The sequence below is a fragment of the Streptomyces sp. NPDC001157 genome (assembly GCF_053598255.1).
On sequence record NZ_JBSFJW010000033.1, the window covers coordinates 1 to 107,240 of the forward strand.

The 107,240-nt window shown below is 71.1% G+C and carries 92 protein-coding genes, 2 pseudogenes and 1 riboswitch; of the genes and pseudogenes, 32 read left to right on the plus strand and 62 right to left on the minus strand.

All coding sequences use genetic code 11. The annotated features are described in order from the left end of the window. Window positions 1-428: 428 nt before the first annotated feature. Together ACWDAG_RS37605 and ptsP are read left to right on the plus strand one after the other, a co-directional pair. On the plus strand, window positions 429-878 hold the full coding sequence (locus ACWDAG_RS37605; RefSeq protein WP_450700057.1) for a PTS sugar transporter subunit IIA: 450 nt from the start codon (window positions 429-431) through the stop codon (window positions 876-878). Between the two features lie 78 nt (window positions 879-956). After that, the gene (gene ptsP / locus ACWDAG_RS37610; protein ID WP_450700135.1) at window positions 957-2,627 is read left to right on the plus strand and encodes a phosphoenolpyruvate--protein phosphotransferase; all 1,671 of its coding nucleotides are present in this window, start codon (window positions 957-959) and stop codon (window positions 2,625-2,627) included. A 76-nt stretch (window positions 2,628-2,703) separates the two neighbouring features. Here ptsP and ACWDAG_RS37615 read toward each other — a convergent pair whose 3' ends face one another. Together ACWDAG_RS37615 and ACWDAG_RS37620 are read right to left on the minus strand one after the other, a co-directional pair. Continuing rightward, the gene (locus ACWDAG_RS37615; protein WP_450700058.1) at window positions 2,704-3,597 is read right to left on the minus strand and encodes a hypothetical protein; all 894 of its coding nucleotides are present in this window, start codon (window positions 3,595-3,597) and stop codon (window positions 2,704-2,706) included. A 22-nt stretch (window positions 3,598-3,619) separates the two neighbouring features. Next, window positions 3,620-4,834, minus strand: coding sequence for an MFS transporter (locus ACWDAG_RS37620; RefSeq protein WP_450700059.1), 1,215 nt, complete (start codon window positions 4,832-4,834; stop codon window positions 3,620-3,622). Between the two features lie 111 nt (window positions 4,835-4,945). On the opposite strand from ACWDAG_RS37620, the gene ACWDAG_RS37625 reads away from it, so the two are divergent. Further along, window positions 4,946-6,265, plus strand: a complete 1,320-nt coding sequence (locus tag ACWDAG_RS37625) for an aminotransferase class I/II-fold pyridoxal phosphate-dependent enzyme (protein ID WP_450700060.1) — start codon at window positions 4,946-4,948, stop codon at window positions 6,263-6,265. A gap of 10 nt (window positions 6,266-6,275) precedes the next feature. On the opposite strand, the gene ACWDAG_RS37630 is transcribed toward ACWDAG_RS37625, so the two are convergent. Next, window positions 6,276-8,243, minus strand: a complete 1,968-nt coding sequence (locus tag ACWDAG_RS37630) for an acetoacetate--CoA ligase (RefSeq protein ID WP_450700061.1) — start codon at window positions 8,241-8,243, stop codon at window positions 6,276-6,278. Window positions 8,244-8,456: 213 nt separating this feature from the next. On the opposite strand from ACWDAG_RS37630, the gene ACWDAG_RS37635 reads away from it, so the two are divergent. After that, on the plus strand, window positions 8,457-10,823 hold the full coding sequence (locus ACWDAG_RS37635; RefSeq protein ID WP_450700062.1) for a glycoside hydrolase family 31 protein: 2,367 nt from the start codon (window positions 8,457-8,459) through the stop codon (window positions 10,821-10,823). Between the two features lies 1 nt (window position 10,824). Here ACWDAG_RS37635 and ACWDAG_RS37640 read toward each other — a convergent pair whose 3' ends face one another. Further along, complete coding sequence (locus ACWDAG_RS37640) at window positions 10,825-11,361, minus strand: NUDIX domain-containing protein (RefSeq protein ID WP_450700063.1); 537 nt, start codon at window positions 11,359-11,361, stop codon at window positions 10,825-10,827. Between the two features lie 47 nt (window positions 11,362-11,408). After that, window positions 11,409-12,218: a M15 family metallopeptidase gene (locus ACWDAG_RS37645; RefSeq protein WP_450700064.1), complete on the minus strand. Its 810-nt coding sequence runs from the start codon at window positions 12,216-12,218 to the stop codon at window positions 11,409-11,411. Window positions 12,219-12,316: 98 nt separating this feature from the next. On the opposite strand from ACWDAG_RS37645, the gene ACWDAG_RS37650 reads away from it, so the two are divergent. The 4 genes from ACWDAG_RS37650 (at window position 12,317) to glpK (ending at window position 17,686) form a co-directional block, all read left to right on the plus strand. Further along, window positions 12,317-12,742: a Zn-ribbon domain-containing OB-fold protein gene (locus ACWDAG_RS37650; protein WP_450700136.1), complete on the plus strand. Its 426-nt coding sequence runs from the start codon at window positions 12,317-12,319 to the stop codon at window positions 12,740-12,742. Further along, entirely contained in the window at window positions 12,739-13,929 is a 1,191-nt protein-coding gene (locus tag ACWDAG_RS37655) for a lipid-transfer protein (RefSeq protein ID WP_450700065.1), read from the plus strand. The genes ACWDAG_RS37650 and ACWDAG_RS37655 overlap by 4 nt, the downstream gene beginning before the upstream one ends. A 108-nt stretch (window positions 13,930-14,037) precedes the next feature. Beyond that, entirely contained in the window at window positions 14,038-15,690 is a 1,653-nt protein-coding gene (locus ACWDAG_RS37660; RefSeq protein WP_450700066.1) for an EAL domain-containing protein, read from the plus strand. Between the two features lie 484 nt (window positions 15,691-16,174). Next, window positions 16,175-17,686, plus strand: a complete 1,512-nt coding sequence (glpK, locus tag ACWDAG_RS37665; RefSeq protein ID WP_450700067.1) for a glycerol kinase GlpK — start codon at window positions 16,175-16,177, stop codon at window positions 17,684-17,686. 76 nt (window positions 17,687-17,762) lie between these two features. Here the strand turns inward: glpK and ACWDAG_RS37670 are convergent, their stop codons facing one another. From ACWDAG_RS37670 to ACWDAG_RS37690, 5 genes are read right to left on the minus strand one after another with little or no spacing between them, the layout of a single operon-like run. Further along, entirely contained in the window at window positions 17,763-18,368 is a 606-nt protein-coding gene (locus ACWDAG_RS37670; protein ID WP_450700068.1) for a GTP-binding protein, read from the minus strand. Continuing rightward, a complete protein-coding gene (locus ACWDAG_RS37675; protein WP_450700069.1) occupies window positions 18,349-21,978 on the minus strand; it encodes a hydantoinase B/oxoprolinase family protein in 3,630 nt (1,209 codons plus the stop codon). The genes ACWDAG_RS37670 and ACWDAG_RS37675 overlap by 20 nt, the downstream gene beginning before the upstream one ends. Window positions 21,979-22,002: 24 nt before the next feature. Beyond that, the gene (locus tag ACWDAG_RS37680) at window positions 22,003-22,398 is read right to left on the minus strand and encodes a DUF742 domain-containing protein (RefSeq protein WP_450700070.1); all 396 of its coding nucleotides are present in this window, start codon (window positions 22,396-22,398) and stop codon (window positions 22,003-22,005) included. A gap of 9 nt (window positions 22,399-22,407) precedes the next feature. Then, a complete protein-coding gene (locus tag ACWDAG_RS37685; protein ID WP_030946644.1) occupies window positions 22,408-22,845 on the minus strand; it encodes a roadblock/LC7 domain-containing protein in 438 nt (145 codons plus the stop codon). Further along, the gene (locus ACWDAG_RS37690) at window positions 22,842-25,772 is read right to left on the minus strand and encodes a nitrate- and nitrite sensing domain-containing protein (protein WP_450700071.1); all 2,931 of its coding nucleotides are present in this window, start codon (window positions 25,770-25,772) and stop codon (window positions 22,842-22,844) included. Before ACWDAG_RS37690 ends, ACWDAG_RS37685 begins: the two co-directional genes overlap by 4 nt. A gap of 414 nt (window positions 25,773-26,186) precedes the next feature. Here ACWDAG_RS37690 and ACWDAG_RS37695 point away from each other — a divergent pair, with 414 nt between their 5' ends. Next, window positions 26,187-26,729: a hypothetical protein gene (locus ACWDAG_RS37695; RefSeq protein WP_450700137.1), complete on the plus strand. Its 543-nt coding sequence runs from the start codon at window positions 26,187-26,189 to the stop codon at window positions 26,727-26,729. 25 nt (window positions 26,730-26,754) lie between these two features. On the opposite strand, the gene ACWDAG_RS37700 is transcribed toward ACWDAG_RS37695, so the two are convergent. From ACWDAG_RS37700 to ACWDAG_RS37715, 4 genes are all read right to left on the minus strand, one after another. Next, entirely contained in the window at window positions 26,755-31,398 is a 4,644-nt protein-coding gene (locus ACWDAG_RS37700) for a hypothetical protein (protein ID WP_450700072.1), read from the minus strand. 37 nt (window positions 31,399-31,435) lie between these two features. Next, window positions 31,436-32,326, minus strand: coding sequence for a hypothetical protein (locus ACWDAG_RS37705; protein WP_450700073.1), 891 nt, complete (start codon window positions 32,324-32,326; stop codon window positions 31,436-31,438). 31 nt (window positions 32,327-32,357) lie between these two features. Next, window positions 32,358-33,884 (minus strand): hypothetical protein, encoded by a 1,527-nt coding sequence (locus tag ACWDAG_RS37710; RefSeq protein WP_450700074.1) that lies wholly within the window; start codon window positions 33,882-33,884, stop codon window positions 32,358-32,360. A 102-nt stretch (window positions 33,885-33,986) separates the two neighbouring features. Next, a complete protein-coding gene (locus ACWDAG_RS37715) occupies window positions 33,987-34,682 on the minus strand; it encodes a GntR family transcriptional regulator (protein WP_450700075.1) in 696 nt (231 codons plus the stop codon). Window positions 34,683-34,856: 174 nt separating this feature from the next. On the opposite strand from ACWDAG_RS37715, the gene ACWDAG_RS37720 reads away from it, so the two are divergent. From ACWDAG_RS37720 to ACWDAG_RS37740, 5 genes are read left to right on the plus strand one after another with little or no spacing between them, the layout of a single operon-like run. Further along, window positions 34,857-36,152, plus strand: coding sequence for an MFS transporter (locus ACWDAG_RS37720; RefSeq protein WP_450700076.1), 1,296 nt, complete (start codon window positions 34,857-34,859; stop codon window positions 36,150-36,152). Beyond that, window positions 36,149-36,970 carry a putative hydro-lyase gene (locus tag ACWDAG_RS37725; RefSeq protein WP_450700077.1) on the plus strand — a complete coding sequence of 274 codons (822 nt, stop codon included), beginning with the start codon at window positions 36,149-36,151 and terminating at the stop codon, window positions 36,968-36,970. Before ACWDAG_RS37720 ends, ACWDAG_RS37725 begins: the two co-directional genes overlap by 4 nt. A 17-nt stretch (window positions 36,971-36,987) precedes the next feature. Next, entirely contained in the window at window positions 36,988-37,746 is a 759-nt protein-coding gene (locus ACWDAG_RS37730) for a LamB/YcsF family protein (RefSeq protein WP_450700078.1), read from the plus strand. After that, window positions 37,743-38,360, plus strand: a complete 618-nt coding sequence (locus ACWDAG_RS37735; RefSeq protein ID WP_450700079.1) for a 5-oxoprolinase subunit B family protein — start codon at window positions 37,743-37,745, stop codon at window positions 38,358-38,360. The genes ACWDAG_RS37730 and ACWDAG_RS37735 overlap by 4 nt, the downstream gene beginning before the upstream one ends. Continuing rightward, window positions 38,357-39,235 carry a 5-oxoprolinase subunit C family protein gene (locus ACWDAG_RS37740; RefSeq protein WP_450700080.1) on the plus strand — a complete coding sequence of 293 codons (879 nt, stop codon included), beginning with the start codon at window positions 38,357-38,359 and terminating at the stop codon, window positions 39,233-39,235. The genes ACWDAG_RS37735 and ACWDAG_RS37740 overlap by 4 nt, the downstream gene beginning before the upstream one ends. Window positions 39,236-39,302: 67 nt before the next feature. Here ACWDAG_RS37740 and ACWDAG_RS37745 read toward each other — a convergent pair whose 3' ends face one another. The 5 genes from ACWDAG_RS37745 to ACWDAG_RS37765 form a co-directional block, all read right to left on the minus strand. Further along, complete coding sequence (locus tag ACWDAG_RS37745; RefSeq protein WP_450700081.1) at window positions 39,303-40,151, minus strand: SGNH/GDSL hydrolase family protein; 849 nt, start codon at window positions 40,149-40,151, stop codon at window positions 39,303-39,305. Then, complete coding sequence (locus ACWDAG_RS37750) at window positions 40,148-41,305, minus strand: glycosyltransferase (protein ID WP_450700082.1); 1,158 nt, start codon at window positions 41,303-41,305, stop codon at window positions 40,148-40,150. The genes ACWDAG_RS37745 and ACWDAG_RS37750 overlap by 4 nt, the downstream gene beginning before the upstream one ends. Further along, window positions 41,302-42,447 carry a glycosyltransferase family 4 protein gene (locus ACWDAG_RS37755; protein WP_450700083.1) on the minus strand — a complete coding sequence of 382 codons (1,146 nt, stop codon included), beginning with the start codon at window positions 42,445-42,447 and terminating at the stop codon, window positions 41,302-41,304. The genes ACWDAG_RS37750 and ACWDAG_RS37755 overlap by 4 nt, the downstream gene beginning before the upstream one ends. Window positions 42,448-42,633: 186 nt before the next feature. After that, entirely contained in the window at window positions 42,634-44,052 is a 1,419-nt protein-coding gene (locus ACWDAG_RS37760) for a HEAT repeat domain-containing protein (RefSeq protein WP_450700084.1), read from the minus strand. A 301-nt stretch (window positions 44,053-44,353) separates the two neighbouring features. Then, the gene (locus ACWDAG_RS37765; RefSeq protein WP_450700085.1) at window positions 44,354-44,746 is read right to left on the minus strand and encodes an ankyrin repeat domain-containing protein; all 393 of its coding nucleotides are present in this window, start codon (window positions 44,744-44,746) and stop codon (window positions 44,354-44,356) included. Window positions 44,747-45,006: 260 nt separating this feature from the next. On the opposite strand from ACWDAG_RS37765, the gene ACWDAG_RS37770 reads away from it, so the two are divergent. Together ACWDAG_RS37770 and ACWDAG_RS37775 are read left to right on the plus strand one after the other, a co-directional pair. Continuing rightward, window positions 45,007-45,201 (plus strand): hypothetical protein, encoded by a 195-nt coding sequence (locus ACWDAG_RS37770; protein ID WP_099934012.1) that lies wholly within the window; start codon window positions 45,007-45,009, stop codon window positions 45,199-45,201. A gap of 40 nt (window positions 45,202-45,241) precedes the next feature. Next, window positions 45,242-46,921, plus strand: a complete 1,680-nt coding sequence (locus ACWDAG_RS37775) for an ATP-binding protein (RefSeq protein ID WP_450700086.1) — start codon at window positions 45,242-45,244, stop codon at window positions 46,919-46,921. A gap of 49 nt (window positions 46,922-46,970) precedes the next feature. On the opposite strand, the gene ACWDAG_RS37780 is transcribed toward ACWDAG_RS37775, so the two are convergent. Further along, window positions 46,971-48,470 (minus strand): SCO1417 family MocR-like transcription factor, encoded by a 1,500-nt coding sequence (locus tag ACWDAG_RS37780; RefSeq protein ID WP_450700087.1) that lies wholly within the window; start codon window positions 48,468-48,470, stop codon window positions 46,971-46,973. 100 nt (window positions 48,471-48,570) lie between these two features. On the opposite strand from ACWDAG_RS37780, the gene yczE reads away from it, so the two are divergent. From yczE to ACWDAG_RS37800, 4 genes are all read left to right on the plus strand, one after another. Further along, entirely contained in the window at window positions 48,571-49,224 is a 654-nt protein-coding gene (gene yczE / locus ACWDAG_RS37785) for a membrane protein YczE (RefSeq protein WP_450700088.1), read from the plus strand. Beyond that, a complete protein-coding gene (locus ACWDAG_RS37790) occupies window positions 49,221-49,988 on the plus strand; it encodes a glycerophosphodiester phosphodiesterase (protein ID WP_450700089.1) in 768 nt (255 codons plus the stop codon). Before yczE ends, ACWDAG_RS37790 begins: the two co-directional genes overlap by 4 nt. 61 nt (window positions 49,989-50,049) lie before the next feature. Beyond that, window positions 50,050-51,384 (plus strand): MFS transporter, encoded by a 1,335-nt coding sequence (locus ACWDAG_RS37795; RefSeq protein ID WP_450700090.1) that lies wholly within the window; start codon window positions 50,050-50,052, stop codon window positions 51,382-51,384. Window positions 51,385-51,651: 267 nt separating this feature from the next. Continuing rightward, window positions 51,652-52,026 (plus strand): RNA polymerase-binding protein RbpA, encoded by a 375-nt coding sequence (locus ACWDAG_RS37800; RefSeq protein ID WP_003977404.1) that lies wholly within the window; start codon window positions 51,652-51,654, stop codon window positions 52,024-52,026. A 100-nt stretch (window positions 52,027-52,126) separates the two neighbouring features. Here the strand turns inward: ACWDAG_RS37800 and fxsA are convergent, their stop codons facing one another. From fxsA to ACWDAG_RS37820, 4 genes are all read right to left on the minus strand, one after another. Beyond that, window positions 52,127-52,684, minus strand: coding sequence for an FxsA family membrane protein (gene fxsA, locus ACWDAG_RS37805; protein ID WP_450700091.1), 558 nt, complete (start codon window positions 52,682-52,684; stop codon window positions 52,127-52,129). Window positions 52,685-52,789: 105 nt separating this feature from the next. After that, a complete protein-coding gene (locus tag ACWDAG_RS37810) occupies window positions 52,790-53,584 on the minus strand; it encodes a polyprenol monophosphomannose synthase (RefSeq protein ID WP_450700092.1) in 795 nt (264 codons plus the stop codon). Between the two features lie 537 nt (window positions 53,585-54,121). Next, entirely contained in the window at window positions 54,122-55,732 is a 1,611-nt protein-coding gene (locus ACWDAG_RS37815) for an amidohydrolase (protein ID WP_450700093.1), read from the minus strand. A gap of 56 nt (window positions 55,733-55,788) precedes the next feature. Beyond that, window positions 55,789-56,229, minus strand: a complete 441-nt coding sequence (locus ACWDAG_RS37820; protein WP_030946711.1) for an Lrp/AsnC family transcriptional regulator — start codon at window positions 56,227-56,229, stop codon at window positions 55,789-55,791. A gap of 278 nt (window positions 56,230-56,507) precedes the next feature. Here ACWDAG_RS37820 and ACWDAG_RS37825 point away from each other — a divergent pair, with 278 nt between their 5' ends. Beyond that, window positions 56,508-56,942, plus strand: a complete 435-nt coding sequence (locus tag ACWDAG_RS37825; protein WP_398961254.1) for a hypothetical protein — start codon at window positions 56,508-56,510, stop codon at window positions 56,940-56,942. 10 nt (window positions 56,943-56,952) lie between these two features. Here ACWDAG_RS37825 and ACWDAG_RS37830 read toward each other — a convergent pair whose 3' ends face one another. Together ACWDAG_RS37830 and ACWDAG_RS37835 are read right to left on the minus strand one after the other, a co-directional pair. Beyond that, window positions 56,953-58,050, minus strand: coding sequence for a phosphotransferase family protein (locus ACWDAG_RS37830; protein WP_450700094.1), 1,098 nt, complete (start codon window positions 58,048-58,050; stop codon window positions 56,953-56,955). A gap of 12 nt (window positions 58,051-58,062) precedes the next feature. Beyond that, window positions 58,063-59,163, minus strand: a complete 1,101-nt coding sequence (locus ACWDAG_RS37835) for a hypothetical protein (protein WP_450700095.1) — start codon at window positions 59,161-59,163, stop codon at window positions 58,063-58,065. Between the two features lie 140 nt (window positions 59,164-59,303). On the opposite strand from ACWDAG_RS37835, the gene ACWDAG_RS37840 reads away from it, so the two are divergent. Next, complete coding sequence (locus ACWDAG_RS37840) at window positions 59,304-59,552, plus strand: hypothetical protein (RefSeq protein WP_450700096.1); 249 nt, start codon at window positions 59,304-59,306, stop codon at window positions 59,550-59,552. Here the strand turns inward: ACWDAG_RS37840 and ACWDAG_RS37845 are convergent. From ACWDAG_RS37845 to ACWDAG_RS37870, 6 genes are all read right to left on the minus strand, one after another. Then, the gene (locus ACWDAG_RS37845; protein WP_450700097.1) at window positions 59,515-60,687 is read right to left on the minus strand and encodes an acyl-CoA dehydrogenase; all 1,173 of its coding nucleotides are present in this window, start codon (window positions 60,685-60,687) and stop codon (window positions 59,515-59,517) included. The genes ACWDAG_RS37840 and ACWDAG_RS37845 overlap by 38 nt on opposite strands. Window positions 60,688-61,074: 387 nt before the next feature. After that, window positions 61,075-61,734, minus strand: coding sequence for a TetR/AcrR family transcriptional regulator (locus ACWDAG_RS37850; RefSeq protein WP_450700098.1), 660 nt, complete (start codon window positions 61,732-61,734; stop codon window positions 61,075-61,077). A 122-nt stretch (window positions 61,735-61,856) separates the two neighbouring features. Next, window positions 61,857-61,997, minus strand: a complete 141-nt coding sequence (locus tag ACWDAG_RS37855; RefSeq protein ID WP_450700099.1) for an SCO1431 family membrane protein — start codon at window positions 61,995-61,997, stop codon at window positions 61,857-61,859. Window positions 61,998-62,132: 135 nt separating this feature from the next. Then, a complete protein-coding gene (locus ACWDAG_RS37860; RefSeq protein ID WP_450700100.1) occupies window positions 62,133-63,506 on the minus strand; it encodes a peptidase C39 family protein in 1,374 nt (457 codons plus the stop codon). 203 nt (window positions 63,507-63,709) lie between these two features. Further along, complete coding sequence (locus ACWDAG_RS37865; RefSeq protein ID WP_450700101.1) at window positions 63,710-65,164, minus strand: amino acid permease; 1,455 nt, start codon at window positions 65,162-65,164, stop codon at window positions 63,710-63,712. A 69-nt stretch (window positions 65,165-65,233) separates the two neighbouring features. After that, the gene (locus tag ACWDAG_RS37870) at window positions 65,234-66,184 is read right to left on the minus strand and encodes a hypothetical protein (protein WP_450700102.1); all 951 of its coding nucleotides are present in this window, start codon (window positions 66,182-66,184) and stop codon (window positions 65,234-65,236) included. A gap of 218 nt (window positions 66,185-66,402) precedes the next feature. Here ACWDAG_RS37870 and ACWDAG_RS37875 point away from each other — a divergent pair, with 218 nt between their 5' ends. Further along, a complete protein-coding gene (locus ACWDAG_RS37875) occupies window positions 66,403-67,056 on the plus strand; it encodes a uridine kinase family protein (protein WP_450700103.1) in 654 nt (217 codons plus the stop codon). Between the two features lie 427 nt (window positions 67,057-67,483). Beyond that, window positions 67,484-69,349 (plus strand): AAA family ATPase, encoded by a 1,866-nt coding sequence (locus tag ACWDAG_RS37880; RefSeq protein ID WP_450700104.1) that lies wholly within the window; start codon window positions 67,484-67,486, stop codon window positions 69,347-69,349. Between the two features lie 129 nt (window positions 69,350-69,478). Here the strand turns inward: ACWDAG_RS37880 and ACWDAG_RS37885 are convergent, their stop codons facing one another. The 9 genes from ACWDAG_RS37885 to ACWDAG_RS37925 all read right to left on the minus strand — a co-directional run bounded on the left by ACWDAG_RS37885 (window position 69,479) and on the right by ACWDAG_RS37925 (window position 76,796). Next, on the minus strand, window positions 69,479-70,564 hold the full coding sequence (locus ACWDAG_RS37885; RefSeq protein ID WP_450700105.1) for a hemolysin family protein: 1,086 nt from the start codon (window positions 70,562-70,564) through the stop codon (window positions 69,479-69,481). Next, window positions 70,561-71,886 carry a hemolysin family protein gene (locus ACWDAG_RS37890; RefSeq protein ID WP_450700106.1) on the minus strand — a complete coding sequence of 442 codons (1,326 nt, stop codon included), beginning with the start codon at window positions 71,884-71,886 and terminating at the stop codon, window positions 70,561-70,563. Before ACWDAG_RS37890 ends, ACWDAG_RS37885 begins: the two co-directional genes overlap by 4 nt. 177 nt (window positions 71,887-72,063) lie before the next feature. Continuing rightward, window positions 72,064-72,507, minus strand: a complete 444-nt coding sequence (locus ACWDAG_RS37895; protein WP_099927410.1) for a PH domain-containing protein — start codon at window positions 72,505-72,507, stop codon at window positions 72,064-72,066. Between the two features lie 14 nt (window positions 72,508-72,521). Then, the gene (gene hisG / locus ACWDAG_RS37900) at window positions 72,522-73,370 is read right to left on the minus strand and encodes an ATP phosphoribosyltransferase (protein WP_450700107.1); all 849 of its coding nucleotides are present in this window, start codon (window positions 73,368-73,370) and stop codon (window positions 72,522-72,524) included. A 64-nt stretch (window positions 73,371-73,434) separates the two neighbouring features. Next, window positions 73,435-73,707 carry a phosphoribosyl-ATP diphosphatase gene (locus ACWDAG_RS37905; RefSeq protein ID WP_030946750.1) on the minus strand — a complete coding sequence of 91 codons (273 nt, stop codon included), beginning with the start codon at window positions 73,705-73,707 and terminating at the stop codon, window positions 73,435-73,437. Between the two features lie 34 nt (window positions 73,708-73,741). Beyond that, window positions 73,742-74,227, minus strand: coding sequence for a 6,7-dimethyl-8-ribityllumazine synthase (gene ribH / locus ACWDAG_RS37910; protein ID WP_003988915.1), 486 nt, complete (start codon window positions 74,225-74,227; stop codon window positions 73,742-73,744). Window positions 74,228-74,266: 39 nt separating this feature from the next. Continuing rightward, window positions 74,267-75,556, minus strand: a complete 1,290-nt coding sequence (locus ACWDAG_RS37915) for a bifunctional 3,4-dihydroxy-2-butanone-4-phosphate synthase/GTP cyclohydrolase II (RefSeq protein ID WP_450700108.1) — start codon at window positions 75,554-75,556, stop codon at window positions 74,267-74,269. Then, a complete protein-coding gene (gene pnuC, locus ACWDAG_RS37920; protein WP_450700109.1) occupies window positions 75,553-76,194 on the minus strand; it encodes a nicotinamide riboside transporter PnuC in 642 nt (213 codons plus the stop codon). Before pnuC ends, ACWDAG_RS37915 begins: the two co-directional genes overlap by 4 nt. Further along, window positions 76,191-76,796, minus strand: coding sequence for a riboflavin synthase (locus tag ACWDAG_RS37925; protein ID WP_450700110.1), 606 nt, complete (start codon window positions 76,794-76,796; stop codon window positions 76,191-76,193). The genes pnuC and ACWDAG_RS37925 overlap by 4 nt, the downstream gene beginning before the upstream one ends. A gap of 152 nt (window positions 76,797-76,948) precedes the next feature. Further along, window positions 76,949-77,079: riboswitch (FMN riboswitch) on the minus strand. A gap of 231 nt (window positions 77,080-77,310) precedes the next feature. Here ACWDAG_RS37925 and ACWDAG_RS37930 point away from each other — a divergent pair. The 3 genes from ACWDAG_RS37930 (at window position 77,311) to ACWDAG_RS37940 (ending at window position 79,209) form a co-directional block, all read left to right on the plus strand. Further along, window positions 77,311-78,201 carry an RNA polymerase sigma-70 factor gene (locus tag ACWDAG_RS37930; RefSeq protein ID WP_450700111.1) on the plus strand — a complete coding sequence of 297 codons (891 nt, stop codon included), beginning with the start codon at window positions 77,311-77,313 and terminating at the stop codon, window positions 78,199-78,201. A gap of 90 nt (window positions 78,202-78,291) precedes the next feature. After that, on the plus strand, window positions 78,292-79,032 hold the full coding sequence (locus tag ACWDAG_RS37935; protein WP_450700112.1) for an SDR family oxidoreductase: 741 nt from the start codon (window positions 78,292-78,294) through the stop codon (window positions 79,030-79,032). 12 nt (window positions 79,033-79,044) lie between these two features. Next, window positions 79,045-79,209: a hypothetical protein gene (locus ACWDAG_RS37940; RefSeq protein WP_450700113.1), complete on the plus strand. Its 165-nt coding sequence runs from the start codon at window positions 79,045-79,047 to the stop codon at window positions 79,207-79,209. A 58-nt stretch (window positions 79,210-79,267) separates the two neighbouring features. Here the strand turns inward: ACWDAG_RS37940 and ACWDAG_RS37945 are convergent, their stop codons facing one another. Together ACWDAG_RS37945 and ACWDAG_RS37950 are read right to left on the minus strand one after the other, a co-directional pair. Further along, window positions 79,268-79,429: a hypothetical protein gene (locus tag ACWDAG_RS37945; RefSeq protein ID WP_450700114.1), complete on the minus strand. Its 162-nt coding sequence runs from the start codon at window positions 79,427-79,429 to the stop codon at window positions 79,268-79,270. A 24-nt stretch (window positions 79,430-79,453) separates the two neighbouring features. Continuing rightward, window positions 79,454-80,881, minus strand: a complete 1,428-nt coding sequence (locus tag ACWDAG_RS37950; protein ID WP_450700115.1) for an ROK family transcriptional regulator — start codon at window positions 80,879-80,881, stop codon at window positions 79,454-79,456. A 139-nt stretch (window positions 80,882-81,020) separates the two neighbouring features. On the opposite strand from ACWDAG_RS37950, the gene ACWDAG_RS37955 reads away from it, so the two are divergent. Further along, entirely contained in the window at window positions 81,021-82,232 is a 1,212-nt protein-coding gene (locus ACWDAG_RS37955; RefSeq protein ID WP_450700116.1) for an MFS transporter, read from the plus strand. Here ACWDAG_RS37955 and ACWDAG_RS37960 read toward each other — a convergent pair. Both ACWDAG_RS37960 and ACWDAG_RS37965 read right to left on the minus strand, forming a co-directional pair. Further along, window positions 82,192-82,375, minus strand: a pseudogene (locus ACWDAG_RS37960) (hypothetical protein); the annotation flags it as partial. The gene ACWDAG_RS37955 and the pseudogene ACWDAG_RS37960 sit on opposite strands and share 41 nt — an antisense overlap. 36 nt (window positions 82,376-82,411) lie before the next feature. After that, the gene (locus ACWDAG_RS37965; RefSeq protein WP_450700117.1) at window positions 82,412-83,671 is read right to left on the minus strand and encodes an alginate lyase family protein; all 1,260 of its coding nucleotides are present in this window, start codon (window positions 83,669-83,671) and stop codon (window positions 82,412-82,414) included. 113 nt (window positions 83,672-83,784) lie between these two features. Between ACWDAG_RS37965 and ACWDAG_RS37970 the strand changes: the two are divergent. Next, window positions 83,785-84,723 (plus strand): annotated as a pseudogene (locus tag ACWDAG_RS37970) (uracil-xanthine permease family protein); the annotation flags it as partial. Here ACWDAG_RS37970 and ACWDAG_RS37975 read toward each other — a convergent pair. Continuing rightward, the gene (locus tag ACWDAG_RS37975; protein ID WP_450700138.1) at window positions 84,702-85,817 is read right to left on the minus strand and encodes a glycoside hydrolase family 6 protein; all 1,116 of its coding nucleotides are present in this window, start codon (window positions 85,815-85,817) and stop codon (window positions 84,702-84,704) included. The pseudogene ACWDAG_RS37970 and the gene ACWDAG_RS37975 overlap by 22 nt on opposite strands. Before the next feature lie 162 nt (window positions 85,818-85,979). On the opposite strand from ACWDAG_RS37975, the gene ACWDAG_RS37980 reads away from it, so the two are divergent. Both ACWDAG_RS37980 and ACWDAG_RS37985 read left to right on the plus strand, forming a co-directional pair. Beyond that, the gene (locus ACWDAG_RS37980; protein ID WP_450700118.1) at window positions 85,980-86,678 is read left to right on the plus strand and encodes a DUF5995 family protein; all 699 of its coding nucleotides are present in this window, start codon (window positions 85,980-85,982) and stop codon (window positions 86,676-86,678) included. Between the two features lie 22 nt (window positions 86,679-86,700). Next, the gene (locus ACWDAG_RS37985; RefSeq protein WP_450700119.1) at window positions 86,701-87,630 is read left to right on the plus strand and encodes an LLM class F420-dependent oxidoreductase; all 930 of its coding nucleotides are present in this window, start codon (window positions 86,701-86,703) and stop codon (window positions 87,628-87,630) included. Here ACWDAG_RS37985 and ACWDAG_RS37990 read toward each other — a convergent pair. The 14 genes from ACWDAG_RS37990 to fmt form a co-directional block, all read right to left on the minus strand. Then, window positions 87,627-89,327, minus strand: coding sequence for a flavin monoamine oxidase family protein (locus ACWDAG_RS37990; protein ID WP_450700120.1), 1,701 nt, complete (start codon window positions 89,325-89,327; stop codon window positions 87,627-87,629). The genes ACWDAG_RS37985 and ACWDAG_RS37990 overlap by 4 nt on opposite strands. Window positions 89,328-89,374: 47 nt before the next feature. After that, on the minus strand, window positions 89,375-90,163 hold the full coding sequence (locus ACWDAG_RS37995; RefSeq protein ID WP_450700121.1) for a carbon-nitrogen hydrolase family protein: 789 nt from the start codon (window positions 90,161-90,163) through the stop codon (window positions 89,375-89,377). Window positions 90,164-90,428: 265 nt separating this feature from the next. Then, window positions 90,429-90,806: a DUF742 domain-containing protein gene (locus ACWDAG_RS38000; protein ID WP_450700122.1), complete on the minus strand. Its 378-nt coding sequence runs from the start codon at window positions 90,804-90,806 to the stop codon at window positions 90,429-90,431. Beyond that, window positions 90,803-92,740 carry a nitrate- and nitrite sensing domain-containing protein gene (locus ACWDAG_RS38005; protein ID WP_450700123.1) on the minus strand — a complete coding sequence of 646 codons (1,938 nt, stop codon included), beginning with the start codon at window positions 92,738-92,740 and terminating at the stop codon, window positions 90,803-90,805. Before ACWDAG_RS38005 ends, ACWDAG_RS38000 begins: the two co-directional genes overlap by 4 nt. Window positions 92,741-92,796: 56 nt before the next feature. Further along, window positions 92,797-94,005, minus strand: a complete 1,209-nt coding sequence (locus ACWDAG_RS38010; protein WP_450700124.1) for an MFS transporter — start codon at window positions 94,003-94,005, stop codon at window positions 92,797-92,799. Between the two features lie 135 nt (window positions 94,006-94,140). Beyond that, entirely contained in the window at window positions 94,141-94,593 is a 453-nt protein-coding gene (locus ACWDAG_RS38015; protein WP_450700125.1) for an Lrp/AsnC family transcriptional regulator, read from the minus strand. A 10-nt stretch (window positions 94,594-94,603) separates the two neighbouring features. Then, complete coding sequence (locus tag ACWDAG_RS38020) at window positions 94,604-96,106, minus strand: amino acid permease (protein ID WP_450700126.1); 1,503 nt, start codon at window positions 96,104-96,106, stop codon at window positions 94,604-94,606. 233 nt (window positions 96,107-96,339) lie between these two features. Next, entirely contained in the window at window positions 96,340-96,828 is a 489-nt protein-coding gene (locus ACWDAG_RS38025; protein WP_450700127.1) for a GNAT family N-acetyltransferase, read from the minus strand. Between the two features lie 73 nt (window positions 96,829-96,901). Beyond that, a complete protein-coding gene (locus tag ACWDAG_RS38030; protein WP_450700139.1) occupies window positions 96,902-98,344 on the minus strand; it encodes a GuaB1 family IMP dehydrogenase-related protein in 1,443 nt (480 codons plus the stop codon). Between the two features lie 152 nt (window positions 98,345-98,496). Beyond that, window positions 98,497-98,814, minus strand: a complete 318-nt coding sequence (locus tag ACWDAG_RS38035) for a barstar family protein (RefSeq protein ID WP_450700128.1) — start codon at window positions 98,812-98,814, stop codon at window positions 98,497-98,499. A 46-nt stretch (window positions 98,815-98,860) separates the two neighbouring features. Beyond that, window positions 98,861-99,904 carry a sugar-binding transcriptional regulator gene (locus ACWDAG_RS38040; RefSeq protein ID WP_450700129.1) on the minus strand — a complete coding sequence of 348 codons (1,044 nt, stop codon included), beginning with the start codon at window positions 99,902-99,904 and terminating at the stop codon, window positions 98,861-98,863. A gap of 78 nt (window positions 99,905-99,982) precedes the next feature. Beyond that, window positions 99,983-100,669: a ribulose-phosphate 3-epimerase gene (rpe, locus tag ACWDAG_RS38045; protein ID WP_351466681.1), complete on the minus strand. Its 687-nt coding sequence runs from the start codon at window positions 100,667-100,669 to the stop codon at window positions 99,983-99,985. 90 nt (window positions 100,670-100,759) lie between these two features. Further along, window positions 100,760-102,169, minus strand: coding sequence for an RsmB/NOP family class I SAM-dependent RNA methyltransferase (locus ACWDAG_RS38050; protein ID WP_450700130.1), 1,410 nt, complete (start codon window positions 102,167-102,169; stop codon window positions 100,760-100,762). An 89-nt stretch (window positions 102,170-102,258) separates the two neighbouring features. Further along, window positions 102,259-103,191, minus strand: coding sequence for a methionyl-tRNA formyltransferase (fmt, locus tag ACWDAG_RS38055; RefSeq protein WP_450700131.1), 933 nt, complete (start codon window positions 103,189-103,191; stop codon window positions 102,259-102,261). Window positions 103,192-103,449: 258 nt separating this feature from the next. Between fmt and ACWDAG_RS38060 the strand changes: the two genes are divergently transcribed. Then, complete coding sequence (locus ACWDAG_RS38060; protein ID WP_450700132.1) at window positions 103,450-103,992, plus strand: hypothetical protein; 543 nt, start codon at window positions 103,450-103,452, stop codon at window positions 103,990-103,992. A gap of 269 nt (window positions 103,993-104,261) precedes the next feature. Here the strand turns inward: ACWDAG_RS38060 and ACWDAG_RS38065 are convergent, their stop codons facing one another. Together ACWDAG_RS38065 and ACWDAG_RS38070 are read right to left on the minus strand one after the other, a co-directional pair. Beyond that, on the minus strand, window positions 104,262-106,415 hold the full coding sequence (locus ACWDAG_RS38065; protein WP_450700133.1) for a primosomal protein N': 2,154 nt from the start codon (window positions 106,413-106,415) through the stop codon (window positions 104,262-104,264). Window positions 106,416-106,808: 393 nt separating this feature from the next. Next, on the minus strand, window positions 106,809-107,240 hold a 432-nt coding region (locus ACWDAG_RS38070), incomplete at its 5' end, for a methionine adenosyltransferase domain-containing protein (RefSeq protein ID WP_450700134.1).

Consider the following 107,240-nt stretch of genomic DNA (forward strand, 5'->3'; position numbering starts at 1 on the left):
TATCAACATATCTGGCGTTGATTTTTGGCACGCTGTTGAGTTCTCAAGGAACGGACGCTTCCTTTGTACTCACCCTCTCGGGCTTTCCTCCGGGCGCTTCCCTTCGTTGTTCCAAACTCTATCAGTGTTTTTCCGTCCCCCTGACCACCTCCCTGCAGGCATGCAGAAGGTGACCCCGAGATAGGATCTGACGAGTGTGGGTCCTGTTGAACCAAGGGCGCTCGATCGCGCCGCTCGGCCTCAAGCAGGAGTACGACTGTACACGCGGCTGGGAAGCCGGTGCAAATCGATAGAGCTGGTGGTCTAGACCACTATCCGGTATCTTCCATGCGGAACCGGCAGTTCATCTGACATACGCTGCTCCACAGTGCGCCGTCCAGTACAGGCAGTGACGGCTCATATGGATCTCCACCTCTGGGAGGCTTCCCATGACCACCGTGACGTCCCCGATTGCAGGACGCGCCATCGGCCTGGCCGCAGTGCCGGATCCAGTCTTCTCCGGGGCCATGGTGGGCCCGGGTACAGCCATCGACCCCGTGCGCGAGCCGTCCGAGGCCGTTGCTCCCGTGGCCGGAGTCATCGTCTCTCTCCATCCGCACGCCTTCGTTGTTGTCGACGAGCACGGGCACGGTGTGCTCACACACCTGGGTATCGACACCGTGCAGCTCAACGGCGACGGCTTCGAGTTGCTCGTGAACAAGGGCGACACCGTGGCGCGAGGGCAGGGCGTGGTCCGTTGGAATCCGGCCGCCGTGGAAGCTTCCGGCAAGTCCGCGGTGTGCCCCATCGTGGCGCTCGAGGCCACTGCCGAGGCTCTCTCCGATCTTCGTGACGATGGTGACGTGAAGGCGGGCGACAGTCTCTTCGTCTGGAAGTGACGTCAGTGCCGTCCTATGACGGCAAGCAGGACAACCACAGCGGCGGTGGGACCCGCCGCACTATCGGAGACGGGTGAGATGGAGACAACGCTGCGAGGCGTCGGTGTGAGTCACGGTGTGGCGATCGGCGAGGTTCGGCACATGGGAACGGCGGTGCTCGAGCCGCCTGCCAAGCAGATTCCGGCGGAGGACGCGGAGCGTGAACAGGGCCGCGCGCGCCAGGCCGTGGACGCTGTGGCGGCCGATCTGATGGCGCGCGGCAATCTGGCCGGGGGCGAGGCTCAGGCGGTGCTCGAGGCGCAGGCCATGATGGCGCAGGATCCCGAACTGATGGCGGATGTCGAACGGCGTATCACCGTCGGGAGCACGGCTGAGCGTGCCGTGTACGACGCTTTCGCCGCGTACCGGGCCCTGCTGGCCGGTGCCGGCGAGTACCTGGCCGGTCGTGTGGCCGATCTGGATGACGTGCGGAATCGTATCGTCGCCCGGCTGCTCGGGGTGCCGATGCCGGGCGTTCCGGACAGCGACGAGCCGTACGTTCTTATTGCACGTGACCTTGCGCCTGCCGACACGGCGTTGCTCGACCCCGCCCTCGTCCTCGGTTTCGTCACCGAGGAGGGCGGGCCGACCAGCCACAGCGCGATTCTGGCGCGGGCGCTCGGTGTTCCGGCCGTGGTGGCGCTTCCGGGTGCCGGTGAACTGACCGAGGGCACCGTGATCGCTGTCGACGGCAGCACCGGCGAGATCTTCGTGAACCCCAGCGAGGAGAAGAAGGCACAGCTGGAGGCCGCGGCCGCCGAGCGTAAGGCAGCGCTCGCCGCCTCGACCGGTCCGGGCGCCACCTCCGACGGTCACAAGGTGCCCCTGCTGGCCAACGTCGGCGGGCCTGCGGATGTGCCGGCCGCCGTCGAGGCCGGGGCCGAGGGTGTCGGTCTGTTCCGCACCGAGTTCCTCTTCCTTGACGACAGCAAGAACGCCCCGTCGGAGCCGAAGCAGGTCGAGGCGTACCGGCAGGTGCTGGAGGCGTTCCCCGAGGGCCGTGTCGTGGTCCGTGTGCTGGATGCCGGCGCGGACAAGCCGCTGGAGTTCCTTACGCCGGCCGACGAGCCCAATCCGGCGCTGGGCGTACGTGGTCTTCGGACGCTGCTCGACCACCCCGAGGTTCTGCGCACGCAGCTGACAGCGCTCGCGAAGGCGGCGGAGGGTCTGCCGGTCTATCTCGAGGTCATGGCCCCGATGGTGGCGGACCGTGCCGACGCCAAGGCGTTCGCGGACGCGTGCCGTGAAGCGGGCCTGCAGGCGAAGTTCGGTGCCATGGTCGAGATTCCTTCGGCCGCGCTGCGGGCTCGGTCGATCCTGCAGGAGGTCGAGTTCCTGTCGTTGGGGACCAACGACCTCGCGCAGTACACGTTCGCGGCCGACCGTCAGGTGGGTGCGGTTTCCCGTCTGCAGGATCCGTGGCAGCCCGCGCTGCTCGACCTGGTGGCGTTGTCCGCGGAGGCGGCGAGGGCCGAGGGCAAGAGCTGTGGTGTCTGCGGTGAGGCGGCGTCCGACCCGCTGCTGGCGTGTGTGCTGACCGGTCTGGGTGTCACCTCCCTCTCCATGGGTGCGGCGTCGATTCCCTATGTGCGGTCCACTCTCGGCAAGTACACGCTGGCCCAGTGTGAGCGTGCTGCTGCGGCGGCTCGGGCCGCGGAGAGCGCCGAGGAGGCGCGCAACGCGGCTCAGGCGGTGCTGTCCGGCGAGTAGCCGAGCCGGCCGTCGGCTGTTTCGTCGGCTCTTCTTGAGGGGCGCTCCACCCGCGAGTGGAGCGCCCCTTCTGCTTTCAGTGGCGGTGGCCCGGCGTCTGTCCTTCCTCTCCGAGGTCCGGCGGTACGCAGTAGTCGACGTCCGACTCCGGGGAGATCAGGTCCCCGGAGTCGATGTCGGTGCAGTAGGCGTCGAACACCTCGCCGGCCGTGAGGGGTTCGAGGCCTTCTCCGCGCAGACGCCAGCCGTAGACACGGTCGGTGGTGCTGGGGGCGCTGGTGCGGATGACGAGTCCGCCCGGGCTCTGGGTGGCGATGCCGAGGGCCAGGACGGTGGTGAATTCGAGGGCTTCGGCCTCGTCGAGTTGGATGGCGCCCTGGTCGTCCTCGTCCGCGTGGAGGACGGAGACGAGTGTCTCGGGTGTCGCCGAAACGCTGCAGACGAGGTGGCGGTTGCCTGCCCCTGCTGTGTCGAGGATGCGTACGACCAGATGGGAGGCGCGTGTGAAGGCGGCGCGGCCGATGTCCTCGCCGCAGGACGCGCAGGAGCCGAGGCGGGCGAGGAGGGTGGATGCGTACTCCCAGGTGGCCTGCCGCACGGCTTCGTCGACGAGGGCCGGGACCAGATCGGCCAGGGGCTGGCCCTCGTAGGGAAGCACAGGTCCGGTGGTGGCCAGTTCAGCGGTGAAGCGAGTGCGGCTGGACTGGACGTCGGGGTCGAGGCCGGTGTCCGCGCAGAACTCTGCGTACTCCTGCGGGTCGAAGAGGGCGACCGCGGTGTGGCTTCCCTGGGAGGCCCGTGTCTTGAGGAGCGCCTCGACCTGTTGGAGGTAGCTCGTGTGGTTGTCGAAGGTGAAGCTGCGGTAGCGCCGCATGGCACGGAAGTCGTGCTCGTCGGTCAGCAGGCCGATGGTGCCTGCGATTTCGCGACGCAGATCGCGTCGCATGGTCTGGTGGTCGGTGTGCCCCATGTTTCCCCCTGTGTGCGGTCGATCAATGCTCACTCACAGTAACCGCCGACACTGACAATGACGTCGGAGCGAGGCGATCACGGACCAGGCGGTGCTGAATCAGGCAGGTCAGGCCGATGATGATGCCGAAGGTCAGCCAGCCGACCGGGCCGGTGGTGATGGCCGCCGTGACGGCCAGTGGCCCCGCGCTGCGTTGGGCCGACTGGGCCAGACCGTGCACGCCGAGGTAGGTGCCCTGCGCGGTGCCGGGAGCGAGGGCGACGGAGAGTTCCCAGGAGATGGTGGCGTGGAGCATCTCGGCCAGGGTGAAGGCGGCGGCCGAGGCCGTGAGGAGCAGGGTCGCGGTGACAGTTCCCCCGGTGGCCGAGAGAGCCATGGCAATGCCGCCGAGAGTGAAGACGGCTGACAGCGGGAGGAGGAGTCCGCGGGCGGCTGCGGTGGTGGTCCCGAAGCGTGCCAGGGGGACCTGGAGGGACACCACCATCACGTTGTTGAGAACCAGGAGCAGTGGCGCGAGGCCGTGCGGTGCGTTGCCCGCGTGAGCGATCCACAGGGGCAGGCCGACCTTGAAGACCGCGTCGTCCAGGAAGAGAACGGTTTCGGTGGCGACATAGGCGAGGTAGGTGCGGTCGCGCCAGGGATTTGTGCTTGTCGGCTTGGTCGCGGGGGCTGGGGTCTTCGAGGTGGTGACGGTGCGGGAGGCGGACGGGGGCTCTCCGCAGCGCACGGTGAGGAGGGCGGAGGCGAGGAAGGAGAGGGCGTCGCCGGCGAGGAGCCACTGGTAGGCGCTGGTGGTGCCGAGAGCCAGGGCCGCCGCGGCGGCGAGGCCGCCCAGGGCCCAGCCCGCGTTGGCGATGGTGCGGTGAACGGCCTGGTATCGGACGCGGTCGGGTCCTGCCACACGGGTGGCGTAGAGCCTGGTGAGGACGCTTGCCGCGCGGTCTCCGAGGCTGCCGACTGCGGAAAAGGCCAGCAGCAGGGCGTAGTCGTTCGTGGTGAGGAGCGCCAGGGAGGCCAGTGCGCGCAGGAGTTGGACGGCGAGCAGAACGCGGGTGAGGGGGAATCGGTCGGCGATGCGGCCGCCGAGGGGGGCTCCGGCGATGCCGATCGCTCCGGCGGTTGCGGCGAGCGTGCCGACCTGGGTGACGGAGAGCCCCGAGATGTAGATGAAGTACAGGACGGACACGGACGCCCACAACCCGCTGCCGATCCGGTCGACGAGGGCGATGGTGAGCATTCTGCGTCCGTCGCGCCCTCCTGGTATGCGGCTCGACCATGCGGCTGCGCGGCGCATCGGATGCACTGCTCCCCCTTGCCTTCAGTTATGTACTGATACATAATCTCCAACGTGGCAACACAATACGAGATCTCTGGTACCACGGCCAAGGCAATTGCCGGGTCCGTGGAACGGGCCGTGGCGGAGGGGTCATTGGGGCCCGAGACCGCGCTGCCTCCCGTGCGGCGGCTCGCGGACGACCTCGGGGTCAGTCCCGGTACCGTCGCCACCGCGTACAAGGAGCTGCGCCGACGCGGGATCGTCGTCACGCGCGGGCGGGGCGGGACCGTGGTGGCGCCGGCTCCCGCGGTGGCGTCACGGCGGCCGCCCAAGGTCCCGGAGGGGCTGCGGGACCTGGCCGGGGGACACCCGGATCCCGCCCTGCTGCCCGCTCTCGTCCCGCCGTCACGGCTGTCCCCCGGTGCCCGGTCGCACCGTTCGACGCCGAGACTGGCGCGGCTGGAGGATGCCGCGCGCGACTGGATGGGGGCCGAAGGGGTGCCCGTCGAGCACGTGACGTTCGCGCATGGCGCGTTGGATCTGATCGGGCGGCTGTTGTCCGTGGAGTTGCGGCCCGGTGATGCCGTGGCGATGGAGGACCCGGGGTATCACCATCTGCTGGACCTGATCACGGCGTTGGGGCTGCGGATCATGCCGGTGGCCGTGGACGACGAGGGTGTGCGGCCCGAGGCCCTGCGGGGGGCGCTGCGGGCGGGGGTGCGGGCTGTGGTGTGCAGTCCTCGGGCGCAGAATCCCTACGGCGGCTGCTTCTCCGTGACGCGCCGGGACGCGCTCGTGGACGTGCTGCGGGACGAGCCGGATGTGCTGGTCGTCGAGAACGACCACGCATCCGCCGTCGCCGCCGCACCCCTCCACTCGTTGACCGGAAACGGGTTGACGCGCTGGGTGCACGTGCGCACGGTGAGCAAGTTCCTCGGGACCGACCTGCGGTGGGCGGCGGCCGCGTGTGACGCGACCACTCTGGCCCGCCATGACGGGCGGTTGCTGCTGACCTCCGGCTGGGTCAGTCATCTCCTCCAGGAGACCGTGCACGGGTTGCTGACCGACGCCGCCACGCGCGCGTTGGTGGCGCGTGCGCAGGAGACGTACGAAGAGCGCCGCGGCGCACTCCTGCGCGAGCTGGACGATCGTGGGATTCCAGCGTGCGGGGTCAGCGGGATGAACCTGTGGGTGCCCGTGCAGGACGAGTCGGCCGTGGTGAACGGGCTGCGCTCGTACGGCTGGTGGGTCGCGGCCGGCGCCCGGTTCCGATCCTCGTCACCCTCGGGGGTGCGGATCTCCGTTGCGGAGCTGGAGCCTGCCGACGCGGCGCGACTGGCCTCGGATTTCGCTGCCGTGCTCGGCGAGTCCGAGGCCACCTACGGCGGTTGATCCGCCCCTGTCAGGCACGTTTGCGGGCGAGGTCCTCGTAGAAGTGCAGCAGATCCAGGTTGTCGATGGAGCCCGGATTGACGGCCTTGTCCAGTGGAGTGCCCTGGAGGAGACGCTTGACGGGAACCTCGATGCGCTTTCCGGTGAGGGTGTGCGGAATGCCGGGGACCTCGATGATCTCGTCGGGAACGTGGCGCGGTGAGAGCTGTTCGCGGATGGTCTGCTTGATGCGGGCCAGCAGGGTGTCGTCCAGGGTTGCGCCCGGGACCAGGTGCACGAAGAGAGGCATCCAGTAGCCGCCCTCGGGCTGTTCGATGCCGATGACGAGGGATTCCCTGATCTCCGGGATGCGCTCGACGGCTTCGTAGATGTCGGCCGAGCCCATGCGCACGCCCTGGCGGTTGAGCGTCGAGTCGGAGCGGCCGTGGATGACGACGGATCCGCGGGAGGTCACGGTGATCCAGTCGCCGTGGCGCCATACACCGGGGTAGGTGTCGAAGTAGCTGTCGTGGTAGCGGCTGCCGTCGGGGTCGTTCCAGAAGTGGATCGGCATCGACGGCATGGGGTTGGTGACCACGAGCTCGCCGACCTCGTCGATCACGGGCTTGCCGGCCGGGTCCCAGGACTGCAGGTCGGTGCCGAGGCCGGGCGCCTGGAGCTCGCCGATGTACACCGGGAGGGTCGGTACGGCTCCCGCGAAGCACGAGCACACGTCGGTGCCGCCGCTGACGGATGCGATCCACAGATCGTCGCGCACCTCGTCGTGCAGCCAGCGGAACCCGTCGGGCGGCAGCGGGGATCCGGTAGTGGCCACGCACTGCACCTTGGAGAGGTCGAAGTCGCGGGCTGGGTGGACGCCGGCCTTGCGGCAGGCCATGACGTACGCCGCCGAGGTGCCGTAGAGGGTGGCTCCGGTCCGTTCGGCGATGCGCCATTGGGCGCCCGTGTCGGGGAAGCCGGGGCTGCCGTCGTAGAGCACGATCGTCGTTCCGGTGAGGAGGCCGGAGACGAGGAAGTTCCACATCATCCAGCCGGTCGAGGTGTACCAGAAGAAACGGTCCTCGGGGCCCAGGTCGCAGTGCAGGCCGAGCTGTTTGAGGTGCTCGATCAGAATGCCGCCCTGGGACTGGACGATCGCCTTGGGCAGGCCGGTCGTGCCCGAGGAGTAGAGCACCCAGAGAGGGTGGTCGAAGGCGACCTGCTCGAAGACCGGTTCCACGTCCGCGCTGGTCAGGGCGGACCAGTCCAAGGCACCCGCGGGTGGCTCGGTGCCGAGTAGGGGAATGTGGACGACGGCACGCAGCGTGGGGAGTTCGTGACGCAGCTCGGCGACGATGTCGCGGCGGTCGTGTTCCTTGCCGCCGTAGCGGTAGCCGTCGACGGCGAACAGGACGACCGGTTCGACCTGCTGGAAGCGGTCCAGGACGCTGCGGGCACCGAAGTCAGGGGCGCAGGAGGTCCAGACGCCGCCCACGGCGGCCGTGGCGAGGAGAGCGACGACGGCCTGCGGGATGTTCGGAAGGTAGCCACTGACGCGGTCTCCGGGGCGCACGCCCAGGGCGCGCAGTTCGGCGGCCAGGGAGCCGACCTGGCGGCGCAGCTCGGACCAGGTCACGGGGCGCGGCTCGTGGGTCTCGTCGACGTGCAGGAGGGCCGGTTCGTCCGCGCGACTGGCGGCCGCGCGCAGGGCGTGCTCGGCGTAGTTCAGGGTCGCCCCGGGGAACCACTGGGCACCAGGCATCGAGCGGTCGCCTAGTACGCGCGCGTAGGGTGTCGAAAACCGTACGTCGAACCACTGGGTGACGGCTTCCCAGAACGTGTCCAGCTCGTCGACGGACCAGCGGTGCAGTGCCGTGTAGCCGCCCTCGGCCGGGGCGCCGTGGTGCTCGGCCGCCCACGCCTGGAACTTTGTGATCTGCGCCTGGGCGATGCGTTCCGGATCTGGCTGCCAGAGCGGCTGGGGGTTCACGGTCGACATGGGGCGGCTCCCGGACTGTGCGCGTCGTATGCGTCGGTCGCGCACGAGCTGGGGTGTGCGCGTGACGCGGCTGACACGGACGATGCCATGTGATCGACTTCTACACCAGGGCGGGCCCCACATAGTCCGCGTCGTGAAGATGTGGTCCCAGCACGGGTGAACGGCAGTTGAACGACACGCGCGCGTGGGGCGGTCAATGGCAGGGTGAGCAGCATGGACGGTCGTGACCTGGTGCGTTCGATAAGGGTGGTCGGTTCGGTGAGGTCGGCCCAGGGGTTGCGTACCGTGAGGGCGGCGTGGCGCAGGAGGCGTGCCGACGCCTCCGCGCTGCCGTCGCGAGGTGCCGAGCGCGCGCGGGTGCCCGGGCCCGTGCAGGAGGTGGAGCCCGGTCCGGGGGGTGGCGTCGTCCGGTTCAGCCGGTCCGAGCTGCGCATCTTCGTCGCTGTGAACGGGGCGGTCTTCTGGGGCTGGGACGGGGCCGCTCCGGAGCCGTCGTACGCGCTCGCGGGCCGCTGCCCGGAGCCGGATCCCCGGGCCGTCCTGGAGCCTGACAAGGACGGCGGCTGGCGGGTCGTGGCCGAGCGGGTGACGGTCGTCGTCTCGCGGCACGGCGCGGTCGAGGTGCTCACGCCCGGAGGCGTGACCCTGCGCCGTGATCTGCCGCCCCGGTGGTGGGAGCCGGTCGGGGGCGGTACCGCGCGCTGGATGCAGCGCTCGGAGGTGGCCGCGGACGCGCGGTTCTTCGGCCTCGGCGGGCGGGCATCGGGCCCGCGGCTGCGCGAAGGAACGTACCGCCTGTGGAATACGGACCCGGGGCGCGCGTTCGGTCCCGGGGAGGATCCGCTGTACATCACGATGCCGGTGCAGCTGGTGGTGGCCGACGCCGCGACGCATCTGGTGTTCCACGACACCTCGTGGGACGGCACGGTGACGCTGCGGGAGGGCGAGGAGGGCGCCGGTTCCGGGCACGACCGGGTGGGGGCGTGCGACCTGCGGATGGACGGCGGCCCGCTGCGTTCCTGGGTGATCGTGGGCACCCCCGCGCGCGTGCTGCTCACCTGGGCTTCGCTGACGGGGGCCCCTGCGCTTCCGCCCGCGTGGGCGCTGGGTCATCACCACGCGCGCTGGGGCTTCGGCAGTGAGCAGGAGGTGCGGCGGATCGTCTCCGGCTACCAGGAACGCGGGCTGCCGCTCGACGCCGTGCATCTGGACATCGACCACTACGACGAGCACCAGGTGTTCACAGTCGACCACGAGCACTTTCCGAAGCTGCCGGTGCTGGCCGAGGAACTGCGCCGGGACGGGATCCGGCTGGTGTCGATCGTCGACCCTGCGGTCAAGGCCGCAGAGGAGAACACGGTGTACGACAGCGGGGCCGCTGTGGACGCGTTCGTGCGCGATGCTTCGGGGCGGCTCGTGCGCGGGGTCGTGTGGCCCGGGGAGGCTGTTTTCCCTGATTTCACGCACGCGCGCGTGCGTGAGTGGTGGGGCGGTCTGTACGAGGAGCGGCTCGCACAGGGGTTCTCGGGTTTCTGGCACGACATGAACGAGCCCACTTCGTTCGCCGCCTTCGGGGAGTCGACGCTGCCGCGTTCGGCCAGGCACTCGCTGGAAGGACGGGGCGGAGACCATCGGGAGGCGCACAACGTCTATGCGCTGTGCATGGCCAGGGCTGCCTACGAGGGGCTGCGCGAACTTGCTCCCGAGGAACGGCCGTTCATCTTCTCTCGTTCCGGTTGGGCCGGCCTGCAGCGCTACGGGGGAACGTGGTCCGGTGACGTGGCCACGGGGTGGCCCGGGCTGCGGGCCTCACTGTCGCTGGTCATGGGGCTGGGGCTGTGCGGCGTGCCGTATTCGGGACCGGACGTGGGAGGTTTCGACGGGAGTCCGTCGCCCGAGCTGTATCTGCGCTGGCTCCAACTCGGCGCATACCTGCCGCTGTTCCGCACTCATGCGAGTCTGCGGGCGGGGCGCCGGGAGCCCTGGGAGTTCGGTGCCGAAGTGCTGGAACACGCGCGCGTGGCGCTCGTCGAACGCCGTCGGCTGCTGCCGTACTTCATGACCCTGGCGCATCTGGCCCGGCGAACCGGAGCGCCCTATGTGCGGCCGCTGTGGTGGGCGGCGCCCGAGGACCGTGCGCTGCGCGACTGCGAGGACGCATTCCTGCTGGGCGACTGTCTGCTGGTGGCGCCGGTGCTCGACCCGGGCGCAGACCGGCGGGCGGTGCAGCTGCCTCGGGGTCGCTGGTACGACACGGTGACGGAGCAGGTGTACGAGGGGCCTGGACAGGTACTCGTCGACGCCCCCTTGTCGCGCATTCCGGTGCTCGCGCGCGCAGGTGCCGTCGTCCCCGTGCGCGGCGACGACGGCGGGCTGGAGCTGGAGGTCTGGGCACCCACCCGGGGACGGAGTGGGGGCGGACTGGTGGTGCAGGACGCGGGTGACGGATGGGACGAGCCGGAACTGGAGCGCTACGTCGCCCGTTGGACGAAACGGCGGCTCGTAGTCGAGCGGCAGGGCGAGGGCGGCAGGAGCGAGCCGCCCTACCCGGTGCGTGTGCGAGGCCTGCAGGAGGGCTGACTCAGATGTACCGGCCTTCGAACCACGCCCTTACGGCGAGCGTGTGCAGGGGGAAGGCAAGCTCCTCCGGCCTGCGCAGGAGGTTCCAGCCCTCGGTCTCGTCGGTGGCCTTGGACTGCGGGAGGCCTTCGACCGGGCGCTCCGGGAGGAGCCCGAACAGCAGCAGGTGCCCGTCGGGTGAGCTCATGGCGTCGACGAGCCGCACATCGCGGCGCGCCGCGTCGATGCCGGTCTCTTCCTTGAGCTCGCGGACGACGGCCTGCCGCCAGTCCTCACGGTCGTCGATGTAACCACCGGGCAATGCGATGCCTCCGCGCGCGGGGGCGACGGTTCTGGTGATGACGACCAGGGCGGTGCCCTGCGTGTCGTACACGGGCTGGAGCGCGATGGCCACCGGCAGGGGATTGCGGTAGGCCACCGCGTGGCAGGCCGGACAGGTGCGGGGCCAGCCGGAGACGCCCTCTCCGTAGGGCGCTCCGCAACTCGAACAGTGGGAGTCGGGCGCGGAGTTGGGGGTGGAGGCATGAGTTTCGGACACGAAGCGGAATGTATCCGATCAACTGATGGACGTCTTCGGGGGGCGGCTCAGTGGCCGCTGGACAAAGACTTCCAGGAGACGGGGAAGTCGAAGTAGGTGTCCGGGTAGGGCTCGGGCTTGTATGTGTAGTGCCACCACTCCTCGGCGAGGTTCACAAATCCGAGCCCCTCCATGGTGCTCTTGAGCAGCAGCCTGTTGGTGCGCTGTTGGCCCTGGATACGCGGGTCGAGGGTGTGGGCGAGGGTGTCGAAGCAGTCGAAGCCGGTGCCCATGTCGACGGAGTTGTCGGGGAAGCGCTCGTCCTTCGGGGCGTAGCAGGGCACCAGGGGCTCTCCCGGGTGGTAAGGCCGGGTCGGTTTCGCAGGGAGCTTCACGATGGTGAGGTCCATGGTCGAGCCGCGGCTGTGGCCGGATTTCTTCGCGATGTAGCCGTCCTCGAACAGCCGGGTCTTGTCGACGTTCGGGTAGAACTCGCTCTTCATCGCCTGGTCGTCGAGGTCCTCGGCCCAGCGGACGAAGTGGTTCACGGCGCGCTGCGGCCGGTAGCAGTCGTAGACCTTGAGGGTGTAGCCCTTGCGCAGCAGCCTCAGCTGGGCCTTGTGGAGTGCTTCGGCGGCCGGCCGGGTGAGGAGGCAGATCGGCTGCTGGTAGCCGTCGATGCGCTCGCCGACGAAGTTGTGCGGGGTGAAGTAGCGCATCTCCTGGATGATCGTCGGGTCCACGGTTCTCAGGGCCACGAAGTCCTTCGGCGCCTTGGGCTCCGTCGCGGCCCGGGTGGGGGCGGAGGCAGCGGTCACGGCCAGCAGGGCGGCGAGGGCGGTGATCAGACCGCGTACTGCACTGGAGAGACGTGTCATGTCTCCTGCCCTGCCCAATTCCGGATGCCCGTGACACACTTCTGACGTTCCGTCAGATCATATGCCAGGGAGGGGCTTTGTCTCGTACACGCATGCCCGTGGTCGACGGATGGTTCATCGGCGACGGGGACGGCTTCAGGCTCCTCGGCACCCGCTGCGCAGGGTGCGGTTCGGTGTTCTTCCCCCGCGAGGACACCCACTGCCGGAATCCCGGATGCGCGGGCGGAGTTCTGGAGGAGATGCCGCTGTCCCGGCGCGGGCGCGTCTGGTCGTACACCGACAGCAGGTACCGGCCACCGTCACCCTATGTGACCAATCCGGAACTTCCGTGGGAGCCGTACGCGTTGATCGCTGTGGAGCTGGAGTCCGAGCGGATCGTGGTGCTGGGGCAGGCGGCTCCCGGGGTCACCGTCGCCGAACTGGCGGTGGGCATGGAGGTGGAGGTCGTCCCCGGGGTGCTCTATGAGGAGGCGGAGACGATCTGGACGACCTGGCACTGGCGACCGACGGGGGTGGGGGCATGACGGGTGAGGTGGCGGTGCTCGGCGCGGGCATGCACCCGTGGGGCAAGTGGGGGCGCAGCTTCGTCGAGTACGGGGCTGCGGCGGCCCGCGCGGCGCTCGCCGACGCCGGGCTGGAGTGGCGGGACATCGGCTCGGTGGTCGGCGCCGACACCGTGCGGGGTGGCTATCCGGGCTATGTGGCGGGGGCGACCTTCGCGAAGGCTCTGGGCTGGCAGGGGGCCAGGGTGACGAGTGTGTACGCGGCATGCGCGTCCGGGGCGCAGGCCGTCAACACCGCGCGGGCGCAAATCCTTTCGGGTCTCGCGGACGTGGTCCTCGTGGTGGGCGCCGACGCGGCGCCCAAGGGGTTCTTCCGGCCGGCGGGAGGCGAACGGCCCGACGATCCGGACTGGCTGCGCTTCCGGGTGCTGGGGGCGACGAATCCGACGTACTTCGGGCTGTACGCGCGCCGCCGCATGGCCGTGCACGGCGACACGGTGGAGGACTTCGCGCAGGTCAAGGTGAAGAACTCGGCCCTGGGGGCGCTCAATCCGAACGCGCGCTACCGCAAGCGGGTCACCGCCGAGGAGGTCGCCGCCTCGGCGGTGGTCGCCGATCCGCTGCGGCTGCTCGACATCTGCGCGACGTCGGACGGAGGCGCGGCCCTGGTGCTGTCGAGCACGGACTTCGCGCGTCGGCACGGAGTGAGCCGGCCGGTGCGGATCCGGGCGGTGTCCACGGTGACGCCGCGTTACCCCAACACGGTCCTGGATCTACCGGACATCGCGACGGACTCCGCGGTGGCCGTGGAGCCTGCCGCCGACACATTCCGTGCGTCGATCGCGCGGGCGGCCTACGAGGAGGCGGGCCTCGGCCCCGAGGACCTCTCCCTCGCGGAGGTATACGACCTGTCCACCGCCCTGGAGTTGCAGTGGTATGAGGATCTGGGGCTGTGCGGGCAGGGAGAGGGCGCAAAGCTGCTGAGGGAGGGGGCGACGGCCCTGGGCGGGCGAATACCGGTGAACGTCAGCGGTGGGCTGGCCTCCTTCGGGGAGGCGGTTCCCGCTCAGGCGATTGCCCAAGTGTGCGAGCTCACCTGGCAGTTGAGACAGCAGGCGGGCGCGCGGCAGGTGGCGGGGGCGCGCGTGGGCATCACGGCGAACCAGGGACTGTTCGGGCACGGGTCGGCGGTCGTCGCGCTGCGCTGAGCCCTCCGAGCAAGCCCTTTCTCGTACGCTGCGTGATCGACCCGGAATCCTGCGTGAACGTCTCATGAACTGGGCCTGGGCGTGCGTCGGCGGAGCCATCATGCTCCCGTGCACTCCTGGACGGATACTCTCCGCTTCGCCTTCCAGCCAGTGGTCAACCTGGCTACCGGAGGGGTCGCAGGGCTGGAGATACTCGCCCGCCCGGAGACCGGTGACATCCTGGCCGAGGCCCGTCGAAACCCCGAGCTCGACGGCCGGCTGGCGGTGTTGGCGGTCCGTGCGGCGGCTCGCAAGGAGACGCTGCTGCCACTGCACGTCAACGTGTTCGCGGGCACCCTGGCCGACCTCGGCGGCCTCACCCCGCTGCACACCGCCGTGCGGGAGGCGGGACGGCTGCCGTGGGAGGTGACGATCGACATCGGGCCGCCGTACACCCACGTCCCGCAGCAGGCGCTGCTGGAGGCGGTGAGCGCGCTGCGGACGCAGGGCTTCCGGATCAGCGCGGACGGCGTCGGGGACGGGGACGTGCCCCTGCGGCTGCTCACCGACCTGGGGCCCGACCTGGTGAAACTGGACGCGTCGCTGCTGGGGCGGCCGGCGGCGGTGAAGGCGATGCGGACGCTGTGCGAGCAGTTGGGAGCGCTCCTGTCGGTCGAGGGAGTCGAGACGGAACTGCAGTGCGCGGCAGCAGTCTCGGCCGGGGCTCAGCTGGCGCAGGGCGAGCTGTTCGCACCGCCGGCGCGGCTGCCCGCGGCGGACGTATATGTTCCGCCCCGCTCCCCCGGTGCCGTGGCGGTCCCTGGGTCGGGGCCTTCGGTGCTGGAATTCGTACGGCCCGCCGCGCTGCTGCCCGCGACCGCGTCGGCAGGTCAGGTTCGGGCGCTGCTGACCGGGTCTCCCGAGGTGTCGGGCGTGCTGCTCGTGGACGCGCACGGAAGGCCCGTCCGGTCGGTGCACCGCTCACGCTTCCTGCTGTCGATGTCGGGACGCTACGGACATGCGCTGTACGCCGACCGGCCCGCCGCCAAGCTGGGGGACGCGCCACGGACGGTGGGCGTCGACGCCACCGCCTGGGAGGTCCTGGACGTGGTGGCCGTCGGCGACCGTGGCCGCACCTCGGACGATGTGGCAGTGGTGGACCGTGACGGGCGGTGCGTGGGTGTCGTACGGCTCGCGGACCTCGTGCGGGCACTGGCCGAGAGCCGGGTCGAGGAGGCGGCCGGGCTCAATCCGCTCACCCGGCTGCCCGGCTCGGACGCGATCACCGGCGAGGTGGACCGCCGCATCGCGGACGGCCGGGCGTTCGCGCTGAGCTGGCTGGACGTGGACCACTTCAAGCAGGTCAACGACGGGGCCGGGTTCGCGGCAGGTGACGAGCTGATCCGCTCGGTGGGGCGGGCGCTGCAGCACGCGGCGTCCGGAAACACGCGCGTCGGCCACATCGGTGGGGACGACTTCCTGGTGCTCGCCGAGCCGGAGTGGCTGGATCCGCTGGCCGCCTCGGTGCTGGACGCGCCTTGGTCGGCCGGTGGCCGTCCCGTGACGTTGTCCCTGGCCACAGTCCTGTGCCCGCCGGGCAGTGTGACGGACCACCGGCAGGCCGCCGCGTGCCTGGCACCGCTGAAAAAGGCGGCGAAATCGCTGCACGGAGCGAGTTGGGTGCTGGGCCGGGCGGGTCTGCCGGGCCACGAGATCCGGCGTGGCTCGGGGACGGTGCCCGCCCAGGCCGGGTGCGCGGTGGCGGAACCCGGCCTAGGCTGATCGTCGTAACCGACCGACCGTCTTTCCTTCGCTCGGACACAACGGCGGCTGTCACCGTTGGTGTCGGCGACCTTGACGCTCTGTGGGCGCCGGTGAACACTTCCGGTGTCAGTCGACATCGCCGTACATACACGGTGTATCCAGGCACGCGCCGCGCGGGCCCCGCCTGAAGACAGGCCCGTTCCCCCACGGGCGATTCGGCTGCGACGGCACGCTCGTCACGGACGCCGGGCAGGGCGCGGGAGCTTCCCTGCCTTCGGCTGAAGTCGCCACGGGAAAACGCACCCTGCACCGAGAACCGGGGTCGATCACCCCGGGACAGGGCCTAGGAGCCGCCATGAGCAACGCAGACACCCACGGCGAAGGCCGCGGCATGTGGAACCCGGTGGTCGGACCGCTGATCGGCGGGGTGCTTTCCGGGCCCGTCCTCCCAGCAGCCCTCTGATCCAAAGCAGCCTTCTGAAGGAACGACGAAGGGGACGTCATGACGGACAAGTTCGTCGCCGCTATCGACCAGGGCACCACGTCCAGCCGCTGCATCGTGTTCAACCAGGACGGCGCGATCGTCGCTGTCGACCAGCGCGAACACCGCCAGATCTTCCCGAAGCCCGGCTGGGTGGAGCACGACGCCACGGAGATCTGGTCCAAGGTACAGGCGGTGGTCGCCGGCGCGATCGCCAAAGCCGGGCTGCGCGCGGACCAGCTCAGCGCGCTCGGCATCACCAACCAGCGCGAGACCACGGTCCTGTGGGACCGCGCGACGGGCAAACCCGTGCACAACGCCATCGTGTGGCAGGACACCCGCACCGCGGCGCTGACCAACCAGCTCGGCGGTTCGGACGGGCAGGACCGTTTCCGTGAGCAGACCGGACTGCCGCTGGCCACCTACTTCTCGGGGCCGAAGGCCGCCTGGCTGCTGGACAACGTGCCCGGGCTCAGGGCCCGGGCCGAGAACGGCGAGATCGCCTTCGGCACCATCGACTCCTGGCTCATCTGGAACCTGACGGGCGGCACCGACGGCGGACAGCACGTCACGGACGTCACCAACGCCGGGCGCACCATGCTGATGAACCTGGAGACCCTCCAGTGGGACCCGTCCATCCTGTCCGCGATGAACGTCCCCGAAGCCGTCCTCCCCGAGATCAGGTCGTCGGCCGAGGTGTACGGCACCGCGGTGGGCCAGCTGGCCGGCGTGCCGGTGGCGTCGGCCCTCGGCGACCAGCAGGCGGCCGTGTTCGGGCAGGCCTGCTACGACGTGGGCACGGCGAAGAACACCTACGGCACGGGCAGCTTCCTGCTGCTCAACACCGGCAACCGGCCGGTGGCGTCGAAGAGCGGGCTGCTGACGACCATGGGCTACAAGATCGGCAGTGAGGCGCCCGTCTACTGTCTGGAGGGGTCCATAGCCATAACGGGCGCCCTCGTGCAGTGGTTCCGCGACCAGCTGGGCATCATCCGTACCGCCGATGAGATCGAGCCCCTGGCGGCGAGTGTCGAGGACAACGGCGGAGCGTACATCGTGCCCGCCTTCTCCGGTCTGTTCGCCCCGTACTGGCGCTCCGATGCGCGCGGTGTCATCACGGGCCTGACGCGCTACGTCACCAAGGCCCACCTCGCCCGGGCCGTGCTCGAGGCGACGAGCTGGCAGACGCGCGAGGTCGTGGACGCCATGTACCAGGACTCCGGGGTGCACATCACCACCCTGAAGGTGGACGGCGGCATGACCAAGAACAACCTGCTCATGCAGCACCAGGCGGACGTGCTCGACGTTCCGGTGGTCCGCCCGAAGGTCTCCGAGACCACCTGTCTCGGCGCCGCGTACGCGGCCGGGCTCGCCACCGGCGTGTGGAACGACCTCGACGAACTGAAGTCCCACTGGCAGAAGGACGTCGAGTGGACGCCCTCCATGGAGGCCTCCGTACGGGACCGCCAGTACCACAACTGGCGCAAGGCCGTGGAGAAGAGCTTCGGCTGGGAGGAGGACGGCGAGAACTAGGCCCACGCGCGCGTGCGTGAGCCCTTTGGCTGCGGCCCGTACCCCGGTCGGCGGGGGTACGGGCCGCGCACAGGCTTCAGGTGGTGACGGTCTGGCGGTGGTCGGCCGCGCAGGCCATGGCGTGCTGGACCACGCCGATGAGGACCTCCTTGACGGACTCCCGGTCGCGCGCGTCGCACAGCAGGAGCGGTACGTCGTCGTCCAGGTCGAGGGCCTGTCGGACGTCGTCGGCCGGGTAACGGGCCGAGCCCTCGAAGCAGTTGACGCCGACGACGAAGGGTATGGAGCGCCGCTCGAAGTAGTCGACGGCGGCGAAGCAGTCCTCCAGACGGCGGGTGTCGGCGAGCACGACGGCTCCCAGGGCCCCTTCGGAGAGCTCGTCCCACATGAACCAGAACCGTTCCTGCCCGGGCGTGCCGAACAGGTACAGCACCAGGTCCTCACGGAGCGTGATGCGGCCGAAGTCCATGGCCACGGTCGTGGTGTGCTTGCCCTCCACGCCGCTCGTGTCGTCGACGGGCCTTCCGGCCTCGGTGAGCAGTTCCTCGGTGCGCAGCGGCCTGATCTCGCTGACCGCGCCGACGAGGGTGGTCTTGCCCACGCCGAAACCGCCGGCCACCAGGATCTTGAACGTGACGGGCTCGACCGGAGGCTTCCCGCGCTCAGAACGCCCGAAGATCATCGATCTCTTCTCCTGCTTGCTGGGGGTGGGACGACGGCGGTCCGTAGCCTCCGCCGCCGGGGGTTTCGATGACGAGTACGTCGCCGGGGGCGACATCCGCCGAGTCGCTTCCGGCGAGCGCGGTGACCGTGCCGTCCACGTGCTCCACCCGGTTGGCGCCCAGAGCACCGGGCTCGCCGCCCGCCATGCCGTAGGGCGGAACCCTGCGGTGCTGGGAGAGCGTGGAGACCGTCATGGGCTCGTGGAAGCGGATGCGGCGCACCGCACCGTCCCCGCCGTGCCACCGGCCGGCCCCGCCACTGCCGTACCGGACGGCGAACTCGTCGAGCTGCACGGGCAGCCGCCACTCCAGGACCTCGGGGTCGGTGAGCCGCGAATTGGTCATGTGGGTCTGCACTACGGGCGCGCCTGGGAAGCCCTCGCCCGCGCCGGAGCCGGAGGCCACGGTCTCGTAGTACTGGTGCCGCTCGTTCCCGAAGGTGACGTTGTTCATGGTCCCGGAGCCTTCGGCCTGTACGCCGAGCGCGGCGTACAGGGCGCCGGTGATGGCCTGGGAGGTCTCGACGTTGCCTGCGACCACCGCGGCCGGCGGCTCGGGCGCGAGCATGGAGCCCGGCGGGACGACGATGTCGAGGGGACGCAGACAGCCGTCGTTGAGCGGGATGTCGTCGGCGACGAGGGTGCGGAACACGTACAGGACGGCCGCGTTGACCACCGCGAAGGGGGCGTTGAAGTTGCTCGCCAGCTGGGGAGAGGTACCGGTGAAGTCGACGGTCGCGCGGCGGTTTTCGCGGTCCACGCGCACGCGTACGCGGATGACGGCACCGGAGTCGGTCTCGTAGGCGTACTCACCGTCGTCCAGGGCGTCGACGACCCGTCGCACGGCCTCCTCGGCGTTGTCCTGGACGTGCTTCATGTATGCCTGCACCACGTCGAGGCCGAAGTTCTCGATCATGCGGGCGACTTCGTCGACGCCCTTCTGGTTGGCGGCGATCTGGGCGCGCAGATCGGCGAGGTTGGTCCTGGGGTTGCGGGAGGGGTAGGGCGCCCCGGTGAGCAGGCCGAGGGTCTCCTCCTCGCGGAAGCGGCCGTTCTCGGCGAGCAGCCAGTTGTCGAAGAGGATGCCCTCCTCGTCGATGGTGCGGCTGCCCGCCGGCATGGAGCCCGGGGCGATGCCGCCGATCTCGGCGTGGTGGCCGCGAGAGGCGACGTAGAAGAGGATTCGGTCACCCTGCGTGCCGAAGACCGGGGTGATCACCGTGACGTCCGGCAGGTGGGTGCCGCCGTGGTACGGGTCGTTGACGGCGTATGTGTCACCGGGCCGCATCGAGGTGCCGCGGCGCCGGATGACCTCCTTGACGCTGGTGCCCATGGAGCCCAGGTGGACGGGGATGTGCGGCGCGTTGGCCACCAGGTTCCCGTCCGGGTCGAAGAGGGCGCAGGAGAAGTCGAGTCGCTCCTTGATGTTCACGGACTGGGCGGTGGACTCCAGCCGGGCGCCCATCTGTTCGGCGATCGACATGAAGAGGTTGTTGAAGACCTCAAGGAGAACCGGATCAGCTTTTGTGTCGAGTTCGGAACTCTCCGTAATCACCGCGCGTTCCATGACCAGATGCCCGTCGTCTCGTGCCACGGCCTGCCAGCCGTCGTCGACGACGGTCGTCGCACTGGCCTCGGTGATGATCGCGGGGCCGGTGACGGTTTCGCCGGGAGGGAGGTCCTCGCGGCGGTGGAGGGGGACGTCACGCCAGGCGCCGTCAGTATGGAGGCGGACGGTCTCGGGCGTGGCCGAGCCGCCCGCGCAGGGGGCTCGGTACGGGGCGAGGACAGAGAGATCGGGGGGTTCTGTGATGCCGGTGGCTTCGACGGAGAGAGCTTCGACCACGATCGGGCGGTCGAGCGTGAAGGAGTACGTGGCGCGATGACGTTCTCCGAAGGTGTGACGCATCGTGTCGGGCTCGGTCAGCTCGACGGTGAGCGTGGTGTCGGTGCCGTCGTAGCGCAGCTGCGCCCGGCGGGTGACCTGGATGCGGTCCACGGGGACGTCCTCGGCGAGGAGTTCTGCGCGGGCCGCTCCTTCCAGGTCCTCGGCCGTCTTGAGGACGGCGGGCATGGACGCCGGCTCCAGGGGTGCCTCGACGGACTGTTCGCGCATGGCGGTGGTGTCTGCGAGGCCGATGCCGAGCGCGGACAGAACACCCGCCATGGGTGGTACGAGGACGGTGCGGATGCCGAGCGAATCGGCGACCTTGCACGCGTGCTGGCCGCCCGCACCGCCGAAGGTGGTGAGGGCGTAGCGGGTGACGTCGTGGCCCTTCTGTACGGAGATCCGCTTGACGGCATTGGCGATGTTGGCGACGGCGATCTGCAGGTAGCCCTCGGCGACCTGCTCGGAGGTGCGGTCGTCCCCGGTCCTGGTGCGGATCTCGCGGGCGAGGGCAGTGAAGCGGTCGCGGACGAGGGCCGCGTCGAGGGGCTGGTCGCCGTCCGGGCCGAACACCCGGGGGAAGTGGGCGGGTTGGATCCTTCCCAGCATGACGTTGGCGTCGGTGACGGCGAGCGGGCCGCCGCCGCGGTAGCAGGCGGGCCCCGGGTCCGCGCCCGCCGAGTCCGGCCCTACGCGGTAGCGGGAGCCGTCGAAGTGGAGGATCGAGCCGCCACCGGCTGCCACGGTGTGGATGTCCAGCATCGGCGCGCGCAGCCGGACGCCGGCGATCTGTGTGGTGAAGACACGCTCGTACTCGCCCGCGAAGTGCGAGACATCGGTGGAGGTGCCGCCCATGTCGAAGCCGATGACGCGGTCGAAGCCGGCCAGCTGAGACATCCGGGCCATGCCGACGATGCCTCCGGCCGGCCCGGAGAGGATGGCGTCCTTGCCGCGGAACTGCCCGGCCTCGGCGAGACCGCCGTTCGACTGCATGAACATCAGCCGTACGCCCTGGAGTTCGTCGGCGACGTGCTGGACATAGCGGCGCAGTACGGGCGACAGGTAGGCGTCGACGACCGCGGTGTCCCCGCGTGGCACGAGCTTCATCAGCGGGCTGACCTCGCTGGACAGCGAGATCTGCGGAAATCCGACGCGTGCGGCCAGCTTCCCCACGGCCTGCTCGTGGGCGGGATGCAGATGGCTGTGCATGCAGACGACGGCGACGGCGCGGATGCCGTCGTCGTACGCCTCTTGGAGGGGACCGAGGAGGGCGTCCAGGTCGGGGGCGCGAAGGACGGTGCCGTCTGCGGCGATGCGCTCGTCGACCTCCACGACCCGCTCATGGAGCAGTTCGGGGAGGTCGATGCGGCGGGCGAAGATGTGCGGGCGGTTCTGGTAGGCGATGCGCAGCGCGTCACGGAAGCCCCGGGTGACGACGAGCAGAGTGCGTTCGCCCTTGCGTTCCAGAAGCGCGTTGGTGGCAACCGTCGTCCCCATCCGGACGGCCTCGATGGGGTCCTCGGAGCCGTCCAGCAGTTCGCGTACGCCCGCGACGGCTGCGTCGGAGTATCGCGCCGGATTCTCCGACAGCAGCTTGTGCGTCACCAGACGGCCGTCCGGGCGTCGCGCGACGATGTCGGTGAACGTGCCGCCGCGGTCGACCCAGAACTGCCAGCCTGTCACGTCAGTACCCCGCTTCCGCACCTCTCACAGTGCCCGGAGGCCGTTGATCACGTCGCGCAGAATACTCTCGTCCGGCAGTTCGGCAGGGGGTACCGGCCGCGTCACATGGACGAATTCCCGGGCGACGAGGTCACCGACCAGGACGCGCACCACTCCGATCGGCAGGTCGAGTCCGGCGGCGAGTTCGGCGACCGACTGGGGGGCTTCACGGCACAGTTCGACGATGTCCACGTGTTCCGGGGACAGGGTCGCGTCGGCATCCGGATCGTCCGCCTGGGGCTCCGTGACGACCACCGCGATCAGGTCGAGGCGGTGCTGGCCCGCGCTGGTGGTGCGGCCGCGCGTCATCGCGTACGGACGGACGACCGGACCGGCTTCGTCGTCGAACCAGTGGCTTCTTCCCTGACCGTCAGAGCTCATGACATCCCACTACCCGCCTGCGGGCAGATCGGTGCGCGGAGCGGCCCCCAGATGCACTCCGACCCGCTTGACGAGGAGCGTCATCTCATAGGCGACCTGGCCGACGTCCGAGTCGGCGTCCGAGAGGACGGCCAGGCAGCTGCCGTCGCCGGCGGCCGTCACGAAGAGAAAGGCATCGTCCAGCTCGACGACGGTCTGCCGGACGTTGCCGGCCTCGAAATGCCGGCCCACACCCTTGGCCAGGCTGTGGAATCCGGAGGCGACGGCGGCGAGGTGCTCGCTGTCCTCCCGGGTCAGGTCCTTGGACACGCCCGTCGGCAAGCCGTCGCCGGAGAGCACGAGGGCTTTGCGAATGCTCGCCACACGGTCCACCAGATCGTCCAGGAGCCAGTTGAGCTCCCCGGACCTGCCGGTGTCGGTGTGGCCGCTCGCCTTCGGTGCGGTCATCGACCGTCCCCCTTTGTCGTTCGTTGTGGTGCTGTGCCGCTGTGGGCGTCGTCGCCCGCGGCGTTCTCGTCACGGCCGCGCTGCCAGCCGCGCTGGAGCGAGGCCATACGGCTGCGTACCTCGTCGGCGTCCCGCTCGACGAGCTCCGGGCCGTTCTCCGTGCGCCGCTGCGCGCTCTGCTTCAGCTGCGGAGCCAGGTTGGCCTGCCGTACACGCCGGGGCAGCGGGCCCGCGCCGGGGCCTGTTTCCTGCGGTGCGGTGCCGGGACGCGGGCCGGCGGCGTCCTGGCCGCTCGGTGCGATCGCGGTGGGGCGGCTGCGCATGGGCAGGGCGGGGGGCTGCGAGCTCCCGCCGCGGCCCCCTGTTTCGGGTGCCGCGGATGGGGCGCGCTCAGCAGGCCGGTCGGCCCCGCCGGTGCCCGGGCGCAGCGGTGAGGCACCGCGCCGCCGGGTCGGCAGTGGGGGCGCCGACTCCTGGTCGAACCGGCTCGCGCCCCGCCCGGTCGGCGGCTCTTCGGCCCGGCGGCGGGAGGGCAATGGTGCGGCGGCTTCCGGGTCAGGGCGTCCTGCACCCGTCGGCGGCTCGTCGGCGGGGTCCTCGCGCCACGATCGTTGCTCGTTGACCGGGCGTCCGTGCGAGCTGACCAGCTTGGGCGTGCGGCGGCGGGGCAGCGGGACGGGCGCGCCCGTGTCGTCGTCGGTGTCGCCACGGGCCGGTTCGCGGAGATCGGGCTCGCCATGGAGGCGACCGCCGCCGGCGCCGGTGGTCTCGTCCTGCGCGAGCGCGATGGAACGGCGGGGGCGGAAGAGCCCGCCGCGTTCGCTGTCCTCGTCGTCGAGCGCGCCGGGGAAGTCCTCGATGGCGTCGAGGTCGACCGGTGCCTCCAGTTCGACCGGGCCGTCCAGGATCCCGGCGGGCAGACCGGGAAGCTGCGCCGGCGGCCGGGAGAGCGCGTTGCCCGGCCGCTCCTCGAGCTCGGCCTCCTTCGAGTGGTGGGGCCGGTCGAGACGGAAGCCGATGCCGTTGGTGTCCGGGACGTCGTCCGTCAGCAGCGCGTCGGGGACGAACAGCACGGCGGTGGTGCCGCCGTAGGGGGACGGCTGAAGGGAGACTCGGACGTTCTGCCGCTGGGCGAGCCGACTGACCACGAACAGTCCGAGCCGGTCGGTGTCGGACAGCTCGAACTCCGGTGTCTCGGCGAGCCGGAGGTTGGCGTCGAGGAGGGCGTCGGCCGCCATGCCGAGGCCGCGGTCGTGGATCTCCAGGGTGAAGCCGTTGGCGACCCTCTCGCCCAAGACCTGGACGGCCGTGTGCGGCGGAGAGAACACCGTGGCGTTCTCCAGGAGTTCCGCCACGAGATGGGTCAGGTCGGCCACGGCCGGGCCGGTGACGGCGATGCGCGGCAGGCGGCGGACCTCGATGCGTTCGTAGTCCTCGACCTCGGCGACGGCGGCCCGGACGACGTCCATGAGCTGGACGGGCTTGCGCCACTGCCGGGAAGGTGCGGCGCCGGAGAGGATCACGAGACCCTCGGCGTGCCGCCGCATACGGGTGGTCAGATGGTCGAGGCGGAACAGGTCGGCGAGTTCGTCGGTGTCCTCGGTCCGGCGTTCCATGGTGTCGAGCAGGGTGAGCTGCTTGTGCAGCAGTACCTGGCTGCGGCGGGCGAGGTTGACGAACACCTCGGAGACCCCGGCGCGCAGTTCGGCCTGTTTGACGGCGGCTTCGACGGCGGCACGTTGCAGGGTGTTGAGGGCCTGACCGACCTCGCCGATCTCGTTCTTGTCGTACTCCAGGCGGGGGACCTCGGTCTCCACGTCGACCTGTTCGCCCGCGGACAGGCGTCGCATCACGCTGGGCAGCCGCACACCGGACGCCTCGTGGGCCTCCAGGCGCAGTTGGCGCAGGTCGCGGATGAGAGTGCGGCCGATCCGCGCCGAGACCACGAGCGAGAGCACCACGGCGACCAGGCCCAGGACGCCGGCGACGGCCGCCTTGACGATGACGTTCATCGCGACCGGTTGCTCGCGGTCCTGCAGGCGGTCGCCGGCCTGGTCGTCGAGGGCGGCGAGTTGGGTGAGGACGCTGTCCGCGTCGGCGTCCCAGCTCTTGGCGCTGACCGAACGGGGCGTACCGGCGCCCGAGTCGATGACGGACTGCTCCGCCGAGCGGAGCGGGGCGGAGGCGGCGTTCTTCCAGAACCGGTCGTAGCGTGCACGCTCGGCCGACGGCAGCACCGGCAGGCTGATGTCGTACAGCTGGGTGCGCTGCGCGACCAGGTCGGAGACCTCGCGGACCTCCTCGCGGGTGAGTTTGCCGACCACCAGGGAGGAGCCGAGCAGGGCGTCCTCCCGGGAGAGGAGTTCGCGGGCACGGGTGATGTTGACGAGGGCGCGGGTCTGCCGGTCCATCTCCACGTTGTCGACCCCGTCGAGGGCGGCCAGGAAGGCATAGCAGGGGTCCACAAGGCGGTTGTAGAGGTGGAGGGCCTCGGCACGGCTCACCGTGCCCTGCTCAGTGCTGCTGCGCAGGGAGTCGACGCCGTTGAAGGCGTCCAGGACGGCGGTGAGGCGTTCGTCGTCGCCCGCGTTCAGTCCGTCGCGGACGTCGGGGTCCTTCGCGTTCTTGCGGACCTTTGCGATGGCCACGTCGGTGGCGCGGCGGGTGCTGCGGAGCGCGGCGAGCGCGTCCGAAGCCCGCGGGTCGGCGAGATAGACGAGGGTCTGGCGGCGTTCCTGCTGGAGGACGCGGACGGTGTCCTCGATGGGATAGCCCATGTCCTTGACCGCCGTGGACACCTGGAACAGCTGAGTGACCGCCCGTCCCGTGAGCACCGTGGCGAATCCCCAGATCGCGGTGAGGGACACCAGCGGCACGAGAAGCAGCGCCACGATCTTCCGGCGGATCGACTTCCCGCGAAAGCGCATGGCCTCCCCCAGCTCGACCCCCTCCGGGGGGTACACATGTGCGTCAACAAACGGCGCGAGCCTACTACCGACGCACAGTTAACTCGAAGACCCGTCCGGAGGACGAACTTCCGCACCGGACCGGCGAGATGGGGAGTTGTCCGGGCATTGCAGGAGATTGCAGCCCGCATTCGGGCGGCGACCGCCGGTGCGGAACCGATAAGCGTGGCCGGTCAGTTGGCCAGAATTTTTCGTTTCCTGGGAATCTTCGGGCCGCGTCGTTCGTCCTTCTCTTCGGGAAATGGGGGCGGAATCGGCCACACGAGCCGCATCCCGCAACCGGGCGGCGTAAAACAGCGCAAGCCGGGCAGCCACTGGGGAGCCGTGTGTTCGGACACGGACGGGGGTCTGCTGGCGGTGGGGAGTGACACGTTGATGGGCACGGCGGAGCGGCACGAGACGCCCACGGCGGGCGATGCGGCGCACCTGACGGTGCAGCGGAGCCCCGAGGCACTGGATCACGACATTCCGGCGCGCAGGGGCGGGCCCGGCCCCGCTGGGCGCGCCACGGCTGAAGAGCAGCCGCAATCACGACCCTTGTGGATCGAGGAGCCCGCCAGGCGGCGCCGCATGCCCGATCCGGTGCGTACGGCCGCGGTACGGGCGGTGCTGATCATCGCCGTGACGCTGATCCAGGCGATGGTGGCGTTCCTGTGCACTCTGGCCGGATCATGGCTGGCGTTCCCCATGATCGTCAGCAGCGTGGCAAGCACCGTGGCGGCGACGTGGGGTGCGCTCGACGTCTGGGTGACCCGCCAGGTGTGGAACCAGCGCAATGGCGTGGTGTCGACCCCGAGCAGCACCGCCCGTGCCCTGCGGCGCGAGCGGCGAAGGGCACGGCGGCAGGGACGGGCTGCGGAGCGGGCCCAGAAGCGCATACAGCGGCGGGGCGGGGCAGGGCAGTTGTCGCACCCCTGACAGAGCCGAGTGGTGCCCCGATCGCTCACCCCTGAGGGTTTGCAGATGCAGGGCGTTTGAACATCCGTGTCGCCGTGATCTCGCTGTGCACCGCCTCCCCCGCCTGGGGCTGCTGAGGCAGTCCGGGGCGGAGGTGTTCCTCCACGTTGATGTACTTCAGGCCGGCGCGCAGGTCGGCATCGTTCCGCAGCCGGATCACCAGCGGGAACTCCGCCAACGCCGTCGTGTCGAACAGGCCGGTCGTGTAGAGGAGTTGGACACCCAGCGCATCCGACACGGCCCGCTGCAGCTCCAGCAGATAGGTCGCGTTGGCACGGCCGATGGGGTTGTCCAGGAACAGCGTGCCCGCGTGGCGGTGCTTGTCACGGCCCCGGTCGTTCGAGCGCAGCGCGGCCATCGTGCAGTACAGGGCGATGGCCGCGGTGAGCAGCTGACCGCCGGAGAACACGTCGCCCATCTGTCCGACGGGCACCCGCTCGGCGCGGAGCACGGCATCCGGCTTGAGGATCTCGACGGCGACGCCCTTGGGCTGGAGTGCCGCGCCCACGCCCCGCAGCAGCAGGGACATGCCGTCGCGTCGCAGGTCGGAGTTCTTCTTCACGGCCGCCCGGGTAGCCTCGTCGATGACCTCACCGAGCCGCTCGGTGAGCGTGGCCTGGTCGGGCTCCTCGAAGCGGATGCGCAGGAACTCCTGCCCGGACCACTCGCCGAGGCCTTCCGGCAGCCGGGACAGCCGCTGGGCGGAGCGCAGAGTCGCCAGCGCCGACTCCACGAGCCCGCGCAGCCGGTCCACGATCGAGTCCCGGTTCCGCTCCAGCTGCGCCAACTCGTCGGTGAGGACGCGCAGTCGGGGCGCGAACGCGTCCGCCCACTTCTGGGCGTGCTCGGGCAGCGCGGAGGCGGGCAGCTCGCGGATCTGCTGCCGCGCCGGGGTGCGGACCTGCTCGTAGCGGGTGGAGTTGGCATGCCGCACCAGCACATCGCTCGCCTCGCGTACTGCGGCCTCGGCGGCCGACAGGTCGGCGGCGCAGCCGCGCAGGGAACGGCGGGCCTCCGCGGCGGACTGCCGGGCCTCCTCCAGGCTGCCGGGATACGGCTCCGGTTCCTCCTGCTCCTCGTCCAAGGCATGCTCGCGCAGCAGGTCGCGGAGCATCGCGGCGATCTCGTCGAAGCCGCCGGCTGCGTCCTCGGCGGCGCGGTGGGCGTCGAGGAGCTCGGCGTGTGCCTCGCGGGCCTGGCTCAACGCCTCGGTGCGAGAGGCGAGTTCGGCGGTCGCGGTGCGCAACAGGGCCTGTGCGTGCTCGGCGTCGCGCGGCTGGAGCTCCTCGGGCAGCTCGGTGTGTGCCTCGCCGCCCTCGGGCGCGTGCCGCTCGGCCTCGCCGCGCAGCCGCCCGAGCTGCTCGCTCGCGGTCGACATGCGGGTCTCCAGGAGCTGCACCAGCTCCTCGGCCCGGGCGGCGGCCGCCTGCCGGGACGGCCCGTCGGACCCGTCCGGCGACTGCAGCAGCTGCTCCGCGCGCGTGCGGACCTTGTTGCTGAGGCGGTCCAGTTCGGCGCGGGCCGCGCTTTCGTCGCTCTCCGCGCGGGCCTGTTCGGCACGCAGATCGGCGCCGACGCCGACCTTCTCGTAGAGCTGGGAGGCGGCGCGGTAGGCCTCACGGAGTGCGGGCAGCGACGACTTCGGTGCCGCTTCGTCGTCCTCGGGCACGTCGTCGGGGGCGCCCGCGATCTCCGCGCGTTCGGCGCGCAGTGCCCGTGCGGTGCGGCGGGCGTCGTCGGCGGCGCGCTGGGCGCCGCGGCGGTCCTCGTCGGCGGCCCGGGCGCGCTCCAGGCAGGCCTGGGCGCGGGCCTCCGACTCGATGCCGTCGTCGGCCAGTTCGCGCAGTTTGACCTGCCAGCCGGCCCGTTCGCGCAGCCGGAAGGCGAGCCCGGCGAGGGCGTCCGCGGCGCGCCGGGCCTTCTGCGCCGCTTCCTGCCGCTCGTCCCGCAGCTGCGCGGCCTCGGCGGCCACCTCGTCGGCCTCGGCCCGCACCGAACGCGCCTCGGTCAGCTCGGCTTCGGCCTCCTCGGCGAAGACTCGCGCGTCATGCGCCGCCTGGGCCAGCTCGACGAGCCGACCCGCCGGGCAGCCGGTACGCCAGGAGGTGAGCCGCGCCGCCAGCTCGCGGTCCTTGCCGAGGCGCGCGGCGAGCGTCCTGATCTCCTCGTCCCGCTCGGTCGCCCGCGCGCGCAGCGCCTGCCGCTCCTCGTCCGCGGCGTGCTCGTCGTGCATCGCGGGGTTCGGCGGCACGAGGAAGACACTGCTGTCACCCGAGTCGGCGGCCGGGGTGGGGGCCAGCAGAGCGGCGGCCGTACCGACGGCCACGGCGGACCGCGGCAGCAGCGCCGCCTCGCTGAGGGCCTCGCGGGCGCGGGCGTGTGTGTCGGGATCGGTGATGATCACGCCGTCGACCAGCTCCGGCCGTGCCGCCAGCACGCGCGCGTGGTCGGCGGGGTCCACGGCCTGGGCCAGATAGCGCCAGCCTGGCAGGGCCGGGATGCCGTGCTCGCCCAGGAACTCCACGGTGGCCAGCACGTCCGGCCCGGGCGGCAGCAGCCCGCCGTCACCGAGCGCGCCGAGGATCCGAGCATCGTCGGCCGCGGCTGTCCGCAGCTCGAAGAGCTGCCGCTCGGCAAAGGACACGGAGTCGTCGAGCAGCTCACGCAGTTCGTCGGCGAAGCGGTCGAGCTCCTCGGGGGTGAGGGCGGCCTCGTCGCTGTCCGTGTCCTGGCGGGGGTGCGGGACCGACGGCCGTCCGTCCGGGACCGATGGCCGGGTGTCCTTGCCGGACAGGTTCAGCAGCTCCGCCAGTCGCTCCTCGGCCGCCAGCGCCTCGGCGATGCGGCGCTCGGACTCGTACGACCGCTGCGTCGCCGTCGCCGCGTCCGCCGCGCGGGCGGCCGTCAGCTCGGCCCGGGACTCGGCGGAGGCCGCCTCGCGCGCGTGCTCCGCCGCCTTGTGGGAGGCCTCACGCGCGGTGTCCCAGGCGGCGACCGCGGTCTTCTCGGCGTCGCTGGCCGCGAGGGCGGCGCGGGCCGGGTCGGCGTCGGGTGCGCTGTCGTCGAGCCATCCCGCGCGAACCGCCTCGGCGGTCTCCTGCTCGACCTCGGTCAGGCGCTGCCGCAGATGCCCGATCTCGCTGCGGGCTCGCTGCGCCTCCGTGGCGGCGGCGGTCGAGTCCCGGTAGGCGGCCTCACCGACCTCCTGCAGCGCGGCGGACCGCTCCTCCTCCTCGTTGGCGAGGCTCTCGGCGCTCTCCGCGGCCGCGTGCAGGGCCCGTACGAGATCCACGGCGGCCTTGGCCCGGGCGGCGAGCGCGGGAGCCGCGTCCCGTTCGGCCTCCTGGATGGCCGCGGCCACGCGCGCGACGCGGTCGGCGGCGGCGCGGTGGCGCAGCACCGCCTCGGCGGCCTGCCAGGCGGAGTGCAGGGTGCGCGCGTCGGCAAGTTCGCGCTTCTGCCCGGCGGCGGACTTCTCGGCGGCGGCGAGCGCCAAGGAGGCGTTCCGGTAGGCGAGTTCAGCGGCGATCAGTGCGCCGCGCTCACGGGCCGCCTCGGAGTGGGTGACCGCGTATGCGGCGGCGGTGACGCGCTGGGCGAGGTCGGCGGCCCGGACCCTCTCCTGTACGCCACGCGCCGACAGCCGCCGCGCCAGTGTGCGGGTTCGGCGCTCGGCGCCGGCGTGGATGTCACGCGCGCGTGCACGGGCCTCGGCGGCCTCCACGATCCGTCCGAGCAGATCCACCGACCCGGCGGTGAAGTCCCGTTCGGCGATCAGCTCGGCCCGGCGGCCCAGCTTGTTGCCGAAGCCGCTGACGAGGTCGGCGAGCCCGTCGGTGTCCCGGGTGTCGGTCACGGCGCGCAGCAGCAGGTCGGTGAAATCGGAGTCCTTCTTGACCGCGAAGAGGCCGGCCGCTTCGCCCTCGTCGGCGTTCATCTCCCGCTGGTAACGGAAGAGTTCGGGGTCGAGGCCGAGGTCGCCGAGGTGTTCGATCCACCGGTCGTGGATCTCCTCCCAGTGCACCTCCAGATGCGGATACGCCTTGCCGGCCTCGGTGAGGGCGTCCCGGAAGCCCTTCATGGTGCGCCGGCGGCCCTGCGCGCCCGACTGGCCCTCGACGACCGGCCGTACGGCGGTGGCCTCGGCGACGGGCAGGTTGTCCAGGGACAGCCCCGGGCCGGGCCGGAAGGAGTACCAGGCCTCGGCGAACTTCCGCGGGTCGTTGGAGACTTGCCGTCCGCGCCACTCGCTGACCTTGCCGACGACGACGCATTCGCCGGTCAGTGTGTGCTGCCACTCCAGGGCGACGTGCCCGCAGTCGTCGGCGAGCAGGAACTTGCGCAGCACGCCGGAGCTGGCGCCGCCGAGGGTGTTGCGGTGACCCGGCAGCATCACCGAGAAGATCAGCTTCAGGAGCACCGACTTGCCGCCGCCGTTCTCCAGGAAGAGCACACCGGCGGGCGCCGGGCGGCGCGGCGGGCCGACGGGCTCCTCCTCGAAGAACTCCGCCTGGGTGGGCGCGGGGTCGGGCACGGGCTCGCCCACACCCCGCAGGTCAAGCACGGTGTCGGCATAACGCGCACCGGCTGGACCGATGGAGTAGAGGCGGACCCGGGACAGCTCGTACATGGCGGACTCTCGTAAGTCTTCGGCAGGTCGGGGAAGTTCAGGAGTGCGACGGCGCGTGGAACGGCAGTCCGGCGTCGGCTGCCAGCTCCAGGTCGTCGGTGTCCTCGGGCGGTAGCAGCGTCGGGGTGCCGTCGGTCACCGGGACCACGCCCAGCTCCAGCAGCTCGGCCATCGCGGCGCTGCCCGCCATGTCGCGCACCTGGAGCTGATAGCGGGAAGTCGTCCGGTACGTGCCGCCGTTGTCGTCGCCGGTGCGCTGCAGGAATCCGGAGTCGGTGAGGAATGCGGCCGCCTTGCCGACGATGCCGGTGGTCGAGCCGGCGAGCCTGCGCGCGTCCTTGGTGGCACCGGCCGCGCTGCGTCTCGCCCAGATCCGCCACGCGGCCTCGAGGCCGGGCGCGTCGGTGGCCGGGTCGGTGTTGTCGCCGTGTTCCTCGGCACGCTCCTCCAGACGGCGGCAGGCCTGCCGTACGAACGCGTCGACACCGTTGACCGTCACGCGCCCGATGTAGCCGTCGTCGGCGAGGTCCTCGGGGCGTGGGAACGCCATGGCGGCGACGGCGAGATGGGCCAGTCCGTGCAGGAAGCGGTCGCCGCCGTCGGCGGACGTGCGACGCGCGTAGTCGCCCATGCGGACGGCGAACACCGAATCCTCGGCGGCCGTCACGGCCATCCCCGCGCGCGGGGACACCTCCAGCACCACCAGGCCGAGCCCGGCGGCCACGGCGTCCGCGAGCCGCGCGAACGGCGGGTCCTCGCGGTAGCGGCGCAGCAGTTCGGCGTACTCCTGGTCCCGCGCGGGCTGCAGCTTGGGCTGCAGCCCGAAAGCGACGAGCCGCGCCGCGTCGGCGGCGTCGGCGGGGGTGACGGCGGCGGTCGCCGACGGGGCCGGGGCCTCCGTCTCACTCCACTCGACGTGCTCACTCACTGCTCGGGCTCCTTGTCGCGCTCCAGCTCACTCATGCTGCTTCCGTCCGGTCCGCCGCCATCCCCGCCGCGTCCAGCAGGGCCGTGCCGACGATGAGATCGGCTCCGCCGAACTCGGGATCGTCCAGCTCCGTCCCGTCGTCCACGGCGAACAGCAGCTTCTCCTCGCCCTGGCGGTATGCGGTACCGACCGCCGGACTGGCCGCGTGCACCGCCAACAGGGCCACCAGATACGGCAGATCGGGATCCTGTCTCCGGGCTTCGGCCAACAGCCCCGACAACCGGCGCGGCGCATCGGCGGGCAGGTCCAGCAGCTCGGTCGCCGCCGCCAACTGCTCCTCGCTGAACCGGCTGTCGTCCGGCGTCGCGATCAGGTCCGGCTCGGGCATCTCCGCGCCCAGGTGCTCCCGCTCCACCGGCGGCGTCAGCAGTATGTCGACGAGGTCGCCCACCCGCACGGACACCGGCGTACGCAGTCCGGTGCCCCGGGCGAAGAAGGCGTCCGTGACCCGGACGGCCTGCTCCAGCGGCAAAGGCAGCACGGGGGCGAGGAGGTGCCCGTACAGGTCGATTCCGGACGACGTCATGGGCGTCGCGAACGCCTGCCGGTCCTGCTCGGCGCGGAACAGCGGCCCGGCCTCCAGCAGCCGGGACTGCAGCTGGGTGTGCCTGCGGATGCAGTCCTTGACGATGTCCACGAGCTCGGCCGCGCGCCGCTTGTGCTCGGCGTCCTCGGTCTCGTCCCGGGCCTTGCGGATGTTGGTGAGGATCGCGTTCTCGTGCCGGTACCGGTCGGCGACGTGGTCCAGCGCCTCGGCGATCATGTCGGGCACGGAGTTGAGCCAGTCCACCGCCCGGACGTTGCGCCGCGTCGCGTCCAGGGCTCTGCGCAGGGTTTCCGAGTACTGCACGGTCCGGTAGCGGGCCTGTTCGGCGGCGAGCTGGGCGTCGGCGAGGCGGCCCCGGTTGATCAGGACCTCCAGTTTGACCTCGGCGGCGATCTGCGCGCTGGTGACGTCCGTGTCCAGGGCGCCGACCAGGACGTTCACCGCCTCGTCCGTCGTACGGAGGTAGACCGTGCCGCCCGGACCCGGCACCTCCTCGATCAGCTTGAAGTCGTAGTCACGTCGGACATAGCTGCCGTCGGTCGTGAACGTCCCGTAGACGGCCCGGAAGCCGCGGTCGACGCTGCCGACATTGATCAGGTTCTCCAGGACCCAACGGGCCACGCGCTCGTGCTCGGCGACGGGCCGCTGCGGGGCCTGGGCGGCGATGCGCGGGATGAGCCGGGCGACTATCTGGTCGTGGTCGGCGCCCGTGTCGAAGTCCATGTTCAGGGTGACCAGGTCGATGGCGGCCAGCGCCACCTCCGCCATGCCGTACACCGAGTACTCGCCGGCGAGGTTGGCCTTGCGCGCGTCGAGGTCGTGCAGCGGCGCGGTGCAGGCGAGCGCGCGCAGGCGCCGCGCCAGTCCCTCGTCGGCGGCCGGGCCCGGTGCGGGGCGCGGCCCCGCGCTGAGCTGGGGCGGAACGCTGTCCGTCGATGCAGGCGAAGTCACGGTGCACAGACTAGGTCCTCGGTCTGACAACGACCCAAACGACGGAGATGGGTACAGGCGTCACGGTTGTCACACCGATGCAACCGGCGCTCTTCCGTCCCGCTACCCGTCCTCGCCGACCCGTCGCCGGTACACCTCGACGACCCGCTCCAGCGAGTCCTCGAGGTAGACCTCCAGCAGCTTCTCGGCCTCCGGCCGATCCCCGGCCTCCAGTGCCTGGAGGATCTGCCGGTTGCGCGTGAGGTAGGGCTCGTGCAGCCGCCGCGGGTCGTCCACGATGTGGAAGGCCAGGCGCAGTTCGGCGAAGACGCTGCGCATCAGTTCGTCGGTGCGGGCGCTGCCGGCGAGGGCCACCAGCTCCCGGTGGAAGTGGATGTTGGCGGTACCCACGCTTTTCCAGTCACCTTCGCGCGCCGCCCGCTGCCCCTGCTCGACGACCTCGGCGAGCGCGTCCAGGCTGTACGGCGGCTCGCCGAGCCCGCGGACGACGGCGCACTCGACCAGGCGGCGGGTGCGGTAGATGTCCTCGACGTCCTCGACGGTCAGGACCCGCACGAAGACGCCCCGGTTCAGCTCGTGGACGAGCAGACGCTCGTGCGTGAGCAGCCGGAACGCCTCACGCAGCGTGTTGCGGGACACCCCGAGCGCCCCTCCGATGCTGTCCTCCGACAGCCGGGTTCCGGGCGGGAAGAACCCCTCCGCGATACGGCCCCTGAGGATGTCCGAGACCCGCTCGGCGGTGCTGGTGCGCCCCAGGAGAGCCCGGTCGTCGGCCAGTCCTGTCAGCTGCTCTGCCATGCCCGGAATTCAATCGCAGATACAAGAACGAAACAACATAGGTATTGAAGGATCGTTCAACGATCCTCTACCTTGCTACGAACGGCGCCGTCTCCCGCCCGGGCGCCGACATCTCCTCCCGCATGGCACGGCTCACTCCTGAAGCACCCTCCGTCCTCCCACTGCGAGGTGCCCATGAGCACGACCCCTCCACCCCAGGCCCTGACCGAACAGCCCGGAACCGACGAACACGCCCTCGACGACGGCGCGTTGGGCTGGCTGCGCGTCCTCGGTCCCCGCGGCCGCCGTGCCTTCGCAGGCGCGTTCGGCGGCTATGCCCTGGACTCGTACGACTACTTCACGCTGCCTCTGAGCATGGTCGCGCTGGCCGCGTACTTCGGCCTGGACAGCGGCCAGACGGGCCTTTTCACGACGGTCACGCTCGTGGTCTCCGCGGTCGGTGGCGCCGTCGCGGGGGTGGTGGCGGACCGGGTCGGCCGGGTCAAGGCGCTGATGATCACCGTGATCACCTACGCGGTCTTCACCGTGGCCTGCGGCTTCGCGCCCAACTACGAGACGCTGCTGGTCTTCCGCGCTCTGCAGGGCCTCGGTTTCGGTGGTGAGTGGGCGGTCGGCGCGATCCTCGTCGCCGAGTACGCGAGCGCCAGACACCGGGGCCGTACGCTCGGCGCGGTCCAGAGTTCGTGGGCCGTGGGCTGGGCGCTGGCCGCGGTCGTCTACACCCTGGTCTTCTCGTTCGCCGGCAACGATCTGGCCTGGCGCATCATGTTCTGGACGGGCGCGCTGCCCGCACTGCTGGTGATCTGGATGCGCCGCCGGGTGCACGACGCCCCGGAAGCGGCCGCCGTACGCGAACAGAGCACGCAGAAGGGCTCGTTCACAGCGATCTTCAAGCCCGGCCTGCTGCGCACGACAATCTTCGCCGGACTCCTCTCCACCGGCGTCCAGGGCGGCTACTACACGCTCGCCACCTGGGTACCGACATACCTGAAGACCGACCGCGGCCTGTCGGTCGTCGGCACCGGCGGCTATCTGACGTTCCTGATCTCCGGCGCCTTCCTGGGCTATCTGACCGGCGGCTACCTCACCGACCGGCTGGGCCGCAGGCGTAACATCTGGCTGTTCGCCCTGCTTTCGGCCGTCTGCATCCTGGCGTACGCGAACATCCCGCACGGTGCCAACACCGTGCTCCTGGTGCTCGGTTTCCCGCTCGGGTTCTGCATGTCGGCGATCTTCAGCGGCTTCGGGTCCTACCTGAGCGAGCTGTACCCGACGGCGGTACGGGGCACGGGACAGGGCTTCACGTACAACACCGGGCGCGCCGTGGGCGCCGTCTTCCCCACCACCGTCGGCTTCCTGGCCGACAGCTGGGGTGTGGGCGGCGCGCTGGTGTTCGGTGCGATCGGCTACGGCCTCGCGGCGCTGGCGCTGCTGGGGCTGCCGGAGACCCGTGGGAAGGAACTCGCGTGAACCGTACGGAAGACCGCCCGCTGACCGTTGTCGACGAGCACGCGCACGCGTGGAGCCCGAAAGCCGCACGGGCCCGCTTCCGGGAGGGACTCAGCGGACCGACCGCGGGGGTCGCGGCCGGACACACCCAGGTCAACCTGATCTCGGTGCCCGCCGACTGGGCGTACGACATGCTGCTGTTCTGCCAGCGCAACCCCAAGCCCTGTCCGGTGCTCGACGTGACGGACGCCGGTTCCGTCACGACGGTGCTTGCGGACGGCGCGGACCTGCGCACCGATCTGCCGCGCTACCGGGTGTGGCAGGACGGCGAGTTGGTGGACGAGCCGAAGGACGTCCGCGCGCACTGGCGTGAGGACCTGGTGTCGTTCCTGATCGGCTGCAGCTTCACTTTCGAGTGGGCGCTGGCCGAGGCGGGCGTGCCGATCCGCCACGTCGAGCAGGGCCGCAACGTCCCGATGTACGTGACGAACCGTCAGTGCCGTCCGGCGGGGCGGCTGCAGGGACCGCTGGTGGTGTCCATGCGGCCGGTGCCGCCGCAGCACCTGGCGGCGGCGATCCGGGAGAGCAGTCTGCTCCCGGCGGTGCACGGCAGCCCCGTGCACTGCGGCGCCCCTTCAGGGCTGGGCATCGACGATCTCGGCCGCCCCGACTTCGGCGACCCGGTGGACCTCGAACCGGACGACATCCCGGTGTTCTGGGCCTGCGGAGTGACCCCGCAGGCTGCGGTGATGGCTTCGCTCCCACCGTTCGCCATCACGCACGCACCCGGCCAGATGTTCCTGACCGACGCCCGCGACGAGCAGTACCGCGTGGCCTGAGAGAAACACGAAGGATCATGACCTCGATCGATCTGAACGCCGACCTCGGCGAGGGGTTCGGCCGCTGGCAGCTGACCGACGACGAGCAGCTGCTGTCCGTCGTCACCAGCGCCAACGTGGCCTGCGGCTTCCACGCCGGGGACGCGGCCACCATGCGGCGGGTGTGCGAGCTGGCGGCCGAGCGCGGCGTCCGGATCGGCGCCCAGGTCTCCTACCGGGATCTGGCGGGGTTCGGGCGGCGCGCGATGGACGTGCCGCCCGCGGAGCTCGCGGCCGAGGTGGCCTACCAGATCGGCGCGCTGGAGGTCTTCGCGCGCGCGGCGGGCACGCGCGTGTCGTACGTCAAGCCGCACGGCGCGCTCTACAACCGCGTCGTGCACGACGAGGAGCAGGCCGCGGCGGTCGTGGACGGCGTACGCGTCGCCGACGCCTCGCTGCCCGTGCTCGGCCTGCCCGGCTCGCGCCTGCTGGAGCTCGCCGGCAAGGCGGGTCTGCCGGCGGTCACGGAGGCCTTCGCGGACCGTGCGTACACCCCGGAGGGAACGCTCGTGCCACGCGGTCACGAAGGCGCCGTGGTCACCGACCCGGAGGCCGTGGTGGAGCGCTCGGTGGGCCTGGCCCGGTTCGGCACGGTCACCTCGCACTCCGGTGAGCGCGTCGACGTACGCGCGCGTTCCCTGTGCCTGCACGGGGACACGCCGGGCGCCGTCGAACTGGCCCGGCGCGTCCGGGAACGCCTGCAGGAGTCGGGGATCCGGGTGGAGGCCTTCGCATGAGGGCGCTGCCCGTCGGGGACAGCGCGCTGCTCGTCGAGGTGTCCTCCGGGGACAAGGCCCAGGCCCTGCACGCGGAGCTGCTGCGGCGGCGCGCGGAGGGCCTGCTCACGGTGCGCGAGATCGTCCCCGCGGCCCGCACCGTCCTGCTCGACGGCCTCGACGACCCGGTCCGTCTGGCTTCCGAACTGACCGCCTCCGAGGTACCCCCTGTTCCCCCTCGCGAGCAGGCGGTCGTGGACATCCCGGTGCGCTACGACGGTCCCGACCTGGCCGACGTCGCCGCCCACTGGGGTGTCGGCGAGCAGGAAGTGGCCCGCATCCACGCGGCCACCGAGTTCAGGGTCGCCTTCTGCGGGTTCGCCCCGGGCTTCGGCTACCTCACCGGCCTGCCGCCGCTGTACGACGTCCCGCGCCGGGCCACCCCGCGCACGGCCGTCCCGGCAGGTTCGGTGGCGCTGGCGGGCCCGTACACGGGCGTGTACCCGCGCTCGTCGCCGGGCGGCTGGCAGCTGATCGGCCGCACGGACACCGTGCTGTGGGACCACGCGCGCGTACCGGCCGCGATGCTGTCGCCCGGCACGCGCGTGCGCTTCGTCCCGGTGGGGCGCCCATGACCGACCGCGCACTCGTCGTCGTACGAGCCGGAGCGCTCACCACCGTGCAGGACCGGGGACGCCCCGGCCACGCCCACCTCGGCGTGCCCCGCTCCGGTGCGCTCGACGGCTCCGCGGCTGCCCTCGTCAACCGGCTGGTCGGCAACCCGCCCGAGGCGGCCGTCCTGGAGACCACGGTCAACGGCTGTGCCCTACGGCCGCGTTCGACGGTCACGATCGCGGTCGGGGGTGCCCCCTGCCCGGTCAGGGTGAACGGGCGGGCGGTCGCCTGGGGAGCGCCGGTGGGTGTGCCGGCCGGTGCGCTCCTGGAGGTCGGCACCGTCGTCTCCGGAGTCCGCAGCTATGTGGCCGTCTCCGGTGGCATCACGGTCGAGCCGGTGCTCGGCAGCCGCTCCACGGACCTCCTGTCCGGCCTCGGTCCGGCACCCCTCACAGATGGCAGCGTGCTGCCCCTGGGAGCTCCGCAACACTTCCACGCGCGCGTGGACGTCGCCCCACAGCCCGCGCCTCCGACCGAACTCGTCCTCCGAGTGATGCTCGGCCCACGCGACGACTGGTTCACGCGGAAGGCAGTGCACACGTTCATGTCTCGCTCATACCGGGTCTCCCCTGCCAGCAACCGCATCGGCCTGCGCACGGAGGGCCCTGCCCTGGAGCGAGCCCTGCCGGGTGAACTCCCCAGCGAGGGAATGGTGCTGGGCGCGGTCCAGGTCCCGCCGGACGGCAGACCGGTCGTCTTCCTGGCCGACCACCCGACCACGGGGGGCTACCCAGTGATTGCGGTCGTCCGTCCACAGGACCTCCCAGCCGCAGCCCAGGCGGCGCCGGGAACACCGGTCCGCTTCGTAGCGATGCGCACACGCCAACGCTTTTAGGGGCGCGGGGAACTGCGCGACCAGCCACAACGGACCCGCAGCGACCCACCGGGCTCCCCGCGCAGCGCTACGCCGCATCGGGCTGCTCCACCACAGAAACGGCGGCCAAAGCCGCCGATACCGCCGCAGCCGCCCGCAGATCCAGCCGCGCACTCGTCCCCCGCACCCGGTGCCGCATCTCGTCCGCGGCCAGGCCCAGCAGCTGCGGCAGCAGATCGGTGCACCGCCGTGCCACCCATGCCGTACCCGCCGTGGCCAGCCACAACAGGCTCGCCGACCGTGTGGGCACGGGGAACTCCGGCTCGGGCGACGGCGCGTTGCCCGTCGCACGGTCCGCTTCCGCCAGCAGCGAGTGGAAACGGACGGCCAACTGCCGGTGCCCCTGTTCGCCCGGGTGCAGCTTGTCCGCGCTCCACATCGCTCGGTCGGTGATCCAGGCTTCCTCGGCCGCATGGAGGTGGACGGCCCCGTAGCGGTCGGAGAGCGCGTGCACCACCCGGTTGACCGCCCGTTGCCGCCGGGCCAGCGGACGGGCCAGGGAGCCGGGCAGGCCGAGCATCGAACCGGGGTCGGGCAGACAGGCCGTGAGCAGGGTCGCGCCCTGCTCGGTGAAGGCGGCGTAGACCTTGTCGAGCCGTTCGGCCACGGCGTGGATGTCGAAGGTGCAGCGCAGGGTGTCGTTGACGCCGATGACCACGGACACCACGTCCGGCCGCAGGGCGAGCCCGGCCGGTGTCTGCTGCTCCAGCACCTCCCGGGTCTGGGCGCCGCTGACGGCGAGGTTGGTGAACTCCACGGGCTCCTCGGCGAGCCCGCCGGCGAGCAGCGCGGCCCAGCCGCGCCACCCGTCGGCGACGGGATCCCCCACGCCCTCGGTCAGCGAGTCCCCGAGGGCGACGAAACGGACCGGTCTCATGCCACGCCTCCGGGCACGAAACGACGCACCGGTGCGGGCGCGTCATGTGCGGCGAGAAACGCATCCACCGCCGTGTTCCACCCGAAGCACTCCGCACGCGCGCGTGCGGTCTCGCGCCGCTCCCGCTCGGGGAGTGCGAGCAGCATCTCGACGGCGTCCGCGAAGGCCTCCCCGTGGTCCGCGGCGACGGCTCCGGCGGATCCGATCACCTCGGGCAGCGCGGAGGACGTGCTCACCACCACGGGCGTGCCGCAGGCCATCGCCTCCAGCGCGGCGAGCCCGAAGGTCTCGGCGGGACCGGGTGCCAGGCACACGTCGGCGGAGGCCTGGAGGGCGCCGAGCGCGCCGCGGTCGGAGACGTGCCCTAGGAAAGTGACCGGCAGCCCGCGCTCCCGCGCCCGCTGTTCGAGCCGCGGCCGCAGCGGCCCGTCCCCGGCCACCACCAGCACCGCCCGCCTGCCCCGCCGCAGCAGCGCCTCGAGGGCGTCCAGCGCCGTGCCGGGCCGCTTCTCCACGGACAGCCGGGTGCACGTCACGAGCAGCGACTCGTCCACGCCCGCGTAGCGTGCACGAAGCCCCGGGTCGCGCAGCGCGGGATGCCGCTCGACCAGGTCGACGCCCAGCGGGGCCCGTACGACATTGCGGGCGCCGATCCGCACGAACTCCCGCTCGGCGAACTCGGTGGTGCACACCACGCGCGCGTACGTGTGTGCCGTACGCACGTTGAGGGCGTCGGCGGCGCGGCGGGCCGCACCCTCCGGCAGCCCCCAGGTGCGCAGGACGCCGTCGGCGGTCTCGTGGGAGACCATCACGGCGGGGATGCGGGCGCGCCGCGCCCACTTGCCGGTCCAGCGCAGGGTCGTACGGTCGGAGACCTCCAGACGGTCGGGCGCCAGCTCCTCCAGGAGCCGGGCCACGCGCCGCTTGTCGGTGAGCACGCGATATCCGCCCGTGCCGGGCAGCAGCGGCCCGGGCAGGGTGATGACGCGCCCCTGCTCGGTGTCGCGGTCGTCGGCGCGTTCGCCGGGGACGATGAGCACGGGCTCGTGTCCTGCGGCCTTGAAGCCCTTGCCCAGTTCGCGCAGGGCGGTGCGCAGACCCCCGGAGGAGGGGGCGACGAAGTTCGCGAGTCGCACGATCCGCAACGAGGTCATGCCGCCACCGCCGTCTTCTGCCGGGCGGCGAGCACGTCCGCGTAGTGTCCGATGAGCTGATCGCCCACGGCGGCCCAGGTGCGTCCTTCGACGGTGGCGCGCGCGGTGGCGCCGAAGCTGATCCGCTGCTCCGGGTCTGCGGCCAGGGACTGCACGGCGTCCCGTACGGCGTCCGCGTCATGGGGCGGCACCAGCAGGCCGGTGCGCCCGTGGGCGACCAGGTCGAGGGGGCCGCCGGCGGCGGGTGCGACGACGGGGACGCCGCTCGCCATGGCCTCCTGCACGGTCTGGCAGAAGGTCTCGAAGGGACCGGTGTGCGCGAAGACGTCCAGCGAGGCGTAGATCCGGGCGAGTTCGTCGCCGGTGCGGCGACCGAGGAAGACCGCGCCCGGCAGCGCCTCGGCGAGGCTCGGCTGGCTCGGGCCGTCGCCCACGACGACGACCTTCACTCCGTCCAGGCCGCAGACGCCGGCCAGGAGCTCGATGTGCTTCTCGGGGGCGAGCCGGCCGACGTAGCCGACGATCAGCTCGCCGTTCGGGGCGAGTTCGCGACGCAGGGCCTCGTCGCGCAGGTGGGGGCGGAAACGGACGGTGTCCACGCCGCGCTGCCAGAGCTTGACCCTGGGCACGTCGTGGGTCTCCAGGTCGTGCATCGAGGCGCTGGAGGGGGCGAGGGTGAGGTCGGCGGCGGAGTGGACGGAGCGGATGCGCCGCCAGGCCGCGGCCTCACCGGCGCCCATGTAGGTACGGGCGTATCCGGCCAGGTCGGTCTGGTAGACGGCGACGGCAGGCACGCCGAGGCGGGCGGCGACCGCCATGCCCCGGACGCCGAGGACGAAGGGGCTGGCCAGGTGGACGATGTCGGCCCGGTGCTCCATGACGGCCGCGGCCAGGCGGCGGCTGGGCAGGGCGACACGGACCTGGGGATAGCCCGGGAGCGGAAGGGAGGGGACACGGACGACGGGGCACGGCGCCTGGGCGTCGGGCCCGAGCCCGGCCCGCCCGACGAGGGCGGTGCTGGCCGGGGCGACAACGAGCGGGGAGTGACCGCGATCTACGAGGTGCCGGGCGGTCTGGAGCGCGCAGTGGGCCACGCCGTTCACGTCGGGGGGAAAGGATTCGGTCACGATGACGACACGCATACCGGTGTTCTCGCCGTACCGGACGTGGTCGCGTCAACGTGGATCTTTGCGAACGATGAACGTCCCGTGAGCGTTCCTTCGCACACCCGTGCAGGTCAGGCCCTGTCCATGACCGCCTGACCCGCGGGTCACCCGTTGTTCATCCGGGAGCCGTGATGCGGCCCGGCATACGCGTGCGTGGCCGGCTCAGACGGTGGGTCCGTCGGGTGCGATCCGACTTCGTACGGCGGTCTGCACTTCGGCTTCCTCGGCCGGATCGGCGGCGAGTCGGCGGAGCCGTTCCACGACCCGTGCGTCGCCGGTCTCGGCGTGCCGGGCGGCGATCTCGCGGGTGGTCTCCTCGCAGTCCCAGAGGCACTCGACGGCGAAGCCCGCCGGGAAGGAGGGATCGGTGGCGGCCAGTGCGCGGGCGGCCCGGCCGCGCAGATGGGAGGAGGCGGTTTCGCGATAGATATGGCGCAGTACGGGGGCGGCGCAGGCGATACCGAGCCGGCCGGTGCCGTCGACGAGGGTCCACAGGGTCGGGGCGTCCGGCCCTTCTCCTCGTACGGCTTCGCGCAAGGCTCCCAGGACGAGGTCCTTGTCCTCGGTTCCCCCGCGGCAGGCGAGCATGCGGCCCGCGGCGGCACCCAGGGGGTCGGGCCGGTGGGCCCAGCCGCGGGCCCGGTCGACGGCGGCGATGCTGCGCATCCGTTCGAAGGCTTCGACGGCAGCCTCCACCACGGCCGGTGAGCCGGCGAGTACGGCACCCTCGATCAGGTCGAGGGTGTCGGGATCATTGCTGTCGGCGAGATAGCGCAACGCGGTGCAGCGAGCTCCGTCTGTGCCGTCCTTGGCGGCCTGCACGATCTCGGGCCGGTCCTCGGGGCCGGCGACGGCGGTGAGGCAGCGGGCGGCCGGGACGTGCAGCGCGGCGCCCCGTTCGAGGCCCTGCTGGGCCCACTCGAACACGGCCTGCACGCTCCACCCCGGACGGGGCCCGGATGGTCGCATCTGGCGTTGCCAGCGGTCGAAACAGCCGGTCTCCTGGGCGGCACGCACACGCGTGGCGATCGATTCGCGCGGGTCCTCCGCCCACAGCCGCCACGGCCGGGGCTCGAAGGCGTCACGCACGACGGCGGCCAGTGCGGCCTCGCCCTCGGCGTCGGTGGCGAAACGGCCCAGCACGGGAGCCGCAAGGGCCCTCAGGCCGGCGTCGTCGTCGCGCAGCGCCAGTTCGTCGAGGGCCCAGGCCCAGTTGGAGCCGGAGGCGGCGTACCTGCGCAGCAGCGCGAGCGCGTCCCGCCTGCCGTAGGAGGCGAGGTGGCCGAGGACGGCCAGGGCCAGTCCTGTGCGGGACTCCTCGGTGTCGAAGACGTCCTCGACGTCGAAGAGGTGCGCCTCGATCTCGTCCAGCTCGCCGTTCAGGTCGAGGTAGAGACGGGCGTAGTAGAGGGAGCGGTTCTCCACCTGCCAGTCGTGGCGGGGGTCCCGCAGCACACAGTGGTTCAGCGCCGCGAGCGCCTCGGCGCGCGGGGCGGTGAGCGCGTGCAGTGTGCCGTCGCCGCGGCCCCGCTGGAGCAGGCCGAGCAGCGTACCGCTGGGCGCTATGACCGGATCGAACATGGGAAACAGCCTCACATCAAGCGTCGACGCAACCGGGGAACACGCACTACCTGGCCGCGTGACACAACGTCGGGGCGCCCGCCGTCTCTTGCTTGCTGTAGACCATCTTCCTCTGCCTCTCGTCAGTGGCCCTCGCGGACCGCATCACGGCCCGCGCGGTGCGGCAACACCTGCCCAGCCATCGCGTCCGTGAATCACGACGTCATGATGACTCGGCACTTCGACCTGCCGCGACCGAAATTTCGGCGGCCCTGTACCGCCTCCCCCGTTTTCTGTGTTCTTGCTGGTCAGAACATTCGGATCAGTGTGCGCCGAACAACTCGAGCAGTTCCGTCTTGCCGAACATCCGCGCCGTGTCGACGGCCGACGGGGTGCCCGCGGACGGATCGGCACCGCCCTCGAGGAGGGCCTTGATGACGTCCGTCTCACCCTTGAAGACGGCCCCGGCGAGCGGGGTCTGGCCCCGGTCGTTGATCCGGTCGCCCTCCGCGCCCCGGGCAAGCAGGGCGCGTACCGCGTCCGCGTGTCCGTGGTAGGCGGCGAGCATCACGAGCGAGTCACCGCGGTCGTTGGTGAGGTTGGCAGGCACACCCGCGTCGACGTACGCCACGAGCGCCTCGGTCTGCCCCTGCCGGGCCAGATCGAAGATCTTGGTCGCCAGCTCCACGACCTCGGGGTCGGGGGCTTCAGTCATCGGCCGGACCGCCTCTCAATACAACCGTTCAGGTGAATCGCCAGGGTACTGGCTTCCGCGGTACATGACCCGATGCGCCGGAGGTAAAGATCACCACAGACCAGGCAGGCCACGGGGATCCGGCTCGGTCGGACCGGGCCGGCTCGACCACTTGAGGGAAATCCGCCGATATTCACCCATTTGCACCTTTAATACTACCGATACATGCTGTGATCCTGGAAGTACTCATGGTGACTGTCCCCGTGAACCAGGAGAAAAAAATGATCCTGTCCATCTCCGGCGTGGTCCTCCTCGGCATCATCGTCTTCCTGTTCTTCCGCAAGGACGGCCTGAAGGCCTCGCACATGCTGGTCTCGGCCCTGTTCGGCTTCTATCTCGCGAGCACCGCGATCGCCCCGAGCATCAAGGCCGGCGGCGAGAGCCTCGCGAGTCTCCTCGGCGGCATCAAGTTCTGACGCCGCCCTTCCCGCCCGTACGCACCACCAGGAGAACGCAGTGGCCCGGCGCCCCCTCCCCCGCATCCTGAGCAAGGACAACGCGCAGATCGCCCGGATGCAGATCGCCCGGAGCCGGGAGCTGGCCCGGACGGCGGCCGACAGCGCCACCGACGTCCTCCACCCGCTGATCACGATCACCCGCGGGCTGCGCCGGCTGGCGGCGGCCGGGCGGCACAAGTGGGCCGACACGCCCAAGGACCGGCGTGGGCCGCTGCTGTTCCTGGTGGCCTCGGTGGTCCTGGTCGTGGCGCTCGTGCCGTACGGCCCACTGCTCGCCGTCATCGGCCTGATGACGGCGGCAGCCCTGCACGGCCGGAACCGCGAACCGGCGGCCCCCGAAGGGCCGGACGAGTCCCAGGTGCAGCGCCTCAAGTCGCTGTACGAGGCCCTGATCCCGTACTTCTCGATCGCCGAGGACCCCTCCCCGCTGTACGGTCACGGCGGCGAGTGGGAGAAGGCTTTCCCCGCGTACGAGTTCGACGAATCGGGGCGTGTCACCCGTCTCGTGATCCGCTACCCGGCGTACTTCACCGACGGCGAGGCCGAGTCCCGCGCCCGGATCGAGCAGCTGCTGTACGCCAAGTCGGGACGCGGCCGCGAGTACCACTTCGCCTGGGAGGAAGAGGGCAACGAGCTGACGGTCACGGTGCTGCCCCCGCTGCCCACCGATATCGCCGTCCAGCGATTCGTCACGGCGCCGGGCGAGACGGTCCTCGGTTTCACGGACCCCACCCAGGTCCAGCGCACGCTTCCCCTCACCTACGGCGGGGACAAACGTGACGTTCCGCCGGTCGTCTGGCGCACCGGCATCCGCTCCACCGAACCGCACCTCCTGATCATGGGCCAGCCCGGCAGCGGCACCTCGACCCTGCTGCGCTCCATCGCTCTGCAGGCGCTCCAGCACGGCGACGTCGTGATCGTCGAGGGCGGCACCGGCGAGTACGCGTGCCTGACCGGCCGGGACGGTGTTCTGGCCGTCGAGTGCGGCCTGACCGGAGCGCTGACGAGCCTCGAGTGGGCCGCCCTCGAGACGGAGCGCCGTCTGATCGCCGCGAACCGCGCGCGTCAGGCCGGTCAGCCGCCGCCGGAGGACACCAAGCGTCCGCTGTGGCTCCTCCTGGACCGCCCCAGCGCCTTCACCCATCTCGCCGCCGCGGACGGCCGCGAGGACCCGCAGTCCCTGCTCCAGGTCCCGCTCCGGCACGGCCGCGCGGTGAATGTGACGGTCGTGGTGGGCGAGCAGTTCGACCACGCCGAAGCGCTGAGCGACGACGTACGGCAGCACACGCGCGCGCGTGTCGTCCTCGGCCCCGCCACGGCGGAGCAGCTGTCAGGGGTCCTGGGTGCCCTTCCGCCCACGACTCCGGCCGCCGAGGTCCCGCCCGGCCGCGGTTACGCCCGTCTCGGCACCGGCCCGGTGCACCGGCTTCAGGTGCCGTCGACTCCGGACCCGTACGACGACACGGCGAGCGACACACACCGGAGGGCGGTGCTGGCTCTCCTGCCGCCGCGAACCACGCCCGTCGACCAGGAGTCCACCGAGGCCGAACCTGTCGGGTCCGAGCCTGTCGAAGCCGTGCCGGTCGAAGTCGTGCCCATCGAGGTCGTGCCCATCGACGAGGAGCCGATCGAGGCAAAACCAGTGCCCGCGGAGGCCATGGCGGCGGAAGCACAGTAGCTTCACCGCCGGACGCCACAGCCCCGGCGAACAACACCACCGCCCACAGCTACGCCACAAACGACCGCGGCGACTCCCCGCCCCCCGACGCCCCGCCCTCCACCAACCGAGCCGCCGCAGCCAGCCGCGCCGCCGCCTCGTCGGCGACTGCGCCGCCCACCGTGAACGGCAGCCGCACATACCCCTCGAAGGCGCCGTCGACCCCGAAGCGCGGGCCGGACGGCACCCGCACCCCGACCCGTTCCCCCACCTCGGCGAGCCGGGAGCCCGACAGGCCGCCGGTCCGCACCCACAGCGTCAGTCCGCCCTTCGGGACCTCGAACTCCCAGTCGGGCAGCTCTCGCCGCACCGCCGTGACCAGCGCGTCCCGGTTCTCCCGGGCCTGCACGCGCCGCACCTCCACGGCCTGTTCCCAACCCCCCGTGCTGAACAGCCAGTTCACGGCGAGCTGCTCCAGGACGGGGGTGCCCAGATCGGCGTACGCGCGCGCGGCGACCAGGCTGCGGATCACATCCGGTGCCGCGCGCACCCAGCCGATGCGCATCCCCGCCCAGAAGGCCTTGCTGGCCGAGCCGACGGTGATCACCGTGGACCCGGCCGGGTCGAAGCCACACACTGGCCTCGGCATCTCGACGCCTTCATCCAGCCACAGCTCACTCATCGTCTCGTCGGCGATCAGCACCGTCCCCGCCGACCTGGCCGCCTCCACGAGCTGTCGTCGCTGGTCGTCGTCGGCGAGTGCGCCGGTCGGATTGTGGAAGTCGGCGACGATGTACGCGATCCGGGGCGCGGCGTCGCGCAGCACCTGCCGCCAGCGGTCCAGGTCCCAGCCGGCCAGCCCCTCGGCCATCGCCACGGGCACCAGCCGCGCCCCCGCCTCCCGCATCAGCTGCAGGATGTTGGCGTACGACGGCGACTCGACGGCGACGCGCTCGCCCCGGCCGGCGAAGAGGTGGCAGATCGCGTCGATCGCCCCCATGGCTCCCGTGGTCACCATGATCTGCTCGGGCATCGTCGGGATCCCGCGCGCGGTGTACCGGTCGGCGATCATCGAGCGCAGCGCGGGCAGCCCGGCCGGGTAGTCGCCGTGCGTGTGCGCGTACGGCGGCAGTTCCTCCAGGGCGCCCTGGACGGCGCGGGTCAGCCATGGCTCGGGCGCGGGGAGCGCCGCGGTGCCGAGGTCGATCATCGAGCCGAGGGCCTCGGGCGGCAGGGGCTCCAGGCCGCGCGCGGGAAGCGGGTTTCCTGCCGGTACGGCGGTCCAGCTGCCGGCGCCGCGCCGGGACTCCAGGAATCCCTCGGTGCGCAGCGCCTCGTAGGCCGCCGCGACCGTCGTACGGCTGACGGACAGGGCCAGGGCCAGCTCGCGCTCGGCGGGCAGTCGGGCGGCCACCGGAACGCGGCCCTCCAGAACCAGCAGCCGGATGCCGTCGGCCAGCGCACGGTAGGCGGGCGGGCGGCGCGTGCCGGGGCCGGCCGGGCGGTCCTGCTGCGAGTTGAGCAGCCGGGCGAGTTGCGCCGCCCCCATCGCCGAGGTCCACGTCGCCATGGAAATCAGTCCACCTTCCCTGAATTGGCCATGGATGATGTTTCCACCCAAGCCACAGGGTGTCACGAACCAGGCCACTGCGACCACAGGGGGGCACCTCTTGTCCACGAAGAACCGTCTCGGGCGACGGTTGATCCAGCTGTACGTCGGTCTCGCGTTGTACGGCGCGAGCTCCGCTCTCCTCGTCGAGGCGGGCCTGGGTCTTGAGCCCTGGAACGTGCTGCACCAGGGCCTGGCCGAGCTCACCGGCCTGACCATCGGCGTCGTGTCGATCGTCGTGGGTGCGGCCGTGCTGCTGCTGTGGATCCCACTGCGCCAGCGCCCGGGCCTGGGCACGGTCTCCAATGTCTTCGTGGTCGGCATCGCCATGGACGGCACGCTCGCGCTCGTCCCGGACGTGCGCTCCCTGGCCGTACGGATCCCTCTCCTCCTGGCCGGCATCCTGCTCAACGGCGCGGCCACCGGGCTGTACATCTCCGCCCGCTTCGGGCCGGGCCCGCGGGACGGGCTGATGACGGGCCTGCACCGGCGTACCGGCCGCTCGATCCGGCTGATGCGGACGGCGATCGAGGTGGCGGTCGTCGCCACGGGCTTCACCCTCGGCGGCACCGTCGGCATCGGCACGGTCCTGTACGCGGTGTCGATCGGCCCGCTCGCCCAGCTCTTCCTGCGGGTGTTCGACGTCCCGTCGGCATCCGGCGGCAGCACGGTCGTTGCCGAAGGGCAACCCCACAGGGCGATACTTCGACGGTGACCACGCGGATACGCCACCCCTATCTCGACCATCCCGGCCCCATCGCCTTCGCCCACCGGGGCGGCGCTGCGGACGGCCTGGAGAACACCGTGCTGCAGTTCCGGCGGGCGGTGGAGGCGGGCTACCGCTACATCGAGACCGACGTCCACACCACGGCGGACGGCAAGCTGGTCGCCTTCCACGACTCGACCCTGGACCGGGTGACGGACGGCGCGGGACGCATAGCGGACCTGCCGTGGAGGGACGTGAGCCACGCGCGCGTGGCGGGCAAGGAGCCGGTGCCGCTCTTCGAGGAGCTGCTGGAGACCTTCCCCGAGGTGCGCTGGAACGTCGACCTGAAGGCGGAGACCTCCCTCCACCCCTTCCTGGACCTGATCGAGCGCACGCGCGCGTGGGACCGGATCTGCGTCGGCTCCTTCTCCGAGGCGCGCGTGGTGCGTGCCCAGCGGCTCGCCGGTCCGCGCCTGGCGACGTCGTACGGCACGCGGGGCGTGCTCAACCTGCGGCTGCGCTCCTGGGGCGTCCCGGCCGCGCTGCGCGCCTCCGCGGTCGCCGCCCAGGTGCCCGAGTCGCAGTCGGGCATCCAGGTCGTCGACCACCGCTTCGTCCGCGCCGCCCACGCACGCGGGCTGCAGGTGCACGTGTGGACCATCAATGAGCCCGATCGCATGCACCGGCTCCTGGACCTGGGAGTCGATGGCATCATGACCGATCACATCGACACGTTGCGCAAGGTCATGGAAGAACGCGGCGTCTGGGTCTGAGCGCCCGGCGGCCCTCCCCCGAACCTTCGCACGGCACTTCAGCGGGGAAGCGAGGGCACGGGTGAGCGTCGACACCGTGCGGACGGACGTCATCGACCGGCAGCGCGAGCAGCGCGGCTGGTACTTCTACGACTGGGCCTGCTCCGTCTACTCGACGAGCGTGCTCACCGTGTTCCTGGGCCCCTATCTGACAGCGGTCGCCAAGTCGGCGGCAGACGCGGACGGTTTTGTACATCCGCTGGGCATCCCGGTGCGGGCCGGCTCGTTCTTCGCGTACTGCGTCTCCGCATCCGTGATCGTGTCGATCCTCGTGATGCCGCTGGTGGGCGCGGCCGCCGACCGCACGGGACGGAAGAAGCCGCTGCTCGCCGCCTGTGCCTATGTGGGGGCGACGGCCACGACGGGCCTGTTCTTCCTGTCCGGGGACCGCTATCTGCTGGGCGGCCTGCTGCTGATCGTCGCCAACTCCTCGGTGGCCGTCTCGATGGTCGTCTACAACTCCTACCTCCCGCAGATCGCACCGCCCGAGGACCGCGACCGGGTCTCCTCGCGCGGCTGGGCCTTCGGCTATGCGGCCGGCTCGTCGATGCTGATCGTGAACCTGGTGCTGTTCACCGGGCACGACTCCTTCGGCGTCTCCGAATCGACCGCGGTCCGCATCTGCCTGGCCTCCGCGGGCCTGTGGTGGGGCGCCTTCACCCTCGTACCGCTGAAGCGGCTGCGCGACCGCCGTACGACGTCCTCGGCGCCCGCGGTCCACGGCTGGCGGCAGCTGGCCGCCACCGTCCGGGACATGCGCGGCAAACCGCTCACCCTGGCCTTCCTCCTCGCCTACCTCATCTACAACGACGGCATCCAGACGGTGATCTCCCAGGCGTCGGTGTACGGCTCCGAGGAACTGGGCCTGAGTCAGTCCACGCTCATCACGGCCGTGCTGATGGTCCAGGTGCTGGCGGTGGCGGGCGCGCTGGGGATGGGGAGGCTGGCCCGGACGTACGGAGCCAAGCGCACGATCCTCGGCTCGCTGGTGGCGTGGACGGTGACCCTGGGGGCCGGGTACTTCCTGCCGGCCGGGGCGCCGGTGTGGTTCTTCGTGCTGGCGTCCGGGATCGGCCTCGTGCTCGGCGGCAGCCAGGCCCTGTCCCGCTCCCTGTTCTCGCATCTGGTCCCGCCCGGCAAGGAGGCCGAGTACTTCTCGGCGTACGAGATGAGCGACCGGGGCATGAGCTGGCTGGGACCACTTCTGTTCGGGATCACCTACCAGCTGACGGGAAGTTATCGCGACGCGATCATCTCGCTCGTGGCCTTCTTCGTCATCGGATTCGCCCTGCTCGCAAGGGTTCCGGTGCGGCAGGCGATCTTGGATGCGGGCAATCCGGTTCCCGAGAGAATTTAGCGCTCACGGCGAAAGGGCTGTAGTGTACGCGTTTGGCCTGCCAGGCGTACCGTTACTGCGCGTCAAAGATGACGAAACGCTGGGTGACATCTGCTAGCAGATGTGACAAACCGGGCGCCGGTGGGTACAACAAGGGGCGGCTACGACGGCGACGCATGACCCGGAACGGGACACGGAACGGGAATCTTTACCGCCGACCGGACGTTGACCGGATGACGACGACAGCGACACCTGTCCTGTGGGCGACAAGCCCGGGAGGCACGATTCATGAGTGAGCGAGCTCTTCGCGGCACGCGCCTCGTGGTGACCAGCTACGAGACGGACCGCGGCATCGACCTGGCCCCGCGCCAGGCCGTGGAGTACGCATGTGAGAAGGGGCACCGGTTCGAGATGCCCTTCTCGGTCGAGGCGGAGATTCCGCCGGAGTGGGAGTGCAAGGTCTGCGGGGCCCAGGCACTCCTCGTCGACGGCGACGGCCCTGAGGAAAAGAAGGCCAAGCCCGCGCGTACGCATTGGGACATGCTGATGGAGCGGCGCACCCGCGAGGAACTCGAAGAGGTCCTCGAGGAGCGCCTGGCCGTTCTCCGTTCGGGCGCGATGAACATCGCGGTTCACCCGCGGGACAGCCGCAAGTCGGCCTAGTTCCTGCCGGGGTCGGGCGGACCAACTACGCACGCAAGCGACTGCGGGCGTCCACGTGGATTCACGTGGGCGCCCGCAGTCGTGCGTCCTGGCCGCGTTCTCAGTGGGTCAGCGGCGGTCGCGGGCCCTGCGGGGTGTCGCCACCCGGCTCGTCCCTGATGACCTCGCCCTGGACGACCTTGCCGTCGGGGCGGTGGATGCGGGCCTGCTGGAAGGCGTCACCGAAGGTGCCCGCACCGGCCTCGCGCAGCTTGCGGTCGAGGGTGCGCTCGGTGAAGCGGCTCAGGGCCTTCTGGACCGGGGGGATCAGCAGAAGCAGGCCCACCGCGTCCGAGATCAGGCCGGGGATCATCAGAAGCAGTCCGCCGAGCATCAGCAGGCCGTTGCCGCCGCCGCTCTGCGGGGTGCCGCCGCGCTGCAGCGCCTCATTGAGGTTCTGGAAGGCGCGCCGGCCCGCCTTCTTGATCACCGCAGTGCCGAGCACGAAACCCGCGAGCAGCAGCAGGAACACGGTGAACCCGCTCGACGCGCCCGCGACCACGGTCAGCAGCCAGATCTCCAGCACCAGCCAGGCCGCGACACCGAGCGGCAGGAAGGTCCGTAGCCGGGAGCGCCGGGGCCGGGCGGGGTACGTGGGGGTCGGAGCACCTGTCGTCATGCATCCAGTGTGCCTGGGCCCGCCTCAGTGCCGCATAAGCGGATGATCAACCGCGCCTGTGACCAACTACGCGGGCCCTGTTGCAGACGGACGACGGGTCAGGCCTCAGGCCTTCTTGCCGCGGCCCGTGACCTTGGCGACCCGCTCCCCCACGCCCCACGCCGTGACCCGCCACAGGGCCTCGACGAGGATGTCGCGGCTCATCTTGGAGTCGCCCAGTTCGCGCTCGACGAAGGTGATGGGCACCTCGACGACGTGGTAGCCGGCCTTGACCGCGCGGCGGGCCAGGTCGACCTGGAAGCAGTAGCCCTGGGAGGCCACCTCGTCGAGGCCGAGGCCCTCAAGGGTCTCTCGGCGGAAGGCGCGGTAGCCGCCGGTGATGTCGCGCAGCGGCAGGTCGAGGGCAAGGCGGGAGTACAGGCTGCCGCCTCGGGAGATGACCTCGCGGCTCTTGGGCCAGTTCACCACTCGGCCGCCGGGCACCCAGCGGGAGCCGAGCACCAGATCGGCGCTCTTGAGGGCCGTCAGCAGCCGGGGCAGCTCCTCGGGCTGGTGGGAGCCGTCGGCGTCCATCTCGACCAGGACTCCGTAGCCGTTCTCCAGGCCCCAGCGGAAGCCCGCGAGGTAGGCGGCGCCGAGGCCCTCCTTGCCCTTGCGGTGCAGCACCTGGACGTGGTCGTCCTCGGCGGCCAGTTCGTCGGCGAGCTTGCCGGTGCCGTCCGGGCTGTTGTCGTCGGCCACGAGGACGTGAGCCTCGGGGACCGCCTTCCGTACCCGGCCGACGATGGACTTGATGTTCTCCGCCTCGTTGTAGGTCGGAATGATCACCAAGGCCGTGCCGAGCGGGCCGAACTGCCTCCCCTGGGCCTTTGCCGCGAGGGTCCCGTCGCCGTCGTTCACTGCTGCCCCTTCGTGTCCGTACGCAGACGTCCACCATAGTGGTCACGGCCTGCGATGACGCGACAGGGCGTTCGTATAGTGGTGTCGATTCCACAAGAGCGGGGTAAGAGCGCGTTTTCGGGCACGTACGCGGATCTACGGATGGGGGCCCGGCGCCCTTCGGGCCGACCCGGGGCCCGCTGGCTGCGGGTCGACCGAAAGCCGTTGTCTACTGAGCCCGGGCCCCACCCGGGTCACACCTCCCCGACCGGCCGAAACGGTCCCCCCGTCGCGGCGCGGGCGCTGAGCCTGGCTCCCAGTGGCGGTGCCCCGGTGCGGCACACCGTCCCTGACCCAGTGGCGCTGCGACGAGTGCGCGGAAGTTCCCCGGTCGGGCGTCCGGTGGTGGACTCGGCCGAACCTACCGGCCCCCTGCCATCGGCTGTCAACAGCCGTTCGACCTGCGGATTTTGCATCAATGCCCTGGTCAGGGCGGAGGATACGCAGGTCGTGCGACGCCGCTGAGGGCGTCGATCAAAGACGCGCCACCCCGGGAGATCACTCGCCCGGCCGTACGAACACCGTCCGCCCGCCGACCACGGTGCGCAGACAGACCGGCAGGTCGCGGCCGGGGCTCAGGTCGGGCAGGCCGGGGGTGCCGGAGCGGGGGTCGGTGGACCAGCGGGCGACCCGGTCGTCGGGGGCCTGGACCACCAGTTCGTCGGTGCGCCACACGGCGTAGTCCGCGGGTGCGCCGGGCACCAGGACGCCCGCGTCGTCACGCCCGATCGCCCGCCAGCCGCCGCGTGTGTGGGCCGTGAACGCGGCACGCACGGAGACACGGTGCTCGGGCGTGCGATGGAAGGCGGCGGCGCGGACCGTGCCCCACGGGTCGAGCGGCGTGACCGGGCTGTCGGAGCCGAACGCGAGCGGGACGCCCGCCCTGAGCAGGGCCGCGAAGGGGTTCAGGGTGCGCGCCCGGTCGGCGCCCAGGCGCCGGGCGTACATGCCGTCCTCGCCGCCCCACAGCGCGTCGAAGGCCGGCTGCACGGAGGCGGTCAGGCCCAGCTCGGCGAAGGCCGCGATCGTCTCGGGGGTGAGCATCTCGGCGTGCTCGACACGGTGGCGGGCGGCACGCACCCGGGCCAGGCCGACCTTCTCGGCGGCGGCGCGCACACCGTCCACGACCGTGGTCACGGCCGCGTCGCCGATCGCGTGGAAGCCCGCCTGGAGGCCCGCCTCGGTGCAGGCCACCACATGGGCGGCCACCGCGGCGGCATCCAGATAGGCGCTGCCCGTGTGGTCGGCGTCGGAGTACGGCGTGTGCAGGCAGGCGGTGTGCGAGCCGAGGGAGCCGTCGACGAAGAGGTCACCGGCGGCGCCGACCGCGCCCAGCTCGCGCGCCTTCTCCACCCCTTCCTCGCCCCCTTCGGCCCAGTATCCGATCACTCGCGGACCCGTCTTATCGGCCGCGAGCCGGAGCAGTCCGGTGAAGTCGTCCTCGGAGGAGATCTCCGGTCCCGCGCACTCGTGGACCGAGCCGATACCGAGGGAGCCGGCGTGCGCGAGCGCGGCGCGCTGGGCGTCGGCGCGCTGGGCCGACGTCACGGCTGCGAACGCCGCTGCGCGTACGGCGTGATGGGCGTCGGCGGTCAGCGGGCCGTCCTTTGCACCCACACCGTGGGCCAGGTCGAGCAGGGCCGTGGTGACGACCGCCGAGTGGACGTCGATACGGGAGAGATAGAGGGGGCGGCCGCCGGTGGCCTCGTCCAGTTCCGCACGCGTCGGAGGTCGGCCGCCGGGCCAGCGGGCGGCGTCCCAGCCGTGCCCGAGCAGCACCTTGTCCTGCGGACGGGCCGCCGCGAAGTCCCGTACCAGAGCGAGGGCGGCCTCCAGGGAGGGCGCGTCGGACAGGTCGAGGCCGGTGAGCGCGAGGCCGGTGGAGGTGGTGTGCACATGGGCGTCGGTGAAGGCCGGGGTGACAAGGGCGCCGTCCAGGTCGACCACCTCGTCGACACCGTCCGCGAAGGCGTCCGCGGCGCCCTCCGAACCGACCCAGGCGACCTGGCCGCGCTCCACGACCATCGCGGTCGCGAAGGGATCGGCGGGACTGTGCACTTCTCCTCGGCGGAGGAGGACGGTCTTCGGCTGGTCGGTGCGATCGCTCATGACGGACAGTTTCTCGCGGCGCGGCGGCGGGACTGCACCTGGGGCGACAGCGGGCTTCAGATCCGCGGCGGTCGCGCCTCGTACGGCGTCGAAAGCACCACCGTCGTGCGTGTCGAGACTCCCGCCAGCGTGCGCAACCGCGCCAGCAGCTCCTCCAGCTCGTGCGGCGTCGCCACCCGCACCTTGAGGATGTAGTTCTCATCGCCCGCGACGCTGTGGCAGGCCTCGATCTCGGGGACCCCGGCCAGGCGGTCCGAGATGTCGTCGGGGGCGCTGGGGTCGAAGGGTTTGACCGAGATGAACGCGGTCATGGGCAGCCCGACGGCCTCGGGGTCGACCACCGCGGCATAGCCGCGGATGACGCCACGCTGTTCCAGCCGGCGCACCCGCTGGTGCACGGCCGACGTGGACAGGCCCGTGGCCTTGCCCAGGTCTGTGTAGCTCATCCGCCCGTCCTTGACGAGCAGCTGCACGATCTGACGGTCCAGCTCCTCCATGACGCAAGAACCTACAGTGCGCTTGATCTCCTCGGATACCTGAGCAGTCCAGGTCATACCCGCTTTGTGATGTGCCCGAGAGCTGTCTGTGAGCCGTCCGTGCGCCATCCGGGGGACAAAACGTCCGCCCCGGGCACCTGCAGGCGGCATGTGACGAAGGACACAGCCGTCGAGACGTCTCCGTGATGCTCTCGTGATTACCTCCGAGACGGGGCGGGAAGTGCTTGCTGTGGTCGAGGCCGCAGTGCCCGAACGGCCCAGCCCGAGGGGGAGAACCCATGCAGAGTCTTAAGCGCCCTGGTCGTACCGCACCCAAGCGGCTCCAGGCAGTCGTCGAGCCCGAGCCGGAGGGTGTCGAACCCGACGCCTTCGAGGACGAACTCGACGCGTACGACACCTTCGAGATGTACCGGGTGATCTGCCCGGACTGCGCGCAGCCCATCGCGCTGCTGGCGGACGAGCAGGTCCTGCCGGAGCACGCGCTGTGCGCCTCGCCGTGGAACCCGTTCGGCCTCACGGTCTGCGCCGGCACCGGCCGCCGGGCGGCCGAGGCCCGCTCCGCGGACGAGTCGGCCGAGCCCCAGGAGCAGGACACCGCGCTCCTGTTGACGCTCCCTCAGGGACTCGACTGGCGGACGCAGCCGTTCTCGCACGTCGGCGGCCCGGGCTCGCGCCCGATGCGGGTGCCGGCGATGCGCCGTCAGGCCGCCTGAACCGCCTCGCTCAATTCCAGTAGCTGCCCTGCACCATGGCCCGCAGGCTGCCGTGGTGCAGGATCAGCGTGTCCGGATCCGCCGGAACGGCCGCCTCCCCGAAGTGCACCTGCCGGTAGGCGACCCGCAGCATGACGATCGCGTGCCGGAGCGCGGCGTACAGGGTGTGGAAGTCCATGTCGCGCGGGGTGTGGCCGGTGAGTTCGGCGTAGCGGGCCTCGACGCGGTCGCGACGCAGGAAGTCCGGCAGACCGCGCTGGCCGAAGGTGACCGTGAGGTCCTGGAAGAAGCGGTGCAGATAGACCATCCAGCCGAGGTCGACCTCGCGCGGGGCCAGGGCCGCCATCTCCCAGTCGAGGACGGCGGCGGGCTCGAAGCCGTCGTAGACGACGTTCCCGATGCGCGCGTCGCCCCAGTTGAGCACAGCTGTGCCCGGATCGCTCGGCCAGAGCTCCTCCAGCCGGTCGAACGCGGCCTCGATGAGCGGTGACCGGGCGCGGCCATCGACGACCCAGTCGTAGTAGGCGCGTTGGGCGGTCACGTGGCGGCGCAGTGCGTCGCCCTCGCCCGGGAGAGCGAGGAACTCGGCAGCCTTCGGCGGCACTTGGTCGTGCAGTCGGGCCAGCAGCCCGATCGACGCCGCCTCCAGGTGCTCGCGCTCGGCGTCGCTCGCCGCGTGCAGCCAGTTGCCCTCGTACGTGTAGGGCATGACGTCGGGCGGCACGCGTCCCTCGACGCGCTCCATCACGAAGAAGGGCGCCCCGAGGGGTCCGGGATCCTCTTCCAGCCACAGCACCTTCGGCACAGGCAGGTCCGAGTGCTCCGCCACTACCCGCATCGTGCGGTACTGGCGCGGCATGTCGTACACCGGGAAGACGGTGTACGCCGCCGGGTCCGCCGCGAGCCTCAACGCGCAGGCTCGCACCGGTGGTTCGGGATGCTCTATGACGAAGAGCAGGGTCTCGCTGGACATGCCGTTGGACTCGGGGACGGTGACGCCGACGGCCTTGGCGCCGGGCAGGCGGGTGGAGAGCCAGGCGGTGAGACGGCGGGCGAGCTCCTCCGGGTCGCGGGTGGTGGTGCGGGGGCGGGGCGTAGTGGGTGCCATGTCACATACCGCCTACGGTGCGACCGAAGTGAAGTCCGTGAACCCGCTCGGATCGTGCCGCCCGAACGAGCCGTGCTCGAAGATGCCGTGGCCGGTCCGGCCGTCCAGCCGGAAGCGGGCGGCATGGTCGGTGACCCCGTAGGCGGCCAGGGGGCGTGGCTGCGTCAGGTCGTAGGTACGGCGATCCGCCCAGCCGCGGCCGCGCCAGGTGCCGTGCTGCCAGTCGTCGGCGGGCGGGTAGCCGGCACCGATCGCGAGCGGCGAGGAGGTGAGGATCTCGACCTCAAGTTCCTGCGGTTTGCGCAAGTCACCGAGGTGGATGAGGGCGCGGTCCGGGTGGCGGGTGCCCGAGCGGTAGGTGATCTCGGGCTGGGGCCAACCGAGTTGCCGGTCGCGGTGGCCGGGGCGGACCAGGGTGGCGTCGTTCAGGGAGCGGTAGCCGTCGGCGTCCTCCTGGACGACGACCATGAGGAAGCGGTCCTCGAAGCGCACCGGGCACCACAGCCAGTGGAAGCCCTCGGTCGGGTTCTCCTCGGCCAGGCGGCCGCCCTCCTCCCCCGGTATGGGCCGCACGCCCCAGCTGCGGTCGCGGGTGCCGGCCCATCCCCCGGCGGTGACCCGGAACTCCTCACCCGCGGCGCGGATCACGCCCTCCACACCGCCCGCCTGGACGAAGCGGCGCCCTTCGAGGGTGAGCCGGTCGCCGCGGCGCTGGAGGTGGTGGGGCTCCCACAGGGCGGGGAAGCCGGCGGTCCACGTCAGGTCGTAAGACAACAGGTCATCGTCACCCACCAGCCGCAGCCGCCGCAGCGGCTCCTCGACCTCGATCCTGAGCGGGCCGACGGCGAGTCGCATGCGGTCCTCGCCGAGGGCGTGCGAGGCACGCACCGCGTGCAGGGCATCGCCGGTCCGCAGGGTCGCGTACGCGTCGATCACGCCGAGGTTGGGGTACACCCCGAGGCCCACGATGAGCAGTGCGCGCCCCTCGTGGTCGAGGACGTGGAAGATGCAGCGGTCGTAGGCGTTCCGGTCCCCGGTCGCGACGTGCTTCATGGACAGCGGGACCTGGTGCACGGGGTACTCGTCGAGTGGTACGGGGCGGTCGTCGGCCACGCCAAACCTCCCTGGAGACGGCTGGGCTGACGGTACGTCAGACAGCTGGCGGAGGCCAGAGCGGGGAGCCGGACGTCCGGGAACTCAAGCTCGATTCCGCGGATGGGTGACCTGTCCGCCTACCTCCGCGTTGCCCTGGTATGACCCCCACCTATTCCGTGATCGGGCGTCAGCGCCGCGTGTTCGTTCCGCCGCCCGCAGGAACGGCCGCGCCGGTGCCGCCGCATCTGCAGGACCCGCCGATCTACCGCGATCTGATGCGCGCCTGGGCCGACCGGGGCCGCACTCTGCCGGGCCGCCACGATCCGGAGTGGATCAGGCTGGCGGCCCCGCAGGTCACCAGAGGCCAGTTCAGCGCGTTTCAGGACCCGCAAGGTGACGGGCGATGACCATGCGCTGGATCTGGTTGGTGCCCTCGACGATCTGCAGCACCTTGGCCTCGCGCATATAGCGCTCCACCGGGAAGTCCGCGGTGTAGCCGTAACCGCCGAGGACCTGGACGGCGTCCGTGGTCACCTTCATCGCGGTGTCCGTGCAGTGGAGCTTGGCCATGGCCGCCTGCTTGGCGAACGGCCGCCCCGCGTCGCGCAGCCGTGCCGCCGCCAGATACAGGGCCCGGCCCGCCTCGATCTGGGTCGCCATGTCGGCGAGCATGAAGCGCAGCCCCTGGAAGTCGGCGATGGGCCGCCCGAACTGCTGCCGCCCGGTGGCATACGCGACCGCCTCGTCCAGCGCCGCCTGGGCGAGGCCGATCGCGCAGGCCGCGATGCCGAGTCGGCCGGAGTCGAGCGCGGACAGCGCGATCGCGAAGCCCTGGCCCTCCTCGCCGATACGCCGCTCGTCCGGCACCCGCACGCCGTCGAGGTGGACCTGCGCGGTGGGCGAGCCCTTCATCCCCATCTTCTTCTCGGGCACCGCACCGCTCAGACCCTCGGCGTCGCCGGGCACCAGGAAAGCGGTGATGCCGCGCGGCCCCTCCTCCCCCGTCCGGGCCATGACCGTGTAGAAGTCGGCGATCCCGCCGTGCGTGATCCAGGCCTTGGTGCCGGTGATCACCCAGTCGTCGCCGTCGCGCACAGCCTTCGTACGAAGAGAAGCGGCATCGGAGCCGGACGACGGCTCGGACAGGCAGTAGGCGCCCAGCAGGCCGCCGCCCAGCATCGCGGGCAGATGCTCGACCTGCTGCTCCTTGGTGCCGTAGGCGGCGAGCGCGTAGGAGGCGAGCGTGTGCACGCTGACGCCGAGGCCGACGGTGAGACGGGCCGCGGCGAGTTCCTCGAGGACCTGGAGGTAGACCTCGTAGGGCTGGTCGCCGCCGCCGTACTCCGAGTCGTACGGCAGGCCGAGCAGTCCCGACTGCGACAGCAGCGTGAAGACCTCGCGCGGAAAGCGTCCGGCGTCCTCCTCCTCGGCCGCCTTCGGGGCGATCTCGCGCTGGGCGATGTCGCGGACGAGCGAGATCAGATCCCGGGCCTCGTCCGTGGGCAGTTGACGGTCCACCGGCTGCGGGGCGCGGTCGGGCATGGCGACGCTCTCCTCCCTGTTCGGGCACATCGGCCGACGTGCGCCTTGGGTGGGGGCGGCTCCGCCGGGTCTTTCTGCAAAGGTCGGCCGAGGCCCGCTCTCCCGGGTCTCGGAAGCTGCTGACCAGCGGCTGTGCGCTGTGAGTATGCCCGATTACAGGCATCCCGTCACCAGTTAACGACCGCTTACTTCAAGAATATCCCGGCCACTCACCGCACGCGATGTTCAGCGGAACGTGACGTGAAGCGCCCGGCTCGGAGGCAACAATGTCTGGGCGCCACGTTCTTCTGAGGGCTGCGCGCGGACACCGCGGGCAGTGAGTTGATCAGGGCGATCAACTGGCAACAGGAGTACGGCGGTTGGGGCGGGGGAGCCTCCGCCGGTCGCTCAGGTGTCGCGGCGGGCCGGGGCCGGAGCGGGGTAGGCCGGGTCCAGTTCCTCGATGGCGCGCATGGCGCCGCCGAGCTGTTTGACCAGGAGTTCGCGCATCTGTTCGCGGGACAGCCGGGGGCGGTCGATCCAGTCGAGAGTGGCGCCCTCCACGCCGCACACCCAGGCGAACAGGCCCATGCGGGCCAGCGGGGCGATGTCCGTGCGGCCGTACGCCCCTTCGGCGACGGTCGCCACTATCGCCTCACGCACACCGTCCCGGATGGCGTGCACCTCGGCGTCGAAGCCGACGCCGCCGCTGACGACCGCGCGGAAGGCCGCCTGGTTGTGCTCGGCGTAGCGCAGATAGCCCTCCATGGTGCGATGGACGCGGTCCAGCTGCTCCAGCTCAACCTCGCTCGCCGCGAAGGTGACCAGATCGGCGACCGAATCGTTGATGATCGCCAGGTAGTAGCCGCGCTTGGACTGGAAGTAGTAGTAGATCAGCCCCTTGGCGACACGCGCCTGCCGTGCGATGTCGTCCATCGAGAGCGCGTCGTAGGACGTGTCGGCGAACAACTTCCGCCCGATGGTGATGAGTTCGGCTCGGCGCGCCAGCGAGCGCTCGGTGCCGCGCGCCCGGGGTCGGGTGGCGTCGCTCTGTTCGCTGATCTTCAATGTCGACCCTGGTTTCGGGCTGGCTGCGGGACATCCGCAGTATGTCAGAACGACCACGTCCACTCGTTCGAGTCCACTCGACGAGTGGCCGGAGAGGAGACCGGGGCTCTGTTCGCGTCAGGTCACAGCAGGCCGAGCTGGGTGACGAGCATCGCGACGACCATGACAAGGGTCCAGCCCATGACGTGCTCGAGGACCTTCGGCCCGTCGTTCTTGGGGCCGCCGGTGCGGGTGCGGGCGGCGGTGGCCGAGTGTGCGGTCATGGCGTCTCGCTGAGGTCGGGCGTGCGGTGGACTCCCCCCAGGGTTCCGTCCACCTTGCCACCTGGGGCGGCTTTTGCGGCCGAGACATCGGTCACAGGCGGAAGGCCCCGACTCCCCGGACCTTCCGCCTGTCGTTCAGCGCACGCCGACCGCCGCGAGCGCCTTGCGCTGGCGGGGTGTGGGCCGGGCCGGGAAGTACAGGTAGCAGACGCCTCCGGTGCCGGAGACGACCTTGCCGCTCGCGTTGTACCGCTTGGTCCTGAGCCAGATGTTCTCCCATTCGCGCCGTTTGTAGACACGGCGTACCGCGTCGTCGCTCGGCGAGAACGGATCGTTGGCGATCACGTCGCCGTCGGCGGTGAAGCCGATGACGGTCATCAGATGCCCCGCGGTGCCGTAACCCGCCCCCGTCAGCTCCCCCTTGAGGAACGACTGGGACGTTATGGCCGGGATCCCGGCCGCGATCAGTGTCTCCAGGTCGGTGAGCGAGCGGAGCCGGGTGACCACGCCCTGCAGATCCTTGTACGTGGCCGCGTAGGCGGCGTTGAAGGGCCAGTTGCCGCAGCCCTCGTACTGGTAGTCGTAGGTGAAGCGGGCCGCGTGGTCGACCTGTGGATCTGCGTAGCTCGGGTCCACCCAGGCCAGTTGTCCGGGGGTGAGCCTGCCTCCCCAGTACTCGATGATCATCTGTGAGGAGGTGGGGCTGCACCAGGCCTCGCCGCCGTTGTCGTACTCGGGGTACTGGCCCTTGTGGATCTCCTGCGAGTAGCGCGGGACGATCAGTTCCTTCGCGAGGCCGGGCGTGGAGGCCGGGACGGTGAAGCGGTCGGGGATGTCCGAGCCCATCGCGCCGAGCCGCCACACGGTGGGGGTGAGCTTGGTGCCGGGCTTGCGGTACAGGGTGAGGCGGAGGCGGTACGAGATCAGGCGCAGGCCGGTCGTGGCGTCGTCGACGGCGAAGGTGTCCGTCCAGATGGCGCTCTTGCCGTCCTTCTGGTCGTCCACCGAGGTCCGCTTGATGTCCTGGTCACCGGCGGCCCAGCGGCCCATCACGTACCAGGGGGTCTGGGTGCCGTCGGAGTACGTGCCGTGCAGCTCGACCTGGAGCCAGGTGCCGGCCGGGGTGTGCGCGTTCCAGGAGGCGATCGCCTCGGTGGCGGGGACACGGAGCCGGTGGACGGGGGACGTCCAGGTGGCGTACTCCCAGGTGGCGGTCGTGCCGGTGTGCGGGTCGGTGTATTCGGTGGTGCCGGCCGGGGCGGCGATCACCACGCCGGGGCGGGCGCCCGCGACGGCACGCGTGCCGTGCGCGGTGCCGGCGCACCAGTCCTGGTAGGAGGTCCAGGAACGGTAGTCGACCGTGGAAGGCCCCGCGGAGTGGGGGCGGTTCGGCATCACGGCGGACTCCTCGGCGTCGGCCGCGTCGGCGGTGACGGCGGGGCCCACCACCGCGGCGGCCACCGCCGCGGCGAGGACGGTTCTGCGGGACGGCTGTTCGGCTCTGCTCATGGGCGGAACGACCCCCAGGTGTCCGAGTCGGGCAGGTCCAAATGCGCGGTTGCGCTGCATGGTTGTGCGCCAACTATGGCCTCGGGGGGCACCTCCTGCCAGCACTTCGGCCCATGCCACGCCCACCAATATTGGCGTGGACCACTGGCATGACCTGTGGAGCCGTCCGCCCCGGCGCACGCGGGCGCACGCCGGGCCGGGACTCAGATCAGATCCATCGCCGCGACCTCGTCGGGGCGGCCGTAGCTGACCGGGCCCTGGAAGCGGCGGCGGGCGGTGGCGAACCACCAGAGGGTGGCGACGACCAGGACGACGACGAGGGCGATCGGCGCGTAGTTGAAGGAGTCGACGGTGATCGGCGAGGCCTGCGGGAGCATGAACAGCAGGCTGCTGAGCAGGATCCAGGCCACCGCGATCACACCGACGGGCTTGCTCCAGCGGCCCAGGTGCCACGGCCCCGGCTGGAACTCGTCGCCGAGGCTCAGCCGGAGCAGGATCGGCACGCCGTAGGCGAGGAAGAGCCCGACGACGTTGACGCTGACGATGGCGGTGAAGGCCGTGTGCGACCACCAGCCGGGCAGGACGAGGGCCAGCGAGCAGGCGACCGCGAGCCAGACGGCCTTGACGGGGGTGCGGGTGCGCGGCGAGACCGAGTGCCACAGACGGGAGCCGGGCATGGCGCCATCGCGGGAGAAGGCGAAGATCTGCCGGGTGTTGCTGGTGAGATTGGCGAGCCCGCAGAAGAGCATCGCGCCGATCACGATCAGCAGGAGCACCTTGGCGGTGGTCAGGCCGAGACCGTCGATGAGAATCTGGACGGGCGGAGCGGATGCGCTCGCCACATGGTCGTAGTCGTGAATGCTGTAGACCAGTGCGAGCATCAGGATCAGACCGGTGATCGCCGAGTAGCCGATCGCACGTGTGATCCCCTTCGGGGCGTTGACCGTGGCCCGCACCGTTTCCTCGGACATGTGGAAGCTGCCGTCGAAGCCGGTGAAGGTCCAGCTGGTGACGAGCAGGCCGAGCATCCCGCCGTAAAGCCCGTTCGTGAAACCGGTGTTGTTCGCGAAATGCGTGACGAACGAGGCCGACTGATGCTGGTCGGGCCCGACGATCAGGGCGCCCACGATCACCACGAGACCGATCAGCAGCCACCACACGGAGATCCGGTTGAGGAGCGCGACCAGCTGGACGGTGTAGGTGTTGGCCAGCCCCTGCAGCACGATGAGCAGTGCCGTGATCAGCACCGTCTGGTGGGTGGTCGGCACGTAGGAGTGCCACTGCAGGGCGAGGAAGGCCTGGATGAAGGTGGCGGCGGCGTAGCCGGTGGCGGCGGTGCCGCCGATCTGGCCCACGAAGTTCAGCCAGCCGGTGTACCAGGACCAGGCTCCCTTGTGCCGTCTGGCGAGTTTCCCGGCGGAGAAATACAGCGCGCCGCTCGTCGGATAGGCGGAGGCGACTTCCGCCATGGCGAGACCGACGAAGAGCACCATGACGGAGACGCCGATCCAGCCGAAGACGAGAATACGAGGACCTCCGGCATTCAGTCCGAATCCGAAGCTGGAGAAGATTCCAGAAATGATATTGATGATGGTGAATGAGATGGCGAAATTGTCGAACGCCTGAAAGCGACGGGTGAGTTTTCTCGGGTAACCCATCTCATGAAGTACGGCGTCGTCGTCCGATATCCGTTCCGGCACAGGTCGGCCTTTCTTTCTGGTGGGGGTCTACGGGGGGACGGGGAGGCCGCAGGCGCGCCGGGCCCGGGACAGTTGGTCGGCCGGCTCCCCGAAGGCCGACCAGGGCATGCGCGAGGCGTACGGCCCCATGGCCGCGAAGACCGCGCGGGCCTCGAACTCGCGCTTGCCCATGACCAGCGCATGCGCCAGGTAGGCCAGGTCGAGCACCGGGGTGAAGCGGTAACCCGGCATCGTGGGCAGCCAGTTCTGGTAGATCGCGAGGGCGGTGGAGCGCCACTGCGGCTGCTCCCAGACCCGGTCGGCGAGCAGCTGGGTCGGGTTGTAGCTCTCCACGAGGGCGACCAGGGGCAGCAGCCGCAGCGGGGAGTCGGCGGGCGCGCGCTGACCGAGAAAGGCGGCGACGTCCCAGGCGGCGTTCACGGAGCCGCCGTGGCGGGTGAAGAAGCAGGACAGGAAGCGGTGGTGGGCCTCGCGGTGCCAGGGGTCGAGGGACAGGACGTGCGCGAACAGCCGCCATGGTCCGGGCGGCGCGGTGAGCAGCCCGCGCGGGGCGGGGTCGGTCAGCCGGTGCAGCCGGGCCATGGCCAGCCGGGCCGCCCAGGGCGTGGGGTCGGCCGGGTTCGCCCGCGCCGCCCGGTCGCAGGCGGTCAGCGCGATCCGCTCCAGGGCCGCGGCCCGCTCGTCGTGCGCGTCGGCCGCGCGCAGCGCCCGCAGCACCGCCACCCGGGCCCACAGCAGCGCCGCCTCGGGGGTCGGCTCCTCGGCCAGCCACCGCTCGGCGAGGTCGGAGTCGGCGGCCTCGGAGGCGAGGACCAGGGAGCGGTGGGCGCGCAGACCGAAGTCCCCGTGTGTTTCGGCGAGGGCTTCATGGGCGCTCCGGTATCGGCCGGCACGTACATCGACGCATACGCTCGCGAGCAAGCGGTCATCGGCCGCCGGATGCCACACATACTGCCCCTCGAATAACCCAGCGGCCATCTGCTCCTGTCTCCCCGTACGACGCCTCACAGTTGTGCACCTCGCACCTTACTCAGCAAGACGTGCAACCGGAACGCGGTTTTCGAGATGGCACGCCGAGTTTCCGGACGGGATTGCGACTGGCCCACAGCCAGCCAACAACTGGTTCAATACGGCACTATTTTTCGACCCTCCCATTCGCCCCGATTTCACCCACCACTAGAATGTTCCCGTCGAATATGCCCAACGCTCCAGCCAGCCAAGGAACGGCCATTCACGACCTCGCCTCCCGGCTCCGCCGCCTGCCCCCGTCCTGCGGCCCCGTCCGCCTGATCGGCGTCGACGGACATGCCGGCTCCGGAAAGTCCACGTTCGCCGGGCGATTGGCCCACGCCCTGGACGGGGCGCCCGTGCTGCATCTCGACGACATCGCCAGCCACGATGAGCTGTTCGAGTGGACCGGGCGGCTGCTGGCCCAGGTGATCGAACCGCTGAGCCGCGGCGAGAGTGCCCACTACACCCCGTACGACTGGCACACCCGCCACTTCGGACCGCCCCGCACACTGCCGCCCGCACCGGTGGTCCTCGTCGAAGGCGTCGGAGCCGGCCGCCGCGCACTGCGCCCATATCTCGCGGCACTGCTGTGGATGGAGTTGCCGCACGAGGAGTCCTGGACGCGCGGACGCCGACGGGACGGGGAGGAGCAGCGGGAGTTCTGGGCCGGGTGGGTCGGGGCGGAGCGACGACACTTCGCCGAGGATCCCTCGCGGCCGTTCGCCGACCTTCTGATACGGCAGTCGGAGAAGGGGTACGAGGTGCTCCAGGGACCCGTGAAGACTGTTGGACCGGACCAGACACTCACGCACGGTGACGGACCATCGGCAATGTGCTGAACTTGTGAAGACGCCCGCCGGAGAACTTCCCGGAGTGCCTCAACTCCGCTTGACCGGGGGGCCGTACAGGACTTACGTTCTCAATGTGCGGCCATTCGAAGCCGCCCAGAGTCGCGAAGCCCCCGGTTGTTCCCCCGTGATCGGGGGCTTCGTTCTGTCCGCAGCCCGTTTTCCGGACGCTCCGCGGCACATTTCGCTCACACACGGTTACCGTCCGAAGTGCGCCCCGTCTGCTCCCACCTCGTCAAACGGCCCGTGCGGCACCCTTCGGCGGGCGACACTCCCGCAGGTACGATGCCCTCGGTGCGACCTGATGGACGGCTGCGCGCACCGCAACTCCGGTCCACGGTACGGCGGTTCGATCAAGGCGGCCGGCGGACATCGGTCCGGCGGTCAACCGACGGGGGCACGGTTTGTGGGGGACGTGATGGATTTCGGCACGCAGGGCCCCGAGGCCCCGGCCGACCTCGCCTGGCTGCGAGGTGTGGATGCCTACACGATGGGCGCCTATCCGCAGGCGGAGGAGGAGTTCCGGGCCGCGGTCCGGATGGATCCCGGGATGGCCGACGGCTGGCTCGGACTGCACGCGCTGCGCGTCGACACGACGACCGCGCTGTTACGGATGTTCCGCCACCGGGACCGCTTCGGCGAACAGCGGGCCCGGCACCGCCGCTCCCTCAACTCCTGGTACTGGCTGGGCTGGTGGGTGCAGCCCGTGCTGGAGAGCCCGCGCGACCTCCTGCTCGCGCACGCCTCGCACTGGCTGGACGGCCGCCATGTCCCGGAGCTGGACCGGGCCCTCGCCGGTCTGCCGCCGGTGGACACCGACCCGCAGGTCCGCTTTCTGCACGCCTGCCGCGCCTATCTCGTCAAGGACTGGGACCAGCTCGTCCGCCACACCGACCCGCTGATCGACGACGCCCTGCTCGGTATCGAGGCGGGCCTGTTCGGCGGCATGGCCCGGGTCCGACTGGAGATGTACGGACAGGCCGAACCGCTGCTCTCGTCCGCCCTGATGCGCTGCCGCAGTGAGCAGCCGCAGCGCAAGGAGCTGCGCTACTGGCTGGCGCGCGCCCATGAGGGCACGGGCCGCTCGGCCGCCGCCCTCCCCCTGTACCGGGCCGTGCACCGCGTCGACCCCGCCTTCATGGACACCTCCGCCCGGCTCGCGGCGATCGCCGAGGGCGACGGGTACGACGAGGCCACCGACCTCGCGGCGATCACGCTCTCCGGCGGCCAGGACGCCCTGGAGGGCCCCGACACCCTGGACCCGCTCTTCGGCGCCGAAGGCCGGGACCTGAGGCTCTCCGAGTCCGACCTGCCACCGGTCGGCCCGCTGCCGTCCGCGATCGACCCGACGGTGCGCGAGAAGACGGTCGGCCAGCCGGGATCCCCGCTGCCGGCCGGACCCACCGACCCCGCACTGCTGGAGGAGGCGCTCGCCGAGCTGGAGCGCATGGTGGGCCTGGAGCCGGTGAAGCGACAGGTCAAGGCGCTGTCCGCCCAGTTGAACATGGCGCGGCTGCGCGCCGGTCAGGGCCTGCCGGTCCAGCCGCCGAAGCGGCACTTCGTCTTCTCCGGACCCTCCGGCACCGGCAAGACCACGGTCGCCCGCATTCTCGGCCGCGTCTTCTACGCCCTCGGGCTGCTCGGTGGCGACCACCTCGTGGAGGCACAGCGGGCCGACCTGGTCGGCGAGTACCTGGGCCAGACGGCGGTGAAGGCCAACGAACTGATCGACTCCGCGATCGGCGGCGTCCTCTTCGTCGACGAGGCCTACTCGCTCTCCAACTCCGGGTACGGCAAGGGGGACGCGTACGGCGACGAGGCACTGCAGGTGCTGCTGAAGCGGGCCGAGGACAACCGCGACCACCTGGTGGTCATCCTGGCCGGATACCCGGAGGGCATGGACCGCCTGCTGGCCGCCAACCCCGGCCTGTCGTCCCGCTTCACCACCCGCGTCGACTTCCCGTCGTACCGGCCGCTGGAACTCACCTCGATCGGTGAGGTGTTGGCTGCCGAGAACGGCGATGTGTGGGACGAGGAGGCGTTGGACGAGCTGCGGTCCATTGCCGGTCATGTGGTGGATCAGGGGTGGATCGACGAGCTGGGGAACGGACGGTTCCTGCGGACGCTGTACGAGAAGAGCTGTGCTTATCGGGATCTGCGGTTGTCGACGTACCCGGGGGTGCTGTCCCGGGACGACTTGTCGACGTTGCGGTTGCCGGATCTGATGCAGGCGTATGGAGAGGTGCTGTCGGGGCGGGGGCCGCAAGACCCTTCGGCGATGTGAGCTGCGCCCACTGGCTCGGTCGCTTCCGAGGTCGTGCGGCTGAAGGATCGCTGTGGTTGATCGCGCCCACGCGGCGGAGCCGCAAATGGATACAGCCCCGCGCCCCTGAGGGGGCGCGGGGACCCGGCGCTAACCTGCCAGGGCCTGTTCCGGCTCGCCGCTCGCCCTCGGCTCCGTCACCCGAACCTCCGGCACTTCCCGGTGGGCCGGGTCCGTGACCTCGCCCACCAGGAGTTCCAGTACGTCCTCCAGGGCGACCAGGCCCAGTACCTTGCCGGAGGCGTCGGCCACCTGGGCCAGGTGGGTGGCGGCGCGGCGCATCACGGTCAGGGCGTCGTCCAGGGGGAGTTCGGAGCGCAGCGTCGTCATCGGCCGCCACAGCTGCTGCGGCACCGCCCGGTCCGAGTCCTCAAGGTCGAGTACGTCCTTCACGTGCAGGTAGCCCATGAAGGCGCCGTTCTCCGCCGCTATCGGGAAACGGGAGTATCCGGTGCGGGCGGTGAGCTCGACGATCCGGCCCGGGGTGACCGACGGGGGAACCGTCACCAGGGACTCGCGCCCCAGAAGCACGTCCGTCACCGGGCGGGAGCCCAGCTCCAGGGCGTCCTCCAGGCGTTCCTGCTCCTCGGGGTCGAGCAGGCCCGCCTGGCCGGAGTCCTCCACCAGGCGGTTGAGCTGCTCGCTGGTGAAGACGGCCTCGACCTCGTCCTTGGGCTCGACCCTGAAGAGCCGCAGGATCGCCTGGGCGACGGCGCCGAGGGCGACGGTGATCGGCTTGCAGACGCGGGCGAAGGCGACCAGGCCCGGGGCGAGCCATATCGCGGCCTTCTCCGGGGCCGCCATCGCCAGGTTCTTCGGGACCATCTCGCCGATGACGAGGTGGAAGAAGACGACGGCGGCGAGTGCGATGACGTAACCCAGCGGGTGGATCATCCCCTCCGGGAGGTGGATCCACTCGAAGACGGGTTCCAGCAGGTGCGCGACCGTCGGTTCGGCGACCGCGCCCAGGGTCAGCGAGCAGACGGTGATGCCGAACTGGGCCGCGGCCATCATCTGCGGAAGCCGCTCCAGGCCGTAGAGGACCTGGCGGGCGCGGGCCGTGCCGAGCGGTTCGATCTGGCTGCGGCGTACGGACACGAGTGCGAACTCGGCGCCGACGAAGAAGCCGTTGGCCAGCACGAGCAGGCCGGCGAAGAGGAGTTGGAGCACGCTCATCGGGCGACCTCCACGACCAGGCCGGTCCGCACCAGCCGGACCCGCTCGGCGCGGTAGTGGCCGACGCGGCGCACGGTCAGCCGCCAGCCGGGCAGTTCGGCCTTGTCGCCGACGGCCGGGATGCGTCCGAGGCGATCGGCCACCAGTCCGGCGACGGTCTCGTACGGCCCCTCGGGCACGTCGAGTCCTATGCGCTGCAGGATGTCGACGCGGCAGCTGCCGTCGGCGTCCCAGGCGGGCCTGCCGTCCTCCGGCGGGGCGGCGGCGAGTTCGGGCACGTCCTGGCCGTCGTGCTCGTCGCGGACCTCGCCGACGATCTCCTCGACGATGTCCTCCAGGGTGACCACGCCCGCCGTGCCGCCGTACTCGTCGACGACGACGGCGATGGGCTGCTCGCTGCGCAGCTGGGCGAGGAGCGGCTGTACGGGCAGGGTCTCGGGGACCAGCAGCGCCGGGCGGGCGATGCGGCCGACGGGGGTACGCAGGCGCTCGTGTGCCGGGATCGCCAGGGCGTCCTTGAGGTGGACCATGCCGACGATTTCGTCGATCCGCTCCTTGTAGACGGGGAAGCGGGACAGGCCGGTGGCACGGGTCAGGTTCACCACGTCCTCGGCGGTCGCCGTCGACTGCAGTGCGCTCACCTTCACCCGCGGGGTCATGACGTGCTGCGCGGTCAGCTCGGCGAGCGACAGGGTCCGTACGAACAGGTCGGCCGTGTCCTGTTCCAGGGCGCCGGCCTGCGCGGAGTGTCGGGCCAGGGACACCAGTTCGCCGGGGGTGCGGGCGGAGGCCAGCTCCTCGGCGGGCTCGACGCCCAGGGCGCGGACGAGACGGTTGGCCACCGCGTTCAGCGCGGCGATGACCGGGCGGAACAGACGGGCGAAGGCGTGCTGCGGGCCGGCGACGAAGCGCGCGACCTGCATCGGCTTGGACACCGCCCAGTTCTTGGGCACCAGTTCGCCGATCACCATCTGCACGGCGGAGGCCAGCAGCATGCCGACGACCACCGCCACACCGGAGACGGCGCCCTCGGGAATGCCGATCGCGCTGAACGGGCCGTGCAGCAGCTCCGCGAGCGCGGGCTCGGCGAGCATGCCGACGACGAGGGAGGTGATGGTGATGCCGAGCTGGGTGCCGGAGAGCTGGAAGGACAGCTCTCTGAGCGACTCGGCGACCCTTCGGGCCCGTTTGTCGCCTTCGGCGGCGGCCTTCTCGGCGTCCGTCGACTCGACCGTGACCAGGCCGAACTCGGCGGCCACGAAGAAGCCGTTGGCCAGGATCAGCAGGAGGGCCGCTCCGAGAAGCAGCAGGGGGGTGGTCATGATGCCGCCGCCTCGGTATGTCGTGAGGGGGCGGCGCAGGTACTACAGGACGATCCGTCCATCGCTGGAGGGAGTCACTCCTCGGGTAGCAGGGGGCCTCTGAAGCCCGGCGGGAACTTCAGCGGCGGAGGCGCAACGAAAACGCCTCCGCCAACAGATTAATCAAGACAAGGGCCGTTACGGCAGATCCCTTGTCGAGCGGGCCTCGGCGAGTGCGCGCAGGGTGCGCGCATCGGCGATGGCGCGCTCCTTGGCGATGCCCGGCTGGATGCCGAGCGCGGGCAGGCTCGTACCGTCGCTGAGGTTGAGAAAGACCCAGGGGTCTCCGGGGCGCAGGTTCACATGGAGGATCTCGGCCCACTCCAGGTGCCGCCTGCTGGCGATGTTGACGACCGTGACGCCTGTCTCATCGGCGACGACCTTCACCCGGGCGAGGAGCGCAAGGACACCGAAGAGGATCGCTCCGGTGAAGACGAAGCTGAGCTTCTCGCCGGGGCTGAGCTGCTCCAGGAGCAGCGCGACGGTCGTGATCACCGCGAAGATGACCGCACCGGAGGTGAGCAGCACGGCCCGGGTACGGCCGGGCCGGAAAGTGACGGGAAGGGCGGGCAGATCGGACATCTCTCGAGCGCCCCTCAGAGACGGCAGGCGTGGATGGCCGTGGTCAGGATGGCCCGCGCGCCGATCGCGTACAGGTCGTCCATGATCCGCTGGGCGTCCTTGGCGGGCACCATGGCGCGGACGGCGACCCAGCCCTCGTTGTGCAGCGGCGAGACGGTCGGTCCCTCCAGGCCGGGGGTGATGGCGACCGCTTCTTCCAGGTGTTCGGCGCGGCAGTCGTAGTCCATCATCACGTACGTCCGGGCCACCAGGACGCCCTGCAGGCGCCGCAGGAACTGCTGGACCTTGGGCTCCTCGCCGTTCTCGCCGGTGCGGCGGATGACGACGGCCTCGGACTTCATGATCGGCTCACCGATGACCTCCAGACCCGCGTTGCGCAGGCTGGTGCCGGTCTCGACGACGTCGGCGATGACCTCGGCGACACCGAGCTCGATGGCGGTCTCGACGGCGCCGTCGAGGTGCACGACGGAGGCGTCGACGCCGTTGTCGGCGAGGTGCTTGGCGACGATGCCCTCGTAGGAGGTGGCGACCGTCATGCCGTTCAGGTCCTCGACGCCCTTCGCCGTGCCCGGCTTGGTGGCGTAGCGGAAGGTGGAGCGGGCGAAGCCGAGCGGGAGGATCTCCTCGGCGTTGGCACCGGAGTCGATCAGCAGGTCGCGTCCGGTGATGCCGATGTCGAGGCGGCCGGAGGAGACGTAGATCGCGATGTCGCGAGGGCGGAGATAGAAGAACTCGACCTCGTTCGCCGGGTCGACGATCCGCAGTTCCTTGGACTCCCGGCGCTGCTGGTAGCCGGCCTCATGCAGCATCTCCGCCGCAGGGCCTGACAGGGAACCCTTGTTGGGGACGGCGATGCGCAGCATGAGGTCGGCTTCCTTTGTTCGTGCGTACGGAGATGTGTGCGGGGTCTCTAGCGGCTGTGACGGCTCAGAGGTGGGCGTAGACGTCGTCCAGGGAGATGCCGCGGGCGACCATCATCACCTGGACGTGGTACAGCAGCTGCGAGATCTCCTCGGCGGCCGCTTCCTTGCCCTCGTACTCGGCGGCCATCCAGACCTCGGCGGCCTCTTCGACGACCTTCTTGCCGATGGCATGGACGCCCTTGCCGACCAGTTCCGCGGTGCGGGAAGTGGCGGGATCGCCGTGGGCTGCCTTGTGCTGGAGCTCGGTGAAGAGCTCCTCGAACGTCTTGTTTGACATGGTGACGCTCAGCCTATGCCAAACCCCGCATACGTCAGCGCCACGGTTCAGATACTGAGCGGAGGGTCGCCGCGGTGGCCACCGCCGCGGTCACCGCCTCGTGCCCCTTGTCCTCGTTCGAGCCCTCGATGCCGGCCCGGTCCAGGGCCTGCTCCTCGGTGTCGCAGGTCAGTACGCCGAAGCCGACGGGGACACCGGTCTCGACGGAGACCTGGGTGAGGCCCTGGGTCACGCCCTGGCACACGTACTCGAAGTGCGGGGTGCCGCCGCGGATGACGACACCGAGGGCCACGATCGCGTCGTAGCCGCGGCCCGCGAGGACCTTGGCGACGACCGGGAGCTCCCAGCTGCCGGGGACCCTGAGCAGGGTCGGCTCGTCGATGCCCAGGTCGTGCAGGGCGCGCAGGGCGCCGTCCACCAGGCCGTCCATCACCTTTTCGTGCCACTGCGCCGCGATGACGGCGACCCGCAGGTCCCCGACGTTGCGTACGGACAGTTCCGGTGCGCCCTTGCCGCTCACGTTCTCGTGTCTCCTCGGTGTGCTCTGGTCTTACGGGTGTTACTGGGTGCTGCAGGTGGACACGGGGGCCGTGTCCAGCCAGGGCAGGTCGTGGCCCATCCGGTCCCGCTTGGTGCGCAGGTAGCGGAGGTTGTGCTCGCCCGCCTGTACGGGCATCGGCTCGCGGCCGGTGACCTTGAGGCCGTGGCGGACGAGCGCGTCGGTCTTGTCGGGGTTGTTGGTCATCAGGCGCACGCTGCGGACACCGAGGTCCTCCAGGATCTGTGCGCCGGCGCCGTAGTCCCGGGCGTCCGCGGGCAGGCCGAGCTCCAGGTTGGCGTCGAGTGTGTCGCGGCCGCGCTCCTGGAGTTCGTAGGCGCGCAGCTTGGACAGCAGGCCGATGCCGCGTCCTTCGTGGCCGCGCAGATAGACCACCACTCCCCGGCCCTCGGACTGGATGCGCTGAAGTGAGGCGTCCAGCTGGGGGCCGCAGTCGCAGCGCAGGGAGGAGAAGATGTCGCCGGTCAGGCACTCGGAGTGGACGCGGACCAGGACGTCCTCGCCGTCGCCGATCTCGCCGTGGACCAGGGCGACGTGCTCGACGCCGTCGACGGTGGAGCGGTAGCCGTAGGCCGTGAACTCACCGTGGGCGGTGGGCAGTTGGGTCTCTGCCTCGCGGCGGACGGTGGGCTCGGCGGTACGGCGGTAGGCGATCAGGTCCTCGATGGAGATGATCGTCAGGCCGTGCTTGCGGGCGAAGGGGATCAGCTCGGGGAGGCGGAGCATACGGCCGTCCTCTCCCGCGATCTCGACGATCGCACCCGCCGGGCGCAGGCCCGCGAGGCGGGCGAGGTCGACGGCGGCCTCGGTGTGGCCGTTGCGCACGAGGACACCGCCGGACCTGGCGCGCAGCGGGAAGATGTGGCCGGGGCGGACGAAGTCGTCGGCGTGGGTCTCTCCGCTCGCCAGCAGCTGGAGGGTGGTGGCGCGGTCGGAGGCGGAGATGCCGGTGGTCACGCCGTGCGCGGCGGAGGCGTCCACGGAGACCGTGAACGCGGTCTTCATCGACTCGGTGTTGTCCTCGACCATCTGCGGGAGCTTCAGCCGCTCCAGCTCGTCGGCCTCCATGGGCGCGCAGATCAGGCCGCGGCACTCGCTCATCATGAAGGCGATGATCTCGGGAGTGGCCTTCTCGGCGGCGATGACGAGGTCGCCCTCGTTCTCGCGGTCCTCGTCGTCGACGACCACGACCGGGCGGCCGGCCGCGATGTCGGCGATGGCCTGCTCGACCGGGTCGAGCGACCAGTCCTCGATGCCGTCGGTGCTGTACAGGATCGGTGCCGTGGTCATGCCGGCGCTCCTTCCAGGACGGGCTGCGACGCCTGACGGGAGCGCAGCCACCAGTCGCGCATGCCCCACAGGACGAGTGCGCCGTAGATGACGTAGACGAAGCCGGAGAAGGCGTAGCCGTTGGCGAAGTTGAGGGGGACGCCGACCAGGTCGACGAGGAGCCAGGCGATCCAGAACTCGGTCATGCCGCGCGCCTGGGCGTACATGGCGACGATGGTGCCGACGAAGATGTATGCGTCCGGCCAGGGGTCCCAGGACAGGGACGGGTAGGCCTTGAAGAGCAGGGCGACGGCGACCGTGCCGACCGCCGCGGCGGCGACCATCGCGCCGCGTTCGCGCCAGGTGGCGAAGCGCGGGGCTATGTGGCCGTCCTCCGCCTGCCCCTTGTTGCGGTTCCACTGCCACCAGCCGTACAGCGCCACGACCATGACGACGACCTGCTTGCCGGCGCTGCCGGCGAGGTGGCCGTAGAAGGCGATGAACAGGACGAGGCCGGAGAGGAACTGGACCGGCCAGGTGAGCAGAGAACGGCGCCAGCCGAGGGCCAGGGTGATCAGGCCGAGTATGTTGCCGATCATGTCCGACCAGATGATGTGCTGGTCGAGGAGGGTGAAGGCCTCCGAGTTCAGCCAGTTCACCGGTTCGCCCCCTGACCGGCTCCGAGCAGGCGCTCCACGTACTTGGCGACGACGTCGACCTCGAGGTTGACCGGGTCGCCGGGCTGCTTGATGCCGAGCGTGGTCAGGGCGAGGGTGGTGGGGATGAGGCTGACCGTGAAGTAGTCCGGGCCGGCGTCGACCACGGTGAGGCTGATGCCGTCGACCGTGATGGAGCCCTTCTCCACGACGTAGCGGGTCAGCTCCGCGGGGAGGGAGATCTTGATGATCTCCCAGTGCTCGGAGGGCTTGCGCTCCAGGACCTGGCCCGTGCCGTCGACATGGCCCTGGACGATGTGGCCGCCGAGGCGGGCGCCCACGGCCATGGGGCGTTCCAGGTTGACGCGGGAGCCGACGGCGAGAGCGCCGAGGCTGGAGCGGTCGAGGGTCTCCGCCATGACGTCGGCGGTGAACTCGTCGCCCTCGTGTTCGACGACGGTGAGACAGACCCCGTTCACGGCGATGGAGTCGCCGTGCTTCGCGCCATCGGTGACGACGGGGCCGCGCAGCCGGAAGCGGGAGGCGTCGCCGAGGTTCTCGACGGCCGTGATCTCGCCCAGCTCTTCGACGATTCCGGTGAACACTTCCCGGGTCCTCCTGCCTCTTCGGGCACGGACTCCGGGGCCTGTCGATGACGACAGAATGAACGAGCTAGGACACCGGGGGCGACGCCGGACGGGACCCGCCCCGAGGACGAGCCCAGATACGGCGGCGCGCATACGTCGATGCCCGCCCGCCGCGCACTGCCTCCCATCCGGACTTTAACCGTCGGTCCAGGAATTTCACCTGGTCAACCGGCCGCTGGAAGCGGTCGGGTCGCGGACTGTAACCGCCGGTTCGGACTTTCACCGACCCCGGAGTGCGCTGCTTCTGGTACAGGGTCAGTGTGCCACGCCTGATCGAGGTCCATACGGGCGAACGGTGTGGGTTGGCTCACAGGCGCTGTGGATGGACTTCTCATCCCGGCCCACCTGGTGGACCCTTTGGTCTAGTCCTTTCGGGATCTTCATGGACCGGCCCGGCGGTGGTGACGACGGCCCTTGCCCACCGCCGGGCCTCACAACTCCCCCGCCCAAGGGCTCTGGCAGGGTGGTGCGCATGAGCAGCGCGACCGCCGACGAGTTCGAGACGCACCGCCCGCGACTGTTCGGCCTCGCCTACCGCATGCTGGGCTCGGCCGACGAGGCGGAGGACGCGGTGCAGGACGCCTATCTGCGCTTCAGCGGGGCCGACCGTGCGGGCATCGAGTACCCGGCGGCCTGGCTGGCCAAGGTCGTCACCAACCTGTGCCTCACCCGCCTGACCTCGGCCCGCGCCCGGCGCGAGCACTATGTCGGAACCTGGCTGCCGGAGCCCGTGATCACCTCGGACGGCACGCTCGGCCCCCTGGAGTCGGCCGAGCAGCGCGATGCCGTGTCGATGGCGATGCTGATCCTGCTGGAGCGGCTCAGCCCGACCGAGCGCGCGGTGTACGTGCTGCGGGAGGCCTTCGGGTACGGGCACCGCGAGATCGCCGCAGTACTGGACCTGAGCGAGGCCAACTGCCGTCAGCTGTACCGCCGGGCGGTGCAGCGGGTGCGCGAGGACCGGTCCCGTTTCGATCCGGCGCCCGAGCGGCAGGAGGAGCTCGTCGCCTCGTTCCTCACGGCGGCCCGGGACGGTGACCTCGCCGGGCTGGAGAAGCTGCTGACCGCGGATGTGGTCTGGTCGAGCGACGGCGGCGGCAAGGTCAGCGCGGCCCGGCGGCCGGTCGAGGGGCTGGACAAGGTGGCGCGGCTCGCGGTGGGCGGCGCCGAGCGGTTCGCCGCCGGTCTGGACTTCACGGCGGCCGAGGTCAACGGCGAGACCGGGCTGGCCGCATGGGCGGGCGACGCGCTGGTCGGCATGGTTGCGTTCGAGGTGCGGGACGGTCTGATCTCGCATGTGCGGGTGGTGGTGAACCCGGACAAGCTGGGCTTCGTCCGCCGGCAGCTCGCGCGGGCGGCGTAGGGGCATGTCACATTCCACGCGGCTGCTCGGTCTCGGCTGACGTGGGGCGCTCCATCCGGGAGCGCCCGGCGTCCGAAGGGGCTGAACAGCATGACCACGATCCTGGTGACCGGCGGCACCGGAACCCTCGGCCGGCTCGTCACCGAGCGGCTGCGTGCGGACGGGCACGAGGTGCGGGTGCTCAGCCGTCACAGCCGGCCGTACGCCGTCGATCTGCGCAAGGGCGGTGCCGGGCTGGAGGCGGCGGTCACGGGCGTGGACACGATCGTGCACTGTGCGACGACGCAGACCGGCGGTGACGAGAAGGCGGCCGGGAACCTGGTCGCGGCGGCACGGCGGGCCGGGGTGGGGCACCTGGTGTACATCTCGATCGTCGGCGTCGACCGGGTGCCGTATCCGTACTACCGGACCAAGTTCGCCGTCGAGAAGCTGATCGAGGAGTCGGGTCTCGGCTGGACCGTGCTGCGCACGACCCAGTTCCACGACCTGCTCGTGATGGTGTTCAAGGCGCTGGCCAAGCTGCCGGTCATGCTGTTGCCGGGGCGGCTGAGCGACCAGCCGGTCGAGGTGGCGGAGGTCGCGGCGCGGCTGGCCGAACTGGCCGCCGGTGCTCCCGCGGGGCGGGTCGAGGACATGGGCGGGCCGCAGATCCGGACGTTCGAGTCGCTGGCCCGTGCGTATCTGAAGGCGACCGGGCGTCGGCGGGCGGTGGTGAACGTGCCGCTGTGGGGCAAGGCGTATCAGGGGTTCCGCAGCGGCGGGCATCTCGCGCCGGAACACGCCGTCGGCAAGGGGACGTTCGAGGAGTTCCTGGCCGGGCCGCGCGGATGAGCCGGCGCAACCGTGCGCAGAGGGCTCGGGCTGCTCGCCCTGTGGATCCTGCTGCTGCCGGACACCTTCTGGAAGTGGCGCTGGGTGTCGCTGCTCCCGCCCTACAGCGAGCATCTGCTGCGGGACCTCGGCGGGCGAACCTCGCGCTCGCGGTGGTGCTGTGTGCGGCGGTCGTGACCATGGAGCGACGGCTGGCCATCACCTCGCTGGTGGCGTACCTGACCGCTGCGGTGCCTCATCTGGTGTTCCACGCCGGGCGCTTGGAGCCGTTGTCGGCGGGCAGCGGTGCGGGGTTGATGGCGTTGCCGGGGGCGGGGGTGGTGGTTCCGGCAGCGCTGCTCTGCCTGGCGGCGAACGCCTCGGCCTTCGCGGCGCCGGAACCCCTCTCATACCGCACGGAAAGCACAGATCACCCCACGAACTACCGCCCAGGCGGAGCGAACAACTCCTCCTGAGCGCGGTCCCGCGCGGTGAGCAGGGCTCCGCGGAGGACGGCACTGCCACCGAGGGCGCTCGCCCGGACCTCGGTGGGCAGCGGGGACATACGGCCGACCCGTTCGGCCACGCGGCGGGCGAGTTCGTCGCCGCCCGCCTGGCCGACCTCTCCGCCGAGGACGAGACAGCCGGGGTCGAGGATCGCCACCACGGAGGCGACACCGACGGCAAGGCGGTCGGCGAGGGCGTCGAGGAAACGGGCGGCGGGCGGCACGTCGAGGGCGCGTACGCCGTCACGCGTCGGCGCTGCGCCCCGGGTGTCACCCGTCTCCCCGGCACGCTCGACACCGCCGGCTGACGCGAGCCCGGCCCTCCCTGCCTCGTCGCCGCGTGCCGGCACCGCCGCGGTCCCGTCCGGTGCAGATCGACCCACCCGGGGTCCACGGCCATGCACCTCCGCCCGCGCGTCCCCAGCTCCCGAATTCGCCGTGTCCGCCACCCCGCCAACCTCCGAAACCAGCGCGACCGCCGCCCGCACCACCCCCGCGGCAACGGGCTCATACGCCGGCCCCTCCGCCGTCAGCCCGTGGTCCCGTGCCAGCTTCACGATCGCTGCCGACCCGGCCAGGGAGTGGAATCCCCCCTCGCATTCCGTCGCCGAAGGCAGGGCGGTCGTCCCCGGTACGGGCAGGAAGCCGATCTCCCCGGTGCCGCCGGAGGCCCCGCGGCGCAGCGTGCCGTCCAGGACCACGGCCGCACCGGTGCCGTGACCGAGCCACAGCAGGACGAAGGTGTCGCGGTCCTGGGCGGCGCCGTCGCGCTGCTCGGCGAGTGCCGCGAGGTTGGTCTCGTTCTCGACGCTGACACGGGCCTCGGGGAGGCGCTCCTGGAGTGCGGCGACCAGGCGGCGGTGCCACTCGGGCAGGCCCGAGGAGTCACGGAGTTCGCCGGTGGACGGGTCGATCAGGCCGGGGGCTCCGATCCCTACGGTATGGAGGCGGTCGGCACCGGCCTCCTTCGCCACGCGTTCGACCAGCGCGACCGCCTGTTCCACCGCAGGGCCCGTCCCCGTGTCGCCGCCGATCGGCACAGATGCCTCGGCGAGCACCTGTCCGACCAGGTCGGAGACGACCACGGACACGCCCTCGGTACGCACGTCCAGGGCGGCGAGATGCGCGCGGTCCGCGACGATCCCGTACAGCTTCGCGTTCGGTCCGCGCCGCTGCTCCCCCGCCTCCCCGACCACGGTGATCAGGTCGGACGCGGTCAGGCGCTCCACCAGGTCGGCGACCGTCGGCCGGGACAGGCCGGTCAACTGCTTCAACTGGCCGGCCGTCAACGGACCCTTCTGCTGCAGCAGACGCAGGGCGAGCCGGTCGTTGATGGCCCTGGCGGTGCTGGGGGATGCGGGCATGCCGGGATCCTTCCAGATCAGCGGGACCGGGCCGAGTCGAGCGTGCATCCGGGCGGCCATTAATCCCCTATCTATCAGGCAGGGTTCCTGATAGTTTACGCGACGCCGATGGGACCGTAGGGGAAATGGGGGGCCCAGAATGAGCGACGTGGTCTACGACCTGCGCGAGGTGAGGCGGGCCCGGTACGCCGTGGCCGCCGTGTTCACCGTGCACGGCGCCGTCACCGGTTCGTTCGCGACCCGGGTGCCATGGGTCCAGGACCATGCCTCGCTCAGTGCGGGACAGCTCGGCTTCGCCCTCGCCTTCACGGCGTTCGGCGCGTCCTGTTCCATGCCGCTGGCCGGGCGGATCAGTCATCGTTTCGGCAGCCGTACGGCGCTGCGCGGCCTGATCTCGCTGTGGACACTGTCCCTCGTCCTGCCGTCGCTCGCGCCGAACATGCTCACGCTGTGCCTGGCGATGTTCACGTACGGGGCGAGTGCCGGCATGGCCGACGTCGCAATGAACGCGCTCGGTGTCGAGGTGGAACGGCTGCTCGGCAGGTCGATCATGTCGAGCCTGCACGGCATGTGGAGCGCGGGCGCGCTGATCGGCTCGGCGGCCGGCACGCTCGCGGCGCACCTCGGTTCGGACGCGCGCCTGCACTTCGCGCTGGCGGCGGCCACCCTCACCCTGCTCGGCGTGCTGGCCTGCCGCTGGGTGCTCGACGTGCAGGCCACCGAGGACGAGGAGCCGCCGCCGAGGTTCGCGCTGCCACCGAAGTCCGCGCTGCTGATCGGCACCGTCGGCTTCTGCGCGGTGTTCGCCGAGGGCGCCAGTCTCGACTGGTCGGCGGTCTATCTGCGCGACCAGCTCGACACCTCTGCGGGCCTGGCCGCCGCGTGCACGACCGGGTTCATGCTGACCATGGCGGTGGCCCGGCTGGTGGGCGACGTGGTGGTCAACCGCTTCGGCGCGGTCCGCACGGTGCGGGCGGGCGGCGCCCTGGCGGTCCTGGGCGGGCTGCTCATCGTCGTCGCGGGAGATCCGGCCGTGGCGATGGGCGGTTTCGCGCTGCTCGGCCTCGGTATCGCGGTCGTCGTGCCGCTGTGCTTCGCGGCGGCGGGTCACAGCGGCACGAACCCGAGTCAGGCCATCGCGGGCGTCGCGACCATCACGTACACCTCGGGCCTCATCGCGCCCAGTCTGATCGGCGGGGTGGCACAGGCGACGAGCCTGGTGGTGTCGTTCGTGCTGGTGACGGTCCTGGCGTGCGGCCTCGCGGCCTTCGCGGGCGTCCTGCGCGGCGGCGACCGCAGCCGCCCGGAGGTCACCCGTCCGAGCGCAGCAGTTCCCGACCCGCGGCCCTGAACCGCTTGCTCCACGGCGTGGGCCGCATCGTCTCGGGGTCCAGCCGGACCAGTACCCAGCTGGACCCAGGCCCGCTCGACCATCAGCGGGTGGCGGGCATTGCGGAGCACGCCGAGGGCGTCCAGGTCGTCGCAGGGGACGGTGCGCGCCGACCGTGAGGGACACCGGAAAGGCCCTGGTCAGCCCGCTATCGAGTCCAGCTGCTCGGCCGCCGGGCGCAGCGCCCAGAGGTCACCGCCGGGTGGTGTCTCCAGCTTCGCGACGGCCTGCTGCGCCGCCTTGTCCCCCGCGTCCGCCGCCGCGTGCACGACGTCGCTCGCCGCGTAGCGGTGGAACTCCAGCTCCGGATGCGGCCAGGCGGAAGCGCCCGTCGCGGTGGGCAGCAGATAGTCGACGGCCTTGAACAGGCCCTGCCCGTCCGGCCCTTGATACGCCCACAGGTTCACTCCGACGTGCCGGCCGATCGCCGCGAGCCGGGTGTAGGCGACCAGGTCGAAGGTCGAGTAGTGCCAGCTCCGCGTCCGCGCGAGCTCCTGCGGCTGGCTGCCGTCAGCCGCGATCTGCGGGTCGATGCGTCTGGTGCGCGCGTCGAGGACGGTCCGTCGGGCCAGTGCCCGGTCGCCGGTCGCACAGGCGAGCGCGGCGAGCTGCATGTCGTAGAAGGTGCCGTGGTTGTTGGCCGCCGCGCCCTCCTCCTTGCCGAAGGCGCTGTTCTTCAGCCAGCCGAGGAAGTCGGAGTTCCACCGGGCCATCCCCGTCCGGTCGCTCTCCGTCCAGCCGGGGGCGCCCGTGCCGAGGATCGCGAGGGCGTCGACGACGCTGGTGTACGACTGCGAGAAGTCGATGATGCCGATGGCCCGGCCGTCGTACTTGCAGGGGATGAACTGGGCGTGGTTCAGGTTCGGGTTCATGCGCGTGGCCGGGTCGAGGAACCAGGCGCGCAGGACCTGGGCCGCTTTCTCGGCGTAGGCCCGCTTGCCGCTGTAGTACCAGGCCAGGGACAGGTCGTACGTCGAGTCGAAGACCTTCTCGACATCCTGGCGGTCGGTACCGGAGTCGACCTCGGGGTTGCGCTGTCCGTCCCGCTGAACGTACGGGCAGCCCCACGGGTTGTCGGCCGTCGGGGGCCGGGTGGGCCACCAGTAGGGCGCCTGGCTCAGGTAGTCGTGGAGGTCGCCGCCGGGTGCCGGTCTGGGCTTGTCGACGACCGTCCAGGGGCCCTGGGTCAGCCAGTTGTCGGCACGGGTCGTCAACTCCCGTAGAGCGTGCTCCAGTTGTGGATCACCCTGGTCCAGGCGGAGCTTCGTCCGCTGCAGCCTGGCGCCGTCGAGGACGGCGGTGTCGGGAGCCCTGGGTGCCGCGTGCACGGAGGGGACGAGGACGGCGGCGAGGGTCACCACCGCAGCGAGCAGGACGGCGGCACGGGATCTTCCACTCATCGAGCACTCCGATCCATCGAACGAAGGGTCAGAAATGTGAACGCAGTTCATGAGTAGGACCGTGCGAGCGTAGAGGCGCCAGCTGGCCGTGACAATGGTCCGGACCGTCTTCCCGTACAGGGAAAGAAAAGCCCCAGCACGTGGTGGCCATGTTCGGCGCGTCCTTCGTGGCGCCCGTGTTGATGGGCCTGGACCCCAACCTCGCGATCATGATGTCGGGCGTCGCGGCCGTGATCTTCCTGCTCGCCACCCGCGGCCGGGTGCCCAGCCATCCGGGCCGCTCACTGTCGTTCGTGGGCGTCGCCGTGCAGCGCCTCGGAGCGCGGATCATCCACGCCACCATGCCGCCGATCGTCACCGGGGCGGTCGTGATGCTGATCGGCTGTGTCTGCGTGGCTTCCGGTCCCGGATCGCGATCTTCCTCGGCCTGGTCTTCGGACCTCTCCGGCGTCGGCAAGGGAGACTGGATCGGCCTGCCGTCGTTCCACGGACCGTCCTTCCAGTGGTCGGCGATCCTCGTGGCGCTCCCGGTCGTGATCGCTCTCGTCGCCGAGAACGCCGGGCATGTCAAGGCGGTCGGCGAGATGACCGGCGACTCGCTGGACGACAGGCTGGGCACGGCGATCGCGGCCGACGGCATCGGCTCCGTGCTGTCCACCGCGGTCGGCGGCCCGCCCGACACGACGAACTCCGAGAACATCGGCGTGATGGCGGCGACCCGCCTCTGCTCGACCGCCGCGTACTGTGCCGCCGCCGGCTTCGCCCTCCTCTTCGGCCTCTGCCCGAAGTTCGGCGCGGTCGTGGCCGCGATCCCGGGCGGCGCGCTCGGGAATCCGCCGAACCTGGTGCCGGCCGCCGCGGGCATCATCATCGGCTGGGCAACGTGACGATGAAGTTCACCGACGACTTCTCCCTCAGCGGCATCGCCCTCGGCACCCTGGTCGTCATCACCGGCTACCACGCCCTGCGGGCCTTCACGCCCCCGCATCTCAAGACCCGGCAGTACGCTCCTGGACGAGGGCACGTCCTCCTACGACGACGCCAAGTCATAGGCGTACGAAGGGCTGAAGGTGCCCGGAGCCCCCTTGCAGCCGTCCGACTCCCCCGGCAACTTCACCCACAGATAGGCGTCGATGCGCGCCTCGCCGGTGCTGAGCGTGGGCGCCCGGCCGAGGCTGCGGCCCGCCGGGTCGCACCACTCGCCGTCGGCGGGGGCGCCGTTGCCGTTGCGGCTGGTGTCGATGACGGCGCCCAGGCTCGCGGGGCCGCCGAGGGCGGCGAGGACCCGGCGGTCGTAGGCGATCTCGTCGGGCGTCGTACGGAAGTTGGAGACGTTGCTGAAGATCCCGTCGGAGGACACGGCCGAGGCGGCGCCCGCCTGCTTCAGCAGCGCCGCCTGCTGCGCGGCCGGGTTCCAGCCGGAGTGCCCGGCGTCGTAGTAGACCCGCGCCTTCGGGTCCGCGGCCTTCAGGACACGGCCCGCGCGGGCCAGCGAGGCGAAGCGGTCGGCGCGGGCACGGTCGGACAGGCAGTCGGACTGGGCTATGGAGTCGGGTTCCAGGACGACGACGACCTCGCCGGAGCCGAGCCCCGCCGCGAAGCCGTCGATCCAGGCGTCGTACGCGGCGAGGTCGGGCGCCCCGCCCTTGGAGGCGCCCCCGCAGTCGCGGCCGGGTATCGCGTACGGCACGACGACGGGCACCCGGCCCTGCGCCGCGGCGTCCGAGGTGACCGCGCGGACGCGGGAGGCGATGGTCTCCGGCGCGTAGTCGGCGAACCACACGGCGGCCGGCTGGTCGGCTATGCGGGACTCAATGACCGGAGTGCGCGGGTCGCCCGGGTGGGCGCGGACCCAGTCGAGCACCTGGGAGTCGGAGTGCCGGTAAAGGCGGGCGGACACCCTGACGGGCTGCGACTTCTTCTCCGTCCTGATGGGCGACGGAGTGGTCTTCTTCGGCGAACTCGGTGTCGGGGAGGCGGACTTGGTGGCCGTGGCCGAAGGGGAGGGCGCCACCGGCAGCTGCTCGATCCGCGGCGAACTGGTCACCTCGGGCTTCGCCTGCTCCGTGCCGCGTCCGTCGTCGAGCGCCGACATCATGCCGGTCGCGGTGCCGACGGCGACCACGGCAGAGGCCACCGCGACCATGGCGCCACGCCGGTTGGCCCGCCTGCGTTCGGCCCTGCGTGCGGCCAGCCGCTGCGCGCGTAAGCCTGACACAGTGCTGCTCCCCCCACTTCGTTCCCCCGTTCTGGGGAAGCGCCGGGCCCGCCGACACCCTCGTCAGCCTAGGACTGGGACCCTTCCCCCATGGCGCAATTGGAACACTTCACCACTTCTGTAGACGCAGTCGTCTCCCGGATGCGCGCCCTCGACGCGGCCCTGCCCGAACGGGACGGGGTCGCGGTCTTCAACCGCGTCTACCTCGCCGTCACCGAGGCCGTCGACCGGAGCATCGACGCCCATCGGTTCGCGGACGCGCGGGCGGCGATCACGCTGGACGTACGGTTCGCGGAGCGCTATCTCGCCGCCGTCGACGCGGTCACCGCCGAGCGGCACCCGCCGGCCTGCTGGCGGCCCCTGTTCCAGCTCCGCCGCCATCCCGGAGTACGTCCGCTGCAGTTCGCACTTGCGGGCATCAATGCGCATATCGGCCACGACTTGGCGCTCGCCGTCGTGGACAGCTGTCGTACGTTGGACTGCGAACCGGCCGAACTGGAGGACGAGTTCGATCGCGTGGGCGACCTCCTCGTCTCGCTGGAGGAGCGCATCCGCGAAGATCTGATGCCGGGCCCCGACCTCCTCCAGATCGCCGACCCGCTCACCCATCTGCTCGGCGCATGGAGTCTGGAGCGCGCCCGCGACGCCACCTGGACCGCGGCGCGGGCGCTGTGGGCCCTGCGCGGACTGCCCGAGGTCGCCGCGGAGTTCACCGAGCGCCTCGACGCGGCGGTGGGCTTCGCGGGACGCATGCTGCTCACGCCGCTCCCGAGTTACGTTGACTGTTGAACCGACGCAAAGGAGCGGACGCATGGCCATTCGGCTGGGACTGAGCCTTCCTCAGGCGCGGCAGTACGACATCGGACGCGATGTGCCCGACGTGGCACGCACCGCCGAACAGATCGGCTACCAGAGCCTGTGGGTCTATGAGCGTGCCCTCTTCCCCGAACCCGCGACCCAGGGTCTGTACGGCGTCGAGGGCCTGCCGTGGCCCGACGTGTACCGGGGCGTGCCGGACCCCCTGGTGACGCTGACCCTGGCCGCCGCGGCGACCGACCGGGCCCGGCTCGGCACGAGCATCCTGGTGGCCCCGCTGCACAACCCCTTCCAGCTGGCCAAGTCGCTCGCCACACTGGATGCGGCGAGCGGCGGCCGGGTGCTGGCGGGCCTCGGCACCGGCTGGTCGCTCGACGAGTACGCGGCCGCGGGCGTGGCACCCTTCGAGGAGCGGGGCCGGGTACTGGACGAGATCATCGACGTCTGCCGGGCGGTGTGGGGCCCGGACCCGGTGACGTACGAGGGCCGGATCACCAAGATCGCCTCGGCCGTGGTCGGCCCCAAGCCCGCCCGTCCCATCCCGATCCTGCTGCCCACCAACAGCAAAAAGGCGATGACCCGGCTCGTCGACCGCGCCGACGGCTGGATGCCGATCGCCATGGGTGCCGGGCAACTGGCCGCGCAGTGGCGTCAGTTGCAGGACCTGGCGGCCGAGCGCGGCCGCACCGGGCCGATCGAGACGGTGGTGCGGGTGAACGCCCGGTACACGCCCAAGGCGTACGACGGGGCCGACCGCTCCCCGTTCCAGGGCAGCGTCGCCCAGCTCGTCGAGGATCTCGCCGCCCATGCCGACAGCGGCCTCGACGAGTTCTTCTTCGAGCTCCAGGGCGGCGCGCGGGACGCCCAGGAGCTGAAGGACGTGGCCGCCGAGCTCTACGAGTCCGTGCGCGCCGCCGGTCTCTAGTCCTCCGGCAGTTCGACCGGCGCGATCTCGTCGTACACGTCGCCCGGCCCCGGGTTGGTCGCGTCGGTCCCGCCGCCGAAGTGGTGCATGACGCCCCAGACCGCGTTCAGCGCGGTCTGGATCGCGCCCTCGGCCCAGCCGGCCGTCCAGGAGATGTCGTCGCCGGCGAGGAAGATGCCCCGCTTGTCCTCGGGCAGCCGGTCCTGCATGAAGTGCGTGAACAGACGGCGCTGGTAGCGGTAGTGGCCGGGCAGGTTGGCCTTGAACGCGCCCATGAAGTAGGGCTCGTTCTCCCAGGACACCGTCACCGGGCTGCCGATGATGTGCTTCCTGATGTCGACCTTCGGGTAGATCTCGCCGAGCGACTTCAGCATGACCTCCATCCGCTCGTTCGCGGACAGCGGCAGCCACTTCAGGCTGTCGTCGCACCAGGTGTAGGAGAGACAGATGACGGCGGGCTTGTCCGGGCCGTCGTCGAGGAGGTAGGTCCCGCGCGTCATACGGTCGGTGAGCGTCATCGACATGACGTCCCGGCCCGTCTCCTCGTCCTTGTCGAGCCAGAACGGGCGGTCGACGGGCACGAAGAGCTTGCTGGACTCCATGTAGTGGGTGCGCTCGATGGCCGTCCAGTGGTCGATCGGGAAGAGCGAGTCGTCGCAGGCGATCTTCGACAGCAGCATCCAGGACTGGGCGGTGAAGATCGCCGCCTGGTAGGTGCGGATGTCGCCGTCGGCGTCCGTGACCGTGATCCGGTTGCCCGCCGTGCGGTGCAGCCGGGTCACGGCCGGGCGGGGCTCGCCGTCCACGTGCAGGGACTTCAGGGACGTCCCGTACGGCCAGTGGACGATCTTCTCGGGCTCGCGCTCCCAGAGCCGCAGCGGCAGCTGCTGGCTGCCGCCGACGATGCCGCGGTGGTGGTCGTCGGCCTCGGTGTAGACGACCCGCAGGATCTCCAGGATGGAGTTCGGGAAGTCGGTGTCCCAGCCGCCCGTCCCGAAGCCGACCTGGCCGAAGATCTCGCGGTGGCGGAAGGACTTGAAGGCCTCGGAGTCGCAGAGGAAGCCGTAGAAGGTCTGGTTGTCGAGCTTCTCGACCAGCTTCGCCCAGATCTCGCGGATGCGCGGCACGTCACGCTCGCGCAGGGCACGGTTCATGTCGGAGAAGTCGGCGCCCTCTTCGAGGCACTTGTTCCACGCCTCGGCGACATCGCGGTAGACCTGCGGCAGGTCGTCGACCGTCTCGGCGTAGTGCGACTCGCCCTTGAGGTCGACGACCGTCGAAGGGGTCGCCTCGGCAAGGGGGTTGGGGAAGGGCCGGGTCTCGAGTCCGACCAGGTCGATGTAGTGCTGAAGGGCGGTCGAGGACGGCGGAAAGCGCATCGCGCCCATCTCGGCGGTGAGGGACGGGTCGCAGCCCTCGAACCCGACGGTCCGCAGGCGTCCGCCGATCCGGTCGGCCTCGTACACGACCGGCTTGAGGCCCATCTTCATCAGCTCGTAGGCGGCCACGATGCCGGACAGTCCGCCGCCGATGACCGCGACCTCGGAGCCGTGCTCGGTCGCCGGTATCTGGCCGAGACCCGCCGGGTGGGCGAGGAAGTCGTCGTACGCGTACGGGAAGTCCGGGCCGAACATGGTGATCGGCGGCAGCTGCTGCTCGTCTGCGTGCTCGACGGCGTTGGGCACGGTGGACGTCATGGGGTACGGACTCCTTGCACGGAAAATACGAGTACGGGGTGAGGGGTTCAGACGAGGGACCCGTAGAGGCCGGGACGGCGGTCCTTCAGGTACGGGTTCGCCTCGCGGGAGGCGGCGAGGAAGGCGGGGTCGGCGTCGGCGAACACCAGTTCCTCGCCGCGTCCGGCGCGGGCGCGGGCGACCCCGTCGGGACCGGCCAGCGCGGAGAGGCCGACGAAGTCGAACTCCCCTTCCTGACCGACCCGGTTGACGTACGCGACGTACATCTGGTTCTCGAAGGCGCGCACCGGGATCATCGACTCGGCGACGAACTGGAACGGGTGCATCTGCGCCGTCGGCACGACGAGGAGGTCGGTGCCGGCCAGGGCGTGGGCGCGGACGTTCTCCGGGAACTCGACGTCGTAGCAGATCATGAGGCCGACGGTGAGCCCGCCGAGCTCGGCCTGGACGACCGGCTGCCCGCCGGGCGTGAAGTGGTCGCGCTCGAAGCGGCCGAAGAGATGGGTCTTGCGGTAGTTCGCGAGACGGATGCCCTCGGCGGAGATCAGCTGGGCGGAGTTGAAGACGGTCTCGCCCTCCCGCTCCGGATACCCGTACGCGATCGCGAGCCCGTGCCGCCCGGCGATGTCGGCGATCACGTCCGCGGACTCACCGTCGGCCGGCTCGGCGAGGCGTCCGATGCCGTCGCCGATCGCGTACCCGGTCAGGAACATCTCCGGCGCGACCAGCAGCAGGGCACCCGCGGCAGCGGCCCGCCCGGCGGCCGCGTCGAGCACCTTGAGGTTCTCGGCAACGGACCCGGGACGACCGGAGCTCTGGAGCAGGGCGGTGCGCATGCGTGTTCCTCAGCGGTACGGAGGGATTCGGGGGCCACTTAGACGGTACGGTCGCGGGGCTGCGCCCAGCAAGAAGAACCCGTTGCGCGCCAGTGAGCAGTTCGTTGCGTACCGAGCCCGTCCGACGGCGATTCGTTGCGCTCTTGAGCCACCGGGTTCCTGCAGCGCCCCGACAGGGGCGCGGGGCTGTGTCGACATGCGGCTCCGCCGCGCGGGCGCGACAAGCCACAACGCACCCGCAGACAACCAACAGTCCCGCCCGGTGCTAAAGCTGCCGCAACCGCTCAATGATCTCCCGCAGCAATGCGGGATCACCCGCGGCCCCGCCCGCATGCACGCGCCGCGGCGCATCGACCCGCACAAGCCCGGCCTCGGCCAAATCACCGAGCAGCACCCGCACCACCGTCAGCGGCAGATCCGCATCCGCGGCAAGCTCGACAACCGGCCGAGACCGACGACGCACCAGGTAGAGCAGGGCCGCCCCGGCATGGTCGACTCCCGCCCGCCCCTCCCCCTCCACGGCAGTGACCTGCGCCATCAGATCGATGCGATGGCGCTCGGACGGCCGGGTCCGCCCCCGCGTGACGGTGTACGGCCGCACCATCGCCCCCGTCTCGTCCTCGTACCAGTGCTCGTCGCTCACGGCAGGGCAGCCCGCGCCGGCACGGCCTCCTCCGCCAGCACCGCCTCCGGCAGGGTCACCACCGCCGTCGTCCCGCCGTACGGCGACGGGCCGAACGCCACCTCGATCCCGTGCCGGGCGGCGAGGCGGCCCACGACGTACAGCCCGAGCCTGTCGTGCCGGGTCGGGTCGAAGCCGCCCGGATTCCTGATCGTCCGCTCCGCCTCCGCCAGCTGCCCGGCGTCGAACCCGAGCCCTCGGTCGTCGATCTGCAGGACGAAGCCGCCGTCGGCCCGTGCAGCGCGCATGGTCACGCGGGTGTCCGGCGGCGAGAACACCGTGGCGTTCTCGACGAGCTCGGCGATCAGGTGCACGACGTCGGCCACGGCGTCCGCCGCGACGCCCACCGGGGGCATCGGCGGCACCTCGACCCGGGCGTACGCCTCGATCTCACCGACGGCGGAGGCGACGACGTCGGCGACGGGCACCGGGCGCCGCCATCGGCGGCCGGGCGCCGAGCCGGAGAGGACGATCAGGTTCTCGGCATGGCGCCGCATCCGGGTGGTGAGATGGTCGATACGGAAGAGCTGTTCCAGAACGTCCGGGTCGTCCGTGCGCCGTTCCAGCGTGTCGACGAGCTTCAGCTGCCGGTGCACGAGCGACTGGTTACGGCGGGCGATGTTGAGCAGCACCGCGGAGAGCCCGCGGCGCAGGTTCGCCTGCTGCACGGCCGCCTCGACGGCCGCAAGGCGTGCGGCGTTGAAGGACCGCCCCACGTCGCCGATCTCGTCGGCACCCGCCTCCCCGTCCGCGAGCGGCGGCGCCTCCGTGACCGCGTCCACCTCCTCGCCCGCACTCAACCTGGCCATGACGTCGGGAAGTTGGCGGGTGGCCAGCAGATCGGCGGCATCCCGCAGCGTCTCCAGCCGCCGCGAGATCCGACGGGCGCCCCGCACCGCGAACCACAGCGACAGCCCTACGGCAGCCAGCCCGACCACTCCCACCGCGGCGGCTCTGGCCAGCTCCTGGTAGGCGAACTCCCGCCCGCGCCCGGCGGAGTTCATGGCGGACCGGGTGCACAGCCGCATGTACTGCTTGACCGCCCGGTCGGTGGTGGAGCGCCAGGAGTCGGCCGCGACGGCGTCCGCCGCGCCCGATGCTCCTGCCCGCAGCAGCGCGTCCTCGCTCCTCACCAACGTGCGGTGCAGTTGCCCGCGCTGGAAATCCTCGAACAGCTTCCGCGAGTCGCCCGGCAGGTCGGGAACATACGTCCGTTCGAAGACCCGCCGGTCCTCGATGGCCGCCGTGAGGGTGTCGTACTGCCGGTCGGTGAGCGTCCCGGCGGCCCGCGCTCCGGCGACCAGCGCGTCCTCCCTCGACACGAACTCCCGTACCCGGACCAGCTCGACGACCACCTGGGCCTCCCGCGCGAGCTGTCCGGCCTGCAGGGCGGTGAGTGTGGACTCGACGTCGAAGCCGGGTTCCACCAGGGCGTTGTACTCGCTCACGGCCCGGTCCCAGGAGATGTCCCGGGACAGCACCCGCTCGCGCAGCCCCTCCAGCCTGCCGACCGCCGTGACCATGGCGTCCAGCGACCGGCGCTGCCGCCCGGAGAGCCGGTCCCGGTTCCCGGCCCGGACCGCGTCGCGCATGGCGTCCAAGGCCCGGTCCGTGCGGCGCTGCTGCTCCAGCAGCCCGGCGACGGGGGGCGTACGGCGGTCCGTGCCCAAGTACGCGGCGGAGAGCCGCCGTTCGATCTGGATCTGCCCGATCGCCGTGTCGACGGGGGTCCCGAACTCCTCGTAGACCCCCTGCACCCGGACCAGCGCGCGCAGTTCCCCGGTGACCGACACCATGGCGAAGCTCCACAGCACCAGCAGGGCCAGCACGGGAGCGAGCGCGAGCGCGACGATCCGGGCGCGGACCGTGGTGGGACGGCCGATGAACCGGCGCATGCTCTCCCCCTGGAGTTACTCGCCAGTGCTACTTGTCGGTAACGACGCCGCACAACCTATGGGATGCTCCGCCGGGACCGCAATGGCCTCCTGAGCACCAGCAGCATCGCCGTCACCAGATACGGCACCGCGAACAGCGCGAACGCGGTGCTGTGCGCGGCTCTCGTCTGGATCACCGCGTAGACGCCGTACGCCGCGACCGTGGCGAGGTCGCTGCCCAGGCCCGCGACCGAGGTCAGGGTGGCCCGGCGGGTGTCGTCGATGCGCTGCTGGAGGCGGACGTCGGCCAGTACGGTCGCCAGCTGGAAGCCGCCGAAGGCGAGCGCCAGCAGGCCCAGGGCGGCGGGGGTACGGGCCGCGGCGCCCAGGGCCATGGCGAGGGCGGCCGCCGCGAGGACCGCCGCCAGCCCTGCCGTACCCATGCGCTCCCAGGGCCCGGCCAGCAGGCCACCGGCGGTCGCTCCCGCCCAGATCAGCAGGAGCAGATAGGGGACCGTCGTCTCCGCCACGCCGGTGTCCCGGACCAGCAGCGGCGTGTACTCGTCGAGCGCCTCCCACACGGCCGCCACCGCCGGAACGAGCAGGAGCGCTCCGCGCAGCGACCGGTCGCGGCGGACCGCGGCGAGCCCCTCCCGAAGGGTCGTGGACCAGTCCTCCGCCTCGGCCTTCGGCGCCGCCCGGTCCTCCGGGAACCGCGTCGCCGTCGCAGCGCTCGCCAGGCAGGCCAGCACGCTCGCCGCTCCGACGGCGGGGTAGCCGCCCCAGGCGAACACGGGGCCGGCGAGCGCCATGGCCGCCATGATCGCGACATGTCCGGCAGCCCGTGCCCGGCCCATGATCCTGGCGTACCGCTCGGCCTCCCCGAGCCGTTCCAGTTCCTCGTACACCAGCGCCTCCAACGCGCCGGAGCCGAGCGCTCCGCGCGCGCCCCACAGGACGAAGCCCAGGGCGAAGGCCCAGTACGACGGGGTGAGTACCCACAAGGTGAAGCCGGCCGCGGTGAGCAGCGGGCCGAGCCAGAGCAGCAGCCGCCGGGAGACGGCGTCGGCCCAGGCGCCGGAGGGCACCTCCAGCAGCACGCCGGTGAGGGACCAGAGGGCGAAGAGGGAGGAGATCTGCCAGACGGACAGACCGGTGTCGCTGAACAGCAGCGCGTACACCGGGTAGAGCAGGACGAAGTCGTCGAGGAACGCGTAGCCGTACAGCGTGGCCGTGAGGCGGCGGACGCCGGTGGTGACGGGCACGCGCGCAGGTGAGAGTGTCATGAGGCCTTCCCGCAGGGACGGATCGGATGCCGGAGGTACGGCGTCCGAGGCGGCCCTCGGGAGGCACGGCTGGTGGATCAATGTCGCCAGGTCATGGCACCGATGGTAGGCGCGTGCGGCGATTCCGTCCGGTGATTATGTCGGTGACCCCGACGAGAAGCGGCGCAGCAGCGGGGACAGCACCAGCACGGACTTGGTGCGCTCGACGAACGGCTCCCCGGCGATGCGCTCCAGGACCCGTTCGAAGTGCCGCATGTCGGAGGCGAAGACCTGGACGATCGCGTCCGCGTCACCGGTGACCGTGGAGGCGGCCACGACCTCCTGGTAGCGCTCCAGGCCCCGCCGGATGGTCTCCGGCGAGGTGTTGTGCCGGCAGTAGATCTCGACGAACCCCTCGGTCTCCCAGCCGAGCGCGCCCGGGTCCACCCGTACGGTGAAGCCGGTGATGGCCCCGGTGGCGCGCAGCCGGTCCACGCGCCGCTTCACGGCGGGCGCGGAGAGGCCGACGAGCTGCCCGATGTCCGCGTAGGAACGGCGGGCGTCCTCGGCGAGGGCGTGCACGATGCGTTCGTCGAGATCGTTCAGCACTGCTGGTGGTTCACTTCTCTGGAGTCGCGAGTACTTCTGGAGTCGCGAGTTCTTCTCGCGTGGCAAGGCGGGAGCGGCGATAGCCGTACCCGAAGTAGAACACGAGCCCGACCGCCATCCAGGCCCCGAAGACCACCCAGGTGACGGCGGACAGGCTGCCCATCATCCAGACGCAGAACGCGAAGCCCAGGGCAGGCAGGACCGGCGACAGCGGGACACGGAAGGTGCGGGGCATGCCCGGGCGGGTCCGGCGCAGCACGACCACCGCGATGTTGACCAGGGCGAAGGCGAAGAGCGTCCCGATGCTGGTGGCGTCGGCGAGCTGGCCGAGCGGGATCGCGGCGGCGAGGACTCCGCAGAACAGGGAGACGATGACCGTGTTGGCCCGGGGCGCGCCGCTCTTCGGGTGGACCTTGCCGAACACCTTGGGGACGAGCCCGTCCCTGGACATCGCGAAGAGGATGCGGGTCTGGCCGTAGAGCACGGTCAGCACGACGCTCGCGATGGCGATGACCGCGCAGGCGGCGAGCAGGGTGCCCCAGAAGGACTGGCCGGTGACGTCGCGCATGATCTGGGCGAGCGCGGCCTCCGAGTCGTTGAACCGCCGCCAGGGCTTGGCGCCCACGGCGACGGCTGCGACGAGGACGTACAGCGCGGTGACGATCACCAGCGACAGCATGATGGCCCGCGGCAGGTCACGCTGGGCGTTCTTGGCCTCCTCACCCGCGGTGGAGGCGGCGTCGAAGCCGATGTAGGAGAAGAAGAGCGTGGCGCCGGCGGCGCTCACGCCCGCCATGCCGAGCGGCATGAAGTGCTCGTAGTTCCCGGACCTGAAGCCCTGGATGCCGATGGCGCAGAACAGCACCAGCGCCGCGATCTTCACACAGACCATGATCGTGTTGGCCCGGGCGGACTCGCGGGCGCCGCCCAGCAGGAACGCCATGGCCAGCAGGACCACGATCAGCGCGGGCAGGTTGAAGACGCCGCCGTCGCCGGGCGGGGCGGAGAGGGCGTCCGGGATGGTGACGCCCATGGTCCCGTCCAGCAGCTCGTTGAGGTACTCGCCCCAGCCGACGGCCACGGCGGCGACCGAGACGCCGTACTCCAGGACCAGACACCAGCCGCAGATCCAGGCGATCAGCTCACCCATCGTTGCGTATGCATACGAGTACGAGGACCCGGCGACCGGGATGGTGCCCGCCAGCTCGGCGTACGAGAGGGCCGAGAAGAGCGCGGTCAGACCGGCGATCACGAAGGACAGCGTGACGGCGGGACCGGCCTTGGGCACGGCCTCGCCGAGGACCACGAAGATGCCGGTGCCGAGGGTCGCACCGATGCTGATCATGGTGAGCTGCCACAGGCCGAGGGAGCGGCGCAGGGCGCCTCCCTCACCCTGGCCGCCCTCCGCGACCAGGCGTTCCACCGGCTTGCGACGCATGAGGCGCGCACCGACGCCCGGGGACGTTCGGGCGTTGGTGGTGCGGCCTTGCGGGGGTGCGCCTTGATCGAGCACGCGCTGACTCCTTCGTCACTGCGGTCAGCGCGGCGGGGACCGGCGGCACCCCCGCGCGAACAGGAACCCACCGAGCGGGGTCCCTGCCACGCCACGTACAGGGCACGACCCTACGGGCCATTCCTTCGCAGGCGAAATGCAGCAACCTTGCGCATGGCTGCAAGATCATTGCGTTCATCGCAGGGGGGCGGGTGGTCGTTGCGCAGGGGCTTTCGAGCGTTGCGTACGGCCGCTCAGCGCAACTCCCTGACCATGAAGGTGCAGGCCTCGACGCACTCGCGCTCGGCGCCGTCCACGTCGACGTACGTGTAGCGGTCGAGGTAGTCCGCCACCGGGCGGTACCCGAGTCGCGCGTACAACGCGGCCGCGCGCGGGTTGTCCCGTCCGACGCCGATGCCGACCACCGGCAGGGCCCGCTCCCGGGCCAACTCCTCAGCCGCTCGGATCAGTTGGGTGCCGATCCCGCGCGAGCGGAGCTGCTCGGGCCAGACGTTCAACCCGCCGATCTCGGGGCAGTCCACGGCGACTTCGGGCGCCTCGCAGCCGGTCCAGCGCATCTCCGTGTGCCCTACGGGCCGGCCCTCCAGCCAGGCGACCAGGTAGGTGCAGTCCCCCGCCTCCTGCCGGGCGAAGCGCCGGGCGTGGAAGGAGGTGAGTCCCGGCGAGGGCATGTGCTCGTCGAGCAGCGCCACATCGGCGGCCCGGCAGACGGTGATCTCCATGCATCCGACGGTAGAGCCCGGGCGTGCCGACGGCCCCCGATTTTCAACGGGGGCCGTCGGCAGGGCACTTCGCTCAGCTCCAGCTGGCGTGCAGCGGCTTGCCCTCCGCATAGCCGGCAGCGCTCTGGATGCCGACCACGGCCTTCTCGGCGAACTCCTCCAGGGAGCCCGCACCGGCGTAGGTGCAGGAGGAGCGGACGCCCGCGATGATCGAGTCGATCAGGTCCTCCACGCCGGGACGGGCCGGGTCGAGGAACATGCGGGAGGTGGAGATGCCCTCCTCGAACAGCGCCTTGCGGGCGCGGTCGTACGCCGACTCCTCCGACGTACGGTTGCGCACGGCACGCGCGGAGGCCATGCCGAACGACTCCTTGTACAGACGGCCGTTGGCGTCCTGCTGGAGGTCACCGGGGGACTCGTAGGTCCCCGCGAACCACGACCCGATCATCACGTTCGACGCACCGGCCGCCAGCGCCATGGCGACATCGCGCGGGTGACGGACACCGCCGTCGGCCCACACGTGCTTGCCGTACTTCTTCGCCTCGGCCGCGCACTCCAGGACCGCGGAGAACTGCGGGCGGCCGACGCCGGTCATCATGCGGGTGGTGCACATCGCGCCCGGGCCGACGCCGACCTTGATGATGTCCGCGCCCGCCTCGATCAGGTCGCGCACACCCTCGGCGGCGACGATGTTGCCGGCGACGATCGGTACCCGGGGGTCGAGGGCGCGCACCACCTTGATCGCGCTGATCATCGACTCCTGGTGGCCGTGCGCCGTGTCGATGACGAGCGTGTCCACGCCCGCGTCGAGCAGCTGCTTGGCCTTGCCCGCGACATCGCCGTTGATGCCGACGGCGGCGGCGACGCGCAGCCTGCCCTGCGCGTCGGTGGCGGGCGTGTACAGCGTGGCGCGCAGGGCGCCCTTGCGGGTGAGGATGCCGGCGAGCCTGCCGTCCTTGTCGACTGCGGGCGCGTAGCGGCGGTTGGCGTGGTCGAGCCGGTTGAACGCCTCACGCGGGTCGATGTCCGCGTCCAGGAGGAGCAGATCCCGGGACATGACGACCTCGAGCTGCGTGAAGCGGTCCACGCCGGTCAGGTCCTGGTCGGTGACGACGCCGACCGGCCGGCCGTCCTCGTCGACGACCACTCCGGCGTTGTGTGCACGCTTGGGCAGCAGGGCCAGCGCGTCCGCGACGGTCTGGTGCGGGGCCAGCACGATCGGGGTGTCCAGGACGTGGTGGCGGCTCTTCACCCAGGAGACGACCTCGGTGACGACCTCGATCGGGATGTCCTGGGGGATGACGACGAGGCCACCGCGCCGGGCCATCGTCTCGGCCATGCGGCGACCGGCGATGGCGGTCATGTTGGCGACGACCAGCGGGATCGTGGTGCCCGAGCCGTCCGGGGAGCTGAGGTCCACACCCTGCCGCGAGCCGACCGCACTGCGGCTCGGGACCATGAAGACGTCGTCGTACGTCAGGTCGTACGCGGGCTGGATGTCGTTGAGGAAACGCACGTGCTGCACATCCCAGTCGATCAGAGGTGGCCCCCGGACAGGTCAGCCAGGGGAGAAGAGCACGTACTTCATTGTCCCATGTCGACCGGAATGCGATGCACGGGCAGATCATCCAGGCTGGTCAGAGGGTCCTTCGGAGGAACCTCCAAGCACTATCGCGCCTCGCCTCCGAGAGCCAGCGCCACGGAGAGCTCCGGCGTCCGGCCCGTCTCCTCGGCGAACACCTCCTGCGCCGTCTCCCACTCCCGCGGGCTCGCCCTGGCGTACCCCTGCCAGTTCCGGACGACGACCAGCAGCCCCTGCTCGGCGGCACCCTCGGGCCACAATCCGGTGTCGGAGAGGACGTCCGCCAGCGCATCCCAGTTGCGGCCGAAATAGTCCGGCAGCCGCAGGTCCCGGGCGCACCGGTCCATCAGCCCCGCCTTGTCCGTGACCCCGTCGAGGTCCAGCGTGACCACGATTTCCGCCATCTCAGTACCGCCCTGAACGAGTCGCGACCATTCTCCTGACCATCTGTCAGAGGCCGTCCGGGTCGGCCCTGTTGAGCGCCGGCTTCGGCGTCGCGCCCGCCGTCATCAGGACGTCCGCGGCCGACGTGTCCGTCACCAGGCTGGTGACGAGCCCGGAGCGCAGCACCGCGTCGATGGCGGACGCCTTGCGCGCCCCGCCCGCGATCGCGACGACCTCGGGGATACGGCGGAGCTGGTCGGCCTTGACGGTGATGCACCGCTCGCCGAGGTCCCGGCCGACCCGGCGGCCCTGGCCGTCGAAGAGGTGCGCGGACATCTCGGCGGCGACACCGAGCGAGGCGTAGTGCGCGCGCTCCTCGTCGCTGAGCATGTCGTGCACCGTCGAGATGCCGGGCTCCCAGGAGCCGATGGAGACGCAGGCGACCGTGACCTTGTCGAAGTACTCGAAGGCCCGGGCGATCCCGGTCTGGTTGCGAAGCGCTGCCGCGGTCGCCGCGTCCGGCAGCAGCATCGGCGCGTAGATGGGGTGGGCGTCGCCGCCGGAGACCTGAGCGGCGCGGCGCACGGCCTCCACGGAGCCGCGCTCGGCGGTCCCGGCGTCGTACACGCCCGTCAACTGCACCACCGTGCACGGCGGCAGCCGGTCCAGTGCCGCGGCCATGTGGATGGTGGAGCGGCCCCAGGCAAGGCCCAGCACATCGCCCTCGTTGACGAGTTCGCCGAGCAGGTCGGCGGCCACCTCACCGAGGTTCTCCGGATCGGGGGTCTCCTCGGCCTCGGCCGGGGACTCCACCACGACGGCGTGCCTGAGTCCGTAGCGGGCGCGCAGCGCGTCCGAGCGCTCCGCGTCCAGCTCGGCCGGGACGCGGATCTCGATGCGTACGAGATCCCGTTCGAGAGCGGTCTCCAGCACCCGGGCCACCTTGAAGCGGCTGACGCCGAACTCCTCCGCGATCTGGATCTTGGACTTGCCCTCGAGGTAGAAGCGGCGGGCCATGGCCGCCGCCTGCACCAGCTCAGCGGGTCCCATCCGCACTGCTGACCGGCCCGCCGACATACCCGACACGGCGATCTCCTCACTGCTGTTCACACTCTGGATTCGCCGTTCATCCTTGCAGATTCGGCGCGCTTGATCCGCCCTGATGGGCGCCGTTCACGTTGTCTTGGCTCAGTGGTCGCACGCCCAGCTCGCCTGGGCGGTCACCGTCTCCGCCTGGGTGCGCAGTGCACGTACCGCGTGCGCCGGGTCCTCCGCTCCATACACCGCCGAACCCGCGACGAAGACGTCCGCCCCGGCCTCGGCGCAGCGCTCGATGGTGGAGGCGGAGACTCCGCCGTCCACCTGGAGCCACAGTTCGAGGCCGTGCTTGCTGATCAGCTCGCGGGTGCGGCGGATCTTCGGAAGCATGATGTCGAGGAACGCCTGCCCGCCGAAGCCCGGCTCAACCGTCATGATCAGCAGCATGTCGAGCTCGGGGAGCAGGTCCTCGTACGGCTCGATGGGCGTGGCGGGCTTCAGGGCCATGGAGGCGCGGGCACCCTTGGCCCGGATCTCCCGGGCGAGCCGGACCGGCGCGGCGGCCGCCTCGACGTGGAAGGTGACGGAGGAGGCCCCCGCTTCGACGTACTGCGGGGCCCAGCGATCGGGGGCCTCGATCATCAGATGGCAGTCCAGCGGGGTGTCCGTCGCACGGGCCAGGGACTCTACGACCGGCACGCCGAGCGTGAGGTTCGGGACGAAATGGTTGTCCATGACGTCGACGTGGAGCCAGTCGGCTCCTTCGACCGCCTTCGCCTCGTCCGCGAGGCGGGCGAAGTCGGCGGACAGGATGCTGGGGTTGATCTGCACGGCCATGACCCAAGCCTGCCATGTCCGGGCACGTTTGTTCGCGCCGGTCCAGACCTGAGACGTTCATAGGATGTTGTGACGGCACTCGGCGCGACGTCAGCCGGTCCTCCGGATGAGCGCCAGATACATGGCGTCGGTCCCGTGCAGATGCGGCCACAGCTGTACGTCGGGGCCGTCGCCGAGGTCCGGTACGCCCGGCAGCAGGGGGCGCGCGTCGATCAGCTCGGCGTCTGGGTGCTGCTTGAGCAGGTCGTCCACGACGGCCCTGGTCTCGGCGAGGTGCGGCGAGCAGGTGGCGTAGCCGACGACACCGCCGACCCGCACCGCGTCCAGCGCGGTGCGCAGCAGGGCGCGCTGCAGCGGCCCGAAGCCGTCCAGGTCCTCGGGACGGCGCCGCCAGCGCGCCTCGGGCCGCCGGCGCAGTGCGCCGAGCCCGGTGCAGGGCACGTCCATCAGGACGCGGTCGAAGGAGCCGGGCCGCCACGGCGGGCGGGTGCCGTCCGCGGCGATGACCTGATACGGCCCGGGGTTGCCGCGCAGGGCCTTCGCCACCAGGCCGGCCCGGTGCGGCTGCTTCTCGGAGGCGAGCAGCGTCGCCCCCCGCTCGGCGGCCAGCGCCCCGAGCAGCGCCGCCTTGCCGCCGGGTCCGGCGCATCCGTCGAGCCACTTCTCGTCCGGCCCGTCCAGCGGAGCATTGGCCAGCGCCAGGGCGACGAGCTGACTGCCTTCGTCCTGCACGCCCGCGCGGCCGTCCCGTACGGCCTCGATCGCGCCGGGCTCACCGCCTTCGGAGAGCCGCACGGCATACGGCGACCAGCGCCCCGCGACGGCGGCCTCCTCCCGGAGCAACTCCTCGGTCGTGGCCCGCCCGGGCCGCGCGACCAGGGTCACCTCGGGCCGCTCGTTGTCCGCCTCCAGCAGCCGCTCGATACCGGCCCGGCCGCCGCCGAGCGAATCCCACAGCGCGGAGACGACCCAGCGCGGATGCGAGTGCACGACGGCCAGGTGGTCCTCGGGGTCGTCGTCGTAGGGCGGCGCCACGCGCTCGATCCAGGTCTCCAGGTCGTCCTGCGCGACCTTCCGCAGCACGGCGTTGACGAACTTGGCCCGCCCGTCCCCGAGTACGACCCGGGCCAGCTCGACGGAGGCGGACACCGCGGCATGGGTCGGAATCCGCGTCCCGAGCAGCTGATGCGCACCGAGACTCAGCACATCAAGGACCGGCGGGTCGACCTCGCGCAACGGCCGGTCCACGCAGGCGGAGATGACGGCGTCGTACGTCCCCTGCCGCCGCAGCGTCCCGTACACCAGCTCGGTGGCGAGCGCCGCGTCCCGCCCGTCGAAGTCGCCCCTCTCCCGCGCCTTGCGCAGCAGGGGCGGCAGCACGAGGTTGGCATACGCGTCCCGCTCGTCCACGGCCCTCAGCGCCTCGAAGGCGAGGATGCGGACGGGGTCCTTCTTGGGCCGGCGGTAGGGCTTGCCGGGCTTGCGGGAGGTGTCGCTCACGAAAAAAGTGCTCCGGATGTCTGATGTGGATACGCCCCAAGGGTACGTCCCGCTCGTCCCCCCGCCACCCGCCGGGCACCTCCCCCTTGCTACCCGCCGAGGGCCTCCCCGTCCGCGATCCGCACCCCGCGCGCCCAGTCCGCCGCCCGCATCGGCTTCTTGCCCTGGGCCTGCACCCAGAGCAGCTCGACGGCGTGCGAACCGGTGCCGACGTGGACGCTGTTCTTGCCCACGGCCAGCTGCGCCGGTGCGAGGTCGGCCCGGTCCGGCGCGGGCGCGACCTGGATGAGCTTGAGCCGCTCGCCGCGGAAGGTGGTCCAGGCGCCGGGCGCCGGGGTGCAGCCGCGCACCACGCGGTCGACGCGCAGGGCCGGGGTGGCCCAGTCGACCTGGGCGTCCTCGACGGTGATCTTCGGGGCGAGGGTGATGCCCTCGTTCGGCTGCGGTACGGCCTTCAGCGTGCCGTCCTCGATGCCGTCCATGGTCGCGGCGAGCAGCCCCGCACCGGCGAAGGCGAGCCGGGTCAGCAGGTCGCCGCTGGTGTCGGTGTGCCGGATCTCCTCGGTGACGGTGCCGTAGACGGGCCCGGAGTCGAGCCCTTCCTCGATGAGGAAGGTGGAGGCCCCCGTGATCTCGTCCCCCGCCATGATGGAGTGCTGCACAGGCGCCGCTCCCCGCCAGGCAGGCAGCAGCGAGAAGTGCAGATTGACCCAGCCGTGGGCGGGGACGTCGAGGGCGACGCGGGGCAGCAGGGCGCCGTAGGCGACGACGGGACAGCAGTCGGGGCCGATCTCCCGCAGCCGCTCCAGGAACTCCGGGTCCCGCGGCTTGAGCGGCCTCAGTACCTCGATCCCGGCCTCCTGCGCCCGCTGCGCCACGGGCGAGGCGACCAGCCTGCGCCCCCGCCCGGCCGGCGCGTCCGGCCGCGTGACGACGGCGGCCACCTCGTGCCGCCCGGAGGCGATGAGAGCGTCCAGAGCGGGAACGGCGACCTCGGGGGTACCGGCGAAGACGAGCTTCATGGGTGGGCGGGGCCTCTCGGGCGGGGGCTGTTGCGGCAACGCACAAGTCTATGACCACGCCCGGAAAGCTCCACGTCTGCGGCCGAGGGACGCGACGAGAGGCGCGAATCAGCACCGCGGGGGGCGTACGCATATGCCCCTACGCCCCCAGACCGTGACCCCCGAAGCAAAAACACGTTGGTCAAGAAAGAGTTGACCACAACGGGCCGCAATCGCGCGGCCCGGATCCTTTTCAACGCCGGTTCGAGAGGCTTGTTCATGGCCGACCACGCAACCCACGACGCCCAGGCTCGGGCCAGCCTGCACTTGCTGGTGCGGGACATCGAGCGGGTCCGCCGGCAGGTGGACGCACTGCGCACGCTCACCGCACAGTTGGGCAATGTCTACCGCCCGCGCCGCTCCGGCCCCTCCACGGGCTTCGTCGTGTACGGACGCGCTCCCGCCCCGACGGTCCGTCTCGCGCAGGAGCTGCGGGACAGTGTCGAGACCCTGGTCACGGCTGCGGTCGATTTCGACCGCTCCCTCGGCTTCTCGTGGGACGCGGTGGGTTCCGCACTCGGGGTCACCAAGCAGGCGGTCCACCGCCGTTACGGCGCCCGTCGCGCCGCGGCCCAGGCGGCCGCCGAGACCGAGCGGGCCACCGAGCCGGCGGGCTCCCGGGCGGTCGGCGTGACCACCGGCATCCCGACGGTACCGACGGTCCCGGCCGCGCGCTCCATGCCGACCCAGCCGACCGCCGGCAGCCCGTCCCTCCGCGACGAGGCCAGGCCAACGGCCTTCCCCGGCCCCCGCAACGGCTGAACCACCTCTCCCCCTGCCCTCCCGGACGGCCCCGGGAGGGCAGACGCACGTCGGAGCACGACTCGGAGAGCCGGAAGCGGCCCCCTCGGGCCGGGCGCACCCGACATCCCACGGTCTCGCCCCATGTCCGACGGCCACCCGACCCGAGCCACGCAGTCTCAGTCGCTGTCCGGCGACACCACCGACGTCACGCGGTTTCACCCGCTGTCGGACCACGCGCGCCACCGGCCGCTGCACTCGACGTCCAGCGGCCCCGGCGCCCAACCGTCTCACCCGATGTCAGGCGGATCGATCCGCACCCGGACCAGGGCCTCTCCGGCCCCCCGTGCCATCCGCGCAGCCTGCGCGGCCTTCAGTGCCGAGGCCAGTGCGGCTCCGCGCCCCGGTGGTACCCGAACCAGTGCCCGCTCCCAGTGCTCCCCGGGCGGAGGCGCTCCCGCCCGCCGCGGCCGTCCGACTTCCGTGACCGGCAGCGGCACGGGTCCCAGCACCTCGGCCTCGCGGGGCAGTTCGGCCGTGCGCAGGAATTCGGCGACCGCCTCGCCGTCGCCGGAGACCGCCGCCATCCGTGACACCGGTGGAAAGCCCAGCTCGGCCCGCTCGGCGAGCTCCCGCACCGCATGCCCGACGGGATCCCACCGCACCAGCGCCTGTACGGGCCGCAGCGTCGGCTCGGCGACGACCACCACGGTGCCGCCGGCGCTTTGCGGCCGGACGAGCGCGGCGGCCGCGAGCCAGCGCCGCAGCGCGTCCTCGCCGGCGCGCAGGTCGGGCCGGCTCAGCATCGCCCAGCCGTCCAGCAGCAGGGCCGCCGCGTAGCCGCCCTCCGCGACGGGCTCAGCGCCGGGTGTGCTCACGACCAGCGCGGGCGCGCCCGGCACGGTGTCCAGCACATGCTCACGCCCGGAAGTCCGCACCGGAACGGCGGGAAACGCCCGCCCCAGTTCCTCGGCGGTGCGCCGCGCCCCCACGACCTGCGCGCGCAACCGGAATCCGCCGCACTCCGGACAGTGCCAGCCGCTCTCGTCCCGCCCGCACCACGCGCACCGCAGTGCGGCCCCGGCCTCCTGTCCCGCCAACGGGCCGGAGCAGTGCCGACACCGCGCGGGCGCCCGGCAGTTGGCGCACGCCATCCGAGGGACGTAGCCCCGCCGGGGCACCTGTACAAGCACCGGCCCCTGCCTCAGCCCCTCCCTCACGGCCTGCCAGGCAAGGGTCGGCAACCGGGCGGCCCGCGCCGCCTCGTCCCGCGCGAGGTCCGCGTCCCCCACGGTCCGCACCAGCGGTGCAGCCCTCCTCACCTGCTCCCGCCCGGCGACGAGCGGCCGGGCCCAGCCGGTCTCGACCAGCTGTGCCGCCTCGACGGTGCAGCTCCAACTGCCCAGCAGGAAACCGCACTTGTCCTGCGCGGCCCGCAGCAGCAGCACCTCCCTCGCATGCGGCTGGGGCGCGTGCTGCTCGCTGTGGCTGTCGTCCCCGTCGTCCCAGATGGCGACGAGGCCGAGGTCCTGAACCGGCGCGAACATGGCGGCCCGGGTCCCGATGACGGCCCGGACGGCTCCCCGCCGCACCGCGAGCCACTCCCGGTACCGCTTCTCGGGTCCGGCGTCGGCGGTGAGCACCGCATGCCGCCCCTCCCCCAGCAACGCGGTCAGCGCGGCATCGACCCGTGCCACCGCCCGTCCGTCGGGCAGCACCACGAGCGCACCGCGCCCGGAGACCAGCGTCGCCGCCACGGCCCGCGCAAGTTCGTCGCTCCACTCGGCCCCTGGCAGCGCATTCCACACCGCGCGCGGCGCACCCCCCGATGCAAGCGACTCAAGAAACGCGGCCCCCCGCTCGTACCGCACCCAGGAGCCCGCCTCCGGCATCGCCGGCGGCGGCAGGGGCTCGGGCGAGGGCCGCTGCTCGGCCCGCGCACTGCGCGGCGGAACGGCGAGCTGGAGCACATCGGCAAGACTTCCCGCATAGCGATCGGCGACGGCCCGCGACAGCCCCAGCAGCTCCTCGCTCAACACCCGCTCTGGCGAAACGACCTGGGCCAGCGCTGCGAGCGGCCCGGAGTAGTCGGACTCCGCGAGCCTCTCGACAAGAAACCCGTCGATCAGCCCGCCGCCCTCGCGCCGCCCGTCCCGCACCCGATGCCGCCCGGCCCCGAAGCGCACCCGCACCCGCACACCGGGCTGAGCATCGGCATCGAGCTCCTCCGGCACCGCATAGTCGAAATACCGGTCAAGATGCAGCACCCCCTTGTCGACCAGCACCCGGGCGACAGGCAGCTCCTTGGCCAGCGCGGCCCCCCGCCAGGTCCGCGGCTTGGCCCTGGGCACCTCGGCCTTGCGCACACTCTCCCTGATGAGCGCAAGCTGCTCGGGCGGCGCACCCTCCGCCCCGCCGTCCGTCGGCCCGTTCTCGCTGCTCACGCTTGCATTCTTACAAAGCCCACTGACAACGCCGCCGGCCCGAGATCACCCCGGACGCGGATCACGAACGCCGTACGGCGCTTCTGCCTTGGGCCGCTCGGCCATACCGGTCCAGAACCGGCAGCAGGATTCGAACCTGCGAGGGGTCAACCCAGAAGTATCCGCAACCATCGCACCGGGCCACGTCGGCTCTCCCGAGATCGGCACGGCAGCGGCACACCGTTTCCAGAATCACCGCGCGCACAAAGCGCACTCCACCGAAGGAACCGCGGCCATCGCACCGGGAGATGATCAGCGTAGGGGGCAACCGGCACGGCGGGCCAGCCGTTTACGGCCCGAACACCGAGGCCCGGCTCCCCCAAGGGAACCGGGCCGGAGGAAGAGTCGCGGAGCCTACAGCCCCGCCGCCTTCCGCAGCGCGTCCACGCGGTCCGTCTTCTCCCAGGTGAACTCGGGCAGCTCACGGCCGAAGTGGCCGTAGGCGGCCGTCTGGGCGTAGATCGGGCGGAGCAGATCGAGGTCGCGGATGATCGCGGCCGGACGCAGGTCGAAGACCTCGTCGATGGCCTTCTCGATCTTCTCGTGGTCGATCTTGGCGGTGCCGAAGGTCTCGACGAACAGACCGACGGGCTCGGCCTTGCCGATGGCGTACGCGACCTGGACCTCGCAGCGGGAGGCGAGGCCCGCGGCGACCACGTTCTTGGCCACCCAGCGCATCGCGTACGCGGCGGAGCGGTCGACCTTGGAGGGGTCCTTGCCGGAGAAGGCGCCGCCGCCGTGGCGGGCCATGCCGCCGTACGTGTCGATGATGATCTTGCGGCCGGT

Excerpts from the sequence above, each read along its gene's own strand:
- ACWDAG_RS37605 (WP_450700057.1), top strand. The coding sequence starts at position 429 with ATGACCACCGTGACGTCCCCGATTGCAGGACGCGCCATCGGCCTGGCC.
- ptsP (WP_450700135.1), top strand. The coding sequence starts at position 957 with ATGGAGACAACGCTGCGAGGCGTCGGTGTGAGTCACGGTGTGGCGATC.
- ACWDAG_RS37615 (WP_450700058.1), bottom strand. The coding sequence starts at position 3,597 with ATGGGGCACACCGACCACCAGACCATGCGACGCGATCTGCGTCGCGAA.
- ACWDAG_RS37620 (WP_450700059.1), bottom strand. The coding sequence starts at position 4,834 with ATGCTCACCATCGCCCTCGTCGACCGGATCGGCAGCGGGTTGTGGGCG.
- ACWDAG_RS37630 (WP_450700061.1), bottom strand. The coding sequence starts at position 8,243 with ATGTCGACCGTGAACCCCCAGCCGCTCTGGCAGCCAGATCCGGAACGC.
- ACWDAG_RS37635 (WP_450700062.1), top strand. The coding sequence starts at position 8,457 with ATGGACGGTCGTGACCTGGTGCGTTCGATAAGGGTGGTCGGTTCGGTG.
- ACWDAG_RS37645 (WP_450700064.1), bottom strand. The coding sequence starts at position 12,218 with ATGACACGTCTCTCCAGTGCAGTACGCGGTCTGATCACCGCCCTCGCC.
- ACWDAG_RS37655 (WP_450700065.1), top strand. The coding sequence starts at position 12,739 with ATGACGGGTGAGGTGGCGGTGCTCGGCGCGGGCATGCACCCGTGGGGC.
- glpK (WP_450700067.1), top strand. The coding sequence starts at position 16,175 with ATGACGGACAAGTTCGTCGCCGCTATCGACCAGGGCACCACGTCCAGC.
- ACWDAG_RS37670 (WP_450700068.1), bottom strand. The coding sequence starts at position 18,368 with ATGATCTTCGGGCGTTCTGAGCGCGGGAAGCCTCCGGTCGAGCCCGTC.
- ACWDAG_RS37680 (WP_450700070.1), bottom strand. The coding sequence starts at position 22,398 with ATGAGCTCTGACGGTCAGGGAAGAAGCCACTGGTTCGACGACGAAGCC.
- ACWDAG_RS37685 (WP_030946644.1), bottom strand. The coding sequence starts at position 22,845 with ATGACCGCACCGAAGGCGAGCGGCCACACCGACACCGGCAGGTCCGGG.
- ACWDAG_RS37690 (WP_450700071.1), bottom strand. The coding sequence starts at position 25,772 with ATGCGCTTTCGCGGGAAGTCGATCCGCCGGAAGATCGTGGCGCTGCTT.
- ACWDAG_RS37695 (WP_450700137.1), top strand. The coding sequence starts at position 26,187 with ATGGGCACGGCGGAGCGGCACGAGACGCCCACGGCGGGCGATGCGGCG.
- ACWDAG_RS37700 (WP_450700072.1), bottom strand. The coding sequence starts at position 31,398 with ATGTACGAGCTGTCCCGGGTCCGCCTCTACTCCATCGGTCCAGCCGGT.
- ACWDAG_RS37715 (WP_450700075.1), bottom strand. The coding sequence starts at position 34,682 with ATGGCAGAGCAGCTGACAGGACTGGCCGACGACCGGGCTCTCCTGGGG.
- ACWDAG_RS37720 (WP_450700076.1), top strand. The coding sequence starts at position 34,857 with ATGAGCACGACCCCTCCACCCCAGGCCCTGACCGAACAGCCCGGAACC.
- ACWDAG_RS37730 (WP_450700078.1), top strand. The coding sequence starts at position 36,988 with ATGACCTCGATCGATCTGAACGCCGACCTCGGCGAGGGGTTCGGCCGC.
- ACWDAG_RS37735 (WP_450700079.1), top strand. The coding sequence starts at position 37,743 with ATGAGGGCGCTGCCCGTCGGGGACAGCGCGCTGCTCGTCGAGGTGTCC.
- ACWDAG_RS37740 (WP_450700080.1), top strand. The coding sequence starts at position 38,357 with ATGACCGACCGCGCACTCGTCGTCGTACGAGCCGGAGCGCTCACCACC.
- ACWDAG_RS37745 (WP_450700081.1), bottom strand. The coding sequence starts at position 40,151 with ATGAGACCGGTCCGTTTCGTCGCCCTCGGGGACTCGCTGACCGAGGGC.
- ACWDAG_RS37750 (WP_450700082.1), bottom strand. The coding sequence starts at position 41,305 with ATGACCTCGTTGCGGATCGTGCGACTCGCGAACTTCGTCGCCCCCTCC.
- ACWDAG_RS37755 (WP_450700083.1), bottom strand. The coding sequence starts at position 42,447 with ATGCGTGTCGTCATCGTGACCGAATCCTTTCCCCCCGACGTGAACGGC.
- ACWDAG_RS37760 (WP_450700084.1), bottom strand. The coding sequence starts at position 44,052 with ATGTTCGATCCGGTCATAGCGCCCAGCGGTACGCTGCTCGGCCTGCTC.
- ACWDAG_RS37765 (WP_450700085.1), bottom strand. The coding sequence starts at position 44,746 with ATGACTGAAGCCCCCGACCCCGAGGTCGTGGAGCTGGCGACCAAGATC.
- ACWDAG_RS37770 (WP_099934012.1), top strand. The coding sequence starts at position 45,007 with ATGATCCTGTCCATCTCCGGCGTGGTCCTCCTCGGCATCATCGTCTTC.
- ACWDAG_RS37780 (WP_450700087.1), bottom strand. The coding sequence starts at position 48,470 with ATGGCGACGTGGACCTCGGCGATGGGGGCGGCGCAACTCGCCCGGCTG.
- ACWDAG_RS37800 (WP_003977404.1), top strand. The coding sequence starts at position 51,652 with ATGAGTGAGCGAGCTCTTCGCGGCACGCGCCTCGTGGTGACCAGCTAC.
- fxsA (WP_450700091.1), bottom strand. The coding sequence starts at position 52,684 with ATGACGACAGGTGCTCCGACCCCCACGTACCCCGCCCGGCCCCGGCGC.
- ACWDAG_RS37815 (WP_450700093.1), bottom strand. The coding sequence starts at position 55,732 with ATGAGCGATCGCACCGACCAGCCGAAGACCGTCCTCCTCCGCCGAGGA.
- ACWDAG_RS37820 (WP_030946711.1), bottom strand. The coding sequence starts at position 56,229 with ATGGAGGAGCTGGACCGTCAGATCGTGCAGCTGCTCGTCAAGGACGGG.
- ACWDAG_RS37825 (WP_398961254.1), top strand. The coding sequence starts at position 56,508 with ATGCAGAGTCTTAAGCGCCCTGGTCGTACCGCACCCAAGCGGCTCCAG.
- ACWDAG_RS37830 (WP_450700094.1), bottom strand. The coding sequence starts at position 58,050 with ATGGCACCCACTACGCCCCGCCCCCGCACCACCACCCGCGACCCGGAG.
- ACWDAG_RS37840 (WP_450700096.1), top strand. The coding sequence starts at position 59,304 with ATGACCCCCACCTATTCCGTGATCGGGCGTCAGCGCCGCGTGTTCGTT.
- ACWDAG_RS37845 (WP_450700097.1), bottom strand. The coding sequence starts at position 60,687 with ATGCCCGACCGCGCCCCGCAGCCGGTGGACCGTCAACTGCCCACGGAC.
- ACWDAG_RS37855 (WP_450700099.1), bottom strand. The coding sequence starts at position 61,997 with ATGACCGCACACTCGGCCACCGCCGCCCGCACCCGCACCGGCGGCCCC.
- ACWDAG_RS37860 (WP_450700100.1), bottom strand. The coding sequence starts at position 63,506 with ATGAGCAGAGCCGAACAGCCGTCCCGCAGAACCGTCCTCGCCGCGGCG.
- ACWDAG_RS37865 (WP_450700101.1), bottom strand. The coding sequence starts at position 65,164 with ATGGGTTACCCGAGAAAACTCACCCGTCGCTTTCAGGCGTTCGACAAT.
- ACWDAG_RS37870 (WP_450700102.1), bottom strand. The coding sequence starts at position 66,184 with ATGGCCGCTGGGTTATTCGAGGGGCAGTATGTGTGGCATCCGGCGGCC.
- ACWDAG_RS37875 (WP_450700103.1), top strand. The coding sequence starts at position 66,403 with ATGCCCAACGCTCCAGCCAGCCAAGGAACGGCCATTCACGACCTCGCC.
- ACWDAG_RS37880 (WP_450700104.1), top strand. The coding sequence starts at position 67,484 with ATGGATTTCGGCACGCAGGGCCCCGAGGCCCCGGCCGACCTCGCCTGG.
- ACWDAG_RS37885 (WP_450700105.1), bottom strand. The coding sequence starts at position 70,564 with ATGAGCGTGCTCCAACTCCTCTTCGCCGGCCTGCTCGTGCTGGCCAAC.
- ACWDAG_RS37890 (WP_450700106.1), bottom strand. The coding sequence starts at position 71,886 with ATGACCACCCCCCTGCTGCTTCTCGGAGCGGCCCTCCTGCTGATCCTG.
- ACWDAG_RS37895 (WP_099927410.1), bottom strand. The coding sequence starts at position 72,507 with ATGTCCGATCTGCCCGCCCTTCCCGTCACTTTCCGGCCCGGCCGTACC.
- hisG (WP_450700107.1), bottom strand. The coding sequence starts at position 73,370 with ATGCTGCGCATCGCCGTCCCCAACAAGGGTTCCCTGTCAGGCCCTGCG.
- ACWDAG_RS37905 (WP_030946750.1), bottom strand. The coding sequence starts at position 73,707 with ATGTCAAACAAGACGTTCGAGGAGCTCTTCACCGAGCTCCAGCACAAG.
- ACWDAG_RS37915 (WP_450700108.1), bottom strand. The coding sequence starts at position 75,556 with ATGACCACGGCACCGATCCTGTACAGCACCGACGGCATCGAGGACTGG.
- ACWDAG_RS37930 (WP_450700111.1), top strand. The coding sequence starts at position 77,311 with ATGAGCAGCGCGACCGCCGACGAGTTCGAGACGCACCGCCCGCGACTG.
- ACWDAG_RS37935 (WP_450700112.1), top strand. The coding sequence starts at position 78,292 with ATGACCACGATCCTGGTGACCGGCGGCACCGGAACCCTCGGCCGGCTC.
- ACWDAG_RS37950 (WP_450700115.1), bottom strand. The coding sequence starts at position 80,881 with ATGCCCGCATCCCCCAGCACCGCCAGGGCCATCAACGACCGGCTCGCC.
- ACWDAG_RS37955 (WP_450700116.1), top strand. The coding sequence starts at position 81,021 with ATGAGCGACGTGGTCTACGACCTGCGCGAGGTGAGGCGGGCCCGGTAC.
- ACWDAG_RS37965 (WP_450700117.1), bottom strand. The coding sequence starts at position 83,671 with ATGAGTGGAAGATCCCGTGCCGCCGTCCTGCTCGCTGCGGTGGTGACC.
- ACWDAG_RS37975 (WP_450700138.1), bottom strand. The coding sequence starts at position 85,817 with ATGGTCGCGGTGGCCTCTGCCGTGGTCGCCGTCGGCACCGCGACCGGC.
- ACWDAG_RS37980 (WP_450700118.1), top strand. The coding sequence starts at position 85,980 with ATGGCGCAATTGGAACACTTCACCACTTCTGTAGACGCAGTCGTCTCC.
- ACWDAG_RS37985 (WP_450700119.1), top strand. The coding sequence starts at position 86,701 with ATGGCCATTCGGCTGGGACTGAGCCTTCCTCAGGCGCGGCAGTACGAC.
- ACWDAG_RS37990 (WP_450700120.1), bottom strand. The coding sequence starts at position 89,327 with ATGACGTCCACCGTGCCCAACGCCGTCGAGCACGCAGACGAGCAGCAG.
- ACWDAG_RS37995 (WP_450700121.1), bottom strand. The coding sequence starts at position 90,163 with ATGCGCACCGCCCTGCTCCAGAGCTCCGGTCGTCCCGGGTCCGTTGCC.
- ACWDAG_RS38005 (WP_450700123.1), bottom strand. The coding sequence starts at position 92,740 with ATGCGCCGGTTCATCGGCCGTCCCACCACGGTCCGCGCCCGGATCGTC.
- ACWDAG_RS38010 (WP_450700124.1), bottom strand. The coding sequence starts at position 94,005 with ATGACACTCTCACCTGCGCGCGTGCCCGTCACCACCGGCGTCCGCCGC.
- ACWDAG_RS38025 (WP_450700127.1), bottom strand. The coding sequence starts at position 96,828 with ATGGAGATCACCGTCTGCCGGGCCGCCGATGTGGCGCTGCTCGACGAG.
- ACWDAG_RS38035 (WP_450700128.1), bottom strand. The coding sequence starts at position 98,814 with ATGGCGGAAATCGTGGTCACGCTGGACCTCGACGGGGTCACGGACAAG.
- rpe (WP_351466681.1), bottom strand. The coding sequence starts at position 100,669 with ATGGCCGTGCAGATCAACCCCAGCATCCTGTCCGCCGACTTCGCCCGC.
- fmt (WP_450700131.1), bottom strand. The coding sequence starts at position 103,191 with ATGAAGCTCGTCTTCGCCGGTACCCCCGAGGTCGCCGTTCCCGCTCTG.
- ACWDAG_RS38060 (WP_450700132.1), top strand. The coding sequence starts at position 103,450 with ATGGCCGACCACGCAACCCACGACGCCCAGGCTCGGGCCAGCCTGCAC.